The organism is Brachybacterium rhamnosum, from assembly GCF_039526185.1.
GTDB lineage: Bacteria > Actinomycetota > Actinomycetes > Actinomycetales > Dermabacteraceae > Brachybacterium > Brachybacterium rhamnosum.
The window spans coordinates 510,152-621,470 of sequence record NZ_BAAAIS010000003.1; the positions used below are offsets into that span (position 1 = coordinate 510,152).

Here is a 111,319-nt window from a genome sequence, read left to right on the forward strand (position 1 = left end):
ATGAGGATGATCGCGATCTTCACACCCGTGGGGTCGCCCAGGAGGTTGACGTTCGCGCCGCCGAACAGGTTCAGCACCTGGTTGAAGACGCCGAACTGGGGATTCAGGAACACGATGAAGATGAAGGACATCGCGAAGGCGGGGATGAGCGAGGGCGCGTAGAAGATCGTCCGGTAGAGGGCGACCTCGCGCACGTTCTGGTTCATCGCGATCGCGAGCGAGAGGGCGACGATCAGTCCCAGCGGCACCGCGATGATCGCGTAGAAGATCGTGTTGCTCGCGGCCTTGGCGACGAGGGGGTCCGTCACGGCGGTGACGTAGTTCTGGATGCCCACCCAGGTGGGCGCCTCCATGCCGGAGTACCGCGTGAAGCTCAGCGAGATCGAGTAGATCACCGGGTACAGGATGAAGACGACCACGCCGATGATCCAGGGCGAGATGAACAGCAGGCCCGTGCGCAGCTTGCGCCGCTGGCCGGAGTTCATCCGCCGGGGTCGGTCCGGTGGTCGGGCGGCCGCCCGGTCCGAAGCCGCGGCGCGCTGCACGCCGGGTTCCGTGACCTGGGGGCCGACGGTGTCGGGGACACTCATCGTGCTTCCTTCCTCCGCGACGTTGCGGAGTGGAGAGGGGCGGGGATCGGGTCCGTGACGGCGCCGCCGTCGGCGTCGTGCTGTGTCTCGGGGCCGTGGTGGTCCCGCTCGAGCATCGGATCCGGGGTGGGACGACCTGCGGCCGTCCGGGACGTGTCGTACATTACTCACACTGTTGGACTAAAGGCAATGAGGGCGGAAGGACGGTCATGCGCGGCTCCTCGATGGTGGACATCGGCGCACGCAACGAGCTCGTGGTGCTCGATGCGATCCGCAGCGATCCCGACGGCAGCTCCCAGTCCGAGGTGATCCGGCGCAGCGGTCTCTCGCGTCAGGCGGTCTCGCTCATCACGCGCCGCCTGCTCGAGCGCGGCATCGTGGAGACGGCCGGGACGCTGGGCGGCGCCCGCGGCAAGCCCCGCACGCTGCTCAAGGTCGTGCCCACGGCGCTGCTCGCCGCCGGCGTGCACCTGGACCCCTCGGGCATCGCGATCGCGATCGTGGACCTCGAGGCGCGGGTGGTCGCGGAGGAGACGCTCCCCGCCCCCACCACCGACCCGGAGGCCGACGTCGCCCGCATCGCGGCGGGCCTCGACGCGGTCCTCGACCGTCTCGAGCGGGAGGGCTGGCGCGCACCGGACGGCGGCACCCCCGCCGAGACGCTGCTCGGGATCGGCGTCGCCTCCCCCGGCAGCCTCGACGCCCGCAGGGGTCTCGTCGAGAGCCCGCCGTGGCTGCCCGGCTGGCGGGACGTCCCCCTCACCGAGCTCCTCGGCGCGGCCACGGGTCGCCCCGTCATGCTGGACAAGGACACCAACGCCGCGCTCACCGCGGAGCTCTGGTACGGCCGGCGCACCGTCGAGGGCACCGTGCTGTACCTGTACGTCGGCGCGGGCGTCGGCTCCGCGGTCGCCTCCGGAGGGAGGGTCCGCGCCGGCGCGACCACGCAGGCCGGCGAGATCGGCCACCTCCCCACGGGCCTGCCGGGGACGCGCTGCGGCTGCGGCCGTCTCGCCTGCCTGTCGATGTTCACCGACGTCGCCGGGATGCTCGAGCGCACCGCGCAGGGCGTGCCCCTCTCCGGCGGCGCGCCCACCTCCGCGCACGTCGCCGCGCTCGTCGCCCGGGCGGACGCCGGCGAGGAGGGCCCGCTCGCCGAGGTGCGCGGTCACGGCACGGCGCTCGGCGAGGCCCTGCGCACCCTCATCAGCGTCCACGACCCGTCCCTCGTGATCATCGGCGGCCCCTACTGGGAGCTGCTCTCCCCGCATGCCCTCCCGGGACTGCTGGAGCGGGCCCGCTCCACCGATCGCGGCGCCCCCGAGGTCGAGATCCGCTCCTCGGTGTTCGGCGACGACGTCGGCGCGATCGGCGCGGCGACCCTCCAGATGGGGCGGGCCCTCTCCCCCGCTACGCTTCCCGCATGAGCGAGCAGAGCAGCGTCCAGGGCACGTCGGGGCACGGGACCTCCCGGGACGAGGGCACGGCGTCGTCGCTGCTCGAGCCCGGGGCGGCCGTCGAGAAGGTCGCGAGCGGCGCCACCTGGGCCGAGGGGCCGCTCTGGCTCCCCCGCCGCCGGGCGCTCCGCTTCAGCGACATCCCCGGGGACCGGATCCTCGAGTTCTCCGAGGAGACCGGGGAGCTGAGCGTCTTCGCGGAGGGTGTCGAGTTCACCAACGGCCGCACCCTGGACCTCGAGGGGCGCGTCGTGGAGTGCTCCCACGGCCGCCGCGCCGTGCAGCGCGACGACTCCGCCGGCCCCGGAGACGCGCACCGACCCGAGGTGCTCGTGGACCGCCTGGGGCCGGTGCGGCTGAACTCCCCGAACGACGTCGTCGTCGCACCCGACGGCGCCATCTGGTTCACCGATCCGTCCTACGGCATCCAGAAGCCCGAGGAGGGCCACCTGGGCGAGGAGGAGTACGGCGACCGCTGGGTGCTGCGCCTCGACCCCGCGACGGGCGAGCTGCGCCCCGTGGTCACGGACATGGAGGCACCCAACGGGCTCGCCTTCTCCCCGGACGCCTCGCTGCTCTACGTCGCCGACTCCGCCGGCCCGGAGCGCGGTCACACGATCCGCGTCTACGACGTGATCGGCGGGGACCGCGCCCGCTACGGGCGCCCCTTCGTCGAGGTCTCCCCGGGCGTGCCCGACGGGATCCGCGTGGACACGGCCGGCAACGTGTGGAGCTCGAGCGCCTCGGGCGTGCAGGTCTTCTCCTCCGACGGCCGGCCGCTGCTGGACCTGCCCGTCCCGGAGACCGTCTCGAACCTGTGCTTCGGCGGGGACGACGGCCGCACCCTCTACATGACGGCGACGACGAGCCTGTATCGCGTGCGCACGACCGCGCAGGACGCCGCCGCCCGCTGAACGCGGCTCAGGAGAAGGGCAGCGCCGCGGGCCCGCTCGCGCCGGTCCCCTCGTCGTACCAGCGCAGCACGCGCAGGGCGATCATCGTGACCCATGGCGAGGGCTCGCCCTCGGGGACGTCGAGCGGGAACCACACCTCACCCGGCAGCACCCGGCCCTGGTGCCAGGTGCCGTCGCTCTCCCGGGACTCGCGGATCATCTCGATCGCCTCGCGCATGCGCGGATCCGGCGGGGTGCCCTCGTGCAGGGAGGCGCGGCGCATGTGGTCCGCGCTGTTCAGGGCGCTCGCGATGTGCCGGAAGGGGTAGCCGAACCACGGGATGAAGCTGCCGACGACCTCGTGGGTCGAGGCGCGGCGCATGAGGCCGCGCGAGAGCAGGTACTCCTCGCCCCGGCGGCGCGCGAGACGCGTGGCGGGCGTGCCGCGGGTCGCGATCTCGTGGTCGAGCAGACCCTTGAGGGCGTTGAGCGTCGAGTGGAAGCTGCCGCGGGTGGAGCCCTCGACCCACTCGCAGTTCCAGCCGCCGTCCCGCATCTGGTGCTCGACGAACCAGGCGGCGTTCGCCTCCATGTCGCGGCCCAGCCAGAGGCCGTTGGCGAGGGTCATCGCGTTGATGCAGCAGTCCACCTCGCCGTCCCAGTAGGGCAGGCCGTCGTACTCCCAGCGCGCGTTCCGCTCGAGCTTGCCGGCGGTGTCGTTCGCGATCAGCGGCGCGGGGTCCATGCCGTCCTCGCGCATCGTCGTGAGGGTCCAGGTGGTCGCGGTCCAGGGCTGACCGGGAAGCTGCTGGTTCGCGGGGTCGTCGAGGAAGCCGCCCGGGAAGAAGGAGCCGCCGGCCCAGCGGCCGTCCTCGTCCTGGAGGGAGAGGAAGCGGGCCCCGCGCCCCTCGGTGGCGATCCGTGCCCGGGTCGCGAGCCACACGTGCTCGGGGGCGTCGAGCAGGTCGCGCTCCACCTGCCAGCGCAGGGCGGGGTCGGTGTCCAGGAGCCAGGTCCGGAGGTCGGCGTCGATCATGGCTCGATCCTGCCACCTCCGGACCGGCCCGGCACCCGGGCCGTGACCTCGGGCGCTCAGCCCTGCGCCCACTCGGCGGGCCAGGGCTCGCCGTCGGAGCGCGCGTTGAGCTCGTAGGTGCCCTTGCCGTCGAGGCTCTCGCGCAGGATGTCCGCGTGCCCGGCGTGGCGGGCGAGCTCCTCGACGAGGTGCAGGGCCACCCAGCGCACGGTCCACTCCCCCTCGGTCGGGAACCAGGGGGCCTGCGGGATCGGCACGCTCGTCGCCGGGTCCGCCGTGAGCAGAGCGGCCCCGAGCGCGGCGCCGGCCTCCCGCAGCGCCGTGCCGAGGGACTCCGCCGTGTCCTCCTCGCGCAGGGCGGAGGGGTCGATCGGCCCCTCGGCCGCCGCCTGCTCGGGGGTGCGCGGAGCGGGGGCGGAGGCCTCCGGGGCGGCCTGCACGCGCAGCACGGTGCCCTCGATCATGAGCAGCGCGTGCCGGGCCAGGGCGCCGAGGGTCATCGCGGACGCGCTCGCGGCGCGGCCGAGGTCCTCGTGGGAGAGCCCGTACAGGCTCGTGGCGATCTGATCGGCCTGCTGCTCGACGAAGACCGCGAGCAGCTCGCGCTCCCCGGTGACGTCGTGGCGGGTGAGGAAGGACATCGGGACTCCGTCCGGTGGGGCGGGGCCGCTCCCCGCCGTCAGGGACCAGTCTTCGACGTCGGGAGGACAGGTCCTGTCCGCGGACCACGGCCGACGGCGGCGCGGCGGACGGCGGGACCTCCGGCGCTCGTCCCACGGCGCCGTGCACAGGTTCCGCTGGGCCGCACCACAGCCCCCTCCCCGGTGCGCGCGATGGACTGGGTCCCGCGTCGCAGCCGGCGGCGCCCGAGGACCGGAGGCCACCATGAGCACGTTCGACCGCCTGACCGGGAAGCTGCGCCGGGTGCTCGGCGCGAGCACCCCGAGCGCCGTCCCCGCCACACGCGGCGGCACCGACCGCGCCGCCGCACCCGCCGCGCCCGCCGGTTCCGTCCCGGCGACGGGCGCCCCCACCTCCGCCGGGGCCTCCACGGGCACCTGGCAGAGCTCCTTCACCGCGCACTCCGCCGCGCTCACCGAGCAGGACCATGAGGCGATCGCGCAGTACGAGCGGATCGTCCGCGTGGCGAGCCCCGAGCAGCTCGAGGCCGTGCACCGTGAGGCGCTCGAACGCCTCACCCCGCTCCAGCGGCAGGAGGTCGAGGCCCGGCTCCGCGCGGAGCTGCCCGAGGCGGAGCGTCCCCGCTCCTCCCGCGTCGGGGACATCGCCGGCTCGCTCACCGCGGGCGCCGCGACCCTCGGCGGCGGCGGCCTGCTCGGCGCGGGCGGGCTGCTCGCCGCCGTGGCGGGAGGGGTCGTCGTCTCGTCGGCCGCCTCCTCGCTCCTGCACGGGGCGGTCTCCCCCGGTCACGACCTGCCCGGCGCGCCCGTCGGCCCACCGGGCGGCGAGGACTTCTGGGCGCAGGGCGACACCGACCTGCTCGGGGACGCAGGGCTGCTCGGCGGCCTGCTGGGAGGGTTCGACCTCGAGGACCTCCTGGGACGCTGAGGCCCCCGCTCAGAGCGGGTACGGCCCGAAGCGGCCCCAGGCGAGGAGCGTGGAGAGCACCAGCAGGACGATCGCGGGGAGCGTCTGGGCGAGCTGGTCGCCGCGGCGGATGTGGGTGAGGAAGGCGAGGGCCATCGTGATCGCGAGGCCCGCGGCGGCGAGCGGGACCAGCACCGGCGCGATGCCGAGCAGCCCGGGGAGCAGCAGCCCTGCGGCGCCGAGCACCTCGACCACGCCGATCGCGAGCACCACGGAGTGCGGGAGATCCGCCGCGTAGGGCGTGCGCTCGATGAGCTTCTCGCGCGGGACGGTGAGCTTCATGATCCCGGAGGCCGCGAAGACGGCGGCGAGGGCGAACGCGAGCACCCAGAGGACGACGTTCATGGGAGCACCTCCTCCCCGCGGCACGGGCGGCCGGGCCTGCCAGTATGCGCCGCCCGGCGGGAGATGTCAGCGGTTCGCGGGGGCGTCGCGTCGGGCGAGGGCGACGAGCTCCGCCGCCGCCCCGGAGAGGCGGCGCGGCCCGCCCCAGACGGCGGTGAGCGGCCGGCGGAGTGGCTCTCCGGCGAGCCCCACCTCGAGCAGGTCTCCCCCGCTCAGCGCGGAGCGCACGGCGAGACGGCTGAGCACCGCCGGTCCCGCCCCGCCCGCGACGGCGACGCGCACGGCCGCGTTGCTGCCGAGGACCTGCACGGGCTCGGTCTCCGCGGCGGCGGGCACGAGCTGCTCGAAGGCCTCCCGCGTGCCGGAGCCGCCCTCGCGCACCACGAGCGGCGTCGCGGCGAGCTCGTCGCGGGAGAGGTCCGTGCGTCCTGCCCAGGGATGGCCCGGGGCGACGACCACGACGAGCTCGTCCTCGCCGACCGTCAGCGCATGGAGCCCCGCGGGGAGGTGCGGGGTCTCGATGAAGCCGAGCCGCAGCGTGCCCTCGCGCACCTGGGAGACCACGCCGGTCGAGTTCAGCACGTGCGGGGTGACGCGCACGGCAGGGGCCACGGAGCGCAGCGCGGTGAGCCAGGCGGGCACCAGGTGCTCGGCGACCGTCATGCTCGCCCCGATCTCGAGCAGCGTGGCCTCCTCCTCCGTGCCGTGCTCGATCCAGTCGGTGAACGCGGCGGCGGCCTCGAGCAGCTCCCTCGCATGGGCGGCGAGCACGAGACCGGCGGGGGTGGGCCGGGCGCCGCGCGGGCTGCGCTCGAGCAGGGCCTGCCCGGCCTGCGCCTCGAGCCGGGCGATCATGCGGCTCGCGTTGGGCTGGGCCATGCCCTGCCGTCGGGCGCCGGCACCGAGGCCGCCCTCGTCGATCACGGCGACGAAGAGGGCGAGGGCGGGGAGGTTCGGCAGCGACGACGTCATATCAGCAGGATATGCCCCCGTGCCGGATCGGGGTCTACTGCATGGCGGCGCAGCGGGCCAGGGTGGATCCATGCTCCAAGCCTGCGGCCACACCCCCCTCAGCACCCCCACCTCGGGCCCCGCTCCCCGCCCCGCCGGCCCGGGCCGCGGCGCGCGCCTCGCCGCCGCGCTCCCCGGGATCGGGGTGTGCCTCGCCGTCGCCGTCGCCGCCCAGCTCCTCACGGCGCCGCTGCCCCTGCTGAGCCCGCTGCTGCTCGCGATCGTCGCCGGGGTGGTGACCGCGAACCTGCTCCCGCCGCTCCCCGCGCTCACCCCGGGCATCGGCGTGGCCACCAAGCTGCTGCTGCGCCTCGGGATCGTGCTCCTGGGGCTCCAGCTCGCCCTCGGGGACGTGCTCGCCCTCGGCGCCGGGATGATCCTCGTCGTCGTCGCGGTCGTGGGGATCGGCGTGGGCGGGACGCTCCTGCTGGGCCGGCTGCTGCGGGTCGATCCGCGCCTCACCCTGCTCGTCGCGTGCGGGTTCTCGATCTGCGGTGCGGCGGCGGTCGCCGCGGCGGCCGACGTCACCGACCCCGACGGCGAGCACGAGACGCCCACCGCGACGGCGATCGCGCTCGTGGTCGTGTGCGGGACGGCGATGATCCTGATCCTGCCCGCCGCCGTGACGCTGCTGGACCTCGGGACCGCGACCGGCGGGCTCTGGGCCGGCGCGGCGATCCACGAGGTCGCGCAGGTGGTCGCCGCCGGAGGGCTGATCGGCGGCGGGGCCCTCGCCCTCGCGGTGGTCGTGAAGCTCGCCCGCGTGCTCATGCTCGCCCCCGTGATGACGGTCCTCGCACTGCGCGAGCGGGCGCGGACGCGTCGGTCGCCCGTCCCGGAGGCCGGGGCGACCGCACCGCGGCTCCCCCCGATCGTGCCCTGGTTCGTCGCGGGCTTCCTCGCGCTGGTGCTCGTGCGCACCGGGCTCCCGGTGCCGACGGCGGTCCTCGACACCGCCCACCTGCTGCAGACCACGCTGCTCGCCGCGGCCATGTTCGCGCTGGGCTCCGGGGTGCGGGTGCGGGAGCTGCTCGGCGTGGGCGTGAGGCCGCTGCTGCTCGCACTCTGCTCGACGGTGCTCGTGGCGCTCGTGGCGCTCGGCGGGGTCCTGCTCGCCTCCTGAGCCTCCAGCCACCTCGACCCGCACTCGCGCATGGAAGCGGCTCAGCAAGGCGCATCTGCGCGGCTAGAATGCCTGACCATGACGCAGCTGCGGGTGAGAGAAGCCGCCGACCTCCTGGGGGTCAGCGAGGACACGGTGCGACGGTGGATCGAGCGGGGGACGCTCACGGCCGGCACCGACGAGAGCGGCCGCAAGGTCCTCGACGGCGCGGAGGTCGCCCGCGCGGCACGCGAGCACGCGCGCACGCCAAGCGGCCGCCACGCCCGCACCTCCGCCCGCAACCGCTTCACCGGCCTCGTCACGGCCGTCACGACGGACACGGTCATGGCGCAGGTCGAGCTCCAGTGCGGCCCCTTCCGCGTGGTCTCGCTCATGAGCACGGAGGCGGTCCAGGAGCTGGGCCTCGCCCCCGGCAGCGTCGCGACCGCCGTCGTCAAGGCCACCACCGTCCTCGTCGAGGCCGAATCGATCGGAGTCCCCGCATGAGCCGCCGCACCGTCCCCGCCCTCGCCGCAGCGCTCGCGGGCGCCCTGCTGCTCGGAGGCTGCTCGGGCTCCTCCTCCGACACCGCCGGGGCGAGCGACGCCGGTGGCTCCACGACCCTCACCGTCTTCGCGGCGGCGAGCCTGAAGAGCTCCTTCGAGGAGATCGCCACCGACTTCGAGGCCGACCATCCCGGGGTCGACGTCCAGCTCTCCTTCGCCGGCTCCTCCGACCTCGTCACCCAGATCGGACAGGGCGCCCCGGCGGACGTCCTCGCCACCGCGGACACCGCCACCATGGACCAGGCCGTCGAGCAGGAGCTCGTCACGGGGACCCCGCAGGACTTCGCGACGAACACCCTGACGATCGCCGTGCCCGCCGGGAACCCCGCCGGGATCACCGATCTCGCCTCGCTCGCCGAACCGGGCGTCCAGCTCGTGCTCTGCGCACCCCAGGTGCCGTGCGGACGCGCCGCGGAGAAGGTCGAGGAGTCCGCCGGCGTGACGCTCTCCCCCGTCAGCGAGGAGCAGAGCGTGACCGACGTGCTCGGCAAGGTCACCTCCGGCGAGGCCGACGCCGGCCTCGTCTACGTGACCGACGCCGCCTCCGCCGGGGACGCCGTCGAGCAGATCGACCTCCCCGAGGCGAAGGCCGCCGTGAACACGTACCCGCTCGCCGTCGTCGCCGGGACCTCGCAGGAGGAGCTCGCGACGGAGTTCACCCAGGAGGTGCTCGGGGAGCGCGGTCAGGAGGTGCTCGCGGCGCAGGGCTTCCAGGCGCCGTGACGAGCACGCTGCCCCGCTGGGCCTGGCCGCCCGCCCTGTTCGGCGCGCTCTTCGTGCTGCTGCCCCTCGCGGCGGTGCTCGTGCGCGTCGACCCCTCGACGTTCCTGGCCCTGATCAGCGCGCCGTCCTCGCTCTCCGCCCTGCGCCTGAGCCTGGTCACCGCCGCCTGCAGCACCGTGCTGTGCCTCCTGCTCGGGGTACCGCTCGCCCTCGTGCTGTCCCGCTCACGGATCCCCGGACCGGCGCTGTCCCTGCTCCGGGCGCTGCTGCTGATCCCGCTCGTGCTCCCGCCCGTCGTCGGCGGTCTCGCGCTGCTCTTCACCGTGGGCCGCCAGGGGCTGCTGGGCGGGCCGCTCCAGGCGCTCGGGCTCCAGGTCGCGTTCTCCACCGCCGCCGTCGTCCTCGCCCAGACCTTCGTCGCCCTGCCCTTCCTCGTCCTCACCCTCGAGGGGGCGCTGCGCAGCACGGGCGGGGGCGCGGAGCGCGCGGCCGCCGCGCTCGGCGCACGGCCCACCCGCGTGCTGCTCGGGGTGACCCTGCCCGGGGTGCTGCCGGCGCTCGCCTCGGGGACGGTGCTCTCCTTCGCCCGCGCGCTCGGCGAGTTCGGTGCGACGATCACCGTCGCCGGCTCCCTCGAGGGGACCACGCGCACGCTGCCGCTCGAGATCTACCTGCTGCGGGAGACGGACCCCGACGCCGCGGTGGCCCTGTCGCTGCTGCTCGTGCTCGTCGCGCTCGTCGTCATCCTGCTGGCGCACCGGAGGGCGCGGGGATGAGCCTGCACGTCGAGGCGCAGGTGCCCGAGCGGGGGCTGGACCTGGCGCTGGACCTCCCTGCCGGCCGCACCCTCGCGCTCGTCGGCCCCAACGGCGCCGGCAAGTCGAGCCTGCTCGCGCTGCTCGGCGGCGACCTCCGGCCCGCCCGCGGGGAGGTCGTGCTCGGAGGGCGCGTGCTGACGTCCGTGCGCCCGGGCGGCCGGACCGTGCAGGTCCCCGCGCATGCGCGGCGTGTGGCCACGCTCGGCCAGGAGGCGCACCTGATCCCCCATCTCACGGCGCTCGGCAACGTCGCCTTCCCGCTGCGCGCCCGGGGGGTCCCGCGCCGCGACGCCCGGGCCCGGGCGCACGAGCTGCTCGCGGAGGTGGGCGCCGCAGACCTCGCCGAGCGCCGCCCGGGCCGGCTCTCCGGGGGCCAGCAGCAGCGCGTCGCGATCGCCCGCGCGCTCGCCGCGGATCCCGAGCTGCTGCTGCTGGACGAGCCGATGTCCGCCCTCGACGTGGACGCCGCCGCGGAGATCCGTGCCCTGCTCCCCCGCTTCCTCGAGGGCCGCTCCGCCGTGGTCGTCACCCACGACGTGCTCGACGCGATCACGATGGCGCACGACGTGCTCGTGCTCGAGGGCGGGGAGGTCCAGGACCGCGGGCCGACGGCGGATCTGCTCGCCCGCCCCCGCACGGCCTTCGCCGCGCGCTTCGCGGGCCTGGCACTTCTGCACGGCCGCGCCGGCGCCGCCCCGACGGCGGGCGGGGTCGCCGAGGGGGCGGGGGCCGTCGACCCGACAGGGGTTCCCGGCACCGACCAGGACGCCGCGCTGCGCCTGCCCACGGGGGAGCTGATCCAAGGCCGCCGCAGCGGCGACCTCCGCGAGGGCGACCCCGCCCTCGCCGCGCTGCGACCCGCCGCCGTGACGCTCGCCCCCTCCACGGGCGACCGGACCGCCGGGACCGTCCTCGCCCGGACCGTCACGGGCCTCGAGCCCCGCGGCGACCTCGTGCGGGTGCGCACGGCGGATCTCGAGGCGGACCTCGCGCCCGAGGCGGTCGCGGCCGGGACCCTGCGACCGGGTTCCGACGTGCGCCTGCTCGTGCCGCGGGACGCCGTGACGATCTACCCTGCGAGGTGAACCAGGAGAGCAGGGGCAGATGGACGAGCGAGCAGCGAGCACGGCACGGCCGGCAGGCACAGGGAACGGGATCGACGCGGCGCAGCAGGAGGGGAAGGACTCCGGTGGCGGGAGCTCGCTGACGGTGCTCCTCGCCTTCGGGGCGAACCTGCTCGTCGCGATCGCGAAGACGGTGGTCGCAGGGCTCACGGGCTCCGCCTCGCTGCTCGCGGAGGCCACCCACTCCTGGGCGGACACCGGCAACGAGGTCTTCCTGCTCGTGGGCGAGCGGCGGGCACGGCGCTCCCCGGACTCCTCCCACCCGCTCGGGTACGGCCGCGTCGGCTACGTCTACGCGATGTTCGCCGCGATCGGGCTGTTCGCCGTCGGCGCCGGCGTCTCCGTGTGGCACGGCATCCAGTCCCTCGGCGAGACGGGCACCGAGGAGGCCGGCTACGGCTGGGGCTACCTCGTGCTCGCGATCGCCTTCGTGCTCGAGGGGATCAGCTTCCTGCAGGCGTTCCGGCAGTCCCGCTCGGGCGCCCGTGACCGTCGCATGCCGCTGCTGCACTACGTGGGCCGCACCTCGGACCCGATGCTCCGCGCGGTCTTCGCGGAGGACGCCTGCGCACTGATCGGCCTCGTCATCGCCGCCGCGGGCATGGGCCTGCACCAGATCACCGGACAGGCCGTGTGGGACGCGATCGGCTCGATCCTCGTGGGCGTGCTGCTCGGCATCGTCGCGATCATCCTCGTGGGACGCAACGCCGCGTTCCTCAGCGGCGAGGGCGGCTCCCCCGCGCTGCGCGACCACCTGCTGCAGATCATCGCGGGGCACGCGGACGTCGAGCAGGTGACCTTCCTGCACACGGAGTGGGTGGGCGCGGACCAGCTGTTCGTCGTCGCCTCCGTGGACCTCGTGGGGGACGTCCGCGAGTCGGTGCTGCAGGAGAAGGTGCAGGCGATCGAGGACCTCCTCGAGCGCGAGCCCTCCGTCTCCCGGGCCGTGCTCACCCTGCGCAACCCCGCGGACGACTCCCGCCTGCTGCCGGAGCACCCCGGCGCGTGAATCCCGACCTGCGCGCCCTGTACACGGAGCTGCTCCGGGCGCACGGCCCGCAGGGGTGGTGGTGGCCCGGGGAGGCTCCTTTCGAGATCGCCGTCGGCGCGATCCTCGTCCAGCGCTCCCGCTGGGAGCAGGCCGACGTCGCCGTCACGGCGCTGCGCGCGCGGGGGCTGCTCGAGGCGGCCGCCCTCGCGGCGACGCCCGAGGAGGAGGTGCGCGAGCTCGTGCGCGCGGCGGGTTTCCCCTCGCAGAAGCCGCGTCGGCTGCGCGCCCTCGCTGCCTGGTGGGCGGAGCGCGCCCCGCAGGTGCCGGGGCTGACGGACGCCGAGCTGCGCTCGGAGCTGCGCGGGGTCGACGGCGTGGGCGAGGAGACGGCGGACGCGATCTCCCTGTACTGCTTCGGTCGCCCGGCGTTCCTGTGCGACGAGTACGCGCGGCGCGCGCTGGCCGAGCGCGGTCACGCGGTGCCGCGCTCCTACACGGCCTTCGCCCGGTGGATCGCGCCCTCCCTCGAGGAGGCGGCATTCACGGTGGCGGAGCTCGCCGAGCTGCACGGCCTCATCGTCGAGGAGGGCAAGGCCGCCGCTCTCGCGCGGTCGCGCCCCGCCGTACAGGGCCGCGCGCCGTCGGGCCTCAGACCGTCGAGCCGCGCACCTCGAGCCGCGGCGGCACGACCACCCGCTGCTCGCTGAGCTCACGGCCCTCGACGAGGTCCAGCAGCATCTCGCCGGAGCGGCGGCCGATCTCCGCGAGGCAGAGATCCGCGGTGGTGAGCGCGGGGCGGGCGGCGAGCGCCATGACGTCCCAGTTGTCCACGCCCGTCACGGCGACGTCGGCCGGCACGGACAGCCCCCGCTCGCGGAGCCGGTCCAGCACCCCCCGGGCGATCTGGTCGGAGCCCGCGCAGACCGCGTCGAACTCGAGGCCGGAGGCGAGGGCGAGGTCGATCGCCCGCAGGCCCCATTCCTCGCTCCAGGCGCCGAACATGGGCTCGCCCACGAGCGCCTCCCCCGCGACGCGGCGCACCTCCTCGGCGCGCACGCGCGAGGAGCGGTGCCGCTCGGGGCCGGTGACGTGGAGGATCCGCCGCCGCCCGATCGCGAGCAGGTGCTCGACGACGAGCCGCGCCGCCCCGGCCTCGTCGGTGAGCACGGCGGGGGCGGAGTCGTCGTTCGAGGGGGCGAAGGCGTGGACGACGGGGATGTCGACGTCGAGCGGGTCGCGGGCGTCGGTCGTGCGCCCGGTGACGATGAGCCCGTCGACGCGCCGGGAGCGCAGCGAGCGCAGGAGGTGCTGCTCGCGGGCGTGGTCGTCGCGGGTGTCCGCGAGGATCACGGCGATCTGCCCCACGGAGAGGGCGTCCTCCGCCCCCATGAGGATTGGGAGCATGAAGCGGCCGAAGCTGTCCGTCGTGAGGAAGCCGACCGTGTAGGTGCGACCGGCGACGAGGCCGCGGGCGCGGGCGTCGGCCACGAAGCCGAGCCGCTCGGCGGTCTCGCGGACGTGCCGCCGGGTCTCCTCGCGGAGGCTCCCGGTGCCGTTGAGCGCCTTGGAGACCGTCCCCACGGAAACTCCAGCGGCGCGCGCGACGTCACCGATCCTGACGGTGGTGGAGAACGGCCGCTGCGGTGACATGCAGGAACAGTACTGCGAACCCTTGCGATCCGCATCCGTCGGCGCTCATACTGATCCGGACAGGCAATCGTTTGCGTATCTTTCCGGTGGCGGCTCAGCTTCCGCCGCCGGCCCAGGTTCCGCTGCCGGCGGAAGCTGCATCCGACCGGCACGCTCACAGGAGAGCTCCCCCATGACGACGACGTCCGTCCTCGCCCCTCCCGTCGCCCCCACCGCCTCCGCCCGCACCGCCCTGCGGCCGCTCGCCCCGGGCGCGGCCCGGATCACCGGCGGGTTCTGGGCCCTGCGTCAGGAGCGCAACCGCCGCGACGCGCTGCGCGCGGGCCACCGCCAGCTCGAGGATTCCGGGACCCTCGCGAACTTCCGCATCGCCGCCGGCCTCGAGCAGGGCGAGGCGCGCGGCATGATCTTCCAGGACTCCGACGCCTACAAGTGGCTCGAGGCCGTGGGTCACGAGCTGGGCCGCGGGGACGATCCCGAGCTGCGGGCCCTGCTCGCGGAGGTGACCGCCGCGGTCGCCGGCGCGCAGCAGGAGGACGGCTACCTCAACGCCGTCCACCAGCTGCGCCACACCCGCGAGGAGCGCTACACCGACCTCGCCTGGAACCACGAGCTCTACTGCTACGGGCACCTCATGCAGGCCGCCGTCGCCACCTCCCGCTCCGCCGGGGACGACGCGCTGCTCGAGGTGGTGCTGCGGATCCTCGACCACCTCGTCGAGGTGTTCCTGCGCGGCGGCCACCCCGGTGTGCCCGGCCACCCCGAGATCGAGATGGCCCTCGTGGAGCTGCACCGCCTCACCGGCCGCGCCGACGCCCTCGACCTCGCCCGCCACTTCCTCGATGCCCGCGGGCACAACGCGAACGGGAAGGACAACCCCGGCTACTTCTCCGACCGCGTGCCCGTGCGGGAGGCGAGCACCGTCGAGGGCCACGCCGTGCGCGCCCTCTACCTCGCGGCCGGCGCGACGGACCTCGCGATCGAGGACGGCGACGCCGCGCTCCTGGAGCAGCAGCGCGCGCTCTTCGCGACGACCCTCGCCACCAAGACCTACGTCACCGGCGGCATGGGCGCGCGCTGGGACTGGGAGGCCTTCGGCGACCCCTTCGAGCTCTCCACGGACCGCGGCTACGCGGAGACCTGCGCGGGCATCGCGGCCGTGCAGTGGGCGTGGCGGCTGCTGCTCGCGACCGGCGACCCTGCCTACGCGGACGAGATCGACCGCCTCCTGCACAACGCCGTCCTCCCGGGCGTCTCGCTCGCGGGCACCGAGTTCTTCTACGTCAACTCCCTGCAGCTGCGCGACGGCGCGATCGCGGACGAGGGCCGGTCGATCGTCCACGGCCGCCGCGGCTGGTTCGACTGCGCGTGCTGCCCGCCCAATGTCATGCGGACCCTCTCCTCCCTCGACCAGTACATGGCCACCGCCACCGAGGACGGACTCCAGCTGCACCTCTACGCGAGCGGCACCTGGAGCGGCGGCGGCCTGACCGTCGAGGTCGAGACCGCCTACCCCCACGACGGGCAGGTCGCCGTGCGGATCCTCGAGGCGCCGCAGGGAGAGGCGGCGCTCAGCCTGCGCGTCCCCGCCTGGGCCGCGGGCGCCACGCTCACCGAGGGCGGCACGAGCACCGAGGTCTCCCCCGGCGCGCACACGATCCGCCGTGTCCTCACCCCGGGTGAGGAGATCCTGCTCGAGCTGCCCATGACGCCGCGCTTCGTGCGCGCCCCGCATCGTGTGGACGCCTCCCGCGGCGCCGTGGCCCTGCTGCGTGGCCCGCTCGTCTACGCCCTCGAGCAGGCGGACCAGGAGGGCCGGGGCACCGTGGACGACGCCCTGATCGACCCGTCGTCCCCCGTCACGGAGCACCGGATCGACGCGCTCGACGGGGTCGTCGCCCTCGACCTCGACGGCGCGATCAGCCCTGCTCCCGCGGGCGACGGCTACCTGCCCTGGGACGCCCCGGCGCCCGAGCCCGCACCGCACACCTGGCGCGCCGTGCCCTACTACGCGTGGGCGAACCGCGAGATCGGTCCGATGCGCGTGTGGCTGCCGCTGCGATGACCGGCTGACCTACGATTCTGCGATGACCTCGCGCATCGCCGTCGTCGGCACCGACCCGTCCTTCTACTCCGAGCTCGACGCGGACGTCGACTCCCCGCTCCTGGTCGAGGCGCTGCGCCTCCGCGGGGTGGAGGCCGAGGCGGTCAGCTGGCACGACGACTCCGTGGACTGGTCCGGCGTCGACCTCGCGGTGCTGCGCAGCCCCTGGGACTACCCCCTGGACCCGGAGGGCTTCTCGCGCTGGCTCGCGAGGGTCGGGGAGGCGACGACGGTGCTGAACCCGCCCGCGCTCGTGCGCTGGAACATGGACAAGCGCCACCTCGCCCAGCTCGCCCTCGCGGGCGTCCCCGTCGTCCCCACGACCTACCACGAGGACGAGGCCTCCCTGCAGGAGGCCCTCGGGGCGGCCGACGCGGAGCACGTCGTCGTCAAGCCCGCCGTGGGCGCGGGCTCCCTGCACACGGGTCTCTTCGCCCGGGAGGACCCCGCGCTGCTCGGGCCCGCGCGCGCGATCCTCGGCGGCGGCGGGACCGTGCTGCTGCAGCCGGAGGTCCCCGAGCTCTCCGAGGGCGCGGAGAAGGCCGTGTACCTCGTCGACGGCCGCGTCACCCACGCGATCTCCAAGGGCGCCCTGCTCGCCCGCGGCGGCGGCCTGCGCGGCGGGGTCTACCAGGAGCACCCGGAGCTCGTGGAGGTGAGCGCCGCGGAGGCCGCCCTCGCGGAGCAGGTGGTCGCCGCCACCGGTGCGGTCACGGGCGCGCCGCTGCCGCTGTACGCCCGGATCGACATGGTGGACTCCGCCGCCTTCGGGCTCGTGCTGCTCGAGGCGGAGCTCTTCGAGCCGACCTTCAACCTGCACCTCGTGCCGGAGGTCGTCGAGATCCTCGCCGAGGCGGTGCTCGCCCGCGCCTGACCAGCCGCGCACGGCACCGCCGGGCACCGGGGAGGGACGGCTTCGCGCGGAATGCAGCCGGAGCGCTACCCTGCCCGAGGGCCGCCGTCGGCCCCACCCCTCCCCGATCCGAGAAGAGCTCCCGCATGCCCACGCCCCGGTCCTCCGGCACCACCCGTTTCGCGCAGAAGCAGAACGAGGTGCTGCATCGGACCCTGGGCCGCTTCGACATCGTCTTCATCGTCGTCTCCGCCGTGGTGGGCCTCGAGATGCTCGGCTCGGTCTCCTCGCAGGGCCCGGAGACCTTCACCTGGCTCGTCGTCCTGATCCTCGTGTTCCTCGTGCCCTACGCGCTGATCTTCGCGGAGACCGGCAGCGCCTTCGTGGGCGAGGGCGGCGTGTACCTGTGGGTGCGGGAGGCGTTCGGCCGGCCCGCCGCGGCGGTCGCCTCCGCGTTCACCTGGATCACCCAGCCGGTCTGGGTGGGCGGGTCCATGGCCTTCCTCAGCACCGAGGCGGTGCGCGAGCACCTCGTGGCCTTCGAGGCCGGCTCCGTCGCCGACTACGCCGTCAAGCTCGTCATCATCTGGGCGACCGTGCTCGCCGCGGTGCTGTCGCTGCGCCGGGCGAAGTGGATCCCCTCGATGGGCGCCGTCTGCAAGATCGTGTTCCTCGGGATCTTCATCGTCACGGCCGTCGTCTACGCCGCGGAGCACGGGGTGCAGGGCCTCGCCCTCGGCGACTTCTCCCCCACCGTCTCCGGCTTCATCACCCTCACCCCGCTGCTGCTGTTCGCGTTCCTGGGCTTCGAGTCCGGCTCGAGCGCCTCGGGCGAGATGAAGGACGCCTCGAAGGACGTCTCCTTCGCGGTGCTGCGCTCCTCCGCCCTCGCCGGGGTCCTCTACCTCGTCCCGGTGCTGACGATCCTGCTGGTCATCCCGCACCAGGACATCGACGGCCTCACGGGCCTCATCACCGCCGTCGCGACGGTGTTTGACGTCTACGGCCCGGCCGCACCGGCCATGCTCACCCTCGCGGTGGTGCTCTTCCTGCTCGCGAACGTGGGCCAGGGGGCGGCGTGGATGATCATGTCCGACCGCATGCAGGCGATCGCCGCGGCCGACGGCTCCTTCTTCGGCGGCTTCTTCGGGAAGTTCCACGCGACCCTCGGCACCCCGATCCGCGTGAACCTGCTCTCCGGCACGATCTCGACGGTGTTCATGCTCGCCGCGATGCAGCTGACGGGCACCTCCGCGGCGCTGTTCGACGTGGTGCTCTCCGTCGCGATCACCACCTACCTGTTCAGCTACCTCATCGTCATCCCGGCGGCGATCCGCCTGCGCTTCTCCCGTCCCGACCAGCCGCGGCCCTTCACGGTGCCCGGCGGGAACGGCGTCATGCTCGCCTTCGGGATCGTGACCACGGGCTTCGTCGCGCTCGGCTCGTGGGTCTCCGTCTTCCCCGGCACCCTCGAGACGCTGCTGGGCCTGGACTACGACTTCTCCGAGGCGATGGGCGTGCCCTATGCGGCGTTCGAGGCGCTGACCCTCGGCACGATCGGCGTGATCGTCGCGATCGCGCTCGTGGGATACGTGGCCGGGGCGCCGCTGCGCCGCGACATGGTCGAGGCGGACCTCACCGGCGGCTCGGACCGGTCAGCGCTCACGTCCTGATCCGGACGACCACGCGCGTCCGAGACCACTGCTCCCCCGTTTCACCGTGCAGGAATCTACGCCGAACGTAGACCGGTGCACGATGAAGCGAGGTGAGTTCAGGGACCGATTCGAGCTGATCAGGGCTACCGCCCGCGCACCGATGCGCACGGTGCGCCATCGGAGCATCCGTGATGCGAGGGGCAACACCTGGCGTCAGCTGGATGAGCTGTCGCAGCAGGGCGTGCTCGTGCGCCTGGCCCATGGCGTCTGCACCGCTCCTCCGGACGGCCGGGACGGCCGGGACGGCCGGGACGGCAGGACACGGACTCCCGGTCTCGAAGCATCAGGACCGGCCCTCGCGACACCCCGGTATGGTGATCGCCGCGTCGCGCTCATGGGGATCGGGGCCGCGCGATTCCACGGTGCGATACCGCGCGCCCTCGGCTCGACGACCGCCGCCGTTCCGCTGCAGGGGATCCGACCGGTCCGGCTGGCCACCGGAACAGCGCACTTCGTCGGTCGGGAGATGGAGCGCCTCGACGTCACCCCCGAGAGCACCGAGCTCGGGACCGGTTTCGTCACGACACCCGAGCAGACCGTCGTCGATCTGCTCCAGCGTCCCGGCCAGGGCGAAGCCGAGGACGAGGCGCTCCGGGCAGTGCCCAGCTGTCCTCGAGCGTCGATCCCGAGGTGCTCGCGGCCATCGTCGACGACGCCCCGCGTGTACGTCGGGAGACCCGCCGAGCTCTCGATTAGCTGGGTGGTGTTCTTCGGAGGCACCGCACTGTCACGCACGTATCTGACCGATCTTCGGCTCTCCGAGGACGTCGGTCTGATCTGCACGTCAGACAGGGCGTCGACGGCGGCTCGGATCGAGGAGGCGATACTGCGTGGACTGCGACGCTCGATCGGACGGACGACGTTCACCCCGTCGCTGACCGAGCTTCGACGTGCCGACCACAGCGTTCTCGACGTCGGCGGCGTCCGCATCCAGCTCCAGCTGCTGTGCGCCGTCGGACATCCCTCGTGGCCGACCGCGACCAGCACTCGGCACCGACGCTATGCGGACGCGCCCGCGGCCAGTCTCCGCACCCTCATCGGGAGTGCGTTCGTCGCCACGGACCGCACACACGCGTCACCGACACCGACGTCGCGCGGCAGGTCACCCAGGATCTCCGGATGTCGTCCCTCGGTGACCAGTGCCGCCCTCGCGTCTCCGCCGAGGAGGCCCTGAAGGTCGTCGAGTCGGCGTGGCGATCAGCGGCACACGAATGATCGGTGCCATGCCCCGGGCGGAGGGGCTCGTCCGAGCCGGCGCACGCACCGCTACCGTGAGCCCATGCAGCTGCTGACCTCGGACGACCCGCGGCGCCGCGCCCTCGAGGCGCTCCCGCGGCGCACGGGCGGCGCCGCTGCGGTCGGCGTCGACCCTCCGCGGGGCATGGAGCGGATGGAGATCGGGGCCGCGCTGCCCGGCCGGTCCCTCGCGGACCTCGGCGAGGAGTTGCTGACCGGCCGGGTCCAGGAGCGGGCCGGGCTCCACGTGGCCTCCACGACCGCGCGCCTCGAGGTCGGCACCCGCCTGATCATGACGCTGCGGCTCGGGCCGCTGCGCATCGACGTCCCCTGCGAGGTGGTCGAGGTCCGTGAGGAGCCGGGTCTCGCGAGCTTCACGTATGCGACCCTCGCGGGCCATCCCGAGCAGGGCCTCGAGCGCTTCACGGTCATCGCCTCCCCCGGCGCCGAACCGGAGCTGAGGATCACCGCGGTCTCCGCCCCGGCGCTGTGGTGGTCACGGCTCGGCAGCCCCGTCACCCGCCTGCTCCAGCGGCGGATCACCGCCCGCTATCTCGACGCGCTGCGCACGCGCACCCCGGAGCCTCCGCGCCGCTAGCGTGGGCGCATGGTCGCCGATGATCCGCTCCTCGCCCGCGTCGCCGCGGCGCTCGATCCGCAGCTGAGCTCCCCGGGGCTCGCCGCACAGCTCACGGCGCGGATCCGGGCGCTGGATGCGACGGCGCCCATCGGCTGGGAGCAGCAGGTCCTCACCGGCGCCCCGGGCACCGCAGAGGCCATCGTCACGGACGTGCTGTACGAGCACGGGCTGCAGCACGGCAGGGTGGGGCCGGACCTCGCCCCGCACGTCGGGGTCTGGTCACCCCCGCCCGCCGAGAAGCGCCTGCCCACCCTGCTGGGCCCGAGCTCCTTCCTCGACCCGGCCGCCCTCCAAGAGCGCTACGACGCGGTCGTCATCGGCTCGGGCGCAGGCGGCGGCGTGGCGGCGCAGGTCCTCGCCGAGGCCGGATGGTCGGTGCTCGTGCTCGAACGGGGCGCCTGGCCGCAGCGCGACCGCCTCCTCGAGGACCACCTCACGACCCCGCGGGCCACCCTGGGCCTGCCGCCCAGCTCCGGTCCCGCAGCGGACGCCGAGCCCCGCCTCACGGCCACCGGGGAGGTCCCGCCCAGCTCCCCCGCCTGGGGCAACAACGCGATGACCGTGGGCGGCGGCACCCGCATGTACGGGGCGCAGGCCTGGCGCTTCGTCGCCGAGGACTTCACGATGGCGAGCACCTACGGCGTGCCTGACGGCAGCTCCCTCGCCGACTGGCCGCTCACCGCCGCGGAGCTCGCCCCGTTCTATGCGCGGGTCGAGGACATGCTCGGCGTGAGCGGCGGCGGGGACCTGCCCATGCCGCCGCTGGACCCCTCGCCGCTCGGCGGGCGCCTCGCCGCGGCGGGCGAGCGGCTGGGGCTCGCGACCCGGCCGGTGCCGCTGCTGATCAACACCGTCGCGCGGCGCGGCCGGGCGGCGTGCGTGCGGTGCTCGCAGTGCGTCGGCTTCGACTGCCCGGTCGGCGCCCGCGCGGGCAGCCACACGACGACCCTCCCGGCGGCGCTCGCCACCGGCCGCGCGCACCTCCTGCCGGGCGCCGTCGCCACCCGGATCCTCACCGGCGCCGGCGGCCCCGCGACGGGGGTGGAGATCGTCCTCACCGGTCCCGGCGGCGCGCAGGACCGTCGCACGGTCCTGACCGAGCAGGTGGTGCTCTCCGCCGGCGCGATCGAGTCCGCGCGGCTCGTGCTGGACAGCGGCCTCGGCGGCGACGAGGTGGGCCGGCACCTGCAGGGCCACGCCTACGGCGGCGCGACGGCCCTGTTCGAGGATCCGGTGGTGGACCTGCGCGGGCCGGGCCCGGACGTGTCCACCGAGCGCTTCCGCCACGGCAACGCCGGGATCATCGGCGGCGGCATCCTCGCCGACGAGTTCGTCCCCACCCCCGCGGCCACCCAGCGCTACCTGCGGGAGGCGGGACTGGTCCCCGCCGGGGCACGTGCCGGGTCGCCGGAGCTCGAGCGGGCCATGCTGCGGCTGGGGAGGGTCGTCGGCCCGGTCCAGGAGGTGACGACCGCGAGCGCCCGCGTGCGCCTGGACCGACGCCGCGACCGGCTCGGGCGCTCCCTCGTGCGCCTCGAGGGGCACCTGCACGCGGAGGACCTGCGGGGCCGGGACCTGCTCTCCGCGCGCGCCGCGGAGTGGCTCGCGGAGGCCGGCGCCCGCCGCGTGGTGCCCGCCGCCCCGCTCATGGGGACGATCGCCGTGAGCAACGGCCAGCACCAGGCCGGGACGCTGCGCATGGGGACGGATCCGTCGGCCTCCGCGACCGATCCCCACGGGCGGCTGTGGGGGCACCCGAACGTGCTCGTGGCCGACGCCTCCGTGCACGTCACCAACGGCGGCGCTAACCCGGTGCTCACCGTGCTCGCCCTCGCCCTGCGCCACACCGAGCATCTCGTCGCGAGCGCCTAGGCTGGAGGGCATGCCTCCCGCCTCGCCGTCCGACGCCCCTGCCCCTTCCGACGGCGCTGCGCCTTTCGACGGCTCTCCGCCCTTGGACGGCACTGCGCCCTCCCCCGCCCCGACGGGCGGCGACGCGCTGCAGATCCTCTCGACCGTCTTCGGCTACGACGCGTTCCGCGGCGAGCAGGCGCAGATCATCGACCAGATCGCCGGAGGCGGGGACGCCGTCGTCCTCATGCCCACCGGCGGCGGCAAGTCGCTGTGCTACCAGATCCCCTCGCTGCTGCGGGAGGGCACCGGGATCGTCGTCTCCCCGCTCATCGCGCTCATGGCGGACCAGGTCGCGGCGCTCGGCGCAGTCGGCATCCGCGCCGCGTACCTCAACTCGACCCTCGATCCGCATGAGGCGCAGGCCGTCGAGCAGCAGCTGATCGCCGGGGAGCTGGACCTCCTCTACATGGCGCCCGAGCGGCTCGTGCTCCCCCGCACCGTGCAGCTGCTGCAGCGGGCGAAGCTGGCCCTGTTCGCTATCGACGAGGCGCACTGCGTGTCCCAGTGGGGGCACGACTTCCGTCCCGACTACCTGGGCCTGTCGATGCTCGCGGAGGCATTCCCCGGGGTGCCGCGGGTGGCGCTGACGGCGACCGCGACGGAGGCGACGCACCGGGAGATCACCGAGCGTCTGCAGCTGCAGGGAGCGCGGCACTTCGTGGCGAGCTTCGACCGCCCCAACATCCAGTACCGGATCGGGCCCAAGGACCGGGCCCGCGAGCAGCTGCTGCGGCTCATCCGCACCGAGCACGCGGGGGACGCGGGCATCGTCTACTGCCTCTCGCGGCGCAGTGTGGAGCAGACGGCGCAGTTCCTCGCCGACCAGGGCGTCCCCGCACTGCCGTACCACGCGGGGCTCGACGCCCGGATGCGGCAGGACCACCAGGAACGGTTCCTGCGCGAGGAGGGGCTCGTCATCGTCGCGACGATCGCCTTCGGCATGGGCATCGACAAGCCGGACGTCCGCTTCGTGGCGCACCTCGACCTGCCCAAGTCCATCGAGGGCTACTACCAGGAGACGGGCCGCGCCGGCCGTGACGGGCTCCCCTCGACCGCCTGGATGGCCTACGGCCTCGCCGACGTCGTGAACCAGCGGCGCTTCATCGACGAGAGCGAGGGCGGGGAGCAGTTCAAGCGCAATGCCCGCGCGCACCTCGACGCGATGCTCGCGCTGTGCGAGACGGTCGGCTGCCGGCGCGTGCAGCTGCTGCGGTACTTCGGCCAGGAGGCGGGCGAGCCCTGCGGGAACTGCGACACCTGCCTGTCCCCACCGAAGACCTGGGACGCGACGACGGCCGCGCAGAAGCTGCTCTCCGCGCTGATCCGGCTCGACCGGGAGCGTGACCAGCGCTTCGGCTCCGGCCAGGTGATCGACGTGCTGCTGGGCAAGGAGTCGGACCGTTCCCGGCAGTCCCGCCACCACGAGCTGAGCGTATGGGGCATCGGCACCGAGCTGAGCGAGCGCGAGTGGCGCACGGCCCTGCGCCAGCTGCTGGCCCGCGGGATCGTCGAGGCGGTGGGCGACTACGGCGTGCTCGTCCCAGGGCGTGCGGCGGGGCCGGTGCTGCGCGGCGAGGAGACGGTCGAGCTCGCGGTGGACCGCACGCCGGCGAAGGTGCGCGGCGGGGCCGGCCGACGGCGCGGCGGCGGGGCGGCGGAGTCGCTCGAGCCCGCGCAGCGCGAGGTGTTCGAGGCGCTCCGGGCCTGGCGCACGGGCGTGGCGAAGGAGAAGCAGATCGCGCCGTACATGGTGTTCTCCGACGCGACCCTCGTGGGCATCATCCAGCAGCGGCCCGGGACCGTCGCGGAGCTCGGCGGGGTGAGCGGGGTGGGTGCGAAGAAGCTCGCGGAGTACGGCGAGCACGTGCTCGCGACGCTCGAGCAGGCGAGCTGAGCCCTCGCGCGACCCCTCGACGTCCAGCGCGACCCCGGCGAGGACCAGGCGCACGCGGGGAAGATGTACCGCCTCGTGGTGCCGCCACACCGCTGGCTCACGATCGACAGCCACGGCGATCCGACCACCACCCCGCACTCACGGGACGCCTTGCAGACGCTGCACCCGTTCACATACGCCCTGAAGGCTGTGTGCCGAGAGGAGCCGGCCCGCGCACCGCGGACCGGGTACCCGGAGCGGGGGCGGGGCCCGATCATGCCCGGAGCACGACGAAGGGCCCCACCTCGCGGTGGGGTCCTTCGGACGAGTCACTGTCTCAAGAGTTTCTCGAGTGGAGCTAGGGAGATTCGAACTCCCGACCTCTTCCATGCCATGGAAGCGCGCTACCAACTGCGCCATAGCCCCGTAGGGTGCCGCCCTCACGGTCCGGATCATCTCGCGATTCTCCGTCCCCGCTCCGTGGCGACTCCACTAGATTACATGGTCAGGGGGCTCCCGTGAAATCCGGAGGGAGGTTGTGTGACAGCAACCTCATCGCCTGCCCCGAGGGGTCCGAGACGAGCGGCTCGAGCACGCTGCGATGGCAGTTCTCGAGCCCGCCGAGGCCGCGGAAGGTCTCGGGATCCTCGCCCAGAAGGGCGGTGATCCCGAGGGTGATCGCGGCGCCGTGTGCGACGACCATGACCGTGCCGCCGGTGTTCTCCGCGATCAGCGAGCGCGCCGCGGCCGCGACCCGCTCCCCCACCACGTGCCGTTCCTCGATGTCGAGCCCCGGCACCGGTCGGTGCGCGCGCCACGCGGCGTGCTCCTGCGGCCAGCGACCACGGATCTCCTCGCCGCGCAGACCCTCCCACGCGCCGAAGCTGCGCTCGAGGAAGGCGGCGTCCGTGGTCACCGCGACCCCGCAGGCCGCACCGATGATCCGGGCGGTCTCGTGGGCGCGATCCAGCGGGGAGGCGACGATGAGGTCCGGCGGGTTCTGCGCGATGCTCGCGGCGGCGCGCGCGGCCTGCTTCCGGCCCGTCGCGTTCAGCGGGATGTCGACCTGGCCCTGGAGCCGGCCGTCACGGTTGTGGTCCGTCTGCCCGTGGCGCACCAGGACGAGACGGGTGTGCACCGGATGGTGCACCCCGGCATGACTGGTGCTCACGCGGTGGCGTCCCGGTCCACGTCGATGTCGAGATCCAGCACGGGGGCGTCGCGCCACAGGCGCTCGAGCGCATAGAAGGCGCGGTCCTCGGCGTGCTGCACGTGTACGACGACGTCGCCGTAGTCCAGGAGGACCCAGCGCGAGTCCCGCTCCCCCTCGCGGCGCAGGGTCTTGCGGCGGCGCTGCTTGAGCAGCTCCTCCTCCACGGCACCCACGATCGCGGAGACCTGCCGCTCGGACTCGCCGGAGCAGACCAGGAAGACGTCGGTGATGACGATCTGCTCGGAGACGTCGAGCCCGATCACCTCCTGGGCGAGCTTGTCCGCCGCGGCCTGGGCGGCGACGCGGGCGATGTCGAGGGCTTCGTCGGATGCGGTCACGCGGGGAGCTCCTGGATGCTCGAGGGGAGGGAGGCCGCCGGGGAGCCGGGGCCGGAAATGCTTGAGAGGCTGGCGAGGTGGGCGTCGAGGGCCGGGGCGAGCGCCGAGGCGCTGCCCGAGCCGCCGAGCACACCGGTGATCAGCAGCACGACGAGCACGACGATCGCGAGGGCGATGAGCCCCCACACGACCCACAGCAGCGGGCGGCCGCCCGAGCGCTCGGGGCGGTGGAGGACGCGGCCGTCGAACCGCGGCGCGGGCCGGGGGTCGGGGGCCTGCGTGACGGAGAGCTCGCCGAGCTCCACGCCGTCGGCGTCCCGCTCGATCGTGGCGGTCGCGGCCGGCGTGCCCGTGGGCCGCGCGTCAGAGGCCGTCGCCGCGGCGCCGGCGGTCGCGGGCGCTGCGCCGTCGGCGGCCGGCGTGGACTCGGACGACGCCGTGCCGGACCGGGCGGTATCGGACGGGGCGGTGCCGGACGGCGCGGCCTCGGAGGACGAGGCGCCATCGGTCGTCGCTGCTCCCGTGCCTCCCGGGCCGCTCGCGGCACCGGTGGTGCCCGAGGTCAGCGCCGCCCCGGTGGACACGGTGCCGGCCCCGCCCGCGCTGCCCGGTCGGGGCGCCGCCGGGGCGGCGGGCTCCTCGACAGCGGCGGCAGGGGTCCCTGTCGAGGAGACGGGATCCTGCGCGCCGTCGGCCGACGGCTGCGCGGAGGGCTGCCCCGCCTGCTCGGGCGGCTCCTCCGTGAGCTCGATGATCCGCGCGCGCTTGCCGAACCTGCGCAGCGCGGGCGTCGGGGCGTCCGCGCCGGGCGCCGCGACCGCGCCGCGCACCGCGGGCGCGGCGGGCTGGTCGCTCCCGACCTCCGCCACGGGGTGCGGGACGAGGGCGGCGGCCTCCTCCTCGCTGAGCCGACGGGCGCGACGGCCGTGCCGGGGAGCCGCGGTGGACTCACTCATGAGCGTCTCCTCCTGTGTAGAGGGCGTACTTGCTGATGTATTGGACGACGCCGTCGGGCACCAGGTACCAGACGGGGGCCCCTGCGGCGACGCGGGTGCGGCAGTCCGTCGAGCTGATCGCCATGGCCGGCACCTCGATGAGGGTGACGCCGTCGGCCGGGAGACCGGAGGTGTCGAGCTCGTGCCCCGGCCGGGTGACCCCGACGAAGTGCGCGAGCTCGAAGATCTCCTGGTTGTCCTTCCAGGTCAGGATGTTCTGGAGAGCGTCAGCGCCGGTGATGAAGAAGAGGTCCGCGTCGTCGTGCTGGGCGTGGAGGTCGCGGAGGGTGTCGATCGTGTAGGTGTCCCCGGGCCGGTCGACGTCCACACGCGAGACGGTGAAGACGGGGTTCGCGGCCGTCGCGACGACGGTCATGAGGTAGCGGTGCTCCGGATCGGAGATCTCCCGCTCGGACTTCTGCCATGGGCGGCCGGTGGGCACGAACACCACCTCGTCCAGGGCGAAGACGCTCTGCACCTCGCTCGCGGCGACGAGGTGACCGTGGTGGATGGGGTCGAAGGTCCCGCCCATCACGCCGATCCGTCGCCGCTGCTGCTCCATGGGGCTCAGTGATCGGTGTGGTGCTCGGAGTCCTCGTCACGCTGGTGGCTGCCGCCGACGAGGCTCGCGATGCCGAGCAGGATGAGCATCGTGATGAACGCCCCGATGCCGATGTACTGCGGCGGCACGCCCTCGGTGGCCTCGTGGCCGGCCTCGGCGAGGATGATGAGCTGATCGATCATGACTGGGAGCGCCTTTCCTGGGTGACCGCGTCATCATCCCACAGCAGCTGGGGTCAGGGGCGCACGTGCCCCTGGCCCACGACGATCCATTTCGTGGCGGTGATCTCGGTCAGGCCCATCGGCCCGCGCGCGTGGAGCTTCTGGGTCGAGATGCCGATCTCCGCGCCGAAGCCGAACTCGCCGCCGTCGGAGAACCGGGTCGAGGCGTTCGCCATGACGACCGCGGAGTCCACCTCCGTGAGGAACCGCTGCTGGGAGCGGAGGTCCGCGGTGAGGATCGACTCGGTGTGCCCGGTGGACCAGGCGCGGATGTGCTCGAGCGCCGCGTCGAGGTCCTCGACCACGCGCACGGCGATCTCGAGGGCCAGGTACTCCGTGTCCCAGTCCTCCTCGGTCGCCGGCTCGCTCGCCACCCCGGCCGCGGCGAGGATCTCGCCCGCCTGCTCGTCGGCGTGGATCCGCACCCCGGCCTCGACGAGACCCGCAGCGATCGCGGGCAGCGCCCGCTCGGCGACGTCGGCGTGGACGAGCAGCGTCTCGAGGGAGTTGCAGACCCCGACGCGCTGGGTCTTCGCGTTGTGGACGATCGCGGCGGCCTGCTCGAGGTCCGCGCTCGCGTCGACGAAGACGTGCGTGTTGCCGGTGCCGGTCTCGATGACGGGCACCAGGGAGTTCTCCACGACGCGCCGGATGAGGCCGGCGCCGCCGCGCGGGATGAGCAGGTCCACGAGGCCACGGGCGCGCATGAGCACGTCCACGCCGTCCCGACCGTGCTCGTCGATGCCGATGACGAGGTCCTCGGGCAGGCCCTGCGCGGCGAGCACGGAGCGGAGGACGGCGATGAGCGCGGTGTTGGAGTGCAGGGCGGCGGAGCCGCCGCGCAGCACGACGGCGCTGCCCGCCTTGAGGGAGAGGCCGGCGGCGTCGACCGTGACGTTGGGCCGGGCCTCGTAGACCATGCCGATCACGCCCATGGGCACGCGCACCTGGCGCAGCTCGAGGCCGTTGTCGAGCAGCCCGCCGCGCACCACCTCGCCCACCGGGTCCGGGAGGGCGGCGGCGTCGCGCAGCTGCTGGGCGATCGCGGCGACGCGCTCCTCGCTCAGCGCGAGGCGGTCCCGCAGGCCCGCCTCCATGCCGGAGGCGTCCGCGGCGGCGAGGTCGTGGGCGTTCGCCTCCACGATCTCCGTGCTGCGCTCGACGAGGGCGTCCGCCATGGCCAGCAGTAGCGCGTCCTTCTGGGAGCGGTGCAGCCGGGCGAGGGCGGGCTGGGCCTCCTTCGCGGCGCGGGCGGCCGCCAGGACGGCGGTCTCGACGTCGGTGTGCCTCCGGGTGACAGTCATGCGCTCCAGCGTACGCGGGGCGCGGCGAGGCACGATGGAGTGCATGAGTGATGAGATCGTCGTCGTGGTGGGCTCCCTGAACGTGGACCTCGCCCTCACCGTGGACCGCCACCCCTCCCCCGGCGAGACGCTGATCGCGGGCGGCGGTGGCCGCTCCCCCGGCGGCAAGGGGGCGAACCAGGCCCTCGCCGCCTCGCGCGCCGGCGCCGCGGTGCACATGGTGGGCGCCGTCGGGGACGACCCCGACGCCGAGGTCGCCCTCGGGCTCCTGCGCGAGGACAGCGTGGACCTCTCCGCCGTGGCGGTCGTCCCCGGGCCGACGGGCCTCGCCGTCGTCACGGTCGCGGCGGACGGCGAGAACGCCATCCTCGTGGTCCCCGGCGCGAACGCAGCCGTGGACGCCGCCGCCGTGGACCGGTACGCCGACCTCCTCGCCCGGACCGCGGTGCTCGTGCTGCAGGGCGAGATCCCGCGCGAGGGCATCGAGGCGGCGGCGCGGGCGGCCCGCGCGGCGGGAGGTCGTGTGGTCCTCAACCCCGCCCCGGTGCTCACCCTGGACCCCGCGGTGATGCGTGCCGCGGACCCGCTCGTCGTCAACGAGCACGAGGCGGCGGCGGTGCTCGAGCAGCTCCAGGGTGCAGGCACGGGCGCGACCACGGACGCGGGCGGGGACCGGGATCCGCAGGAGCTCGTCGCCGCCCTGCGGGACGCGGGAGTGCGGTCCGTCGTGCTGACCCTCGGCGCCCGCGGAGCCATCGTCGCGGGCCCCGCCCTCGATGCGGGCGACAGGACGGAGGTCGACGAGCCCGCGGTGATCCCGGCGGCGCAGGTCGAGGTCGTCGACACGACGGGGGCCGGGGACGCGTTCATCGGCGCGCTCGCCGCCCACCTCGCCGCGGGTGAGGGACTCGTGCGGGCCGCCGAGCGGGCGACCGCCTTCGCGGGGAGGTCCGTCACCGCCCGCGGGGCGCAGTCGAGCTACCCGCGCTGAGCGCCGGTGCCGCCGGGCGGGGGACCCCGCCCGGCGGGCGCGGACCCCGTGGGGCTCAGCCCAGCATCACCATCGCGTCGCGGTGCACGACCGAGCGGCCGTAGTGGTCGCCGATCCGCTCGCGGAGCTCCGCGGTGGTGAGACCCGCCATGGCGCGGAGGTCCTCGCTCGAGTAGGCGACGAGGCCGCGGGCGATGACGGTGCCGTCGGGATCGGCGATGTCCACGGGGACCCCGGCGGAGAACGCCCCGGTCACCTCCGTGATGCCGACGGCCAGCAGGGAGCGGCGGCGGGAGCGGATCGCCGCCGCGGCGCCCTCGTCCAGGCGCAGCGTGCCCGCGCCGCGCGTCGCGTAGCGCAGCCACACGAGCCGGGAGCGGCGACGGCCCGTCTGCGCGGGGAAGAACGTGCCGACGTCCTCGCCGTGCACGGCGGCGCCGAAGCGGTCAGCACGGGTGAGGATCGTGGCGGTGCCGGTCGTGGAGGCGTGGTGGGCGGCGTCGAGCTTGGTGACCATGCCGCCCGTGCCGACCTTCGAGCCGACCGAGCCGACCTTCACGTCCACGAGCGCCGCGAAGTCGTCGACCACGCTGATCCGCTCGGCGTCGGGCTCCGCCGGGTTCTTCGTGTACAGGCCGTCGACGTCCGTCAGCAGGACGAGGAGATCCGCGCCCAGGAGCTGCGCCACGAGCGCGGCGAGGCGGTCGTTGTCGCCGAAGCGGATCTCGTGGGTGGCCGTCGTGTCGTTCTCGTTGATCACGGGGATGACGCCCACGGCGAGCATCGCCTCGAGGGCGGAGCGCACGTTGCGGTAGGTGTCCGGGCGGATGACGTCCGCCTCGGTCAGCAGCAGCTGACCGGAGATCCGGCCGTGGGCGCCGAAGGCGGCGGCCCAGGCCGTGGCCAGCAGCGACTGGCCCACGGCCGCGCACGCCTGCTGGGTGGGGACGTCGCTCGGGCGCTCGTCCAGGCCCAGCGGGCCCAGCGCCGCGGCGATCGCACCGGAGGAGACCAGCACGACGTCCCAGCCGCCGTGCAGGAGCTCGGCGACCTGGTCCGCGATGAGCCGCAGACCGGTCTCGTCGAGGTGGCCGTCGGCGCGGGTGAGGCTCGAGGAGCCGATCTTGACCACCGCCCGCCGCGGTCCGGGGATGTCGGTGCGTGCGAGCAGCCTCGCCGGCTGATGCGGTTCGGCGGGGACGGTGACCATACTCAGTTCTCCTCGTCGCTGATCGTCGGATCGGCCCAGTGGCCGGCGCGTCGCTCCTTCTCCATCGCCTCGATCCGCTGCATCCGGGACGCCGTGCGCTCCCGCTGCTCCTCACGCTTCTGCTCACGCGTGGGGCGGTGGTGGTCCTCGAGGCGGCGATCCGCGCCGCGCGCGCCGAGCAGGAGCTCGGCGCCGCCCACCATTGTGGGCTCCCAGTCGAAGACCACGGCGTCCTGTCCAGGACCGATGATCACGGTCGAGCCCGCGACGGCCCCCGCCTTGTACAGCGCCTCCTCCACGCCCACCTTCGCGAGGCGGTCCGCGAGATAGCCCACGGCCTCGTCGTTCGCGAAGTCGGTCTGCTTGACCCAGCGCTCGGGCTTGTCACCCACGACGCGGAAGGCGTTGTCGCCCTCGAACTGCTCCTTGACCACCTCGAACTCGCGGCCGCCGCGCGCACGCGGCGTGAGCACGATGGGTGCCTCCTCGGGCTCGGGCAGCGAGGCCCGCGCCTCCTCGACGAGGCCCGCGAGGACGAAGGACAGCTCGCGCAGGCCCTTGTGGGACACGGCGGAGATGTCGAGGATCGGCACGCCGCGATCGCCCAGGCGCTCACGGACGAGGTCCGCCATGTCGGCGCCGTCGGGCACGTCCGTCTTGTTCAGGACGATGACGGTGGGGCGCTCCATGAGCGGCACGCGGTCGCCGGCGCCTTCGTCGAGCCCCGCGGCGTAGGTCGCGAGCTCGTTCTCGATGGTCTCGAGGTCGGAGACCGGGTCGCGGTCCGACTCGAGGGCGGCCGTGTCCAGCACGTGCACGATGACGTGGCAACGCTCGATGTGGCGCAGGAACTCCAGTCCCAGTCCCTTTCCCTGGCTCGCGCCGGGGATCAGGCCGGGGACGTCGGCGATCGTGTACCGGTGCTCGCCGGCCTCGACGACGCCGAGGTTCGGCACGAGCGTGGTGAAGGGGTAGTCGGCGATCTTGGGCCGGGCGGAGCTCATCGCGGCGATGAGCGAGCTCTTGCCGGCGCTCGGGTAGCCCACGAGCGCGACGTCGGCGACGGTCTTGAGCTCGAGGACCAGGTCGCGCTCCTCCCCCGGCTCGCCGAGCAGCGCGAAGCCCGGGGCCTTGCGCTGGCGGGAGGAGAGGGCCGCGTTGCCGAGGCCGCCCTGGCCGCCCTGGGCCGCGACGAAGCGGGTGCCGACGCCCACGAGGTCCGCGAGCACCTGGCCGTCGGCGGTCGCGACGACGGTGCCGTCGGGCACGGGGAGGATCAGGTCCTCACCGCGCGCGCCGGCGCGCATGTCGCCCTTGCCGAAACCGCCCGAGGTGGCCTTGCGGTGGGGCTTGTGGTGGTAGGCGAGCAGGGTCGTGGTGGACGGGTCCACCTCGAGGATCACGTCGCCGCCGCGGCCGCCGTCGGCGCCGTCGGGCCCGGCGAGGGGCTTGAACTTCTCGCGGCGGATCGAGGCGGCGCCGTTCCCGCCGGCGCCGGCGATGACGTGGAGCTGGACGCGGTCGACGAACGTGGCCATGGGTGCCCTCCCGAGGGCTCTGGAGCGGATATGCATCGAGGGGCGGAGCAGCGGCTCCGCCCCTCGAGAGGCTGGGTTCCCGGACGGGCCGGGAGCGGGATCAGGCGGTCTCGACGACGCTGACCACGCGACGGTCGCGCTTGCGGCCGAACTCGACGGTGCCCGCGGTGAGCGCGAACAGCGTGTCGTCGTTGCCGCGGCCGACGCCGTCGCCCGGGTGGATGGAGGTGCCGCGCTGGCGGACGATGATCTCGCCCGCGCCGACGACCTGGCCGCCGAAGCGCTTCACGCCGAGGCGCTGCGCGTTCGAGTCGCGACCGTTCTTGGAGGAGCTTGCGCCCTTCTTATGTGCCATGAGGAGTGACCTTCTCTCGAGTCTTCGACGTCGCTAGGACGATCAGGCGATGCCGGTGATCTTGAGGCGCGTGAGCTCCTGGCGGTGGCCCTGGCGCTTCTTGTAGCCGGTCTTGTTCTTGTACTTGAGGATCCGGATCTTCGGACCGCGGAGGTCCTCGACCTTCTCCGCCGTGACCTTGACCTTGCCGAGGTCGGCCTGCGTCGAGGTGATCTTGTCACCGTCGACCAGCAGGACGGGGGCGAGCTCCACGGAGTCGCCCGCCTCGCCGGCCACGCGGTTGATCACGATGGTGTCGCCGACCGACACCTTCTCCTGACGGCCGCCTGCGCGGACGATTGCGTACACCACGTCACTGCTCCATCTCGATGAGTACTGCTGCTTCTGCTGAGGGGCGCCGTTCCCCGGGTCGAACCGCCGACCTGCGACCGTCGACCGGTCCCGCGGACGGGAGGGAGGCTGCGGCCAGGCGGACCCGGAGGGGAAGGGCATCGGCGCGCTGAGCGCCACGGGACAGCCTACGATCCCCACACCCTGCGGTCAACCACGGTGTGCGCCGCGACCTGCAGGAATGCTGTGGAACGCGTCACGCCTCGGAGTTCAGGGCGCTCTGGTCCTCCCCCTGACTCTCCTCCTGGCTCTTCGCCTGGGTGTCATCCGCGGGCGCGGCCTCGACGTGCGCCGGAGCAGGCTCCTCGCCCTCCGTCACCGCCACGACCTCGCCGTCCACGACGACCTCCGGGTGCGGGTGCGAGGTGGTCGCCGCCGCGATGGAGGCGATCGTCGCGCGCGCCAGGGCCCGCGTGTCGTCGTTGCCCAGGCGGTGCACGTCGCCCGAGTCCTCGGCGTGCTCGCCGGCGCTCTCGCCGCCGTTCTCGGCGCTCTTCTCCGCCTCACCGCCCTCGGAGTCCTTGCCGCGACCGCGGCCGCGGCGGCGCTTGCCCGAGCGGGAGGAGCCGGAGGAGGACTGCTCGTCCGGTCCGTCGATGCGGGCGCCTCCGCCGTCGCCGTGCTGGTGCGCCTCGCCGTCGATGTCCACGAGGACGCCGCGGCCGTTGCAGTGCTCGCAGGTGGTGGAGAAGGTCTCCACGAGGCCCTGGCCCACGCGCTTGCGGGTCATCTGCACGAGGCCCAGCGAGGTGACCTCGGCGACCTGGTGCTTGGTGCGGTCACGGCCCAGGCACTCGACCAGGCGCCGCAGCACGAGGTCGCGGTTGGACTCGAGCACCATGTCGATGAAGTCGATGACGATGATGCCGCCGATGTCGCGCAGCCGCAGCTGGCGCACGATCTCCTCGGCGGACTCGAGGTTGTTGCGGGTCACCGTCTCCTCGAGGGAGCCGCCGGAGCCGGTGAACTTGCCGGTGTTCACGTCGATGACCGTCATCGCCTCGGTGCGGTCGATGACGAGGGAGCCGCCGGAGGGCAGGTAGACCTTGCGGTCCATGGCCTTGAGCAGCTGCTCGTCCACGCGGTGCTTCGCGAAGGAGTCCTTCGGGCCGACGTGCGCGGTGACGCGCTCGAGGAGGTCCGGGGCCACGTCCTTGACGTACTCGTGGACGGCCTCGTAGGTCGAGGAGCCCTCGACGATCAGCGAGGTGAAGTCCTCGTTGAAGACGTCGCGGACCACCTTGATCGCGAGGTCGGGCTCCTGGGAGAGGGCGATCGGCGCGGAGCGCGCCTTCTGCGCCTTCTGGATCTTCTCCCACTGGGCGCGCAGGCGCTCGACGTCGTGGGTCAGCTCCTCCTCGCTCGCCCCCTCGGCGGCGGTGCGCACGATGACGCCCGCGTCCTCGGGGATGAGCTGGCGCATGATCTTCTTCAGGCGGTTGCGCTCGGTGTCCGGGAGCTTCCGGGAGATGCCCGTCATCGAGCCACCGGGCACGAAGACGACGTAGCGGCCGGGGAGCGAGATCTGGCTCGTGAGCCGTGCGCCCTTGTGGCCGATCGGGTCCTTGGTGACCTGGACCAGCACCGGGTCGCCGCTCTTGAGGGCGAGCTCGATGCGGCGCGGCTGGCCCTCGAGGCCCACGGCGTCCCAGTTGACCTCACCGGCGTAGAGCACGGCGTTGCGGCCCTTGCCGATGTCCACGAACGCGGCCTCCATGGAGGGCAGCACGTTCTGGACCTTGCCCAGGTACACGTTGCCGACCATCGAGGTGTGCGACTTCGCGGCGACGTAGTGCTCGACGAGCACGTCGTCCTCGAGCACGGCGATCTGCGTGCGGCCCGGGCGCTCGCGCACGATCATCGAGCGCTTCACGGACTCACGGCGGGCGAGGAACTCCGCCTCGGTGATGACGTTGCGACGACGACCGTTGTCACGGCCCTCGCGGCGGCGCTGCTTCTTGGCCTCGAGGCGCGTGGAGCCCTTGACGGCCTTCACCTCGTCGCGGGCCTCGCGGACCTTGACGACGGTGTTGGGCGGATCGTCGGGGGAGGTCGACTCGCCGTCCCCCGCGTCGGAGCGGCGACGGCGGCGACGCCGGCGCGAGCTCGAGGAGGAGCCGGCCTGGTCCTGGTCGTCGGGACCGGAGTCCTCGGAGCCGGAGCCCTCGGTCCCGGCGTCCTCCGCCGAGCCCTCGGGGGCGCTGTCGCCCTCGGCGGGCTCCTCGGAGCGGGCGCCCGCGCCGCGACCGCGGCCCCGGCGGCGACCGGAGCGCGAGCGCGAGGAGCGACCCTCGCCCTCGGCACGCTGCTCGGCGTCGTCCTGGGGGTCCTCGTCCTGCGGGGTGTCGGCGTCGGCGTCGGCGTCGTCGGCGTCACCGGCGGCATCGCCCCGGTCGTCCTCGCCCTGCTCCTCGTCGCGGGCGTCGTCCTCGCCGCGACCGCGGCCGCGGCGACCGCGGCCACCGCGGCGGCGACGGCGGCGGGAGGCGCCGGAGCGCTGCTCGTCGTCATCGTCGGAGCCCTGGGCGTCGCGCTCGTCCCGGTCGCGGTCGTCCGCGTCGGTCCCGTCGGCGTCCTCGCGGTCCTCCGCGCTGTCGGGGGTCTCATCGTCCTCGTCCTCGGCGAACACGGGAAGACCGGGGCCGACGGTGGTCCGGGGCTGCACGGGCGCCGGCGCCTGGAACAGGAGCGAGGCGAAGTCGAGCTGGGCGCGCTCGCGGCGCTCCCGACCGTCCTCGTCGGCGCGGTCGCCGCTGCCGCGGGCATCGGCGAGGGCGCGGAGATCCGCGACGACGCTCGAGGTGTCGTGGTCGTCCTCGGCGGGACGCTCGCGCTCGGCGCGGGCGGCGGGCTCGGGCGCCGCAGGGGTGTCCTGCTCGACGTCGGCCTCCGGCGCGGGGGCCGGGGCCTCCTCGACCTCGGGCTCGGGCTCGGGAGCGGGATCGGTGGCCGCGCGGAACACGGGGGCACCGGCCGGGGCGCCGGCCGCGCGGCGGCGGGTTCGCTTCGGAGCGGCGGGCTCGGCAGGCGCCGCGGCCTGCTCGGGCACCGAGGTGCGGGGCGCCGTGGTGGTCTCGGAGGACTCCGCGGCGGACGTCTCGACGACGGACGGCGCCGGGGCGCCGGCGGGGGCTCCCGCCGCGCGGCGGCGGGTGCGACGGGGTGCGGGATCCGCAGGATCGGGGGTGGTGGTGCTGTCAGCCATGAGGCCGTCTCCTTCGAAAGGATCCAGCGCACCCTGGGTCCACGTGGTCATCGTCCTGGGGGACGGAAGTCTCCGGCCCTCGCCAGGCGCTGCTCCCGAGGGGAGCGCAGCGTGTCGATGGAGGAGCCGACTCGGTCGCGACGGACGCGTCACCGGTGCTCCGGCGCATCGACGCCGGGAGGTTCCCCCACCCGGTACGGAGCAGGAGAGTGCCGCGGTCAGTATGGCACAGCGGAACCCTCGGAACGGGGTGCGTGTCACGCGGTCAGGGAGGACCATGGTCCTCGTGGGCGCGCCGCGGTGCGCCGTACGGTCGTCATGGCGTCCCCGTCGCCCCCCTCGACTTGGAGCATTCATGGAAGCCCTCGATCTCGCCCGGTGGCAGTTCGGCATCACCACCGTCTACCACTTCCTCTTCGTCCCGCTCACGATCGGCCTCTCGCTGCTCGTCGCGGTCATGCAGACCTTCTCCGTGTTCGCGAAGGACCCGGACCGCAAGGACGCCTGGACCCGTATGACGAAGTTCTTCGGCTCCCTGCTCGTGCTGAACTTCGCGATCGGCATCGCGACGGGCATCGTCCAGGAGTTCCAGTTCGGTCTGAACTGGTCGGAGTACGCGCGCTACGTCGGGGACGTGTTCGGCGCGCCGCTCGCCCTCGAGGGGCTCATCGCCTTCTTCCTCGAGTCGGTGTTCCTGGGGCTGTGGATCTTCGGCTGGAACAAGCTGCCCGAGAAGATCCACCTGCTGACGATCTGGGCGGTCGCCCTGGGCACCACCTGCTCGGCCTATTTCATCGTCGCCGCGAACTCCTTCATGCAGCACCCCGTGGGCGCGACCCTGAACCCGGAGACCGGCCGCGCGGAGCTCGACTCGCTCTGGGCGGTGCTCACCAACGTCACGACGCTCGCCGCCTTCCCCCACGTGATCGCGGGCGCCTGGCTCGTCGCCGCCGCCTTCGTCACCGGCATCGCCTCCTGGCACATGGTCAAGCACCACCGCGCCGCGGACGACGTGGGCCGGGACACCGGGGAGGGCTCGCGCCAGCACGAGCTCGCCCGCGGCCTCTACCGGCCCACGGTGCGCTTCGGCGTGCTCGCCATGGTCCTGGCCGCGATCGCCCTGGTGGTCTCCGGTGACCAGCAGGCGCAGATCATGTTCAAACAGCAGCCGATGAAGATGGCCTCGGCCGAGGCGCTGTGCGAGACCGAGACCGGCGCCTCCTTCTCGATCCTCACCGTGGGCGGGCCCGACGCCTTCGCCCAGGACTGCTCGAGCATCACCCACCTCATCGAGGTCCCCTACGTGACCTCCTTCCTGGCCACCCACACCTTCGACGCGACCCTCCAGGGCGTCGACGAGCTCAACGCCCAGGCGCAGGAGGAGTTCGGCTCGACGGTGACGGACATCCACGGGAACCAGGTCACCGCGGAGTACCGCCCCAACCTCTTCGTCACCTACTGGTCCTTCCGCCTGATGATGGGTCTCGCGGCGTTCAGCGGCGTCGTCGCGCTGTGGGCCCTGTGGGCCACGAGGAAGGGCCGCACCACCGGCTCGCGCGCCTTCCAGTGGTTCACCGTGCTCGCGATCCCCATGCCGTTCTTCGCGAACTCCGCCGGCTGGGTGTTCACCGAGATGGGACGCCAGCCCTGGGTGGTGCACCCCAACCCCGACGACCCGACCGTGCGGCTCATGACGCTCCAGGGGGTCTCGAGCCATCCCGCGGGCTGGGTGGTGGCGAGCCTGATCGCCTTCACGCTCGTCTACGGCGTCCTCGCGGTCGTGTGGTTCCTGCTCATCCGGCGCACCGCGCTCCAGGGCGCCCCGCTGCCCCACCGCGACCCGGACACGGGGCAGCTGGACACGCCCGTGCTCTCCTTCGACTACTGAGAACGGAAGGACGACCACCATGGACCCCCTCCTCGCCCCCACCGGCCTCCAGATCGCCTGGTTCGCGCTCATCGCGCTCCTGTTCGGCGTGTACTTCGTGCTCGAGGGCTTCGACTTCGGCGTGCAGATGAACGTGGGCACCCTCGCCCGCGACGACCACGAGCGCCACACCCTGCTGAGCACCATCCACCCCGTCTGGGACGGCAACCAGGTGTGGATCATCACCGGCGCCGCCGCGATCTTCGCGGCCTTCCCCGAGTGGTACGCCACGCTCTTCTCCGGCTTCTACCCCGTGCTGCTGCTCCTGCTGTTCTCACTGATCGTGCGCGTGGTCGCTTTCACCTATCGCGACGCGCGACCCGGCGACGCGTGGCGCCGCGCCTGGGACGGGATCCACGTCGCGACCGGCTTCCTGCCGCCGTTCCTCTGGGGCATCGTGCTCGGCGACGTCGTCGCGGGCGTCGAGATCGACCAGAACCGCTGGGTCGTGACCTCCGCCGCCGGGCTCCTGCAGCCCTTCGCGCTCCTCGCCGGGGTGGTGCTCGTGCTGCTGTTCTGGCTGCACGGCTCTCACTACCTCACGCTCAAGCTCCAGGGCGACCTGCGGGAGCGGGCCCGCCGCCGGGCACGACTGCTCATGCTCCCCGCCCTCCTGGGCGGCGCCGCGCTGCTGCTCTGGTATCAGCTGGCGTACTCGCACCAGTCGTGGACCTGGGCGCCGCTGCTCGCGGCGGCCCTCGCCCTCGTGGGGACTCTTCTCGCCCAGCGCGGCCGGCGCGAAGGGCTCACCCTCGTGGGGACAGGCGTCGCGATCCTCGCCGCGGCGGCGACGCTGTTCGGCGGACTGTTCCCCTACGTCATGCCGTCCACGGGCCTCGAGGGCACCGGGCTGACGGTCGCGGGCTCCTCCTCGACCCCGCACACGCTGACCATCATGCTCGTCGTGACCTGCATCCTCGTGCCGGTGATCCTCGTCTATCAGAGCTGGGCGTACTGGGTGTTCCGCCATCGTCTGAACGAGGACGGCTCCACCCGGGCCACCGTGAAGCCCCTCGCCGCCCGCCTCGCCGAGGGCCACCGTCGGGCGTTCGAGGCGGAGTGACCGCCCCCGCCGAGACCCCCGTCGGCAGCCGGGTCGACGCCCCGGCGGCGCCCGCCCGCCGCAGCCGCGCGCCCCTGGACCCGCGCCTCGTGCGGGAGGTGCGGGCCGCCCGGGGCCACGTGCTGCGCACCGTGCTGCTGGGGCTCGTGCAGGCGGGCTGCGCGATCACCGTCGCGCTCGGGCTCGCGCGGCTCGGCACGGCGCTGCTGCAGGACGGCACCCTGCCGACGGCCCTGCCGGGGACGCTCGCCGCCGTCCTCCTCGCCCTCGGCGTGAGGGCGCTCGCGGCAGGGATCACCGAGCGCTACGGCCACCGCTCCGCGACGGCCACTATCGCGGACCTCCGGCTGCGCCTGGTCTCCCACACGGCGGAGCTCGGCCCCCGGGCCGGAGCGGGGCGCGGGGCGGACGTCGCTTCGCTCGCGACGAGCGGGCTGGAGAAGCTGCGGCCCTATCTCGTGGGCTACGTCCCCCAGCTCCTGCTCGCCGCGACCGTCACCCCGCTGTGCCTCCTCGTGATCGCCCTGCTGGACCCGCTGAGCGCCGTCATCACCCTCGTGACCCTGCCGCTGATCCCGCTGTTCATGATCCTCGTGGGGTCCCTCACCGTGGGCCGCTCCGCCCGGCTCATCGAGGACATGCGCTCGCTGTGGGCGCAGCTGCTGGACCTCGTGGACGGGCTGCCCACCCTGCGCGCCCTGGGCCGCGAGCACGGGCCCGAGCGCACCGTGCGCGCGCTCGGCGACCGCCACCGCGCCTCCGCCCTCGGCTCGCTGCGCTACGCCTTCCTCTCCTCGATGGTGCTCGAGTTCCTCTCGACCCTGTGCGTCGCCCTCGTCGCGGTGAGCATCGGTCTCCGGCTCGTCGCCGGGGAGATGGAGCTCGCCCCGGCGCTCGCGGTGCTCGTGCTCGCCCCCGAGGTGCACCTGCCGCTGCGGAGCGTCGGCGCCCGCTACCACGCCTCGACCGATGGCCTCGCGGCGCTCGACGCGACCTTCACCGTGCTCGCGGAGCCCCTGTCCTCCGCGGGAACGCTGCCCGCGCCGGACCTGCGCCGCTCGACCCTCGCCCTGCGGGACATCGCCGTGGCCTCCCGCCATGGTCTCGCCCCGGACGGCGCCGAGCTCACCCTGCGCCCGGGCCGCGTGCTCGCGCTCACCGGCGCCTCCGGGACCGGCAAGACCACCGCCGTGCAGGTGCTGCTGGGCCTGCTCGACCCCGACCGCGGACGCGCCGAGGTGATCGGGCCCGACGGCGCCGTGACCGACGTCCGCGACCTGGACCGGCGCAGCTACTGGGACCAGCTGACCCTGCTCCCCCAGCGCCCGGTGCTCCCACCGGGCACGCTCCGCGAGGTGCTCGCCGCCGCCCGTCCCGATGCCGGCGCGGAGGAGCTCGAGGAGGCGGCGCGGCTCACGGGGCTCGCCCCGGTCATCGCGGCCCGCGGCTGGGACGCCGACCTCGGCCGCGGCGGTCGCGGCCTGTCCCTCGGCGAGCGGCAGCGCCTCTCCCTCGCTCGGGCGCTCCTGTCCCCCGCCCCGCTCGTGGTCCTCGACGAGCCGACGGCCCACCTCGACGGCGGCACGGAGCAGATCGTCCTGGACCTCGTGGACCGCCTGCGCGAGCAGGGACGCACCGTCCTCGTCGTCGCGCATCGTGAGACCCTCCTCGGACGGGCGGACGACGTCGTGTCCCTCGGGACGGAGGTGACCCGATGATCGCGCTGCGCACGGCGGAGCGGGCCCTCGCGCTCCCGCGGGGTCGGCTGCTCGCCGCCGTCCTCGCCGCCGCCGCGACCGCCGGGGCGGCCTTCGCCCTCGCCGCGGTCTCCGCCTATCTCGTCACCCGCGCCTGGACGATGCCGCCCGTGCTCGACCTGACGGTCGCGGTGGTCGCCGTGCGCGCCCTCGGAGTCTCCCGGGCGGTGCTGCGCTGGCTGGACCGGATGCTCGCGCACGACGTCGCCCTGCGCGGCGTCGTCTCCCTGCGCGCCACCCTGTACACGGCGCTCGCCTCCCGTCGCGACGACGCGCTGACCCGCCTGCGCCGCGGCGACCTGCTCACCCGGCTCGGGGACGACGCCCAGGAGCTCGGCGACCACGTCGTCTCCGCGATCGTCCCCGCGCTCGTCGCGGCCGTGATGGCCGTGGTCGCCGTCGTCACGATCGCGCCGATCTCGCCGCTCGGCGCGGCGGCGATGCTACTGGGACAGCTCGTCGCCGCTCTCCTCGCCCCCGCCGCCGCGCACCGCGCGGCCCGGGTGCGGGAGGAGGCGGTGGTCGAGGGCCGCGCGGGGGTGGGCACGAGCCTGCTCGAGATCCTCGACGACGCGACCTCCCTGCGGCTCGAGGGCCGGCTCGAGGACTCCCTGACCGGTCTCGCCGCCTCCCAGCGGCGCCAGGACCGCGCCCTGGACCGCGCCGCCCTGCCTTCCGCCCTCGCGACGGCCGCCGTGCCGCTCGCGATCGCCCTGACCGTGCTCGGGTCCCTGATCGCGGCGGGCGCCGCGTGGTCCGCCGGCGCCGCGACCGCCGGGCAGATCGGCGTCCTCGTGCTCCTGCCGCTCTCCGCCTTCGAGGCCGCGACCGCGCTGCCCGCCGCGGCCGCCCAGCACGCCCGCTCCCGCTCCGCCGCCGCCCGCCTCGAGGCCGCGGCCGGTGAGCGCTGGGACGCGGCCCGACCGGAGCCCTCCCGCACCGCCGAGCGCGCGATCACCGCGCCGCTGCGCGCCCAGGGGCTCACCGCGGGCTGGTCGGCCGGGGCGCCGGTCGTCCGGGACCTCGACCTCGACCTGCCCGCCGGGTCGCGGCTCGCGGTGCTCGGTCCCTCCGGCAGCGGGAAGACCACGCTGCTGCTCACGCTCGCCGGGCTGCTCGACCCGCTCGCGGGCACCGTCGACGCCGCGGGCCAGGACCCTCGCCAGCAGGTCACGGCCTTCCCCGAGGACTCGCACGTCTTCGCGACGACGCTGCGGGAGAACCTGCGCGTGGTGCGCGGGGACCTCGCGGACAAGGAGGCGCTCTCAGCGCTCGGGGCCGTCGGCCTCGCGGCATGGGTGGGCACCCTCCCGGCGGGGCTCGACACCCTGCTCGGACCGGACGGCACCACCGTCTCCGGCGGCGAGCGGCGTCGCCTGCTGCTCGCGCGCGCCGTGGTGCGCCGCGGCCCGGTGCTCCTGCTCGACGAGCCCACCGAGCACCTCGACGCCGCCCGCGGCGACGCGCTGCTGCGCGCCCTGCTCACCCCCGGGGACGAGTCCCTCGTGCCGGCGACGAGCACGGTCGTGGTCGTCACCCATCGGGAGTCGGCGATCCCGCCCGGCACCCCCGTGCTCAGGATCGAGGAGCTCCGATGACCCGCACCCGGATCCAGGACCTCACGAGCGCCGTGCTCGCGGGCGCGGAGCCCGAGGAGCTGCTCGAGCTGCTCGTCCGCTCGGCGCGCACGGACCTCGGGGCGGAGAACGCCCTGCTCGTGCTCGCCGACGGCGCCGGCGGCTGGATCGTCGAGCTCGCGGACGGCCCCTCCTCCTCCCGTCTGCTCGGCGCCCCCGTCCCGGCGGCGTCGGGTCTCGGCACCGCGCTGCGCACCGGTTCGGCGGAGGGCGTCGAGTCGATCGCGACGGTGGACCTCGGCTCCGGGATGCTCGCGGTGGACGCCGCGGTGGTCGATGCCGGGGAGCACGGGACCGGCGCCCTGCTGGTGCTCGGCCCGCCGACGACGACCGGTCCCTCACGCGCCGGCACCGGCAGCCGGGAGCGGCTCGACGCGCTCGCCGCGCTCGTGGCGCTCACGCTGCGCCTCCCGGACCTCGGCGACGCGGGCGAGCTCGACGACGAGCGCGGGCGCATCGCCCGCGACCTCCACGACCTCGCTATCCAGGAGCTCTTCGCGGTGGGGATGGAGCTCGAGGCCCTCGCCCAGTCGCTCTCCTCCACCGGCGAGCCGCCCAGCAACGCGCGGATCCGCTCGGCGGTCGCCGCCGGCGTCGAGGGCGTCGAGAACGCGGTGGCGCAGATCCGTCAGATCGTGCAGTCCCTGCGCCGCGAGCGCAGCGAGGCGACGCTCGCGGAGCGGCTGCGCCACGAGGTGGGCCTCGCCACCAGCGGGCTCGGCTTCGTGCCGACCCTGCGTATGCCCGCGGACCCCTCGGAGCTCGACCGCATGCTCCCCCGGGAGATCGCCGAGGACGTGGTCGCCGTGGTGCGCGAGTGCCTCGCCAACGCCGCCCGGCATGCCCATGCGAGCGCGGTCGCCGTCTCGGTCAGCGTGATCGAGGAGGGGGTGGACCGGGTGGTCCAGGTCGACGTCTCGGACAACGGCCGCGGGATCGACCCGTCGGTGCGCCGCCGCAGCGGTCTCGCGAACATGTCCTCGCGGGCGCGGCGGCACTCCGGCTGGGTCGACGCGATCAGCCTCGAGCCCGGCACGATGATCTCGTGGCGGGTGACGCTGCCCCCGGAGGACTGAGGAGGACTGGAACCGCTCCGTCGGGCTCAGCGCCAGCCGGCGCGACGCCGGGCCGCGACCATGGCGACGACCTGGGTGCGGCGCTGCATGCCGAGGGTCTGCAGGATCACCGTGATCCGGTTCTTCACCGTCTTCTCCGCGATCCCCAGCTGCTCGGCGATCTCCCGGTTCGAGTGGCCGTCGCCGATGAGCTCGACGATCCGGGCGTCCGACGGCGACAGCTCCGGCTCCTCGCTCTCATGGCCGGCGGGCCAGATGCTCCCCCCGCCGTGCACCGCGAGGATCGCGTCGACGATCTCCTGGGAGCGGGCGGACTTCAGCACGAGCCCCGCCGCGCCGCTCTCACGGGACTCCCGCACGGCTGCGTCGTCGTCGAAGCTCGTGAGCACGAGAATCGTCTGCTCGGGCTCGACCTCCCGGGCGCGGCGCATGACGTCGAGCCCGGTGCCGTCGGGCAGCTGGAGGTCCACCACGAGCACCTCGGGGCGGATCGCGGGCAGGCGACGGTTCGCCTCGGCGACCGTGGACGCCTCCCCCACCACCTCCAGCCGGGGATGGGAGGAGATGACGGTGACGATGCCGCGGCGCACCACCTCGTGATCGTCCACGAGCATGACGCGGATCGGGGGCGGGGTCTGGTCGCTCATCGCGAAGGTCCTTCCGTCGGGCGGGATCGGGGTGGTCGCGGGGCCCGCTGGCAGCGCGGGCAGAAGTGGCTCGAGCGGCCGGCGAAGGCACGGCGGCGGATCGGCGTCCCGCAGCGCGGGCACGGCTCCCCCTCCTTGCCGTAGGCGGCGAGGGAGCGGGCGAAGTAGCCGCTGCGGCCGTCGACGTTCACGTACAGCGCGTCGAAGCTCGTGCCGCCCACCGCGAGGGCGCGGCGCATGACGGCGGCGGTCTCCCGCAGCAGGGCGTGGGCGGTGCGCTGGGAGAGCGCCGCGCCGGGGGTGTCGTCGCGCACGCGGGCGGCCCAGAGGCCCTCGTCCGCGTAGATGTTGCCGATCCCGGAGACGAGCGCCTGGTCCAGCAGCAGCGCCTTCACCGGTGCGCGACGGGTGCGCATCCGGCGGGCCACCTCGGGGAGGTCGATCGCGGGGTCGAGGAGGTCGCGGGCCACGTGCGCGGCGGCCTCGGGCAGCAGGGCGTCCGGGCTGCCCTCGCCGGCGGGGAGACCGTCCGGGGCGGGGACGAGCGGGCTCGCCCAGAGCCCTCCGAAGAGCCGCTGATCCACGAGGTCGATGCGGGAGCCGTCGTCGAGCCAGAGCGAGACCCGGCGGTGGCGGAGCGGATCGGAGGCCGGCCCCTCGGACGCCTCGCGCGCCGGGTCCGGGGTCTCCCCCGTCGTGAGGCGGAGCTGGCCGCTCATGCCGAGGTGCGCCATGAGCGCCTCGCCGGTCTCCGCGCCGTCCGACCCCCCGCCGTCCGACACCGCACCGTCGGCCGTCGGCCCGTCGGCCAGGCGCAGCCACAGGAACTTCCCGCGGCGCACGACGGCGCTGATCCGAGCGCCCAGCAGCACAGCGCGCAGGCGGTCCTCCCCGCCGCTCTGGCGGCGCAGGCTGCGGGCGTCGAGCACCTCGAGCCCCGTGATCGTGCGGCCCACGGCGCGCGCGGCGAGACCGCGACGCACCACCTCGACCTCGGGCAGCTCCGGCATGCGCGGTCCCGGCTCAGCCGCGCGGGATGAGCGTCTCGCCGCGCTCGGCGAGGATCGCCCGCACCGCGTTCTGGGCGGCCGCGAGCTCGGCGTCCTTCTTCGAATGCCCCTCGCCGCTCGCGGAGACCACGCCCTCGACGCTCACCTGCGCGGTGAAGGTCTTGTCGTGCTCGAGGCCGGTCTCGGTGATCCGGTAGACCGGGGTGAGCCCGGAGGCCGCGGCGATCTCCTGGAGACGGGACTTGAAGTCGTAGCTGGACTCGAGGAACTCGTCGGAGTCCAGCAGCGGCGACATGAGGTCCAGCACGAAGCGGCGCGAGACGTCCTGCCCGCAGGCGAGGTGCACGGAGCCGATGACGGCCTCGGTGGTGTCCGCGAGGATCGAGACCTTCGCACGGCCGCCGGAGAGGTCCTCCCCGCGGCCCAGCTTCACGTACTCCCCCAGGCGCAGCCGGCTCGCGATCACGGCGAGCGCGCGGGCGCTCACGGTCGCGGCGCGGCGCCGGGCGAGATCACCCTCGGGCAGGCTCGGATGGTCCGCGTAGAGCTTCTCGGTGACGGCGAGCTGGAGCACGGCGTCGCCGAGGAACTCGAGGCGCTCGTTGTGCGGGATGCCGTCGTTCTCGTAGGAGTAGGAGCGGTGGGTGAGCGCGAGGTCCAGCAGGCCGGACTCGCGCAGATCCGCCGCCTGGCCGCCGTCGAGCGGGAGCACGTCGATCAGGCCCTGGGGGTCGGCGGCCTCGGTGGAGCGTCGCCGACGGCTCATCGCTCGTCGTCCTCGAAGAAGCCCTCGAGGGCGGCGAAGCGGTCGTCGATCACCTCGTGGTGGTGCTCGGGGTCGTCCTCCATGCGGAAGCCGCAGGTGGGGCACAGCCCCGGGCAGTCGGGACGGCACAGGGGGCGCTCGTCGGCGTCGACGGCGAGCGCGTCGCGCACGAGCGGGTTGAGGTCCGCGGTGTCGTCGTCGGCGAGCAGCACGGAGTCCTCGCGGTCCGCGGCCTTGACCTTCTGCGGGTAGAGGAACAGCTCGTCGAGGCGGGAGGAGAACTCCTGCTCGACGGGGTCCAGGCAGCGGGAGCACTCCCCCACGAGGTGGGCGCCGACGGTGCCGTGGGCGTAGATCCCCTCGACGACGGACTCGAGCTCCACGTCGATGAGCAGGTCCGCGCCCTCCTCGGGCTGCATGGCGGGGCCCAGGTCGTCGCGCGCGGGAGCGGGCACGGTGCGCTCCACGTGGCGGTGGGAGCCGGTGCGGCCCACGAGGTCGACGGCGTCCAGGCGCAGTCCGGGCGCGAACTCGGGCTCGCGTGCGTCAGGGGTGGCAGGCGTGGTGGGCATGGGATTCAGGATACGCGGGAGGCGGCGACGAGTGCGTCGAGAGCGGGCGCCGGGAGCATGTCGGAGACGTCACCGCCGAGGGCGTGCACCTCCCGCACGAGGCTCGAGGAGATGTGCGCGAGATCCGCGGCGGTGAGCAGGAAGACGGTGTCCACCTCCGCGAGGTGGCGGTTCATCCGCGCCATCGGCTCCTCGTAGGCGAGGTCGATCTGGGAGCGGAGCCCGCGCACCACGGCGTGGGCCCCCGCCTCGCGGCAGAAGTCGACGAGCAGCCCGCGGCCCAGGGTCCTCACCTCGCAGCGCTCGGTGAGCCCCTCCGCCGCGAGGGTCTCGCGGATGACCTGCTGGCGGGTCTCGAGGTCCAGGACGTTCTTCTTGCCGGGGTTGTGGCTCACGGCGATCACGACGGAGTCCGCGAGGGCGGCCGCGCGGCGCGCGAGGTCCAGGTGGCCCAGCGTGAAGGGGTCGAAGGATCCGGGGAGGACGACCGTGCTCATGGCCCCCACTCTAGGGGCCGGAGCGGCCGGGGACCGTCGGTCAGGCCGGGGTGAGGGCGGCGTGGTGGGTGCCGTCCTCGGCGATGCCCTCGATCGTGATCTCCCCGCGCAGCCCGGCGAGCGCGCCGCTGCCGCCGCCGGGCACGATCCGGTACGTGAGGCCCACGTCCTCGCCCTCCATCGTCCCGGACTGCTGGAGCGTGAGGGTGCCGGCGTGGCCGCCGACGGCGCCCTCGAACACCTCGAGCGCCACGTAGCCGGCGCTGCCCGCCTCGGGGTCCCCCGCGGTGAGCATGACGCCGCGGCTGGTCCCCTCGATGCCGCCGTGCCAGGTCTTCTCGAGGTCGAAGCGGCCGGTGCCCTCGAGCACCGTGTCACCGGGGACCATGGAGACGGTGAAGGTCGCCGTGACGGGCACGGCGGGCTCGACGGGGCTGACGCTGGTGCTCATCGGGTCTCCTGGTGGGAGGCGGTCTCGTCGGACCCGGTCATCCTCTCACCGGCGGCGCGCTCGGAGGCGAGGATCGCGTAGGTCGCACCGTCCATCCAGTGGCCGGAGCGGTGCAGGGAGTCCTCGCGGTGCACGGCCTCCAGGCGCATGCCGATCTTCTCCATCACGCGGCGGGAGGCGGTGTTGACGGCGAAGCACTCGGCGACGACGCGGCGGATCCCGAGGCCGTCGATCGCGACGTCGAGCAGGGCCGCGGCGAGCTCGGTGCCGATCCCCTCGCCCTGCCGGCCCGGGTCGACGGTCCAGCCGAGCTCGGCGAGGGTCCCGCGGGCCTGCTCGACCACGTCGGACTGGCCCCAGGCGTCCTGGACCTTGATCATTCCGGTCGCGACGATCACCCCGTCCCGCTCGGCGACGACGGTGCTCGCGAGGCGGCTCGGCTCGTCCCACCACTCCTGCATCGCCGCGAGGTCACCGGGGCGGGTGGTCGTGTACTCCTGCACGTCCTCGCGCCCGTACCAGGGCCAGATCGCGGCGGCGTCCTCGGGGCGCGCGGGGCGCAGGGCGAGGTGGGCGGTGCGCAGGGGCCAGTCGAGGTCGGCGAGGACGGGGTGGGCTGGAGGCGTGTCGGTCACCGGCTCAGGGTAGGACCGGAACCGCCGTGAGCCGGCATCGACCGAGGTGACGCCCCCTCGCCGCCGGGGCCGGCGACCGCCTCGATCGCGAGATGAGGGCGGCTCCCGGGGTCGGTGCGGCGTACCACGTCGACGGGCTCGAGCCCCGCCGCCCGCAGCAGGGCGACGACGACGGACACCGGCCAGCGGTGCGCGGTGACCACCGCATGCTCGAAGGGCTCAGGCCCTGGCGCGTCGCCGCCGTCGAACAGTCCCAGCAGCAGCCGGCCGCAGGGTCGCAGCGCCCCACGGATCCTGGCGAGCGCCCCGGGCAGCGCCGCGGGGTCGAGGTGGATCAGCGAGTACCAGGCGAGGATCCCGCCGTACCCGCCGTCGGGCCCGGGCACGTCCAGCAGGTCCCGGGCACCGCCGAGTCGCACGTCGATGTCCGGCCGACGGTCCCGGGCGATCTCCACGAACGCCGGCACCGGGTCGATCCCGCGCACCTCGTGACCGCGGTCGACGAGGTGCGCGGTCCAGTGCCCGGGACCGCAGCCGAGGTCGAGGATCGGACCGTCCACACGGGCCGCCCAGCCCTCCAGGTGGCCGCGGTCCTGGAGGGCGAGGTCCTCGACGTGACCGAGCAGCGTCGCGTACTCGACCGCCCGCTCGGAGTAGGCGATGCGCACCTGATCGGATCCCATCCGAGCAGGCTATGCGGCCACCCCTCGACGCTTCCGGGGCGCGCCGGAGACGGGGTCAGGCGAGCGGCGGGTTCAGCCGCGCCACGGCCTCCTCGTAGCTGCCGCGCACCTCGGCGAGGCGCAGCGGCTCCACGTGCCGCACGAGGATCTCCCGGGCGGCGCGCGGATCCGCGGGCGGCGCGTCGAGCAGCGCCACGACCTCGTCCGCGAAGGCCTCGAGGTCCATCGCGCCGGGGCTGTCGCGGTGGCCGGGCATGAGATCGGTGCCGACGGCCGGCGGCACCAGCTCGATCATCTCGATGCCGGCGGGCGCGAGCTGGAGGCGCAGCGACTCGGTGAGCCGGTGCACCGCGGCCTTCGTGGCCGTATAGGTGGGCGTGGCGCGCATCGGCACGTGGGCGAGGCCGGAGGTGACCGTCATGATCGTGGCGTCGCCCCGGGCGCGGAAGTGCTCCTGGACGGCGGCGACGAGCCGGATCGTGCCGAGCAGGTTCGTCGTCACCGCCCGCTCGGCGGTCGCGAGGGCCGAGACGGGATCGGACCAGTCCTCCGCCTGCATGATCCCCGCCATCGTCACGAGCACGTCGAGGTCGGGATGGCGGGCGATCACCTCGGCGACGGCGTGCTCGATGCTGCGGGGATCAGCGACGTCGATCTCGACGGTGTCCAGCCCGGGGTGCTCGCGGGCGATCTGTTCCAGGAGGGCGGTCCGGCGGCCGCCGACGATCACGGTGCTGCCACGCTCCCGCAGGCGCAGGGCGAGGGCGAGGCCGATGCCGCTCGTCGCACCGGGGACGAGGATCGTGTGGCTGCTGAGGTTCGCTCGAAGTGTCATGACCCCAGCGTGGGCCCGGCGAGCGTGGCGCTCCAGACCGCGCCGATCGGGGAATCCGCGATCCCTGGATACGCCCCGGCCGCCCTGCGATGCTTCGGGGAGGGACCGACCCGCCCTCGCCGCCTTCCTCGTGCAGCACCGAGCCGACCTCCGCCCGGAGGACGTCGGGCTGCCGGCGGGCGCCCGCCGCCGCACGGCGGGACTGCGCCGCGAGGAGGTCGCCCTGCTCGCGGCGATGTCCGTCGACTACTACACGCGGCTCGAGCAGAGGCGCGGGCCGCAGCCGAGCCCTCCGCTGCTCGCCGCGCTCGCCCGCGCCCTGCGCCTCACCGACGACGAGCGCGACTACCTCTTCCGGGTGGCGGGACACCCCGCGCCGGACCGCTCCTCCCCGCAGGGGCACGTCGCCCCGGGTCTGCTGCGCGTGCTGGACCGGCTCACCGACACGCCCGCCCTGATCATCACCTCCCTCGGGGAGACGCTCGTGCAGAACGAGCCGGCCCGCGCCCTGTTCGGGGACACGGACCATCTGCGGGGCCCGGAGCGCTCCGCGATCCACCGCTGGTTCGCGGACCCCGCCGCCGGTCGCGGCGCCTACCCGGCGCGGGACCATGCCCATCAGGGCCGCCTCCAGGTCGCCCAGCTGCGCGCCGCCTAAGGCAGGGAGACCACCCGTGCCCGCGCCACGGAGATGGCCCGCGACCTCACCGCACGCAGCCCCGAGTTCGCCCAGCTATGGGAGCGGCAGGAGGTGGGGCACCGCTTCGAGGACCGCAAGACCGTCGTGCACCCGCAGATCGGGGAGATCGACGTGGACTGCCAGGCCCTGGTCACCGAGGACGAGTCCCAGGTGCTGCTCTTGATCACCGCGCCGCCCCGCTCGGAGGCCGCGAGCCGTCTCGCGCTGCTCGCGGTGATCGGCAGCGAGGATCCGCTCACAGCGTAGACCGGTGTGCGCCGGGACACGGGATCGTAGGCTCGGTGCATGGACGCCATCGAGCCGATCGACGCCGCCGGCCCGTCGGCCAGCACCGGTCCGTCGCACGCCACCGAGCCGCTGCTGCGGGAGCTCGTCGGCGCGGTGCTGCGCGAGGAGCGCCTCCGCCAGGGCCGCACCCTCGCCCGTCTCGCCGCCGCGAGCGGAGTGAGCATGCAGCACCTGAGCGACGTCGAGCGTGGCCGCAAGGACCCCTCCTCCGAGGTGCTCGCCGCGATCACGGGCGCGCTCGGCCTCAGCGTCTACGAGATCGGCGACCGGGTCGCCGCGCTCCGCCGCTCCCCCGCCGCCCTGCGCGTCCTCGACCTCACCGCCGCCGGTCGCCGGGAGCTGCCGCTCCCGGGGCCGACGGCCGCGTCCCCCGGCGCCCTGGCCACCGGCCCGGTGCTGCTCAGCGTCGCCTGAGCACCGTGTCCGCGAGGCCGTAGTCGACGGCCGCCTGCGCATCGAGCACGCGCTCCCGCTCGAGGTCCTCACGGACCTGCGCGATCGGTCGGCCGCTGTGCTCGGCGAGCACCGTCTCGAGCTCGCGCCGCACCCGCTCGACCTCCTGGGTCGCGAGGATGAGGTCCGGGATCGCGCCGCGGCCGCTCGCCTCGAGCGGGTGCAGCACCACCCGGGCGTGCGGGAGCACCGAGCGCAGCCCCGGGGTGCCCGCGGCGAGCAGCACGACGGGCGCCGCGACCACCTGGCCGATGCAGGTCACCGCGATCGGGCAGCGCACGTAGGCGAGGGCGTCGTGGATCGCGAGAACGGCCTGCGCGTCCCCGCCCTCGGAGTTGAGGTACAGCTGGATCCGCTGCCCGGGGGCGTCGTTCTCGAGGTGGAGGACCTGGGCGATGATCGTGTTGGCTACCCCGTCGTCCACTCCCGTGCCGAGGTAGACGATGCGGTCCGAGAGCAGGCGGGAGAAGACGTCCGCACTGCGCTCGGTCCCGCTGACGGTGCGCTCGATGACGCTGGGGATCGTGTAGGAGCTCATCGGGACACCCCGCTCGGGCGGGCCGGGCCGCCGAAGGGCAGGAGCTCGGCGAGGGAGCCCAGCACGTGGTCGGCGAAGCCGTACTCGACGGCCGCCTGCGCCTCCCAGATCCGGTCCCGCTCCGAGACCCGGGCGATCGTCTCGCGGCTCTGCCCGGTGCGCTCCGCGGTGAGGTCCAGCAGCAGGTCCCGGCCGCGCCGCAGGTCCTCCGCCTGGAGCTCGATGTCCGCGGCGCTGCCGCCGAACCCGGCCGACCCCTGGTGCATGAGCACCCGCGCGTGCGGGAGCACGTACCGCTTGCCGGGGGTGCCGTGGGTGAGCAGGAACTGGCCGGCGCTGTAGGCCATGCCGAGGGCGACGGTGCGCACGTCGCACGGGACGAGGTCCATGAGGTCGCCGATCGCGAGCATCGCGGGGACCAGGCCGCCCGGGGAGTTGATCAGCAGGGTCACGTCCCGGGTGGGGTCCTCGGCGGCGAGGAGCACGAGCTGGGCGCACAGCTGAGCGCCGTTGTCCTGCTCGAGCTCCCGGTCCAGCAGCAGGATCCTCTGGTGCAGGAGGCCAGCGGCGGTGCGCTCGGTGAGGGCGGTGGGCGGCGGGGTCTCGGTCTCGGCGGTGAGGGCGGGTGTCGATGTCATGCCCCCGAGCCTGCTCCGCCGGTCGGGCCGACGGGGCGCTCTCCGTCCTGCGCTGATCCGCCGTCCGCTGATCAGCGGCCGGCGGAGGAGCGCGCGGCGGGTGCCGAGCCGGCGACATCCCGGCGATCGGTGTCCCGGCGTGCGGCGTCCCCTCGCGCCGCGTCCCGGCGTGCGGCGTAGGCGGCCGGGGTGAGGCCCTTGATCGCGTGCACGTCCCGGATGAAGTGCGACTGGTCGAACCAGCCGAGGTCCGCGGCGATCGTCGCGGCGGGGCGGGGGTCCCCGCGGTCGATCGCGGCGAGCGCGTCCATGACGCGGGCGCGCACGAGCATCCGCTTGGGCCCCACCCCCACGTGCCGGGCGAGCAGACGCTGGAGGGTGCGGGCCGTCATCCCGGTGCGCTCCTGGAGCGCGGCGAGCGAGATGACGGCGGGGTCGTCGAGCAGGTCGAGCACGGCGCGCAGGGTGAGCAGTCCCGGGGTGTCCCGCGGGCCGAGGGCCAGCAGCCAGGCGTCGAGAGCGCCCGCCGCGGCGTCAACGTCCTCCGGGAGGTCGTCGGGGAAGGGCGGGTCGGTGAACCAGCGCGCGGCGGGGACGGTGCGGTCCCGCAGGGTGCTCACCGCCTCGCTCCGGAAGGCGGCGGTCCCTCCCCGGCGGAAGCGCACGCCGACGACGCTGCCGCGCCCGGTGAGCCGCACGTCGAACACGCCGCGGGTGACGGGGCCGGTGATCCAGGTGCCGCCGCCGTCGGCGCCGCGGCGGAGCACGTCCCCGCGCTCGAGCGTGAGGTGCACGCACGGGTCGTCGAGGGTGGCGACGGGGTAACTCGTGCCCTCCTCGAGGTCCCAGCGCACGGACCAGTAGCGGTCCACCCACGGGGCGAGCTCCTCCGACGGGGGCGCGGAGCCGTAGCGGGCGCGCGCGAGGAACTCCTCCGGATGCAGCACGTGGCCGTACATGTGCTCCGGTGTCGCGTTCGTCCCATCGCCGGCGGTGGTCATGGGGGCAGTGTGGCAGGCATGACCACCACCGAGCAGTCCCCCACCCCCGTCGCCCGCCTCGCGATGCTTACCTTCGACGCCGCGGAGGTCGAGCCCCTCGCCCGCTTCTGGGAGGCGGTGCTGGGCTGGCCCGTCGTGGCGATCACCGAGGACTACGCCATGCTCCAGGGCCCCTCGAACGCGCTGGGCATCGGCCGGATCCCCGACCACGTCGCCCCGACCTGGCCCGATGACGGGCACAAGCAGTTCCACCTGGACCTCGCGGCCGACGACGTGGAGGTCGCCGCGCAGCGCTGCGTCGAGCTCGGCGCGGTGCGCGCGGATCCGCAGCCCGGGGAGACCTGGGTGGTGCTGCTGGATCCGGCCGGGCACCCCTTCTGCATCTCCGCCGCCGCGAACTGGGGCTGAGCTCTCGGTCGCCCTCCCCACGCCGCCGCGCCGCGCGCACTCCCCGCGCGCCATGCGCACTCGCGCGGCGCGCTCACTCCCGGAATGGTCCGATTCTGTTCCAGATCGGCGCCGCTTCTGGAACGGAATCGGACCATCCGCGAGCTGGGGCAGCGGCGAGCAACGTGAGGAAGCGCGCGGGCGAGGTGGCGGTGAGCGAGGTCAGGTGGCCGGGCCGCCGTACTGGAGCACGGTCTCGCCGTAGCTCTTGGTGCCGTCGTCCGCCCAGCCCTCGGGCCAGGTGATCGGGCGGGTGCGGCTGCTGCGTTCGATCACCACGAGGGCGTCGTCGGCGAGCGCGGGCCGCAGGGTCACCAGCAGCGCCTCGAGGGTCTCCGTCGGGACGTCGTAGGGCGGGTCGAGGAACACGAGCGTCCACGGCTCACGGGAGCCGGCCGCCTCACCGGAACCGGCCGCCCCGCGGGAAGCAACCGCCCCGCCGGAACCGGCCGCCCCGGACGGTGCCCGCGACACCGCGCCCTCTCCCACCTCCGCGCCCGCCCCCGCCTCCGCGGCGAGCTGGGCGGCGACGGTCTCGGCGCGGCCGGCGCGCACGGTGCAGCGATCGGCGAGGCCCAGCTCCCTCGCGGCCGCGCCCAGCGAGCGGGCGCTCGGCGCGTGCAGCTCCACGAGCAGGGCGTGCGCGGAGCCGCGGGAGAGGGACTCGAAGGCGAGGGCGCCGGTGCCGGCGTACAGGTCGAGCACGCGCGCGCCGGTGAGGGCGTCCCAGCCGTCCAGCCGCGAGAAGAGCGCCTCGCGCACCCGGTCCGAGGTGGGCCGGGTGCCCTTGGAGACGATGCCGGGGATGGTGCGGCCCCCGAGGCTGCCGGAGACGATGCGGGGCACGTCAGCTCCTCTCCACGTCGGCGTCCGCCAGACGGGTCTCGATCGCCGCGGCGAGCACCGGATGGTCGGCGAGATCCGGGTCCGCGGCGACGAGCGGGAAGGCGTCCTCGCGGGCCCGGGCGATGACCTCGCCGTCGCGGATGACGTCGAGGTGCTGGAGCGTGCGGCCCAGGCCGGACTGCAGCTCCCCCACGAGGTCGCCGGCGCCGCGGCGGTGGAGGTCGAGCTCGGCGAGGGCGAAGCCGTCGGTCGCCTCCGCGACGGACTGCAGGTGCCGGGAGGAGACGGAGCCCTGCTCGACCCGGGTGTCGAGGAACGCGATGCCGGGGGCCTCGCCGCGCCCCACGCGCCCGCGCAGCTGGTGCAGCTGGGACACGCCGAAGCGCTCCGCATCCAGCACGATCATGGTCGAGGCGTTGGGGACGTCGACGCCCACCTCGATCACGGTGGTCGCGACGAGCACGTCGATCCTCCCTGCGACGACGTCCTCCATGACCTGCTGCTTCTCCTCGGTGGAGAGGCGGCCGTGGAGCACGCCCACGCGGGCGCCCGCGAGCTCGGGGCGGGAGGCGAGGCGGGCGGCGGTCTCGGTGACGCCGCGCGGGGGCGGCAGCGGCTCGCTCCCCTCCGGGTCCGGTGGGGCGGCGTCGTCCTCGTCGATGCGCGGGCAGACCACGAACACCTGCCGGCCCGCGGCGACCTCCTCCCCGGCGCGCGCCCACATCCGCTGCTCCCAGCGCGGGAGCGACTCGTGGACGACGAAGCTCGTGACGCCGGCGCGGCGCCCGGGGCTCTCGCGGAGGGTGAGCACGTCGAGGTCGCCCACCTCGGCGAGCGCGGCGGTGCGCGGGATAGGTGTCGCGGTCATGACGACGACGTGCGGGCTCATGCCGCCCGGCCCCTTGGAGCGGAGGCGGCGGCGGTGGTCCACGCCGAAGCGGTGCTGCTCGTCGATGACGACGAGGCCCAGCGAGGCGAACTCGACGGACTCGGTGAGCAGGGCGTGGGTGCCGATGACGATGCCCGCCTCGCCGGAGGTGACGTCGAGGAGGGTGCGCCGCCGCTCGGCGGTGCGCTGGGAGCCGGTGAGCAGGCGCACGGAGGTCGCGTCGGCGTGTCCGTCGAGGCGACCCGCGGCGGCGAGATCGCCGAGCAGGCCCGTGATCGTGCGGTGGTGCTGCTCGGCGAGGACCTCGGTGGGCGCGAGCAGTGCCGCCTGGTGCCCGGAGTCGACCGCCCTGAGCATGGCCCGCAGCGCGATGACGGTCTTGCCGGAGCCGACGTCCCCCTGGAGCAGCACCGAGGTGGGGTGCTCGCGGGCGAGACGCTCCTCGAGGGCCGCCCCCACCTCGAGCTGCCCGTCGGTGAGGGTGAAGGGCAGGCGTGCGTCGAGGGCGGGGCGCAGCGGGCCGTCGCCGCGCAGGGCTGGCGCGGGGGTGCGCTCGTCCTGGGCGCGGCGCTGGGCGAAGATCGCCTGCAGCACGAAGGCCTCCTCGAACACCAGGTGCGCCCGGCCCGCGAGCGTGTCCTCGACGGTCAGCGGGTGGTGGAGGGCGCGGGCGGCGTCGGCCAGCGACAGCAGGCCGCGCCGGCGGAGCACCGCGTCCGGGAGGATCCGCTGGAGGCCGTCGGCGAACTCGAGCCCCCGCTCGGTCGCGTCCCGCATCGTCTTCTGGGCGACGTTCTTCTTCAGCGGGTACACGGGCAGGGGCCGCTCGGCCCGGGCGCGCCCCTCCGGGGTGTCCTCGTACTCCTCGTAGCGCGGATGGGTGAGCTGGGGGGTGCCGGTGCGCGAGTCGCGCCCCGCGATCCCGTAGACGGTGTACCGCTCCCCCACGCGCAGGTGGGACCGGTGCCACGCCACCTGGTGCTCCTTGGCGAGGAAGAAGACCAGCTCGAGGGCGGAGTCACCGTCGGTCACGTCGACGATGAGCAGGGTGCCGCGCCGGTTGCGCATGCTGCGCGCGGTCAGCCCGGTCACGGTGACGACCGCGGCCATCTCCTCCCCCTCGGCGACCTCGTGGATCGAGCGGAGGGCGGCGGGCACGGTGTAGCGGCGCGGGGCGAAGCGGAGCATGTCGTCGAGGGTGTGCACGTCGAATCCGTGCATCGCCTTGAGCTCCTTGGACTCGAGGACCTCCTCGAGCGGCAGGGAGCCGGTGCCCCGCGCCGGGGTTCGCGTCCGCGCCACCGCAGCCTCCTGTCCTGTGCCGTCGCCGAGTACATCGTGCCATCCCCGCAGGGTGCTGTGGCGGAGTCCACAGGGCGCGACGGGTGCTGTGCACTTCTGGTCCGGGGTCGCTCTGGGATATGGTGTCGGGGTTGCCCTGACCACCCGGGGGCCGTGCGTCCCCATCGCGCTGTCCAGGTCACCGAATCTCGTGCGGCGCGGATCCCATGGTCCGCGAGCCGGCCAGGCTCGGGCGGGCACCAGGTACAGCATTTCGACCCTTCAGGAGACGACAGTGGCTTCCACGTGTGACATCTGCGCCAAGGGCCCGAGCTTCGGCAAGAGCGTGTCCCACTCGCACCGCCGCACCTCGCGCCGCTGGAACCCGAACATCCAGACCGTGCGCACCGTGATCAAGGGCACGCCCACGCGCCTGAACGTCTGCACCTCCTGCCTCAAGGCCGGCAAGGTGCAGAAGCTCAGCGCCTGAGCGCCTCTGCTTCACCGCGTTGAAGGGCCCTCGCCGGGAACGGCGGGGGCCCTTCTGCATGTCCGGGGACGGGTCCGACGGCGGTTCCGCGGGCGGTTCCGACGGCATCCCGGCCGACGGGCCCCGCGCGGGGTACCCGTAGGCTGGCCGCTCCCGCCGCCCGATCCTGCTGAAGGAGCGCCATGACGGCCTCTGCCCCCACGATCCTCGCCACGAGCGCGGGCCTGCGCCCGTACCCTCGGCTCCGCTTCGGCTTCGGCCCGATGATGGCGCTCGCCACCGAGCTCGCCCAGGGCGACCGGATCTGCGTGATCGGCACCGCCTCCGGGGACGACAAGGGCTTCCAGCGGGACATGGAGGAGGCGGCGCGCGAGGCCGGCTATCGCCTGCACCACCTGAGCCTGTTCTCCATGCCCAACGTGTCCGATGTGGAGTCTTACCTGCGGGGCTTCGACGTCATCTGGGTGAACGGCGGCTCGGTCGTGAACCTGCTCGCGGTGTGGCGGGCGCACGGGCTGCCGGAGATCCTGCACCGGCTGTGGCAGGAGGGTGTCGTCCTCGCGGGGATCTCTGCCGGGTCGATCTGCTGGTTCGAGGGCGGGGTCACGGACTCCTTCGGCCCTGATCTCGCGCCGGTGACGAACGGACTGGGCTTCCTGCCCGGCGCGAACGGCGTCCACATGGACTCCGAGGCCGCTCGGCGCCCGCTGATCCGCCGCCTGGTCGCCGAGGGGGTGCTCGGCCCGGCCCTGTGCACGGACGACGGCGCCGGGCTGCTGTTCCGCGGCACCGACCTCGAGCGGGCCGTGACCGAGGTCCCGGGCGCCCGGGTCACGCGGATCGAGTCCGACGGCGCCGGCGGCGCGGTCGAGACGGACCTGCCGGTCGAGCTCCTGGCATGAGCGTGCCCGCGCTCTGCACGGGGCAGGGCGCGGGCACGATCGGGGCCGGGGACGGCCTCGGACGGGGACCGTCTCAGACGGCGACGGGCGCGTCCTCGAAGGTCGCGGTGTCGATGACGGCGCGGAAGAACACCTCGCCGGCGACGACGCGCTCGTAGGCCGCGTCGACCTCGTCGACGGAGACGACCTCGACCTCGGCGCCGAAGCCGTGCTCGGCGCAGAAGTCCAGCATCTCCTGGGTCTCGGGGATGCCTCCGATGTTCGAGCCGGCGAGCACCTTGCCGCCGCCGATGATGGAGGCGAAGCTCAGCGACTGCGCGGCCGGCGGGAGGCCCACGACGGCCATGACGCCGCGCGGGGTGAGCAGGCGCAGGTACGCGTCGACGTCGATGTCCGCGCTGATCGTGTTGAGGATCAGGTCGAACTCGCCGCGGTGCGCGGTGAAGAAGTCGTCCTCGGTGGTCGCGAGCACCCGGCTGGCGCCGAGGTCCATCGCGAGCTGCTCCTTCTTGAGCGAGCGGGAGAGCACGGTGACCTCGGCGCCCATGGCCGCCGCGATCTTCACGCCCATGTGGCCGAGGCCGCCCATGCCGAGCACGGCGACCCTCTTGGCGGAGCCGTCGGCCCGCTTCTCGGCGGCGCCCCAGCGGGCGAGCGGCGAGTAGGTGGTGATGCCGGCGCACAGCAGGGGCGCCGCCTGCTCGAAGGAGAGGGCGTCGGGGATGCGGCACACGAAGCGCTGCTCGACGGTGACCTTCTGGGCGTAGCCGCCCTGGGTGATCGTGCCGTCGACGTCCTTCGCGTTGTAGGTGCCGACGCTGCCGTTGAGGCAGTTGTTCTCGAAGCCGGCGAGGCACTGCTCGCACTCGCCGCAGGAGTTCACGAGGCAGCCGACGCCCACGCGGTCGCCGACCTTCCAGTCGGTGACGGCGGAGCCGACGGCGGAGACGACGCCGGCGATCTCGTGGCCGACGGTGAGCGGGAAGTGCGCCTCGCCCCACTCGTTGCGGATGGTGTGGATGTCGCTGTGGCAGATGCCCGCGGCCTTGATGTCGATGACGACGTCGGTCTCGCGGGGATCGCGACGCTCGATCTCGACGACGCGGTAGGGCTGGTCGGGCCCGGTCTTCTGCAGGGCCTTCACGGTGATGGACACAGGGGTCTCCTCGATGTCGGGATGTTCGGGCAACCTCCTCAGACTAGACCCGTCGGGGCCTTCCCGGGAGGCGGACCGGTCTCAGGAGAAGTGGTCGAATCCCACTCCGGACACGGGGGCGCCGCCGAGCGTGACGAGGCCCTCCGGCCCGGGGGTGAACCTGCCCACGGCGCGGAACCCCGCAGGCACCGCCTCGGCGGCGGCGAGCATGAGGTGCTCCTCACCGCCGTGGAGCACCCAGTCCAGAGGCTCCGCGCCGAGCACGCTCGCGAGCGGACGCAGCGTCTCGACGTCGGCGGCGAGCAGCGCGGGGTCGAGGTCCACGGCCAGGCCGCTCGCCGCGGCGAGCCGGGCGCCGTCCCGCACGAGACCGTCGGAGAGGTCCATCTGGGCGCTGACCGCTCCCCCGCTCCCCCAGCCGAGGGCGAGGTCAGGGTCCGGGGCATCGTGCCATTCGAGCAGCACGGCGGCATCGGTCGCGGCGAGCTCCGGGTCCAGGCGGGCGGGGCCGTCGGCCGGGTCGTCGAAGGCCAGCGCGGCGCGGCCCGAGAGCGCGACGGCGAGGCCGGCGGCGGAGCGGCCGAGACGCGGCCCGCCGATGACGAGCAGGTCGCCGGCGCGGGCCCCGTCGCGCCGGATCGGCGGCTCCTCCCCCGGCAGGGAGCCCACCGCGGTGATCGTCACGGAGAGCTGCTCGGCGCCGCCGAGGTCCCCGCCGACGACGCTCGCCCCCCAGGCCGCGGCGCGCTCCGCGATCCCCGCGGTGATCTGCTCGAAGGTCGAAGGCGGCTCGTCCGACGGGGCGGAGATCGCGACGACCAGCGCCTGGGGCCGGGCGCCCATCGCGGCGACGTCGGCGAGGTTCTGGACCGCTGCCTTGCGGCCCACCCGCCGGGCGCTCGTCGTGGTGCGCAGGAAGTCGTGGCCCTCGACGAGGGAGTCGGTGGTGATGACCAGGCGCGGGGAGTCCAGCCGCAGCACGGCGGCGTCGTCCCCCGGGCCCACCTCGGTGCGCGGGTCGACGGGGAGCTGCGGGAGCATCCGGGCGAGCAGCCCGGCCTCGCCGATCTGCGCGTGCCGCGCGTGGGGAGCCATGCTCCCAGTGTGCCGGATCGTCGGCACGTACCCTGGTGGAGTGCGTACTCCTCGACCTCTGACCGCCGCCGTGATCGGCGGGATCGCCCTGGGCCTCGCGGGCTGCGGGACGGTGAGGGTCCCCGCCGGCCCCGAGGCCGGGGATCCCACCTGCGCCGGCGTGGTGCTCGGCGCCCCGGACGAGCTGCTGGGGCTGCCGCGTGCGGAGACCTCGAGCCAGGGCACGATCGCCTGGGGCTCCGGGGAGGACACGATCGTGCTGCGCTGCGGGGTCACCCCGCCCGGGCCGACGACGGATCTGTGCACGCGCCTCGAGGACTCGAGCGGCGTGCAGGTCGACTGGATCGTGCGTGAGCAGGACGATCTGGTCTTCTACACGACCTACGGCCGCTCCCCCGCGATCGACGTCTCGGTGCCGCGGGCCGTGGCCCCGGACCAGCCCTCCGCCGCCGCCCTGGACCTGGGGCAGCTCGTCACGACGAACGTGGACGCGACCGATCACTGCGTGGGCGCGGAGGACGTCTCCTGACACCTGCCCCGCGGGCTCGGCCGTCCGCCGTGGTGTCAGCGGGAGCCGAGGGGGCGCGCGAGCGCCTGCTCGAGCAGGTCGGTGATCAGCGCCGTGTACTCCACGCCCATGTTCCTCCAGAGCACGGGGAACATCGAGTAGGGCGTGAACCCGGGCATCGTGTTGACCTCGTTGACGACGACCTCGCCGGCCTCCGTGACGAACACGTCCACGCGCGCGAGCCCCTCGAGGCCCAGGGCGGTGAACGCGCGGGCTGCGACCTCGCGCACCTCCTCGAGGGCGGCGTCCGGGAGCGCGGCGGGCACGTCGATCTCGACGGTGCCCTTGCCGAAGTACTTCGCCTCGTAGTCGTAGAAGGCGAGGTCCTCGCCGATCCGCACCTCACCGGGGACGGTCGTGCGCACCTCGCCGCCGTCCCGCGGGCCGAGCACGCCGCACTCGACCTCGCGGCCGGTGACGCCCTCCTCGACGAGGACCTTCGGGTCCTCCGCGAAGGCGGTCTTCATGGCGTGCTCGAGCTCTTCCGGGCGGGTCACCTTGGACACGCCGAGGCTCGACCCGGCGCGGGCGGGCTTCACGAACCACGGCAGCGCGTGGTGCTTCTCGAGGTGGGCGAGCACGGCGTCCGCCTCCTGGGCCCAGTGGTCCTCGCGGACCACGATGCCCGGGGCGCAGGGCAGGCCCGCGGCACGCAGCGCCTGCTTCGTCGCGGCCTTGTCCATGCAGGAGGCGGAGGCGAGCACGCCGGAGCCGACATAGGGCACGTCGAGGAGCTCGAGCATGCCCTGGAGCGTGCCGTCCTCGCCGTAGGGCCCGTGCAGCAGCGGGAGGACCACGTCGACGTCCGCGAGCGGCACCACGCGGCCGGATGCGTCGACCGTGCGCAGCGTGATCGGCTCGCCGGGACGGTGACGGGTCGAGGGCAGGAGCACCTCGGGGCCGTCGTCGCCGACGGTCGGCGCCTGCCCGGAGACGAGGGTCCAGTCCGCGGGGTCGTCGGAGGCCTGCACCCAGCGGCCCTCGGGCGTGATGCCGACGGCGACGACGTCGAAGCGCTCGCGGTCGATCGCCCCGAGGATGCCGCCGGCGGTGACGCAGGAGATCCCGTGCTCGCCGCTGCGTCCGCCGAACAGGAGTGCCACTGTGGTTCTCATAGGGGGAACCCTAGTCACTCCGGGCGCACCGACCGTGACAGCAGGGCCGCTGTGACCTGGTCGATCCTCGCGCCGTCGTCGACGACGGCGACGACGGACCGGGTGATCGGCATGTCCACGCCCAGGCGCTCGGCGAGGGAGGCGACGGCGCGGGCGGTCGCGACGCCCTCCGCGGTCGAGCCCACGCGCTCGGCGGCGGCCTCGACGTCGAGCCCCTGGCCGAGGGCGAGGCCCAGGCGGTGGTTCCGCGAGAGCGGCGAGGAGCAGGTGGCGACGAGGTCGCCCATGCCGGCGAGACCGGCGAAGGTCTCGCGGTGCCCGCCGAGCGCGACGCCGAGCCGGGTGATCTCGGCGAGGCCGCGGGTGATGAGGGAGGCGGTCGTGTTGTGCCCGTGCCCGAGGCCCGTCGCCGCGCCCACGGCGATCGCGATGACGTTCTTCACCGCTCCCGCGATCTCGACGCCGGTGACATCGGTCGAGGTGTAGGTGCGCAGGTACGGGGCGGCGCAGGCCTCGGCGACGGCCGCGGCGCGCGCGGCGTCGGGGAAGGCGATGACGCTGCCGCAGGGGCGGCGCTGCAGGATCTCCGCGGAGAGGTTGGGGCCGGAGAGGACGCCCACGAGCGCCGGGTCCACGCGGCCCGCCTCCGCGATGATCTCGCTGACCCGGGCGTCGGTCCCCCGCTCGATCCCCTTGACGAGGGAGAGCTGCGGGACCGCCGGCAGGGGCGAGGTGAAGGAGCCCAGGGTCGCGCGGAGCTGCTGGGCGGGGACGGCGACCGCGACCGCGTCGGCCCCCTCGAGCGCCTCCTCGGGACGGGAGGTGGCGGTGACGGAACGGGGCAGCTCGTGGTCGCCGAGGTAGTCCGGGTTGCGGTGCTCCGCGGCGATCCGATCGGCGATCTCCTCGCGGCGGGCCCAGACGGTGACCTGGGCGTCGGAGTCCGCCAGGACCTGCGCGAAGGTCGTGCCCCAGGCGCCCGCTCCGAGCACGGCCCAGCGGGTCATCGGCCGGCCCCCGTCGTGTGCGCGGTGCGGGCCTGCTCGAGCGCCTCGGTGCGCAGGCTCGCGGCGGCCGCCGCGTCCCGCAGCACGGCGCGGTCCTCGGCGTCGAGCCGGTGACCGGCCTCGGGGCGCACGGGGTCGCGACGCGGGTCGTGGAGCACGGCGGGCGGCTCCTCCCCGCGCGTCTCGCCGAGGAGCGCGGCGATCGCGGCCATGAGCTGCTCGGTGAGCCGCTGGGCGGCGGCGTGCTCGGTCTCCCCTGGGCCGCGGAGCGCCGGGATCGGGGCGCCGATCCGCATGGTCAGGGTGCGCCGGGGCACGGGGCGCGGCAGCGCGCGGCCCACGGGCCAGGCGCGGCGCGATCCCCAGGCGGCGACAGGGACCAGCGGGGCCCCGGTCGAGAGCGCGAGCCGGGCGGCGCCGGTGCGGGCCTGCATGGGCCATTCCTCCGGGTCCCGCGTATAGGTCCCCTCGGGGAAGACCATCATGATCTCGCCGCGCTCGAGGGACTCACGGGCGCTTGCAAGGGCGTCGCGCCCGTCGCGGCTGCCGCGGTGCACGGGCACCTGGCCGCTCGCGCGCAGCAGCGCACCCAGCACGGGCACGTCGAACAGGGATCCCTTGGCGAGGAAGCGCGGGGCGATGCCGGAGGCCTGCAGCAGGTGGCCGTAGGCGAGCGCGTCGAAGGGCCCCATGTGGTTGCCCGCGAGGATCGCCCCGCCGCGCTCGGGCAGGTGCTCACGGCCGATCCACACAGGCCGCGCGATCGCCGTGACGAGCGGCCGCAGCGGGATCTGCGCGAGGCGGATGACCGCCGGGGAGCGGCGCTCGGGCGGCCGCGCGGAGCCCACGTCCCAGCTGCGACGCCGGCTGATCCCCGGACGCGCGGTCCTCGCAGGACGTCCGACGGGCTCGCGTCGCGTCATCTCAGGAGTCGAGGGCGCGCCGGTCGCGGCCGCGGCCCAGGCTCCGCCGCGACGGGCCCGTCGCGAGCGCGCCGCGACGCCGCAGGGTGGCGGGCGCGCGGCGGGCGAGGGTGTTCACGGCCGCCGCGTGCATGAGCCGGCGCGGGGCGTACGCGAGGCGGCCGCGGATCGAGCGGTACTTCACGGCGGTCGTCACCTGCAGCAGCTGCCCGCCGGGCAGGAGCGCCACGCCGATCCGCACGCGCAGGTTCTCGTCGTCGTCCTTGATGAGCGCCTCGGAGCCCACGACCTCGTCGGCCACGTACTCCTTCTCGGGCGGCGGCACCATGTCCATGAGCCGCACGGCCTCGTCCCGCAGGGCGAGCAGGCCGCGGCGGGACAGCGGCGTGTTCTCGTGGGAGAAGATCGCCTCCGCCCACACCCGCGGATCCGTCTCGTCGACCCCGCGCGTGGGGACGATGACCACGTCGCAGTAGTCCGGGACGGGGATGTCCCGCAGGGCGAGCGAGCTCGCCGGCGAGGGGACCTGCTCCCCCGCCCGGGGGCCGACGGCGTCGCTCATCTGCTCAGTCCTCCCAGAAATCCGCGCCGAGCGCGGTCAGCTTGTCGCGGAACTGCTCGTAGCCGCGGTCGATCAGGTCGATGCCGTGGATCGAGGAGACGCCCTCCGCGCCGAGCGCGGCGACGAGGTAGGAGAAGCCGCCGCGGAGGTCGGGGACGGTGATCTCGGCGCCGTGCAGGGGCTTGGGGCCCGAGATCACGGCGGAGTGGTTGTAGTTGCGGCGGCCGAACCGGCACGAGGAGCCGCCGAGGCACTCGCGGTACACCTGGATGTGGGCACCCATGTCGTTGAGCGCGGAGGTGAAGCCGAGCCGGTTCTCGTAGACGGTCTCGTGGACGATCGAGATGCCGTCGGCCTGGGTGAGGGCGACGACGAGCGGCTGCTGCCAGTCCGTCATGAGACCGGGGTGGACGTCGGTCTCGACGGCGATCGCGCGCAGCGGGGTGCCCGGGTGGTAGAAGCGGATCCCCGCCTCGGTGATGTCCATCCCGCCGCCGATCTTCCGGAAGGTGTTCAGGAAGGTCGACATCGGCTTCTGCTGGGCGCCGCGCACGAGCACGCTGCCCTTGGTGGCGAGGGCCGCGCAGGCCCAGGAGCCGGCCTCGATGCGGTCCGGGAGGGCCACGTGCTCGTAGCCGCCCAGGCGGTCGACGCCCTCGATGATGATCGTGCGGTCCGTCTGCACGGTGATGAGCGCGCCCATCTTCTGCAGCACGGAGATGAGGTCCTCGATCTCCGGCTCGACGGCCGCGTTGGACAGCACGGTCACACCCTGCGCGCGGACGGCGGTGAGCAGCACCTGCTCCGTCGCGCCGACGCTCGGGTACTCGAGCGCGATCGTCGTGCCCTGGAGGCCGGACGGCGCGGTGATGTAGATGCCCATCTCGCGCTTGTCCACGACGGCGCCGAAGCTGCGCAGCACGTCGAGGTGGTAGTTGATGGGGCGGTCGCCGATCCGGCAGCCGCCGAGGTCCGGGATGATCGCCTCGCCGAGGCGGTGCAGCAGCGGGCCGCAGAAGAGGATCGGGATGCGGGAGCTGCCCGCATGGGCGTCGATCTCCGTGGCATGGGCGCGCTCGACGTTCGAGGGGTCCATCCGGATCGCGCCGCCGACGACGTCCCGCTCGACCTTCACGCCGTGGATCGCGAGCAGGTCGGAGACGATCTGCACGTCACGGATGTCGGGGACGGAGTGGAGCACGCTGGGCTCCTCGCCCAGCAGCGCCGCGACCATGGCCTTCGAGACCAGGTTCTTCGCTCCGCGGACGGTGATCTCGCCGTCGAGGGGCCGTCCTCCGCGCACATGGAAAGTCGAGCTCATGGTGTCCTTGCTTCGCTGGACAGGCGCCCGTGCGCCTGGTGACTGACCGGCACACCCTACCGGAGGGGGGTGGGGGCTCCCCGCGACGCGGGTCACTCCCCCACCCCCTCCGATGGTCGTGGACCTCTCAGGCGTCCTCGGCGATGCGGGCCGGGAGCGTCTTCGGCATCCAGGAGGGACGCGTCGCCTCGAAGGCGGTGATGTCCTCCTCGTGGCGCAGGGTGAGGCCGATGTCGTCGAGCCCCTCCATGATCCGCCAGCGGGTGTAGTCGTCGATCTCGAAGGGGAACACGGCGCCCGTGTCCCCGGCGTGGACCTGGCGCTCGACGAGGTCCACGGTCACCTCGGTGCCCGGGTTCTCCTCGAGGATCTTCCAGAGCTGCTCGATGTCGTCCTGCGTGAGCTGGGCGGCGACGAGGCCCTGCTTGCCCGCGTTGCCGCGGAAGATGTCCGCGAAGCGGCTCGAGAGCACGGCCTTGAAGCCGTAGTCCCGCAGCGCCCACACGGCGTGCTCGCGGGAGGAGCCGGTGCCGAAGTCGGAGCCGGCGACGAGCACGCTGCCGCGCGAGTACGGCTCGCGGTTCAGCACGAAGTCGGGGTCGTTCGCGCGCCAGGCGTTGAACAGGCCGTCGTCGAAGCCGGTCTTGGTGACCCGCTTGAGGTAGACGGCGGGGATGATCTGGTCGGTGTCGACGTTGCTGCGGCGCAGCGGGACGCCGATGCCGGTGTGCGTGGTGAAGGCTTCCATGGTGGTGCTCCTCAGGCGGTGGGCTGGAGGTCCGACGGGGAGGACAGGGTGCCGCGGATCGCGGTCGCCGCTGCCACCACCGGGGAGACCAGGTGGGTGCGACCACCCTTGCCCTGGCGGCCCTCGAAGTTGCGGTTGGAGGTGGAGGCGGCGCGCTCGCCCGGCTTCAGCTGGTCCGGGTTCATGCCCAGGCACATCGAGCAGCCGGCCTGGCGCCACTCGGCGCCGAAGGCGAGGAAGACCTCGTGCAGGCCCTCCTGCTCGGCCTGGACCCGCACGCGGGCGGAGCCCGGGACGACCATGACCCGCACGTCGGGATGCTTCTCACGGCCCTTGACGGTCTCGGCGAAGGCCCGGAGGTCCTCGATGCGGCCGTTGGTGCACGAGCCCATGAAGACCGTGTCGACCTTGATGTCCTTGAGCGGGGTGCCGGGGACGAGGTCCATGTAGGCCAGTGCGTTCTCGGCGGCGGTGCGCGAGGTGTCGTCGGTGAAGTCCTCGGGGGCGGGGACGCTCGCGGAGAGCGGGAGGCCCTGGCCGGGGTTCGTGCCCCAGGTGACGAAGGGCTCGAGCTCGTCGGCGTCGATGTGCACCTCGGCGTCGAAGACGGCGTCGTCGTCGCTGCGCAGCGTGCGCCAGTAGGCGACGGCCTCGTCCCAGTCCGCGCCCTTCGGCGCGTGGGGGCGACCCTTCACGTACTCGAAGGTGGTCTCGTCCGGGGCGATCATGCCGGCGCGCGCGCCCGCCTCGATGGACATGTTGCACACGGTCATGCGCCCTTCCATGGAGAGGGAGCGGATCGCCTCGCCGCGGTACTCGAGCACGTAGCCCGCGCCGCCGCCGGTGCCGATCTTCGCGATGACGGCGAGGATGACGTCCTTCGCGGTGACGCCCGGCTTGAGCGTGCCGTCCACGGTGATCGCCATGGTCTTGAAGGGCTTGAGCGACAGCGTCTGGGTGGCGAGCACGTGCTCGACCTCGGAGGTGCCGATGCCGAAGGCGAGCGCGCCGAAGGCGCCGTGGGTCGAGGTGTGCGAGTCGCCGCAGACCACGGTGATGCCCGGCATGGTCAGGCCCAGCTGGGGTCCCACCACGTGGACGATGCCCTGGTCCTTGTCGCCGAGGGAGTGGATGCGCACGCCGAACTCCTCGGCGTTGCGGCGCAGGGTGTCGATCTGGGTGCGCGAGGTGAGGTCCGCGATCGGCTTGTCGATATCGATCGTGGGGGTGTTGTGGTCCTCGGTGGCGAGCTGCTGGTCGACGCGGCGGGGCTGGCGCCCCTCCTGCCGGAGGCCGTCGAAGGCCTGGGGGCTGGTCACCTCGTGGAGGAGCTGGAGGTCGATGTAGAGCAGGTCCGGTTCGCCGTTCTCACCGCGGCGGACGACGTGGTCCTGCCAGACCTTCTCCGCGAGCGTGCTCGCCATGTCTTTCCCTCCTCGCGCCCGGGGTGCGGGCACTGAATCTCGGCGCCGCGAGGGTCCGCGACGGCCACGTCCGGGATCGGACGCAGGACAAGTCTTGGGCGGTGCCCGACACGTCGCACTTGCGTCTCACCAAATAAGACGGCAGTATCGGAGCATGGACAACACCCCGTCGGAGGAGAACGGCAGCGGCGTCGGCGTGCTCGACAAGGCCGCGATCGTGCTCGGAGCCCTCGAGGCCGGCCCCGCCACCCTCGCCCAGCTCGTCCAGTCCACCGGACTGGCCCGCCCCACCGCGCACCGCCTCGCCGTGGCGCTCGAGTACCACCACCTGGTCTCGCGCGACATGCAGGGCCGCTTCGTGCTCGGCCCGCGCCTGGGCGAGCTCGCGGCCGCCGCCGGCGAGGACCGCCTGCTCGCGGCCGCCGGCCCCGTGCTCGCCGCCCTCCGCGACCACACCGGGGAGTCCGCCCAGCTCTACCGCCGCCAGGGCGACCACCGCATCTGCGTCGCCGCGGCCGAGCGCCCGATCGGCCTGCGGGACTCCGTGCCGCTCGGCGCCGCGCTCACGATGAAGGCCGGCTCCGCAGCGCAGATCCTCCTGGCCTGGGAGGAGCCGGACAGGCTCCACCGCGGCCTGCTCGGGGCCCGCTTCACCGCGACCCAGCTCTCCGCTGTGCGCCGTCGCGGCTGGGCGCAGTCCATCGGGGAGCGCGAACCCGGCGTGGGCTCCGTCTCCGCGCCGGTGCGCGGTCCCAACGGGCGTGTCGTCGCCGCGCTCAGCATCTCCGGCCCGATCGAGCGCATCACGCGCCAGCCGGGCCGCCTCCACGCGGCCTCCGTGATGAGCTCCGCGAACCACCTCACCGAGACGCTCCGCCGCGCCGGCGCCTGACCCCGCCGAGCCCCGCCCCGCCAGTCGTCCTCCCCCGCACAGGAGCCCCCGTCCCCGCCATCAGGCGAGGGCGGGGGCTGCGTCGTCGGGTGAGCGCGGGGGCTGCGTCGTCAGGAGCGCTCGATCCAGACGGGTGTGTTCGCGTAGCGCAGCACGGTCACCAGCTGGCGCGGAGCGTGGATGCGGGACGCATCCTTGGCGGACCGCTCCCCCGCGACGACCATGAGGCTCGCCCCCTCGCTCGCGTGCACGAGCTCGCGGGCCGTCTCCGCGGAGGCGATGACCACGTCCCGCACGTAGACCTGCGGATGGGTGCGACCGAGCCGGTCCCGCACCGCGCCGAGCACGTGCTGCGCCTCGTCCGGCGAGGTCATCGCGCGCACGATGAGGACCAGGTCGCGACCCCAGGCCGCGGCGAGATCCGCGGCGCGCTGCTCGTTCGCATGATCCTCGCCGTGGTCCACGAGCCCGATCGGGCCGTCACCGTCGATGTCGCCGCGCACCACGACGACCGGGCAGCGGGACTTCGCCGCGAGCGCGAGGGACTTCGAGCCGACCACGAGCGTGAGCAGCCGGCCCAGACCGCGGCCGCCGACGACCATGAGATCGGACTCGCCGCTCGCCCCGACGAGCACGGGCACGGCGTTGCCGTCGACGATCTGCGAGGTGATCGGGACGTCCGGGGCGATCTCGCGCGCGATCCTCACGGCTTCGACGATGAGGGCATTCGCGGCGGAGCGGATGCCGGATCCGGAGAGACCCGGCACGGGGTCGGTGTTGACGTCCAGCTCGGTCCACACGAAGGCGTGGAGGAGATGGAGGGTGCCGCCGGTGTGCTGCGCGTGCCGGGCGGCCCAGCGGACGGCGTCGTCCGCCTCGGGGGCGTCGAAGACGCCGACGGTGATCCTCGGAGCTGTGGCCTGCGTCATATCCTGACGATACGCCCGGTTCGACGCCCTGGCCAGGGTCACTGCCCCAGGAACGGAAGAAGCCGGTGTCCGTAGACACCGGCTCAGCCGTACCCCGTACCGGATTTGAACCGGTGTTACCGCCGTGAGAGGGCGACGTCCTAGGCCGCTAGACGAACGGGGCGTTCGGGAACCCGAGGGCTCCTCACGGATCGCGAACGATCCGTGTCGTACCCCGTACCGGATTTGAACCGGTGTTACCGCCGTGAGAGGGCGACGTCCTAGGCCGCTAGACGAACGGGGCGCGGGCCATGCAGCCGAAGCTGCGAAGCGCTGGGGTACCAGGACTCGAACCTAGAATGACGGTACCAGAAACCGTTGTGTTGCCGATTACACCATACCCCATGGTGAGAGCACGTTTCCGAAGCTTCCCGTGCCGTCCGAGCCTCTGGTGTGGCTCTTCCGATCCGGTCTGCCGCGGGGGCCGTACCGAGAGACAACATTAGCGGGTCCGCGCCGGATGGACAAAGCGAGAGGGCCGTTTCGGGCTGTGAGCCTCGGCACCCCGGCTGGTCACGCGCCGTTCACCCGCCTGCGGATGAACGGCGCGCGGCCCGTCAGGCGCCTGCCCAGAGCCTGCTCAGGCCTCCGTGGCGGCCGCGAGGCGGTCGCGGAGCGCGCGCAGCCGTGCGAGGCTCGAGGGGCGCCCCAGGAGCTCCATGGACTCGAACAGCGGCGGGGAGATGCGGCGGCCCGAGATCGCGCTGCGCAGCGGCCCGAAGGCGAGCCGCGGCTTGATCCCCATGTCCTCGACGATCGCGGCGCGCAGCACCTCCTCGAGGGTCGCGGCGGCGAAGGAGTCCCCCGGCACCGTCTCGACCTCGGTGATCGCGCGGTCGAGCACGGCGACCGGGTCGTCGCCGAGCTTCTTCAGGGCGTCGTCCTCGACGACGAGGTCGGCATCGGCCACGAAGAGGAAGCGCAGCATGTCCGGCGCCTCCCCCAGCAGGTTCATGCGGGGCTGGACGAGCGGCGTCGCCGCCACGAGCAGCGCGTGCTGCTCCGGGGTGACCGGGTCGGAGACGACGCCCGCCTCCTGGAGGTGGGGCACCATGCGCTCGGTGAACTCCGCGGGGTCCAGCAGGCGCATGTGGTCCGCGTTGATCGCGGTGGCCTTCTTGAAGTCCACGCGGGCGGGGTTGGGGTTGACGTCGGACGCGTCGAAGCGCTCGACCATCTCCTCGCGGGAGAAGACGTCCTGGTCCGCGCTGTAGCCCCAGCCGAGCAGGGCGAGGTAGTTGACCATGCCCTCGGGCAGGAAGCCCTGCTCGCGGTAGAGGAAGAGGTTGGACTCGGGGTCGCGCTTGGAGAGCTTCTTGCTGCCCTCGCCGAGCACGTACGGGAGGTGCCCGAACCGCGGGATCACGTCGGTCACGCCCACGGAGATGAGCGCCCGGTACAGGGCGATCTGCCGCGGGGTCGAGGAGAGGAGGTCCTCGCCGCGCAGCACGTGGGTGATGCCCATGAGGGCGTCGTCGACCGGGTTCACGAGCGTGTAGAGCGGCTGGCCGTTCGCGCGGACCACGACGAAGTCCGGGGTGGCGCCGGCCTTGAAGGTGATCTCGCCGCGCACCATGTCCTCGAAGGTGATGTCCTCGTCGGGCATGCGCAGGCGCCACACGGGCTCGCGGCCCTCCGCGCGGAAGGCGGCCTTCTGCTCCTCGGTGAGGTCGCGGTCGGAGCCGTCGTAGCCGAGCTGCGGGTCGCGGCCCGCGGCGCGATGGCGCTCGGCGATCTCCTCCGCGGTGGAGTAGGACTCGTAGATGTGGCCGCCCTCACGGAGCTTCGCGATGACGTCCTGGTAGATGTCGCCGCGCTGGGACTGGCGGTAGGGGCCGTGCGGGCCGCCCACCTCGACGCCCTCGTCCCAGTCGATGCCGAGCCAGCGCATGGCGTCGAGCAGCTGGTGGTAGGACTCCTCGCTGTCGCGCGCGGCGTCGGTGTCCTCGATGCGGAAGATCAGCTTGCCGCCGTGATGGCGGGCGTGGGCCCAGTTGAACAGGGCCGTGCGGACCATGCCCATGTGCGGGGTGCCGGTGGGGCTGGGGCAGAACCGCACGCGGATGTCCGCGCCGGTGGCCTCGGTGACGGGGGCGGGCGCGGGGGCGGTGGGGGTCACAGGGATGTCCTCCTGAGGACGGGGTTGGTCAGGGTGCCGATGCCCTGGATGGTCACGTCGATGCTCGAGCCGGCCTCGACGGAGCGGACGCCGGCCGGGGTGCCGGTGAGGACGACGTCGCCGGGGAGCAGGGTGACGACGCGGGAGATCTCCGCGATGAGCTCGGGAACGGAGCGGAGCATGTCCGCGGTGGTGCCGTCCTGGGCGGTCTCGCCGTCCACGCTCGAGGAGATCGCGAGGGCGGCGGGGTCGAGGTCGGTCTCGACCCAGGGGCCGATCGGGCACGAGGTGTCCCAGGCCTTGGCCCGGAACCACTGGTTCTCCCCGCGCTGGGTGTCCCGCGCGGTGAGGTCGTTCGCGCAGGTGTAGCCGAGGATCACGTCCTCCACCTGCTCGGGCTCGAGATCCTTGGCCATCCGTTGGATGACCACGGCGAGCTCCGCCTCGAGGCTCACCTCCTCGCTGTAGGCGGGCAGCACGATCGGGTCGCCGGGGCCGACGACGGCGGTGTTGGGCTTGAGGAAGTACAGGGCCTGGTCGGGCACCACGTTGCCGAGCTCGGCGGCGTGCGCCGCGTAGTTGCGGCCGACGCACACCACCTTCGAGCGCGGGATGACGGGTGCCAGCAGGCGGACGTCCTCGAGCGGATGGATCTTCCCGGTGGGGCGGATCTCGGTGTACAGGGGATCGCCGGTGATGCCGTAGACCATGTCACGGCCGTCCTTCTCCTGGACGATCCCGTACATCGGGTCCTCACCGGTGGTGAATCGAGCGATGCGCATGGGCGCCAGTCTAGGCCCGGGCGGATCAGCCCCTCCTGCGGCCGGGGGCTGTGAGCCGGCAGTCGCGAGCCTGGACAGCCCACGAGACCGGGCCTATGCTTGAATTATCAACGAGATTGCGCGAGGAGCCCGATGAGCACCGCACCCACCCCATCCGTCCCCCGGCCTGTCAGCTTCGGCTTGGACACCTTCGGCGACGTGACCGTCGACGCCGATCGCCGCAGCGTCGGCCACGCGCAGACCCTGCGGGACGTGGTCGCCCAGGCCGAGCTCGCCGACCGCGTCGGCATCGACCACTTCTCCGTCGGCGAGCACCACCGGCCCGACTTCGCCGTGAGCGCGCCGGACATGGTCCTCGCCGCGATCGCGAGCCGCACCGAACGGATCACCCTCGGCACCGCCGTGATCGTGCTCAGCTCCGACGACCCGCTGCGCCTCTACGAGCGCTTCTCGACCCTCGACGCCCTCTCCGGCGGGCGCGCCGAGCTCACGGTGGGCCGCGGCTCCTTCACCGAGTCCTTCCCCCTGTTCGGCCACTCCCTCCAGGACTACGAGACCCTCTTCGAGGAGAAGCTCGACCTGCTCGCCACCGCCCTGCGCGAGCGCCCCCTCAGCTGGTCCGGGAGCATCCGCCCGCCGCTGAAGGACCAGGAGCTGTTCCCGCCGCTCGAGCGCGAGCTGCCCACCTGGGTCGCCGTCGGCGGCAGCCCGAACTCGGTGGTGCGCGCCGCCCGGCACGGCCTGCCCCTCATGCTCGCGATCATCGGCGGCTCCCACGAGCGCTTCGCGCCCTACGTCGAGCTGTTCCGCGAGGCGAGCGGCCAGCTGGGCACCGGCGCACTGCCCGTGGGCGTCCACTCCCCCGGGCACGTCGCTGCGACCGACGCGGAGGCCCGCGAGCAGCTGCTCGAGCACTGGATCGCCCAGCGCAACCAGATCGGCGCCGAGCGCGGCTGGGGTCCGACGGGCCCCGCGGAGTTCGACGCCGAGATGCAGCACGGCGCCCTCTACGCCGGCTCCCCGGAGACCGTGGCGCGCAAGATCGCCCGCACCGTGCAGGACCTCGGCCTGGACCGCTTCGACCTCAAGTACGCGAACGGACCCGTGCCCCACGAGCAGCTCATGACCTCGATCGAGCTGTACGGCACGGAGGTCATCCCGCGGGTGCGTGAGCTGCTCGCGCAGGGAGCCTCCGACGCCGCGATGCCGCGCCGCTCCCCCGGTCTCTGACCTCCGCGGGATCGGCCCGCCCCGCCCGGCGTCGGGCATCCCTCCGGGGTGGGACCTATCCTTGCGTCCCTCCCGCGCCACGTCCGTGACGGCGAGCACCCCGCCTCGAAGGAGCGCCACGATGCGCGACCCTGCGCCGCACGTCGGGCCGCGGCTCGTCTACCGCGCGGGGCCCGGCATCCTCTACCGGGTCGCCGTGGGCGTCCTGCTCGCGGGCCTCGCCGTCGCGTTCCTCGGCGGTGCATCGATGTCGCTCCTCAGGCCGGAGCGACCTCGCGTGCTCCTGGCGACCCTCCTGGTCGCCGCGTTCCTCCTTCTCGGCACAGGCGTCGCGCTGCTCCTGCGCCCCGCGTTCATCGTCACCACCGAAGGCATCACGGTGCGCGGCTACGTGCGCACGCGGCGAATGGACTGGGCCTCGATCGCGCACGTGGAGGTGGACAGGTCCTTCTTCGACCGAGGAGCGACCGTGGTCGTGCTCCGGGACGGCCGACGCGTGCGGTGCGCGCTCACCGGCTCACGGTTCGCCCTGCACCGCGGGGAGAGCATGTTCGACCACGGCTCCGACCTCCTGCAGCCCGTGCGTCCCACCCGGGCGGCGATCGACGCCCATCGACGGTGGCTGCGGGGCGGGCGCTGAGCGCGGTCGGTCACGCGCAGGAGCCGGGACCGGCGGGCCGCTGGCACACTGCTGGGATGACCGCCCCTCCCCCGCTCCGACGGATCCCCGCCGACGAGGCGCGCGAGCAGCGCCGCGCCCACGAGGAGCGGGCGGATGCGCTGACCGCCGGCCACCGGGAACGCCGGCGCCGCGGGGAGAAGCATCCGGTCGAGGACTTCCTGTTCACCTACTACCCGTTCTCCGCCGCGCGCCTGCGCCGCTGGCACCCGGGGGTCGGCGTCGCGTACGACGCCGCCGCGGATCGCGACGAGCACGGGGAGAGCGTGATCGCGGATCTCACCGAGGACGGCTCCCGCTCCTGGTACGTCGACGTGGCCGACGGCCCCACGACCTGGCGGCACGCGGACGTCGAGCGCTTCCGCACCGAGCGCGCGAGCGCCCTGGGTTTCATCCAGCGCCTGCTCTCCTCCTCGACGCTCACCGCGCGGCGCCCCGAGTTCGGGTGCTTCGGCCTGCACGAGTGGGCGATGGTCCACGGACTGCGTCCCGGGCGGCAGCGTCACGAGGACCTCCCGCTGCGGCTCGGCCAGGAGGAGACCGACGCGGTCGTCGAGCGGGAGCAGCTCGTGTGCTCCCACCTCGACGCGTACCGCTTCTTCACCCCGAGCGCCGCTCCGCGCAACGCGATCACCCCGAGCCGCGAGCGGCAGGTGGAGCTCGACAACCCCGCCTGCCTGCACGTGGGGATGGACCTGTACAAGTGGGCGATGAAGCTGGGCCCGCTCGTGGACTCCGCGCTCGTGCTCGACTGCTTCGAGCACGCCCGCGCCACGCGGGTGCTGGACATGGAGGCGAGCCCGTACGACGTGCGCCCGCTGGGCTACGGGGTGGTCCCGATCGAGACGCCCGGCGGGAAGGCGGAGTACGTGCGCCGCCAGCGGGAGCTCGCCACCGGTGCGGACGCCCTGCGGGCGCGGCTGCTGGAGCAGCTCGCGCCGCTCACCGCCGACGCCTGAGACGCCGAGGGCCGGCATCTCCAGGGGATGCCGGCCCTCGATCAGGAGGAGGGACGTGCTCAGAGCGCGCCGGCCTCCGCGTACGCGGACTGCGCGTCGGCGCCGAAGTACGGGCCGTACATGACGTTCTTCTGGGTGTTGTAGCCGAAGCTGTTCACCGAGTTCTGGGCCCCGTCGCCGAGGAACCAGGGGCCGCCGGAGGAGCCGCCGGTCATGTCGCAGGAGATGCCCTGGGACTGGGTGTCGCCGATCGTGTCGTCGCTCGCGGTGCCGGAGCAGGACTCGAGGGACTCGCCGTCGAAGGGCGCGGCGGCCGGGTAGCCGTAGGACGTGTACGACGCGCCGCGGGCCTGGTTGAAGGCGATCGCGGTGGTGCCGACGGTGGACTCGAGGGTCGCGGTGCCGCTCTCCGGCTCGACCTTCGCGAAGGCGACGTCGTAGCTGATGTCCTCTTCGGAGACCCACTGGTCGGTCGAGACGAGGTCCGTCGCGGCCCAGGTGCCGTAGGGGGCGTCGCCGTGGTCGTAACCGGGCACGAAGACCCAGTTGGTGGCCCAGGTGCCGGCGTCGTTCACGCAGTGCCCGGCGGTCGCCACGGTCGAGCCGTTGCCGGAGGCGACGGCGTTGCCGGAGCAGACGTAGTCCACGCCGCCCTGGGTGAAGAAGACCTTGCCCACGGTGTCCTTGGCCGCGGCGGCGGCCTGGGGCTTCTTGCCCTTCTCCGCGCTCCTGCCGGCGACGGTCTGGGGCTTGCCCTTCTCGACGGCGTCGGTGACCGGAGAGTCCTCGGGGACGAGGTCCTCCGCGGGGACGGCGGACTCCATGCGGGAGGCGGTCCAGTACTCGTGGGCGTCGGACTGCGCGCTCGAGGAGAGCGTGGTGCGCTCGCTGTCCGGGCCGTCGGCGGCGGCGATGCCGGCGCCGCCCACGGCGAGTCCGGCGACCAGGGCGGCGCCGCCCAGGAGTCGGGAGCAGCGGCGGAGGAGGGGGCGTTGCGTCACGGTGGTGCCTTTCGACAGGTTCCTGGGGAGGGATGACGACCTCGGGAGGCCGTGGCGGCAACCTACGTCACGTGATGGAGGTCACCCGCCCGTTCGTTCCGGCTCCTCCCGGTCCGCCCGGATCGCCTCAACCACCCGTCGACTACTCCTCGGTAGCCAAGCCTTCGCCCGAGCCCTCCGAGCGCCCGTCGCCATCACTGCAGGTCGCTCCGAACTCCGTCGCGCAGTCATCCGAGGGGCTCTCGACCCCCGAGCCATCTTGATCACGATCAGGTAACGATCGCCCGAACGGGGCGGGTCGCGCGGCGGCCCGACGCTCCTCGTCCCAGTGCTCGACCGCGCTCTCCCCCGCTCTCTGCTCGTCGGTGAGCGAGGGGTCCTCGGATCGTCGTGCCGGCATCGTCGTCCTTCCGTCGCAGGAGGCACCGCAGTGCCCGGGCGCTCGAGGGTAGCCGCCCGGGCGCCCCGGCCCTGGCAGACTGGACCCATGCCTGCGCTGACCCCGTTCCTGCCCCCCGACCTCGACGGAGACGGTCAGGACGCGATCGTCGACGGCTTCATCGCCGCGCAGGAGTCGCAGGGCCGCACCCTCTACCCGCACCAGGAGGAGGCCCTGCTCGCGATCGCGGCCGGCGACCACGTCATCGCCGCGACCCCCACCGGCTCCGGCAAGACCACGATCGCCTACGCCGCGATCTTCGCCGCCCTCGCCCGCGGGGAGCGCGCCTACTACACGGCCCCCATCAAGGCCCTGGTCTCGGAGAAGTTCTTCGACCTCGTCGCCCAGTTCGGCGCCGAGCGCGTCGGCATGATGACGGGCGACTCGAGCGTCAACCACGACGCCGAGATCATCGTCTGCACGGCCGAGATCTTCGCCAACCACGCCCTGCGCGACGGCCCCTCCTCCGACGTGGGCCTCGCCGTCATGGACGAGTTCCACTACTACGGCGACCCCCAGCGCGGATGGGCCTGGCAGGTGCCTCTCGTCGAGCTCCCCCGCTGCCAGTTCGTGCTCATGAGCGCGACCCTCGGTGACGTGACCTTCTTCGAGGAGGATCTCCTGGAGCGCACCGGCCGCGAGGTCACCACGATCGCCGACGCGCCCCGACCCGTGCCCCTCGACTTCCGCTGGGCCCTCGAGCCGCTGCCGGACACGATCGCGACGATCCTGCAGGACCGCGACGCCCCCGTGTACATCGTCCACTTCACCCAGAAGGACGCGCTCGAGCAGGCGCAGGCGCTGCTGGGCCAGAAGATCCTCTCCCCCGAGGAGAAGCAGCAGGTCCGCGACATCATCGGCGATTTCCGCTTCGCCAAGGGCTTCGGGCAGGTGCTCTCCAAGCTCGTGCGCGAGGGCATCGGCGTCCACCACGCCGGCATGCTCCCGAAGTACCGCCGGCTCGTGGAGAAGCTCGCGCAGTCCGGCCTGCTGAAGATCATCTGCGGCACCGACACGCTCGGCGTCGGTATCAACGTCCCGATCCGCACCGTGCTCCTCACCGGCCTCGCGAAGTTCGACGGCAAGCGCATGCGGCTGCTGAACTCCCGCGAGTTCCACCAGATCGCCGGCCGCGCGGGCCGCGCCGGCTACGACACCGTCGGGCACGTGGTCGTCCAGGCGCCCACCTGGACGATCGAGTTCGAGCGCGATTGGGCCAAGCAGCGCGCCCGGGAGGAGGCCGGGAAGGCCCCCAACAGCGCGAAGAAGCGCAAGAAGGAGCCCAAGCCCCGGATTCCCGAGGGCGCCGTCTCGTGGTCCGAGGAGAACCTCACCAAGCTCGTCGAGAACGCCCCGGAGCCCCTGCGCCCGCACCTGCGGATCACCCCGTCGATGGAGCTCGCGCTCATCGCCCGCCCCGGGAACGCCGTGAGCGCCGCCCGGCACCTCATCATGACCAGCCACCAGACGACGCGGCAGAAGCTCGCCCTGGTCAAGCAGGCCGCCGAGATCTTCCGCGGGCTCAAGGACGCCGAGATCGTCCAGCTGCTGCCGGAGGCGGACCACCTGGGACGGCGGCTCGCGCTCGTCGAGGACCTCCAGCTCGACTTCACGATGAACCAGCCGCTCGCGCCCTTCGCGATCGCGATGATCGACTCCCTCGACGAGGAGTCGCCGACCCTCGCCATGGACACCGTCACGATCATCGAGTCCGTCCTCGAGGATCCCCGGCAGATCCTGCTCGCCCAGCAGAGCGCCGCCAAGGGCGAGCTGCTCGCCGAGCTCAAGGCCGACGGCGTCGAGTACACCGAGCGGATGGCGCGGCTGGACGAGGTCACCTGGCCGAAGCCGATGGCGGAGGAGCTCGAGGCCGCCCTCGAGATCTACCGCCGCACCCGGCCCTGGGTGCGCGCCGAGGACCTCTCCCCCAAGTCCGTGGTGCGCGAGATCCACGAGACCGGGCAGACCTTCAGCGAGTTCGTCCAGCGCTACGGGCTGCAGCGCTCCGAGGGCATCGTGCTGCGGTACCTCTCCGACGCCTACCAGGCCATGCGCCGCACGATCCCCCAGGACCTGCGCACCGAGGAGCTCGAGGACACGATCGAGTGGCTCGGCGTGCTCGTGCGCGGCATCGACTCCTCGCTCCTGGACGAGTGGGAGGCGCTCACCCACCCCGAGGACGGCCCCGGCGCCGAGGAGGAGGTGCGGCCCAGCTCGCCGCGCGGCCTCTCCGCCCAGACCAAGGTGCTGCGCACCATGGTGCGGGCCGCGATGTGGCAGCGGGTCGAGCACTTCGCCTTCGAGCGCGAGGAGCGCCTCGCCCAGCTCGACGGCGCCGCCGGCTGGGACCGCCGCGCCTGGGCGGACGCCATGGACGCCTACTACGACGCCTACGACGAGGTCGGCATCGACGGCCCCGCCCGCTCACCCCAGCTGCTGCAGATGACCGAGGAGTCGAAGGTGTGGCGGATCCGCCAGGTCCTCGACGACCCCGACGGGAACCACGACTGGGCGATCGAGGCGGAGCTCGACCTCGAGGCGACCGACGAGGCCGGCGAGCCGGTGCTCTCGATCACCCACGTGGGGGACATGGCCTCCCGCTGAGTCACCGGCGGCTCATGCGCACGGTGAGGACCATCGCCCCGACCGCCGCGAGGAGCAGCAGCGCGAGCGCCGGGGCGTAGCTGCCGAGGCCCTGCATCGTCGCGGCCATGAGCAGCGGCGGGACGAACCCGCCGAGCCCGCCCGCGGCACCGACCACGCCCGTCACGGCGCCGATCTCCCCGGCCGGGGCCACCCGCGCGACGAGCGCGAACACCGCGCCGGCGCCGAGGCCCAGCGCCCCGGCGGCGAGCAGGAGCGCGAGCGTGCCCGTGGGGGCGAGCGGCGGGTGCAGCGCGAGGACGGCGGCCGCGACGGTCAGCGCCGCGTAGGAGACCAGGAGCGTGCGGGCGGCGGTGAAGCGGTCCGAGAGCACCCCGCCGAGCGGGCGCAGCAGCACCGCCATGACCACGAAGCCGGCCGTGCACAGCGCCGCCTCCCCCGGCTCGAGGCCGTACCAGCGCACGAGCAGCGTGGGCAGGAAGACGGAGAACGCGACGTACCCGCCGAAGGACAGCGCGTACAGCGCGCTCGCCTGCCAGGTCACGGCCAGGCGGAGGGCCGCGGCCGTCGCCCGCACGGGATCGCCGACGGCCGGGCGCCAGGTCGGGGCGGTGCGCATCGACGTCGCCGCGACCACGGCGAAGGCGACGAGCGCGGTGGCGGCCACGAGGAAGGGCGCCGCCTCTCCCCCGGCCCGCACGAGCGGCACGGTGGTGAAGGCGGCGATCGCCGTGCCGCCCATGCTCGCGCCGTAGATGCCCGTCGCCATCCCGCGCCGCGAGGGCGGGAACCACGAGTTCACGTACGGGATGCCGATCGCGAAGGCCGTGCCCGCGATGCCGAGCAGCAGCCCGCCGAGGAGGAGACCGGCGAGCGAGTCCTGGCCGACCAGGCCGAGCAGCAGCACCGGCACGACGGCGGCGAGCGAGACGGCGGTGAACATGACCCGGCCGCCGAGCCGGTCCGTGAGGGCGCCGATCGGGACCCGGCCGAGCGCGCCGACGAGCACGGGCACGGCCACCACGAGGGAGGCGTCGGTGATCGTGCCGCGCTCCACGAGCACCGGCCCGAGCGGGCTCAGCAGCGCCCAGGCCCAGGAGCTCACGCCGAAGCCGAGCGTGGCGAGCACGAGAGCCCGCACCGCCCCGGCGGGCAGGGTGACGGCAGTCGGGGCGGCGCCGGCGGTGGGGGCGGCGCCGACCTGTGGGGCGAGGTCGACGGACGCGGAGGGATCGACCGCGAGGGCGGGATCGACGGGAGGGGCGGGCGGGGCGAGCGGCGACGAGGTCACGGGGACTCAGCTCTCACGGGACGACGGGTGAGACCTCAGCCTGGGAGCGCCCGCGCTCCCGGACCAGCACCCCGGTCACCGGCAAGACCGTCGATCACGGTTCGGTCACGGAGCCCTCGAGGGCTCCGTGAACACGCCGCCCGGGGTCAGGCTGTCGCGTCGAGGTCCAGGTCCACCATGAGCTCGGCGGCGATCGCCTCGAGGGCCTCGCGCACCTCCGACTCATCGACCCCCTCGGGGAGGCGCACCACGGCCTCCGCCTCGAAGAGCATGCCTCCGCCCTCGGGCGCCTCGCGCGTGAGCGAGCGGAGGGAGTCGATGGTCGCGCCCTGGGAGTGCAGCGCCTCGGTCACCTCACGCACCATGCCCGTGCGGTCCTGGCCCAGCAGGGAGAGCACGAGGCCCGTGCCCGCGGGAGCACCGTCGGCGGCATCCTCCGGGTGCGCGGGCGCGGCCTCGACCTGGAGACCCACGCCCGCCGCTAGCCCGGGCAGGGCGTCGAGGAAGCCGGCCGCCCGCTCCTCGGGGAGGTCCACGCGGACGATGCCCGCGAACTTCCCGGCGAGGAGGGCGAGCTGGCTGTCCACCCAGCTCCCGCCGTGGTCGTCCACGGCCGCGGCGAGGGTGGACACGAGGCCGGGGCGATCATCGCCGATCGCGGTCAGCACATAGGTCAGCATGCGCCCAGGGTAGCGCCCGGCACGCCCCGGGAGGCGGGTTCCCGGACGTCCCGGGCCGCAGGCCGGCGCCCCGCACGAGCGAGCAGGAGGTGAGCTCAGATGCCGAGCTTGTGGAACGCGTAGGTGTACGCGTCCACGATCGCCTCCCAGGCGGCGTCGATGATGTTCGTGCCCACGCCCACCGTGTGGAACTCGAGGCCCGCGCCGCCCGTGCGCACGAGCACCCGGGTCGTCGCATCGGTGCCGTGGTGGGAGTCGAGGATGCGCACCTTGAAGTCCTGCAGCTCGAGCTCGTCGATCTGCGGATAGGTCTCCAGGAGCCCGCGCCGCAGCGCCGTGTCCAGGGCGTTGACCGGTCCGTTGCCCTCGGCGATGGTGACCGAGCGCGAGCTCGGGTCGTCCGCCCGGGCGAGCAGGCGAACCGTCGCCTCGGTCTCGAGGGAGCCGTCGCGCAGCAGGTGCGAGGTCGCCCTCCAGGACTCGACCGAGAAGAACCGCGGCACGCGCCCCATCTCGTCGAGCAGGAGCAGCTCGAAGGAGGCGTCGGCCGCCTCGTAGGAGTACCCGGCTGCCTCGCGCTGCTTGACCGTGGTCGCGAGCCGCGCGAGCAGGTTCTTCTCCCCCGTGAGGTCGAAGCCCAGCTCGCGCCCCTTGAGCTCGATCGAGGCGCGACCGGCCATGTCGGAGATGATCATGCGCATGTCGTTGCCGACCTCGCGCGGATCGATGTGCTGGTACAGGTCCGGGTCCACCCGGATCGCGCTCGCGTGCAGGCCCGCCTTGTGGGCGAAGGCGCTCTGGCCCACGTAGGGGCTGCGCGGGGAGACCGGCATGTTGACGATCTCCCCGATCGCGTGGGCGATGCGGGTGGAGTCCTCGAGCGCGGCCTCCGGCACGAGCTCGAGGCCCATCTTCAGCTGGAGGTCAGCGAGCATCGTGACGAGGTCGGCGTTGCCGGTGCGCTCCCCGTAGCCGTTGACGCAGCCCTGCACGTGGTCGATGCCGGCGCGCACCGCGGTGAGGGCGTTGGCGACCGCGCAGCCGGAGTCGTTGTGCGTGTGCACGCCGAGCCGCACCGGCGCGTCGCCGACGGCGCTCCCCGCGTCCAGGCGCGCCCGGAGGTCCTCGACGATCTCGGTGACCTGGTGCGGGACCATGCCGCCGTTCGTGTCGCACAGCACCACGGCGCGGGCCCCGGCTGCGTGGGCCGCCGCGACCACGGAGGTCGTGTAGGCGGGGTCGTGGAGGAAGCCGTCGAAGAAGTGCTCCGCGTCCACGAACACCTCGCGCCCGAGCGCCACCAGGTGCTCGACCGTGTCCCGGACCATCGCGAGGTTCTCCTCGGCGGTGGTGCGCAGCGCGCCGGTCACGTGGCGCAGGTCCGACTTCGCGACGAGGGTGATCGTCGGCGCGCCGGAGTCCACGAGGGCCTGCACCTGCGGGTCGTCGGCGACCGCGACGCCGGCCTTGCGGGTCGCCCCGAAGGCCGCGAGGCGGGCGTGCCGCAGCTCGAGCTCGCCGGCGGCGCGGGCGAAGAACTCGGTGTCCCGCGGGACCGCGCCCGGCCAGCCGCCCTCGATGTAGGTCACGCCCAGCTCGTCGAGCAGGCGCGCCACGGCGAGCTTGTCCGCGACGGAGAGCGTGAGGCCCTCCTGCTGGGAGCCGTCGCGCAGCGTCGTGTCGTAGAGGTGGAAGCCCGGGATCGCCGCGGGCGCCGAGGTCTCGGGAAGCGCAGGGGTCGTCGTCATGGGGGCCTCAGACCAGGCGGGTGAGCCAGCCGTGACGGTCCGGGACCCGGCCGTACTGGATCCCGGTGAGCTCCTCGCGCAGGGACAGGGTGGTCTCGCCGGAGCCGCCGTCGGCCACGGTCCACGAGCCGCCGTGGGCGCGCAGCTCCCCGATCGGCGTGATCACCGCGGCGGTGCCCGCCGCGAACATCTCGGTGATCTCGCCGGCCGCGATCTGCGAGGTGAGCTCGGCGAAGTCCAGCCGCTGCTCGACGGGCTCGAGGCCGCGGTCCTCCGCGAGGCGCAGGATCGAGTTGCGCGTGACGCCCTCGAGGATCGACCCGGTGAGCGAGGGGGTGAGGATCCGGCCGTCCTTCGTGATCGCGAAGACGTTCATGCCGGAGAGCTCGTCGACGAAGGTGTGCGACTCGGAGTCCAGGAACATGACCTCGTCCGCGCCCTGGGCGGCGGCCTGCTTCTTCGCGAGCAGCGAGGAGGCGTAGTTGCCGCCGCACTTCGCGTCGCCGGTGCCGCCGGCGCCCGCCCGCGCGTACTCGTCCGTCACCCACACCACGAGCGGCTGCACGCCGCGCGGGAAGTAGGCGCCGGCCGGGGAGGCGATGAGGTAGTAGTCCGCGATCGCGGAGGAGTTCACGCCGAGGAACTCCTCGTTGGCGAACATGAAGGGGCGCAGGTACAGGGAGGTCTCCCCCTCCGGCTGCGGGACCCACGGCTCGTCGGCCGCGACGAGCGCGCGCAGCGAGGCCACGAAGTCCTCCACGGGGAGGTGCGGCAGCGCGAGGCGGTCCGCGGAGTGCTGGAAGCGCTCGGCGTTGCGCTCGGGGCGGAAGGTCCAGATGGAGCCGTCCGCGTGGCGGAAGGCCTTGAGCCCCTCGAAGATCTCCTGGCCGTAGTGGAGCACGGCGGAGGCCGGGGAGATCTCGAAGGGGCCGTAGGGAAGGATCTCGGCCTCGCCCCAGCTGCCCTCGGCGGTCCAGCGGGCACGGGCCATGAAGTCCGTGAAGTGCCGGCCGAAGCCAGGGGCGGCGAGGATGCGGGCGCGCTCGTCGTCGCCCACGCGACGGGTGGTGGTGGTCGAGGTGAAGGTGAGCGCGCTCATCGGAGGCTCCTGGGGCGGGACGGGACGGAAGGGGGTGGGGGTCAGCGTTCGGTCACGGCGGCGACGAGCGCGTCGCCGATCGCGACGGTGCCGCGGGCGCCCAGGGAGGCGCGCTCGGCGAGATCGGCCTCGACGGCGTCGCGGACCTTCTGGGCGGGACCCGCGTGGCCGAGGTGGTCCAGCAGCAGGGCCACCGAGAGCACGGTCGCCGTGGGATCGGCGAGGTCCTTGCCGGCGATGTCCGGGGCGGAGCCGTGCACCGGCTCGAACATCGAGGGGAAGGCGCCCGTGGGGTTGATGTTGCCGCTCGCGGCGAGGCCGATGCCGCCGCCGATCGCGCCCGCGAGGTCCGTGACGATGTCGCCGAAGAGGTTGTCGGTGACGATGACGTCGAAGCGCGCGGGATCCTGGACCAGGTAGATCATCATGGCGTCGACGTGGGCGTAGTCCACGCTCACGCCCGGGAACTCCGCGCCGACCTCGTCGACGACCCGGCGCCACAGGTGACCGGCGTGGACGAGCACGTTGTGCTTGTGCACGAGGGTGAGCTTGCCGCGGCGCGCGGCGGCCTGCTCGAAGGCGTAGCGGACCACGCGCTCGACGCCGACGGCGGTGTTCAGGGACACCTCGGTCGCGACCTCGAGCGGGGTGCCCGTGCGCATCGATCCGCCGTTGCCGACGTACGGGCCCTCGGTGCCCTCGCGGACCACGAGGAAGTCGACCTCGCCGGGCTCCGCGAGCGGCGTGGAGACGCCGGGCACGAGGCGGGTGGGCCGCAGGTTCACGAAGTGGTCGAAGCCGAAGCGGAGCTTGAGCAGCAACCCGCGCTCGAGCACGCCCGAGGGGACCTGCGGGTCGCCCACCGCGCCGAGCAGGATCGCGTCGTGCTCGGCGAGGCGGCTCATGTCCTCGTCGGTCAGGGTCTCCCCGGTGCGGTGCCAGCGGCCCGCGCCGAGGTCGAAGGGCGTCGTCTCGACGGTGACGCCCGCCGGCTCGAGGGCCGCGCGGAGCACGCGCAGGCCCTGGGGCACGACCTCCTGGCCGATCCCGTCGCCCTCGATGACGGCGAGGCGGAGGGTCGAGTCGTTCATCTGCTGCTCCTGGAGAGGTGTCGGTCGGGAGTGGAGGGCGGGGATCAGTAGACGAGGTCGGCGGCGTGCACGGAGTGCGCACCGATCTCGCGGCCGATCTCCTCGGCGAGCTCGCGCGGGGCGGCCTCGTCGAGGTCGAGGACGACGAGCGCCTCGGAGCCCTGGGTGGTGCCGGCGCGGGAGACCTGCATGCCGGCGATGTTCACGCCCGCGGCGCCGAGCCGCGCGCCGTACTGGCCGATCATGCCGGGGCCGTCGACGTAGCGGATGACCAGGAGGTGGTCGGAGAGCGGGACCTCGAGCTCGTGGCCGCCGATCTCCACGAGCTTGTGCTCCTGGCGGGCGCCGCTGAGCGTGCCGGCGACGGAGACGACGGAGCCGTCGCGGAGGGTGCCGCGCAGCGCCACGACGTTGCGGAAGCGCTCGCTCTCCTCCTCCGTCTCGAGCTTCACGGAGATGCCGCGCTCCTCGGCCATGACGGGGGCGTTGACGTAGGAGACCTGCTCCGTGACCGTGCCGCGGAACATGCCGCGCAGCGCCGAGAGCTTGAGGGCGGTGACGTCGTGGGTCGCGATCTCGCCGCGCACCACGATCTCGAGCACCTCGGGGGCCTCGGCGGCCAGCGCGGTGAACAGCTGGCCCAGGCGGTCGGCGAGGGCGACGCCGGGCCGCACGAGGTCGTCGAGGGCGCCGCCCGCGACGTTGACCGCGTCCGGCACGAGCTCACCGGCGAGGGCGAGGCGCACGGAGCGGGCGACGGCGACGCCGGCCTTCTCCTGGGCCTCGGCGGTGGAGGCGCCGAGGTGGGGCGTGAGGGTGATGTTCTCGAGCTCGAGGAGCTTCGCGGCGGTCTCGCTCTTCGCCGGCGGCTCGGAGCTGTAGACGTCCAGCGCGGCGCCGGCGATCTGGCCGGTGGTCAGCGCGGTGTACAGCGCCTCCTCGTCGATGAGCCCGCCGCGGGCGGCGTTGACGACGTGGAGGTTCGACTTCGCGATCGCGAACTGCTCAGCGCCCAGGAGGCCCGTGGTCTCCGGGGTCTTGGGCATGTGGACGGTGATGACGTCGCTCTCGCGCATGATCTCGTCGAGCTCGACGACGCGCGCGCCGAGCTCGGCCGCGCGGGCGTGGCTCACGTAGGGGTCGTAGGCGAGCAGCTGGACGCCGAAGGGAGCGAGGCGCTCGGCGACGAGCTGGCCGATCCGGCCGAAGCCGACGACGCCGACGGTCTTGCCCAGCAGCTCGACACCGGTCAGCTGCTTGCGCTCCCACTTCCCGGCCTTGACGGAGGCGTCGGCCCGCGCGAGGTTGCGCAGCGAGGCGAGGACGAGGGCCACCGCGAGCTCCGCGGCGGAGGTGATGTTCGAGGTCGGCGCGTTGATGACCATCGCGCCGGCGACGGTCGCGGCGGGGACGTCCACGTTGTCCAGGCCCACGCCCGCACGGGCGACGACCTTGAGGTTCGGCGCGGCGGCGAAGACCTCGGCGTCGACCTGGGTCGCGGAGCGCACCAGGAGGGCGTCGGCGTCGACGACGGCGGCGAGCAGGGCGGCGCGGTCGGCGCCGTCGACGTGGCGGACCTCCACGTCGGGGCCGAGCACCTCGACGGTGGCGGGCGACAGCTCTTCGGCGATGAGGACGACAGGACTCGTCACGGAATCTCCTCCGGTACAGACGGCGATCGTCGCACTCATCCTCGGGGCGACGCGTATGAGCACAGCGTAATCCGCTGTCCGCCATGCGGTCGCCATGATCACGATCCGAGAAGGTCTCCCGAGGAGCCGTGGACAGCCCCGGACGACGGACGGGGCGGGCGCCCGATCCTGCGATCGGATGCCCGCCCCGCCGTGAGGGGATGCCTCGGGATCAGCGCGCGGCGCTGCCCTCGGTGTAGTCCGCGTCGACGCTCGTGGTGGACCACGAGAACATCTTGCGCAGGTCGCGGCCGACGGTCTCGATCGGGTGCGTCGCCTCCTTCGCGCGCAGCTCCTGGAACTCGGTCGCACCGTTGTCCTGGTCGTCGATGAAGCGCTTCGCGAAGGCGCCGGACTGGATGTCGGCGAGGATCGCCTTCATGTTCGCCTTGGTCTCGTCGGTGACGACGCGCGGGCCGGAGACGTAGTCGCCGAACTCGGCGGTGTCGGAGATCGACCAGCGCTGCTTGGCGATGCCGCCCTCCCACATGAGGTCGACGATGAGCTTGAGCTCGTGGAGGACCTCGAAGTAGGCGATCTCGGGCTGGTAGCCGGCCTCGGAGAGGGTCTCGAAGCCCGCCTGCACGAGGTGGCTCATGCCGCCGCAGAGGACGGCCTGCTCGCCGAAGAGGTCGGTCTCGGTCTCCTCGGTGAAGGTGGTCCTGATGACGCCGGCGCGGGTGCCGCCGATGCCCTTGGCGTAGGCGAGCGCGAGGTCCCAGGCGGAGCCGGTCGCGTCCTGCTCGACGGCGACGATGTCCGGGATGCCGCGGCCCGCGACGAACTCGCGGCGCACCGTGTGGCCGGGGGCCTTGGGGGCGATGAGCAGCACGTCGACGCCCGCGGGGACCTCGATGTAGCCGAAGCGGATGTTGAAGCCGTGCGCGAAGGCGAGCGCCTTGCCCTCGGTGAGGTGCGGCTGGATCGACTCGGAGAAGACCTTCCGCTGGTCCTGGTCCGGGGTGAGGATCATGATGAGATCCGCCCACTCGGCGACCTCGGCGACGGACCCCGTGGTGAGGCCCTCCTCCTGCGCCTTCGCGGCCGACTTCGAGCCCTCGCGCAGGCCGACGCGGACCTCGACGCCGCTGTCGCGGAGGTTCAGCGCGTGGGCGTGGCCCTGCGAGCCGAAGCCGATGACGCCGACCTTCTTGCCCTGGATGATCGAGAGGTCTGCGTTGTCGTCGTAGAAGATCTCCGCCACGATGTGCTCCTTTGTGTGTGGTTGTGTCCGCGCCGGGGCGGGGTTCGCACCCTCGGCGCCGGCGACAGGTCGATCCTATCGCCGTCCGTCTTACGTTGTGAGAGGCCGTCTCAGCCCGTGACCCTCGCGGATCAGCCGAGGAGACTGCGGTCGGTGATCGCGCGACCGCCGCGGCCGATCGCGACCTCGCCGGACTTCACGATCTCGCGGATCCCGAAGGGCTCGAGCATCCCCAGCAGGGCGTCGAGCTTGTCCTGGGTGCCCGTGGCCTCGATGGTCACGGCGTCGGTGGCCGCGTCGACCACCTTCGCACGGAACATCTGGACCACCTCGAGGACCGAGGTGCGCGAGGCGTTGTCCGCGCCCACCTTGATGAGGATGAGTTCGCGCTGGATCGTCTGGCGGGGGTCGAGCTGGACGATCTTGAGCACGTTGACCAGCTTGTTGAGCTGCTTGGTGATCTGCTCGAGGGGGTGCTGGTCCACGTCGACGACCACGGTGATCCGGGAGATCTCCGGGTGCTCGGTGGGACCCACCGCGAGCGAGGCGATGTTGTAGCCGCGGCGCGCGAACAGCGCCGAGACGCGGGTGAGCACGCCGGGCTTGTTCTCGACGAGGACGGACAGGGTCTGGGTGTTCGGTCGCATCACGGAATCGGTGGAGTTCATGCTCAGATGTCCCTCTCCCACTCGGGGCTCATGCCCTGGGCGATCTGGATCTCGTCGTTGGAGACGCCGGCGGGGACCATCGGCCACACCATCGCGTCGGCGCTCACGGTGAAGTCCACGACCACCGGGCGGTCGTTGATCGCCATCGCCGCCTCGATGGTCGCGTCGATGTCCTCGTCCCGCTCGCAGCGCAGCCCCGCGGCGCCGTACGCGTCGGCGAGCTTCACGAAGTCGGGGATGCGGCGCGAGCCGTGACCGGTGTTGAGCTCGGTGTTCGAGTAGCGCTGGTCGTAGAACAGGTTCTGCCACTGGCGCACCATGCCGAGGCTCGAGTTGTTGATGACCGCGACCTTGATCGGGATGTCGTTGATGACACAGGTCGCGAGCTCCTGGTTCGTCATCTGGAAGCAGCCGTCGCCGTCGATCGCCCACACCGGGACGTCCGGGCGACCCACCTTGGCGCCCATCGCCGCGGGGACCGAGTAGCCCATCGTGCCGAGGCCGCCGGAGTTGATCCAGCTGCGCGGGTTCTCGTAGGAGATGAACTGGCTCGACCACATCTGGTGCTGGCCGACGCCCGCGACGAACACCGAGTCCGGGCCGCTGATCGCGCCGATCCGGGAGATGACCTTCTGCGGCGCCGTGAAGCCGTCGGCCGTCTCGGTCCACCCCAGCGGGTAGGAGCTGCGCAGCGTGTCGAGCATCTGCCACCACGCGGCGTAGTCGCGCGGGTCCTGCTCCGCGGCGTCGAGACGGGTGCGCAGCTCCGCGGTGAGGGCGGTCGCGACCTCCCCGGCCTGCCCGACGATCGGGACGTCGGCGGTGCGGTTCTTGGAGATCTCCGCGGGGTCGATGTCCGCATGGACGATCGTCGCGTCCGGGGCGAAGGAGTCCAGGCGACCGGTCACGCGGTCGTCGAAGCGGGCGCCGATCGCGATGATGAGGTCCGCCCGCTGGAGCGCCGAGACCGCGGCGACGGTGCCGTGCATGCCCGGCATGCCGAGCTGCTGCGGGTGGGAGTCCGGGAGCGCGCCGCGGCCCATGAGCGTCGTGACGAACGGGGCGCCCGAGAGGTCCACGAGCTCGCGCACCTCGGCGGAGGCGTTCCCGCGCAGCACGCCGCCGCCGAGCAGGAAGACGGGCCTCTTCGCGGAGAGCAGCAGCGAGGCCGCCTCGCGGATCTGCTTGAGGTGGGGCCGGGCCTCGGGGTGGTAGCCGGGGAGGTCGAGGTCCTCGGGCCACACGAACGGAGCGGTCGCCTGCTGGGCGTCCTTCGTGACGTCGACGAGGACGACGCCCGGGCGGCCGGTCGAGGCGATGTGGAAGGCCTGCTTGATGGTGCGCGGGATGTCCGCGGCGTCCTTCACGAGGAAGTTGTGCTTGGTGACCGGCATCGTCATGCCGACGATGTCCGCCTCCTGGAAGGCGTCCGTCCCGATGAAGGAGGAGCCCACCTGGCCGGTGATCGCGACCATCGGGATCGAGTCCATCTGGGCGTCCGCGATCGCGGTGATGAGGTTCGTCGCGCCCGGACCGGAGGTCGCGAGGCAGACGCCGACCTTGCCGGTCGCATGGGCGTAGCCGCTCGCCGCGTGACCCGCGCCCTGCTCGTGGCGGACGAGCACGTGGCGGAGCTTCTTGGCGTCCAGGAGCGGATCGTAGGTGGGGAGGATCGCGCCGCCGGGCAGGCCGAAGACGACCTCGGCCCCGGCATGCTCGAGGGACTCGACCAGCGCCTGCGCGCCGGTCATCTGCTGCGGGGACATCGTTGCTCCTTCGGATCGCGGACGGGGGACCAGGGGCGGCCGTGCCATGTTCCCCTCCCCCTCTCGGGTCCGTGCCCGCGGATCACGCTGAACACGAAAAAGCCCCTCGGCCTGGGGCTCTGGAGGGGCGCGGAGGACGTCTCGTAGGGACGAACGGGCGTCAGCCGCGCTCGATGACTACGAGAAGGATCTTCTGCATGGGCACACCATAGCCCGCACGACGCCGCCCTCCGCCGGGGCCGTCCAGGATGCGGACCTGCGCGGGACGCCGAGCGGGCGGCACCTCGGGGGCCGGCCATGCGGCGACACATTTCGACCCAAGCATTTGTTCGAGGCCGCATAACGCGTCACTATGGATCGTATGGACAGCCCTGACACCGACCTGCGCACCCCGGCCCCGAGCGCCCCCGCCGCCGCGCCCGCGCGCGTGCGGCCCTCGCGCTCCGGGAAGCCCCAGGGGCAGTGGAAGGTCGACGGCCCCACGCCCCTGAACTCCAACGAGGAGGTCAAGGCCGCCGGCAACGGGCTCGACGTGCGCCGGCGCATCGAGGAGACCTACGCCCGCGAGGGCTTCGACTCGATCGACGGCGACGACCTCCACGGCCGGTTCCGCTGGTGGGGCCTCTACACCCAGCGCAAGCCCGGCATCGACGGCGGCCGCACCGCCCAGCTCGAGCCGCACGAGCTCGAGGACCGCTACTTCATGCTGCGCGTGCGCAGCGACGGCGCCCTGCTGCCCCCGCGCGCGCTGCGCGTGCTCGGCTCGATCGCGACCGACTTCGCCCGCGGCACCGCGGACATCACCGACCGCCAGAACGTCCAGTACCACTGGATCGGCATCGAGGACGTCCCGGAGATCTGGCGACGCCTGGACACCGTCGGCCTCGAGACCACGACCGCCTGCGGCGACACCCCGCGCGGCTTCCTCGGCAGCCCGGTCGCGGGCATCGCGGCCGACGAGATCATCGACCCGACCCCGGTGATCGCGGAGATCAAGCGTCGCTTCATCGGCGACCCCGAGCTCGCGAACCTCCCCCGCAAGTTCAAGACCGCGATCACCGGCCACCCGAGCCTCGACGTCGCGCACGAGATCAACGACGTGTCCCTCGTGGGCGTCGTGCACCCCGAGCTGGGCCCCGGCTACGACCTCTGGGTGGGCGGCGCGCTGTCCACCACGCCGCGCCTCGCGGAGCGCCTGGGCGCCTTCGTCACGGAGGAGCAGGCGGCGGACGTCTGGCACGGCGTCATCCGGATCTTCCGCGACTACGGCTTCCGGCGCCTGCGCAACAAGGCCCGCCTGAAGTTCCTCCTCGCCGACTGGGGCACCGAGCGCTTCCGCGAGGTCCTCGAGACCGAGTACCTCGGCTACGCCCTCGCGGACGGCCCCGCACCGGCCCCCGCGACCGGCCCCGGCGACCACGTCGGCGTGCACCCCCAGAAGGACGGCCGCTCCTACATCGGCGCCGCGCCCACCGTCGGCCGCATCGGCGGGGATCTGCTCACCCGCCTCGCGGACCTCGTCGAGGAGGTCGGCGCGGAGGGTGTGCGGCTGACGGCCTTCCAGAAGCTCGTCGTGCTCGGCGTCCCCGCGGAGCGCGTCGAGGACGCCGTCGCCGGCCTCGAGGGGCTCGGCCTGCGCACCCGGCCCGGCGCCCTCCGCCGCTCCTCCATGGCCTGCACCGGCCTCGAGTTCTGCAAGCTCGCGATCGTCGACACGAAGGACACCGCCGAGCGCACGATCGACGAGCTCGAGACCCGCCTCGCCGACGTCGAGGACCAGCTCGAGGCGCCGATCAGCATGCACGTGAACGGCTGCCCGAACTCGTGCGCCCGCATCCAGACCGCGGACATCGGTCTCAAGGGACAGATCATCACGACCGACGAGGGCGAGCAGGTCCCCGGGTTCCAGGTCCATCTGGGAGGATCGCTGGGACGCCACGACCTCGAGGTGCCGCAGCTGGGACGCACGCTGCGGCAGCACAAGGTCGCGGCGACCGAGCTGGGCGAGTACGTGGAGAGGGTCGTGCGCCGTTACGTCGCAGGTCGCGACAGCGGGGAGACCTTCGCCGCGTGGACGCACCGCGCCGAGGACGAGGAGCTGCGATGACCGAGAACCGACCTTCCACCGCCGCCGACACCGCGGGCGAGTCCCCCGAGCAGCGCACCGCGCGGCTCCGCGCGATCGCCGAGGAGGCCTCCGCGCGCTTCGCCGAGCTCGAGAAGGAGCTGGGCCCCGAGGAGCTCGCGAGCGCCGTCTCCGCCTGGGCCGCCGAGCAGTTCGGCCCCTCCCTCGCGGTCGCGTGCTCGATGGCCGACGCCGTCCTCCCCCAGGTCGTCGCCGCGCACCGCCCGGGCGTCGACGTGCTCTTCCTCGACACCGGCTACCACTTCCCCGAGACGCTCGCGACCCGCGACCGGGTCGAGCAGGAGCTCGACGTGACGATCGTGGACGTGCTCCCCGAGCACACGGTGGCGGAGCAGGACGCCGAGCACGGCCCCCGGCTGCACGACCGCGACCCGGGCGCGTGCTGCGGCATGCGCAAGGTCGCCCCGCTGAAGCGTGTGCTCTCCGGCTACGACGCCTGGGTGACCGGCGTGCGCCGCGAGGAGGGACCCACCCGCGCCGCGACCCCGGTCGTCACCTGGGACGAGGGCTTCGGGCTGGTGAAGATCAACCCCCTCGTGACCTGGAGCTACGACCGGCTCATGGCGTACTCCTCCGAGCACGGCCTGCCCGAGAACCCGCTGCTGCACCAGGGCTACCCGAGCATCGGCTGCCTGCCCTGCACGCGCGCCGTCGCTCCCGGCGAGGACCCCCGTGCGGGCCGCTGGGCCGGCAAGGAGAAGACCGAGTGCGGGCTGCACCCGTCCGAGGGCGGCACCGGCACCGAGCAGGACGCCCAGGGCGCCCCGATCGCGGCCGTGCCCCTGCAGCTGATCACCGTGAACACCGCCGAGGAGGACCGATGACCACCGTCGCCCGCCCCCCGCAGGAGCTCGGCGCGCCGACCTCCCTGCTCGACGCCCTCGAGAGCGAGGGCATCCACATCATCCGTGAGGTGGTCGCGGAGCTCGAGCGCCCCGTCATGCTCTTCTCCGGCGGCAAGGACTCGGTGGTCATGCTCCACCTCGCGGTGAAGGCCTTCTGGCCGGCGCCCGTGCCCTTCCCCGTGCTCCACGTCGACACCGGCCACAACTTCCCGGAGGTCCTCGAGTTCCGCGACCGCACGGTCGAGCGCCTCGGGGTCGAGCTCAAGGTCGCGCGGGTCCAGGACTACCTTGACGACGGCCGGCTCGAGGAGCGGGCCGACGGCACCCGCAACCCGCTCCAGACCCTCCCCCTCCTCGACGGCATCGAGGACGGCCGCCACGACGCGGTGTTCGGCGGCGGCCGGCGCGACGAGGACAAGGCCCGCGCCAAGGAGCGCGTGGTGAGCCTGCGCAACTCCTTCGGGCACTGGGACCCCAAGAACCAGCGTCCCGAGCTGTGGCACCTCTACAACACGCGCCACCGCCCCGGGGAGCACGTGCGCGTCTTCCCGCTGTCGAACTGGACCGAGCTCGACGTGTGGCGGTACATCGCCCGCGAGGGCATCGAGCTGCCGTCCCTGTACTACGCGCACGAGCGCGAGGTCGTCGAGCGCGACGGCATGCTCCTCTCCCCCGGCGAGATCGTGCCGCTGCGCGAGGGCGAGGCCACCTCCGTGCGCACCGTGCGCTACCGCACCGTCGGCGACGTGTCCTGCACCGGCGCCGTCCCCTCCGAGGCCCGGGACGTCGAGGCCGTCCTCGCCGAGGTCGCGGCGACCACCGTCTCGGAGCGCGGCGCGACCCGCGCGGACGACCGCATCTCCGAGGCCGCCATGGAGGACCGCAAGAAGGAGGGCTACTTCTGATGAGCACCGCATCACTGCTCCTGGATCCCACGGGATCCGCCGAGGGCGGCTCCGGCCCCACCCTCCTGCGCATCGCGACCGCCGGCAGCGTGGACGACGGCAAGTCGACCCTGATCGGCCGGCTCCTGCACGACACGAAGTCCGTCCTCGCGGACCAGCTCGCCTCCGTCGAGGCGGCGAGCCGTCAGCGCGGCTGGAAGGGCGAGCTCGCCGATCTCGCGCTGCTCACCGACGGCCTCCGCGCCGAGCGCGAGCAGGGCATCACGATCGACGTCGCCTACCGCTACTTCGCGACGGCGACCCGCTCCTACGTGCTCGCCGACACCCCCGGCCACGTGCAGTACACGCGCAACACCGTCACCGGCGCCTCCACGGCGGACGTCGTCACGGTCCTCGTCGACGCCCGCAACGGCGTCGTCGAGCAGACGCGCCGGCACCTCGCGATCGCGGGCCTGCTGCGTGTCCCCCACCTGGTCGTCGCCCTGAACAAGATCGACCTCGTCGAGAACCCCCAGCAGGTGCACGAGGAGGTCGTCTCCCAGCTCGAGGAGATCGCGAGGACCCTCTCGATCGCCGACCTGCGCGTGGTGCCCGTCTCCGCGCTGCACGGCGACAACGTCGTGACCCCGTCGGAGAAGACGCCCTGGTACACGGGGCCCACCCTCCTGGACCTGCTCGAGTCCTTCCCGGGCGGCCAGGACCTGCGCGAGGGGCCCTTCCGCCTGCCCGTGCAGCTCGTGATCCGCCCCCAGCAGGGCGCCGTGGACCCCGCGCACGTGGACTACCGCGGCTACGCGGGCCTCATCACCTCCGGCTCGATCGCCGTGGGCGACGAGGTGGGCGTGGCGGGCTCCGGCCGGAGGACGCGGGTTGTCGGCATCGACCGCGGTCCCGAGTCCGTGGACCGCGCGGAGGCCGGCATCGCCGTGACCCTGCGCCTGGCCGACGATCTCGACGCCTCGCGCGGTGACCTCATCGCCGGGGGCGACCTGCCCGTCACGGCGGAGTCCACGACCGCGGTGCTCTGCTGGCTCGCGGAGAAGCCGCTCGTCCCGGGGGCCCGGGTGCTCGTCAAGCACGGCACCAGCACCGTCCAGGCGCGCGTCACCGCGCTCCTCGAGAAGCTCGACATCGCGGCACTCGAGCGGGTGCCCGCGGAGCAGGGCGAGCTCAACGACCTCGTCCGGGTCGAGCTGGCCTTCGCCCAGCCCCTCCCCCTCGAGCCCTACGGCGCGAGCCGCGAAGGCGGCTCGTTCATCGTGATCGACCCGCAGAGCGGCACCACGCTCGCCGCGGGCATGGTCGGGGCCGAGCTGCGCGCCTGAGCCGCTCGCCCGTCGGACCGACCGGTCCGACGGGCGAGCGTTCACGGAGAACAGGGCCGGAAGTCCTGCGGTGCGGCCCCGGGGGGAGTCCACAATGGCGGCAGCACCTCGCCGACCCGCCAGGAGAACGTCATCATGACCGTCCCCGCTCCCTCGCCCCTCGTCCCCGTCCGTGCGCGCTCACCGCTGGACGGCACCCGCCTCCTCGTCCTCGGCGGCGGCATGACCGGCCACCGCCTCGCAGCGCGGCTGCGCGCCGAGGACCCGGACGGCGACTGGTCCCTCACCGTGATCGGCGAGGAGCCGCAGCGGCCGTACGACCGCGTGCACCTGTCGGACTGGTTCGATCATCACCACGAGGACCTCCTGTCCCTCGAGACCGGCGTGTGGGACGACCCCCGCATCACGCTCGTCACCGGCGACAAGGCCGAGTCCCTGGACCGCTCCGCGCACACCGTCACCTGCGCCTCCGGCACCGTCCACGAGTACGACCGGCTCGTGCTCGCGACCGGCTCCTGGGCCTGGGCGCCGCGCGCCGAGGGCAAGGACCTGCCCGGCTCGTTCAGCTACCGCACGGTCGCGGATGTCGAGTCCCTCGCCGCCTGGGTCGCCGAGCGCGGCGAGACGCTGGGCCGCGAGGTCCGCGGCGTCGTCGTCGGCGGCGGCGTGCTCGGCCTCGAGGCCGCGGCCGCGCTGCAGGGCCTCGGCGCCCACTCGACCGTGGTCGAGTTCGCGGACCGCCTCATGGCCGTCCAGCTCGACGACGGCGGCGGCGAGATGCTGCGCCTGCTGATCCAGGACAAGGGCATCGACGTGCGCACCGGCGTCGGCGCGACCGCGTTCCGCCCCGCCGCGGACGGCGCGATCGGCACCGCCGAGCTGACCGACGGCAGCGAGCTGCCCGCGGACGTCGTCGTCTTCTCGACCGGAATCCGCCCCCGCGACCGGATCGGGCGCGAGGCGGGCCTGGCGGTCGGCGAGCGGGGCGGGATCGTGGTCGGCGAGAGCTGCCAGACCTCCGACCCGGACATCTGGGCGATCGGCGAGTGCGCCTCGTTCGAGGGCGTGTGCGCGGGACTCATCGCCCCCGGCAACGACATGGCCGACGTCGTCGTGGACCGCTTCCTCGGCGGCACCCGCACCCATAGCCGCGGCGAGGGCGGCACGAAGCTCAAGGGCGTCGGCGTCGACGCGGCGGCCTTCGGCGACGTCAACGCGATGACCCCGGACGCGCTCGAGGTGTCCTTCGTCGACCCCGTGCACCGCCAGTACCGCAAGCTCGTCCTGAGCGACGACGCGACGACGCTGCTCGGCGGCGTGTTCGTCGGCGACATCTCCCTGTACTCGCAGCTGCGGCCGCTGACCGGGCGCGCCCTCGGGGCGGACCCGTCGGCCGTGATCGCCCCCGAGGGCGGCGGCGACGCGCTCGCGGGCGCCGAGCTGCCGGACGACGCCGTCGTCTGCTCGTGCAACAACATCGCCGCGGGTGCCGTGCGCCACTCGGTCAACGAGCAGGGCTGCCACACCGTCGGCGCGATCAAGGAGTGCACGACCGCCGGCACCGTCTGCGGCTCGTGCGTCCCCACCCTCACGAAGATCCTGAACCAGGAGCTCGCGAAGAGCGGCATCGAGGTCTCCCGCGCCCTGTGCGAGCACTTCGACCACTCCCGCGCCGAGCTGTACAAGCTCGTCGAGGAGGGCGGCCAGGAGACGTTCACCGAGGTCGTCGCCGCGCACGGCACCGGGGCGGGGCGCGGCTGCGCGGTGTGCCGCCCGACGGTCGCCTCGATCCTGTCCTCGCTCGGCGCGCTCGCGGGCAAGCGGCACAACCCCGTCGGCCGCCAGCTCGGCTCGCTCCAGGACACGAACGACCACGTCATGGCGAACATTCAGAAGGACGGCACATACTCGGTCATCCCCGCGATGCCCGCCGGCGAGGTCACCCCGGAGAAGCTGCTCGTCTTCGCGCAGGTCGCGAAGGACTACGGCCTGTACGTGAAGGTCAACGGCGCCCAGCGGATCGGCATGTTCGGGGCGCGCCTCGAGCAGCTGCCCGAGATCTGGGAGCGCCTCGTCGCAGCCGGGTTCCAGTCCGGCCACGCCTACGGCAAGTCGCTGCGCATGGTGAAGTCGTGCCTCGGCACGAACTGGTGCCGCTTCGGCGTCGGAGACTCGACCGCGATGGCCGCCCGCCTCGAAGCCCGCTACCGCGGCCTGCGCTCCCCGCACAAGCTGAAGATCGGCGTCTCCGGCTGCGCCCGCGAATGCGCCGAGGCCCAGGCGAAGGACGTCGGCGTGATCGCGACGCACCGCGGCTGGAACCTGTACGTCGGCGGCAACGGAGGCGCCCAGCCCGCGCACGCCCAGCTGCTCGTCGAGGATCTCGACGACGAGACGCTGCAGCGCTGCATCGACCGCTTCCTGATCCTCTACATCCGCGAGGCGGACAAGCTCCAGCGGACCGCCCGCTGGGTCGAGGAGTACCCGGGCGGCATCGCCGAGCTGCGACGCGTGGTCGTCGAGGACTCCCTCGGCATCGGCGAGGAGCTCGAGGCCGCGATGCAGCGCCACGCCGACTCGTACGTCGACGAGTGGGCCGAGGCGGTCAACGACCCGGAGCGCCGCGCCAAGTTCGTGTCGTTCATCAACGCCCCGGACCTGCACGACAAGAGCCTGCGCTACGTGATCGAGCGCGAGCAGATCCGCCCGGCGCGCTCCGAGGACGATCCGGCCGACACCTTCCCGACGCCGCTCGCGGCGAAGGAGCACGCCCTCGCGGGCGCCGCCCAACTCTCGCAGGAGGACCAGTGATGACCGCCCCCGCCGACTCCCTCGTGGCGATCTGCCCGCTCGAGGCCCTGACCCCGGAGCGGGGCTCGGCCGCGCTGCTGCCGGACGGCACCCAGATCGCGGTGTTCCTGCTGGACGACGGCAGCGTGCACGCCGTCCAGCAGCACGACCCCTACTCGGGATCGAACGTCCTCTCCCGCGGCCTGGTCGGCACCCACCGGCTCACGGCCGAGGGCGAGGACGCGGAGAGGCTCGTCCCCACCCTGTCCTCCCCCATGTACAAGCAGACCTGGGACCTCTCGACGGGGGCCGTCATCGATGCCGGCGGCGGTGCGAAGAAGCCGATCCGGGTGTTCGACGTCGAGGTCCGCGACGGTCAGGTGCACGTCGCCACCGCCCCGCGCCCGGGCACGGGGTCGCAGGACGACGAGGCGTGAGCGGGCAGCCCGCGTCCCGCCCTGCTGAGGGCCCACAGGTCGAGGCCCGCCTGGTCGAGGCCCGCCTCGAGCCCGGGACTGTCGCCCTCGTGGGCGGCGGCCCCGGCGCGTGGGACCTGATCACGGTGCGTGGCCTGACGCTGCTGCGCCAGGCCGACGTGGTGGTCGCCGACCGGCTCGGCCCGCGCTCCCTGCTCGATGAGCTCGCGGACGACGTCGAGGTGATCGACGTCGGCAAGCGGCCCGGCGCGCACCCCCTCTCCCAGGAGGCGATCGGGGCGCTGCTCGTGCGGCTCGCACAGGACGGGCGCCGCGTGGTGCGCCTCAAGGGCGGGGATCCGTTCGTTCTGGGCCGCGGCGGCGAGGAGGTCCTCGCCTGCCGCGCCGCCGGGATCGACGTGATGGTCGTGCCGGGCGTGACCTCGGCCCTGGCCGGCCCCGCCGCCGGCGACGTGCCCGTCACCCAGCGGGGCACCGCCGTCGCCGTGCACATCGTCAACGCCCACGGCGACCTCGGCCCCGCGGACCTCGCGGCCCTCGCCGATCCCGGCACCACGACCGTGCTGATGATGGGCGTCGGGTGGCTGCCGCGGCTCGTCGCCCAGGCGCTGCTGAACGGCATCTCCCCCGCGACACCGGTCGCCGTGGTGCAAGAGGCGACCCTCCCGACCCAGCGGACGGTGCGCGGCACCCTCGCCGACATCGAGCAGGTCGTCGCGGACGCCGGCATCGGGCATCCCGCGGTGATCGTGGTGGGGCGCACCGCCGCGGACGGCTTCCTGCACCCGGAGGAACTCGCCGCCGCGGCCGACGTCCCGGCGCACGGCGCGGGGCGCGAGGCCCTCGCGGAGGGTGCGGAGATCGCCGAAGGCCTGACCGCCGACGGTCTCCCGGCCCCCGCCGCTCCCGGCACGGCGCCGGTGCTGATCGGCTGCTCCCACGGCACGCGCTCCCGGGAGGGCCGCGACGTGCTGCGCGCCCTGCTGACCCGGATCGCCGCACAGGCCCCGGGTCCCGTGCGTGAGGCGTTCGTGGACGTGCAGGCCCCCGACGTCCGGGCCGTGGTCGCCGCCCATGCGGAGCTCGCCGAGATGCGCACCCGAGAGGCGGAGACGGTGCAGGCCGTGGTCGTGCCGCTGCTGCTCTCCGTCGGCTATCACGTGAAGGACGACATCGGCGGGGCGGTCGCGGGGCGCGCCGCGACGGCCGCCGGACCGCTCGGCCCCGACCCTCGGCTCGCCGAGGTGATGGCGCAGCGTCTCGACGAGGCAGGTCTGCGCGACGGCGACGCCGTCGTGATGGCCGGGTCCGGCACGCGGGATCCCGAGGGGGTCGCGCAGGTCGAGGAGATGGCGCGCCTGCTCTCAGCGAGGCTCGGCCGAGAGGCCACCGTCGGGTTCGCGTATGCGGCGACGCCGTCGGTCCCAGCTGCCGTGGCCGCGGCGCGCGAGGGGCTGCCGAAGGGCGGCCGGGTCGTCGTCGCGAGCTACGTGCTCGCCCCCGGTCACTTCCATGACCTGGTCTCCGGCGCCGGGGCCGACGTCGTCGCCGCGCCCCTCGGCGACCACGAGCTCGTCGCCGAGATCGCGCTCGAGCGCTACGAGGCCGCACTCGGGGCGTGAGCGGGAGTCCTCGCAGCGTCTGATCGACTGGTCTGCCGGCCCAGCGGATCGCCGTGCCGGAGGGAGGAATCGACGGCGCAGGCTGTAGACCCTGACGAGCTCTCACCGCAGGCGGACCTCTATTGCACGACGTACTCCGTCGTCAACAAGTCCACCCTGAGCATCAATTGGACGAACATGTCCCAGATCGTCGGCAGTTGCGAAGTCTCCACGTCCGGCTCCACGTGCTCGATCACCAGTGGAAAGTCTGCCACTGTGACAGTGTCCACCTCACTGGGCGCCACTCAGAAGTTCGTCTCCGGCCAACTCGGAATATCGGCTGGGAAGACTGCCACGATGACCACCAGCTGCACGTCACCCAAGATGTCCGCGGGTTCCGAGTACCGCGCGGCCGCGGTGGGCACCGGATACCGCTACAAGGTCAAGAAGGACACCCGTATGGACGGCCGGGTCGTGTCCAGCACGACGAGTGGATGGCTATACGCCTTCAGCCCGAACCCCACCAGAATCCACTGCGGGGTGTGATGCGACGCGTGCACCTCGCCGTTGTCCTCGCAGCGATTCTCGTCCTCACGGTCTCTTGTACGGCTGGTCCTCGCGACAAGGTCGATCTCGACGACCTTGCGGGACGGCCGCTCGACGTCGCCCTCATGGAGTTCTCCGAGGACGATCGTGTCAACGTCATCGATGCCTCCGGCGCCTTCAGCATCACCAGCACGTACAACGGCGATCCCGGTCTCGACGCCGCATGGATCGCGGGAGCGGCGTGCTCCACCTACAGCGAGGTCGAAGACGACGACATCGTGGAGCTTGCGGTGATTCCGCGGGAGGAATGGGAGAAGCAGACTCCATCGAATGAGCTGAAGAAGGAGATTCAGGCATATCTCACCTGCGGAGACGCCTGATCACGGAAAACGGCCGCCTGCCCCGTACAGGGTCGACGGCCGTTCTCGGCATCCGGTGTGTTCGCGGATCAGTCCAGCGGGCGGCGGGTCGCGCCGTAGGTCGCCGAGCGCACGAGGTGCGCGTAGACCTTCAGGGCCTGGGAGACCTGACGCTCGCGGTGCTCGGGGCGCCACGGCAGTGCCCCCTTCGCGGTGCGGCGACGCTCGATCTCCTCGTCCGGGACCTGCAGCTCGAGCAGGCGCTTGTCCACGTCGAGCACGATCCGGTCGCCGTCCTCGACGAGGCCGATCAGCCCGCCCTCGGCCGCCTCGGGGGAGATGTGGCCGATGGAGACGCCGCTCGTGCCGCCGGAGAAGCGGCCGTCGGTGATGAGCGCGCAGGCCTTGCCGAGGCCGCGGCCCTTGAGGAAGGAGGTCGGGTAGAGCATCTCCTGCATGCCCGGGCCGCCCTGGGGGCCTTCGTAGCGGATGACGACGATGTCCCCCTCCTTGACGGTCTTGTCGAGGATCTTCTGGACGGCCTCCTCCTGCGAGTCGCAGACGACGGCGGTGCCCTCGAAGTGGAAGAGGTCCTCGGTGATGCCGGCCGTCTTGATGACGGCGCCCTCGGTGGCGAGGTTCCCCTTGAGGACGCAGAGCCCGCCGTCCTTCGTGTAGGCGTGGGCGACCGCGCGGATCGCGCCGGACTCGCCGTCGCGGTCGAGGTCCTCCCAGACGGCGGACTGCGAGAACGCCTGCGTGGTGCGCACGCGGCCGGGGGCGGCGTGGAAGAAGGCCTCGGCCTCCGCGGTGGTGCTCCCCGAGCGGATGTCCCAGTCGCCGAGCCAGGTGTCGAGGTCCGGCGAGTGCACGGAGTGCACGGAGTGGTCGAGCAGGCCCGCGCGGCTCAGCTCGCCGAGGATCGCGGGGATGCCGCCCGCCCGGTGGACGTCCTCGATGTGGTACTTCTGGCTGTTCGGGGCGACCTTCGCGAGGCACGGCACGGAGCGGGAGAGGCGGTCGATGTCCTCGAGGCCGAAGTCGACCTCGCCCTCGATCGCGGCGGCGAGGATGTGCAGCACGGTGTTGGTGGAGCCGCCCATCGCGACGTCCAGGCTCATGGCGTTGGAGAACGCGGCCTTGGTCGCGATGTTGCGCGGGAGCACGGAGTCGTCGTCCTCGCCGTAGTAGCGGCGGCACAGGTCCATGATCGTGCGACCCGCGCGGAGGAACAGCTCCTTGCGGAAGGCGTGGGTGGCGAGGGTGGTGCCGTTGCCGGGGAGCGACAGGCCCAGCGCCTCGGTGAGGCAGTTCATGGAGTTCGCGGTGAACATGCCGGAGCAGGAGCCGCAGGTGGGGCAGGCGTTCTCCTCGATCTCGGCGAGCTGGACGTCGGTGATCGTCTCGTCCGCGGAGAGCGAGATCGCGTCGACGAGGTCGAGACGGTGGTCGACGACGCCCTCGACGGGCTTGCCGGACTCCATCGGGCCGCCGGAGACGAAGACGACCGGGATGTTCAGCCGCATCGCGGCCATGAGCATCCCCGGGGTGATCTTGTCGCAGTTGGAGATGCACACGAGCGCGTCGGCGCAGTGCGCGTTGACCATGTACTCCACGCTGTCGGCGATGACATCGCGGGAGGGCAGGGAGTAGAGCATGCCGCCGTGACCCATGGCGATGCCGTCGTCCACGGCGATGGTGTTGAACTCCCGGGCGGTGCCGCCCGCCTCCTTGATCGCGCCGGCGACGAGGTCGCCGAGGTTCTTGAGGTGGACGTGGCCGGGCACGAACTGGGTGTACGAGTTCGCGATCGCGATGATCGGCTTGCCGAAGTCGGAGGTCTCCATGCCGGTGGCGCGCCACAGGGCGCGGGCGCCGGCCATGTTGCGGCCGTGGGTCGAGGTGCGGGAGCGGAGCTGAGGCATGGGGTCCATTAGGCCACCTGGAGCGACCGGGCACCAAGACACGGCTGCTACTAGTGGTGGAACTGATAGTTTTCGCGGCATGGACACCGGCGCACGCACCGAGCTCGGCACCTTCCTGCGCCGACGGCGCAACGAGGTGGAGCGGTCCGACTACGACCTGCCGCCCGTGGGTCGCGGCCGGACCACGGGCCTGCGCCGGGAGGAGATCGCCTTCCTCTCCGGGGTCTCGGTCACCTGGTACACCTGGCTCGAGCAGGGGCGGGACATCAACCCGTCACGACAGGTCATCGATGCCGTGGCGGTGAATCTGCGACTCACCGAGGCGGAGCACGACTACGTGCTCGGACTCGCCGGCTTCACGCCGCCGCCGCGGCCCGATCTCGCCGAGCCCGCCCCGGTGCCCTCGCACGTGCAGCACCTGCTGGACGCCCTCGACCCCGCGCCGTCGTTCGCGCTGACCACGCACTGGGACGTGGCCGCATGGAACCGCGCGTACGAGGGGCTCTTCCCGGCGGTGCGGGACGCGGACCCCGCCCAGCGGAACCTGCTCCAGTTCATCTTCACCGACGACTGGGTGCGCTCGATGCTGCCGGACTGGGACCGGACCAGCCGGCAGTTCCTCGCGGAGTACCGGGCGGAGGCGAGCGGTCGCAGCAGCGGGCCGCAGCACGTGCGCCTGGTGAGCCATCTGCGCGCGGTCAGCCCCGAGTTCAGCGGTGCCTGGGATGCGCACGAGGTCGAGCGCTTCAGCTCCCGGCGCCGTGTCTTCGAGCATCCTCGCGTGGGCCGGCTCGTCTTCGAGCAGGTCAACATCGTCCCGCAGGACGCTCCTGACCTGCACGTGGTCTCCTACCTTCCGCTCGACGAGGACGGCACGCCCGCCGCGGCCGCGGCGCTGCTGGAGGCGGACCCGGAGGCCGGCCCGGACGCCGGGGACTGATCGCGGTCGCCGCGTGCCGTCACCCTGCGGCCTCAGGCGATCACCGCACCCCGCCTCGCGACGGGGTTCTCCATGCGCCCCGCATAGAGCAGCGACGAGGCCTGGTCGCCGAGGTCGACCATCTGCAGCGTGTTGCGCAGCTGGAGCCGGTTCAGGCACGAGTGGGCGAAGCTCCCGGCGCGCAGGTCCACGTCCCCGCCGATGCCTCGGGCGAGGTCCGGATGATCCGCCTCGTACTCGTCGAGCACCTGGCCGACGAGCCCCCAGAACTCCTCCGCGCCCAGCAGGCCGTCGGCGTCGAGGATCCCGGAGAGGTGGCGCAGCACGCCGTCGAACACGTCGGTGAAGATCGACAGCGCCTTCTCCTCCCCGCCCACGAGGGCGCGGATCCGCTCGACGTCCCGGGGCAGCTCCCGCTCCCCCAGCACGGCCATCTCCTCGCCGATGTCCTTGAGGAAGGCGCCGACCACCTGCTGGTCGCGCACGCGCAGGATGATGTTCTCCCCGTGCGGCATGACGACCGTGTCGTGGGCGAGCAGCAGGTGCGCGAGCGGCCGCAGGTAGGCGCGCAGGTAGCCCGTGACCCAGTCGGCCGGGGTGAGGCCGGAGGCGAGGATCAGGGCGCCCGCGTAGGAGCGGCCCTCGTGGTCGCGGTGCAGCAGTGCGGCCATGGTGAAGGCGCGCTCACCGTCCTCCAGCAGCGGCAGCGGGCTCTCCCGCCAGAGCGCGGCGAGCATCTTGCGGTGCGGGTTGCTGCTCGCTGTGCGGTGGTAGGCGTCCCCCATGTAGCCGATCGCGGCGCGCTCCCGCAGCACGGTCACGCCGCAGCGGGCGAACTCCGCGTCCTCGGCGACGAGGCGGGCGAGCCAGTCGTTGATCGCGGGGGTGTCCCGCATGTACGCCGGGGACAGCCCGCGCAGGAAGCCCATGTTCTGGATCGCGAGCGCCGTCTTCACGTACGGGGCGCCGGGGCGCGTGCGGTCCAGGAAGGTGCGCAGGGACTGCTGGGGCTGGAGCTCCGCCCCGCCCTCCCCGAGCGGTACGAGGTCCCCGCGGGCGACGTCGGCGGCGAAGGTGATCGCGAGGCGGTGATCGGCCTGCCAGGGATGCAGGGGGAGGTAGTGGTAGCCCACCGGGTCCAGGCCCCGGGAGCGCAGGCGCGCGGCGAACACCTCCCGCTCCTCCGGCGAGAGGGCGGCGTCGAGGTGGGACTGCTCGTCCAGTCCCTCGCCGAGGGCGAGGTGGCCGAGCTCGCGGCGCAGGGCGACCCACTGCAGGCGGGTGCGGCGTCCCTGCTCGGGGGCGTAGGTGCGGTAGTCGGCGAGGCCGTAGCCGATCCGTCCGTTGGTCGCGACGAAGCCGGGGTGCCCCTCGGTCATCGCCGCCTCGATCTCCTCAAGGCCCGCCGAGAGCAGCTCGGCGCTCGTGGGGCGGCCGCCCCCGAGGGCCTCGGTGAGCGTCGCGCAGCGGGCGGCGAAGGTCGAGGAGAGCTCCTCGAGGTAGGTGGAGGCGAGCTCCTCGGGCAGCCCGAGCTGCTCCTGGAGGTCGAGGACGAGGTCCAGCACGTCCAGCCGCGTCTCCTCGCCGTCCTCGTGGCGCCGGATCGAGACCGGGTCCACGAGCCAGTGCTCGAGCGGCAGCTCTCGGGCGGTGAAGGTCCAGCGCACGGCGCCGTCGCGGGCGGTGATCCGGTAGGCCCCCTCGGCGCTCCCGTCCGGCTCCGGGGTGAGCATGCGCTCATGGCTGAACTCGGCGATGGCCTTGGCGAGCAGCTGGCGGTGCACCCGCTCCCCCACCTCCGCCCCGAGGTGCGCGAGCGGGTCCGCTCCCTCGCCGAGGAGGGAGGCGGCATGATCGGCGCGCGTGCAGACGCTGAGCGCCGCGCGCTTCGCCTCCGCGCCGCTGCCGAGCTCCACCGTGCGCAGCACCCGGAAGCCGGCGGCGGCGTTCTTCGCGAGCACCGCCGTGTTGCGCTCGTCGGGCTCGACGACGATCCGCGCGGCGCCGCGCCCGTGCAGGCACCAGCGCACCACGGCGCCCATGACGGCCGTGGTGAGCCCGTGCTCGGGCTCGCCCTCCGGCGGGGCGACGAGCAGGTGCATGCCGAGGTCCCCGGGCTCCGGCTCGAGCACCCCGGCGGGGAGCAGCAGCGCGGGGTCGTAGGTCTCGACGTAGACGAGGGGCTCGCCACCGCGCATGCCGATCCACCCCTGCTCGTGCGCGGAGCAGGCGATCTGGTCGAGGTAGGTGCGCACCTGCGCGGGCGTGTGCTCGGTCATCATCCAGAAGCGGGCGCTGGGCATGCTCAGCCAGCGGTGCAGGAGGGTCGCGTCCGCGGCCGGGTCGAGCGGGCGGAAGCTGAGGTCGAGGGGACGTGTCGTGAGGTCCATGGCGGTTCCTGGGTGGCGTGGGTGGGTGGAGGGGAGGGCGGTCATCAGCGCTCACCCTCCGGCCCGAAGCTCTGGAAGGCGATGCGGCGCTCGATCGGGTACGGCTCGCGGCCGGTGATCGCCGCGAGCACCACGGAGGCGCGCCAGGCGCCGAAGCCGAGGTCCGGGGCGGTGACGCCGTGGGTGTGCTCCTCGGTGCCGAGCACGTGGAGGCGGCCGTCGGCGTCGAGGGTGTAGTCGCGGCGGGGCGCGGGGTGGCCGTGCTCGTCACGCAGCACCCGCTCCCCCAGGGCGTCCAGCAGCTGCGGCTCGCGCGGCGCGTAGCCGGTCGCGGCGACGACGGCGCCGGTGCGGTGGGTGCGGCCGGTCCCGGTGAGCTCGTGCTCGAGGTCCAGGACGATCTGCTCGCCCTCGCGGCGGGCCGCGGTGACAGCGGTGCCGGCGCGCAGGGTGCTCGGCACCTCGGCGCCCCCTGCGGAGAGCCGGTAGAGCAGCTCGTGGATCTCGTCGATGAGCGGGGCGCTGATCCCCTTGTGCAGCTGGCGCTGCTCGCGGGAGAGCCGGTCCCGCACCTCCCCGGGCAGGGAGCGGTGCAGATCGGTGTACTCCGGGGAGGTCATCTCGAGGGTGAGCTTCGTGTACTCCATGGGGAAGAACCGCGGGGAGCGGGTCACCCAGTCCACGCGGGTGCCGCGCCCCTCGCTCGCCTCGAGCAGGTCGCGGTAGACCTCCGCGGCGGACTGCCCGCTGCCGACGACGGTCACCGAGTCGCGGGACAGCAGCTCCTCGCGGCGGTCGAGGTACCCGGCGCTGTGAAGCACGGGCGCGCCGTCGGCCGACTGCTCGGCGAGGGCGGCGAGCGGCCCGGGCAGGTGCGGGGCGGTGCCGAGCGCGAGGGCGAGGTGCCGGGTGCGCAGGTGCTCCAGGCCCCGGGCACGGCCGTCCTCGCCGAGCACCTCGACGGTGACGAGCAGGTGCTCGCCCTCCTCGACCACCTCGACCGCGCGGCGCCGCCAGCGCAGCGAGTCCAGCTGCTCGGCGACCCAGCGGCAGTAGGCGTCGTACTCGGCGCGCAGCGGGTAGAACGACTCCCGGATGTAGAAGGGGTAGAGCCTGCCGGTCGCCTTGAGGAAGTTGAGGAACGAGTAGCGGGAGGTGGGGTCCGCCATCGTCACGAGATCGGCGAGGAAGGGCACCTGCAGGGTGGTCCCCTCGATGAGCAGGCCGGGGTGCCAGGAGAAGCCGGCGGCCTGGTCGAGGAACACCGCGTCGACGTCCTCCAGGGGATCGGCGAGGGCGGCGAGGCCCAGGCCGAAGGGTCCGATGCCGATGCCGATGAGGTCGTGGACGTGGGGACTCGTGGTGCCCGTGCTCATCGCGTCGCCTCCGTCCCCGCGAGCAGCTGCTCGCCGGTCGCACGGACGTGCTCGAGCACGGCGGCGACGTCGGCCACGGTCGTCTCGGGGTTCAGGAGCGTGAGCTTGAGGCAGGGCACACCGTCGATCGTGGTGCGGGCGACCATCGCGCGGCCCGAGCGGAACAGGTCGCGGCGGATCCGCGCCTGCAGGTCGTCGGCCACGGCGTCGGGCACGCCGGGCGGCTGGAAGCGGAGGATCACGGTGCTGAGGTCCGTGGTGCCCTGCACGTGGAGGTCCGGGTCCTCCTCGAGGTGCGCGCGCACGGCGATCGCGAGGTCGCAGATCGCGTCGACCATGCTCCCGATGTGCTCGGGGCCGAGCGCCCGCAGCGTGGTCCAGAGCTTGAGCGCGTCGAAGCGGCGGGTGGTCTGCAGGGAGCGGTCCACCTGGTTGGGCTCGGCGTCCTCGGAGGCGGCCTCGGCGGCGGGGTTGAGGTAATCGGCATGGTGGGCGGCGGCGGCGAGGTCCGCGGGGTCGCGGACCACGAGCGCGCTCGAGGAGACGGGCTGGAACCAGGTCTTGTGGTAGTCCACGGTCACGGAGTCCGCGTGCTCGATGCCGTCCAGGAGATGCCGGCGGCGCGGGGAGACGAGGAGCCCGCCCCCGTAGGCCGCATCGACGTGGAGCCACACGCCGGCGGCACTCGTGACCTCGGCGATCGGGGCGATCGGGTCCACGAGACCGCGGTCGGTGGTGCCGGCGGTCGCGACGACGGCCATGACCGTGTCCCCGGCGGCGTGGAGGTGGGCGAGGAGGGTGCGCAGGGCGCGGGGGTCCATGCGCCCGTCGGCATCCGTGGCGACCGTGCGCACGGCGTCCTCGTCCAGGCCCAGCAGCGCGGCGGAGCGGGAGACGGAGAAGTGGGCGGCGTCGGTGCTGAGCACCCGCAGCCGGGGCAGCAGGGAGGAGCGGGGCTCGCCGCTCGTGCGCTCGGCGCGGGTGCGGGCGAGGAAGAGCGCCTGCAGGTTGGACTGGGTGCCGCCGGAGGTGAAGACGCCGTCGCCGCCGGTGAACCCGATCCGTTCCGCGGTCCAGGCCACGAGCCGCTGCTCCATGAGGGTGCCGACGAGGGACTGGTCGTAGGTGTCCACCGAGGTGTTGATCGCGCCGAGCATCGCCTCCGCGGCGACGGCGGGCACGGCGACGGGGCAGTTGAGGTGGGCGAGATAGGCGGGGTGGTGGAACCACACGGCGTTGCGCGCATAGAGGGAGTCCGCCTCGGCGAGGGCGGCGCCCGATCCGACGCCGGGGCCGTCGAGGTCGGCGGCGCCGACGAGGTGGCGGAGGCGCTCGAGGTCCGGGCCGGCGCTCGGGGCGTCGACGCTCGCGAAGCGGTCAGCGAGGCGGTCCACGGTGCGGTGCAGGAGCGCCGCGTAGTCCTCGGAGGTGCGGGCGGTGAGCAGCCCGGAGGGTGCCGGTCCGGTGGGGCTCTGCGGCGGGTCGACGACGGTCGCGGTCTGCCGGCGGGCGGCGGTCGACGGGGCGGGAGCGGTGGCGAGGACGGCCATGGGCGGGACCTCCGGGTGAGGCGGGCACGGAGCCCGGCGCGACTAAGGGTTGGCTACCCTAAATATGCAACCGTCGACGCGCGCAACTCTGCCCCGCCTGGCGCATGACATGTCCCACGATCCCTGAGGATCGGACATAAGACCTGGACAGAGCGCTGTTCCGGTGCTGCTGCACCGAATGGTCACGGCGGGTCGTCGCCCACCAGACCGTCGATCGCCTCGCGCACGGTCGACGCCAACCCCGGGTGCAGGAGGTTCTCCTCGAGGATGTCGACGAGCCGTCCGCGCCGGGTGAGCCGATCGGCTCGGGCGCGGCGGCGAGCTGGTCCGTCCGCGTCACCCCGGGGACGACGGAGCGCCGCACCGCTCATGGGTGCGGCGCTCCGGTGCGCGGTAGCGGGCTCTCAGCCCTGCACGCCGAGCTTCTCCATGATGATCTCGCGCACGCGGCCGGCGTCGGCCTGACCGCGGGTGGCCTTCATGATCGGGCCGATCAGCGCGCCGATCGCCTGGACCTTGCCGCCCTGGATCTTCGCGACCACGTCGGGGTTGTCCGCGATGGCCTGGTCGACGGCGGCCGTGAGCACCGAGTCGTCGGAGACGACGGCGAGGCCCTCGGCCTCCACGATCGCGGCCGGGTCGCCCTCGCCCTCGAGCACGGAGCCGAGGACCTTCCGGGCGATCTTGTCGTTGATCTTCTTGCCGTCGACGAGGCCCTGCAGCTCCGCGATCTGCGCCGGGGTGACGGTGAGCT

Annotated in this window: 101 protein-coding genes, 4 tRNA genes and 1 pseudogene (2 of these 106 cut by a window edge); 44 read left to right on the forward strand and 62 right to left on the reverse strand. The window is 73.5% G+C overall.

The window, feature by feature from the left end; genetic code table 11:
- On the reverse strand, positions 1 to 590 hold the 5' portion of the coding sequence (locus ABD080_RS12425; protein ID WP_343905298.1) for a carbohydrate ABC transporter permease. 409 nt of this gene lie to the left of the window's left edge; the window shows 590 of its 999 coding nt (coding positions 1-590); its start codon is at positions 588 to 590; its stop codon lies off the left edge, out of view.
- A 209-nt stretch (positions 591 to 799) separates the two neighbouring features.
- Here ABD080_RS12425 and ABD080_RS12430 point away from each other — a divergent pair, with 209 nt between their 5' ends.
- Both ABD080_RS12430 and ABD080_RS12435 read left to right on the forward strand, forming a co-directional pair.
- Positions 800 to 2,017 (forward strand): ROK family transcriptional regulator, encoded by a 1,218-nt coding sequence (locus ABD080_RS12430; protein WP_137770611.1) that lies wholly within the window; start codon positions 800 to 802, stop codon positions 2,015 to 2,017.
- Entirely contained in the window at positions 2,014 to 2,961 is a 948-nt protein-coding gene (locus tag ABD080_RS12435) for an SMP-30/gluconolactonase/LRE family protein (RefSeq protein WP_343905300.1), read from the forward strand. Before ABD080_RS12430 ends, ABD080_RS12435 begins: the two co-directional genes overlap by 4 nt.
- 7 nt (positions 2,962 to 2,968) lie before the next feature.
- Here ABD080_RS12435 and ABD080_RS12440 read toward each other — a convergent pair whose 3' ends face one another.
- The gene (locus ABD080_RS12440; protein WP_137770609.1) at positions 2,969 to 3,976 is read right to left on the reverse strand and encodes a squalene cyclase; all 1,008 of its coding nucleotides are present in this window, start codon (positions 3,974 to 3,976) and stop codon (positions 2,969 to 2,971) included.
- A 56-nt stretch (positions 3,977 to 4,032) separates the two neighbouring features.
- Complete coding sequence (locus ABD080_RS12445; RefSeq protein ID WP_343905303.1) at positions 4,033 to 4,617, reverse strand: mycothiol transferase; 585 nt, start codon at positions 4,615 to 4,617, stop codon at positions 4,033 to 4,035.
- Between the two features lie 244 nt (positions 4,618 to 4,861).
- On the opposite strand from ABD080_RS12445, the gene ABD080_RS12450 reads away from it, so the two are divergent.
- Positions 4,862 to 5,545 (forward strand): hypothetical protein, encoded by a 684-nt coding sequence (locus ABD080_RS12450; protein ID WP_343905305.1) that lies wholly within the window; start codon positions 4,862 to 4,864, stop codon positions 5,543 to 5,545.
- 9 nt (positions 5,546 to 5,554) lie between these two features.
- On the opposite strand, the gene ABD080_RS12455 is transcribed toward ABD080_RS12450, so the two are convergent.
- Positions 5,555 to 5,929, reverse strand: coding sequence for a DoxX family protein (locus tag ABD080_RS12455; RefSeq protein ID WP_137770606.1), 375 nt, complete (start codon positions 5,927 to 5,929; stop codon positions 5,555 to 5,557).
- A gap of 66 nt (positions 5,930 to 5,995) precedes the next feature.
- Positions 5,996 to 6,901, reverse strand: a complete 906-nt coding sequence (locus tag ABD080_RS12460; protein WP_343905307.1) for a LysR family transcriptional regulator — start codon at positions 6,899 to 6,901, stop codon at positions 5,996 to 5,998.
- Between the two features lie 70 nt (positions 6,902 to 6,971).
- Between ABD080_RS12460 and ABD080_RS12465 the strand changes: the two genes are divergently transcribed.
- Genes ABD080_RS12465 through ABD080_RS12495 form a run of 7 tightly spaced genes read left to right on the forward strand, consistent with a single transcriptional unit; the run spans position 6,972 to position 12,971 of the window.
- Positions 6,972 to 8,063, forward strand: a complete 1,092-nt coding sequence (locus ABD080_RS12465) for a YeiH family protein (protein ID WP_343905309.1) — start codon at positions 6,972 to 6,974, stop codon at positions 8,061 to 8,063.
- A gap of 30 nt (positions 8,064 to 8,093) precedes the next feature.
- Complete coding sequence (locus ABD080_RS12470; protein ID WP_137770603.1) at positions 8,094 to 8,549, forward strand: TOBE domain-containing protein; 456 nt, start codon at positions 8,094 to 8,096, stop codon at positions 8,547 to 8,549.
- Positions 8,546 to 9,331, forward strand: a complete 786-nt coding sequence (gene modA, locus ABD080_RS12475) for a molybdate ABC transporter substrate-binding protein (protein ID WP_137770602.1) — start codon at positions 8,546 to 8,548, stop codon at positions 9,329 to 9,331. The genes ABD080_RS12470 and modA overlap by 4 nt, the downstream gene beginning before the upstream one ends.
- Positions 9,328 to 10,107 carry an ABC transporter permease gene (locus tag ABD080_RS12480; RefSeq protein WP_137770601.1) on the forward strand — a complete coding sequence of 260 codons (780 nt, stop codon included), beginning with the start codon at positions 9,328 to 9,330 and terminating at the stop codon, positions 10,105 to 10,107. The genes modA and ABD080_RS12480 overlap by 4 nt, the downstream gene beginning before the upstream one ends.
- On the forward strand, positions 10,104 to 11,234 hold the full coding sequence (locus ABD080_RS12485; protein ID WP_343905312.1) for a sulfate/molybdate ABC transporter ATP-binding protein: 1,131 nt from the start codon (positions 10,104 to 10,106) through the stop codon (positions 11,232 to 11,234). The genes ABD080_RS12480 and ABD080_RS12485 overlap by 4 nt, the downstream gene beginning before the upstream one ends.
- 19 nt (positions 11,235 to 11,253) lie before the next feature.
- Positions 11,254 to 12,282 carry a cation diffusion facilitator family transporter gene (locus tag ABD080_RS12490; protein ID WP_137770599.1) on the forward strand — a complete coding sequence of 343 codons (1,029 nt, stop codon included), beginning with the start codon at positions 11,254 to 11,256 and terminating at the stop codon, positions 12,280 to 12,282.
- The gene (locus ABD080_RS12495; protein ID WP_137770598.1) at positions 12,279 to 12,971 is read left to right on the forward strand and encodes an endonuclease III; all 693 of its coding nucleotides are present in this window, start codon (positions 12,279 to 12,281) and stop codon (positions 12,969 to 12,971) included. The genes ABD080_RS12490 and ABD080_RS12495 overlap by 4 nt, the downstream gene beginning before the upstream one ends.
- Here the strand turns inward: ABD080_RS12495 and ABD080_RS12500 are convergent.
- Positions 12,913 to 13,914: a LacI family DNA-binding transcriptional regulator gene (locus ABD080_RS12500; RefSeq protein WP_343905314.1), complete on the reverse strand. Its 1,002-nt coding sequence runs from the start codon at positions 13,912 to 13,914 to the stop codon at positions 12,913 to 12,915. The genes ABD080_RS12495 and ABD080_RS12500 overlap by 59 nt on opposite strands.
- 172 nt (positions 13,915 to 14,086) lie before the next feature.
- Here ABD080_RS12500 and ABD080_RS12505 point away from each other — a divergent pair, with 172 nt between their 5' ends.
- The 7 genes from ABD080_RS12505 to recQ all read left to right on the forward strand — a co-directional run bounded on the left by ABD080_RS12505 (position 14,087) and on the right by recQ (position 24,270).
- A complete protein-coding gene (locus tag ABD080_RS12505; protein WP_343905315.1) occupies positions 14,087 to 15,979 on the forward strand; it encodes a glycoside hydrolase family 127 protein in 1,893 nt (630 codons plus the stop codon).
- Between the two features lie 22 nt (positions 15,980 to 16,001).
- Entirely contained in the window at positions 16,002 to 16,892 is an 891-nt protein-coding gene (locus ABD080_RS12510; protein WP_343905316.1) for an ATP-grasp domain-containing protein, read from the forward strand.
- A gap of 125 nt (positions 16,893 to 17,017) precedes the next feature.
- A complete protein-coding gene (locus tag ABD080_RS12515) occupies positions 17,018 to 18,544 on the forward strand; it encodes an APC family permease (protein ID WP_137770594.1) in 1,527 nt (508 codons plus the stop codon).
- Positions 18,545 to 18,626: 82 nt separating this feature from the next.
- Positions 18,627 to 19,760, forward strand: coding sequence for a nucleotidyl transferase AbiEii/AbiGii toxin family protein (locus tag ABD080_RS12520; RefSeq protein WP_343905317.1), 1,134 nt, complete (start codon positions 18,627 to 18,629; stop codon positions 19,758 to 19,760).
- Positions 19,761 to 19,865: 105 nt separating this feature from the next.
- Positions 19,866 to 20,420, forward strand: coding sequence for a DUF1990 family protein (locus ABD080_RS12525; protein WP_343905318.1), 555 nt, complete (start codon positions 19,866 to 19,868; stop codon positions 20,418 to 20,420).
- A gap of 9 nt (positions 20,421 to 20,429) precedes the next feature.
- The gene (locus ABD080_RS12530) at positions 20,430 to 22,334 is read left to right on the forward strand and encodes a GMC oxidoreductase (RefSeq protein ID WP_343905319.1); all 1,905 of its coding nucleotides are present in this window, start codon (positions 20,430 to 20,432) and stop codon (positions 22,332 to 22,334) included.
- Positions 22,335 to 22,344: 10 nt separating this feature from the next.
- Positions 22,345 to 24,270: a DNA helicase RecQ gene (gene recQ / locus ABD080_RS12535; protein WP_377827308.1), complete on the forward strand. Its 1,926-nt coding sequence runs from the start codon at positions 22,345 to 22,347 to the stop codon at positions 24,268 to 24,270.
- 332 nt (positions 24,271 to 24,602) lie between these two features.
- On the opposite strand, the gene ABD080_RS12540 is transcribed toward recQ, so the two are convergent.
- The 7 genes from ABD080_RS12540 to ABD080_RS12570 form a co-directional block, all read right to left on the reverse strand.
- Positions 24,603 to 24,675, reverse strand: a tRNA-Ala gene (locus tag ABD080_RS12540).
- A gap of 79 nt (positions 24,676 to 24,754) precedes the next feature.
- On the reverse strand, positions 24,755 to 25,420 hold the full coding sequence (locus ABD080_RS12545; protein ID WP_343905323.1) for a histidine phosphatase family protein: 666 nt from the start codon (positions 25,418 to 25,420) through the stop codon (positions 24,755 to 24,757).
- Positions 25,417 to 25,800, reverse strand: a complete 384-nt coding sequence (gene rsfS, locus ABD080_RS12550; protein ID WP_137770582.1) for a ribosome silencing factor — start codon at positions 25,798 to 25,800, stop codon at positions 25,417 to 25,419. The genes ABD080_RS12545 and rsfS overlap by 4 nt, the downstream gene beginning before the upstream one ends.
- A complete protein-coding gene (locus ABD080_RS12555) occupies positions 25,797 to 26,756 on the reverse strand; it encodes a hypothetical protein (protein ID WP_343905325.1) in 960 nt (319 codons plus the stop codon). Before ABD080_RS12555 ends, rsfS begins: the two co-directional genes overlap by 4 nt.
- The gene (gene nadD / locus ABD080_RS12560; protein ID WP_377827330.1) at positions 26,749 to 27,327 is read right to left on the reverse strand and encodes a nicotinate-nucleotide adenylyltransferase; all 579 of its coding nucleotides are present in this window, start codon (positions 27,325 to 27,327) and stop codon (positions 26,749 to 26,751) included. Before nadD ends, ABD080_RS12555 begins: the two co-directional genes overlap by 8 nt.
- Positions 27,328 to 27,362: 35 nt before the next feature.
- Positions 27,363 to 27,539, reverse strand: a complete 177-nt coding sequence (locus tag ABD080_RS12565; RefSeq protein ID WP_168198077.1) for a hypothetical protein — start codon at positions 27,537 to 27,539, stop codon at positions 27,363 to 27,365.
- 53 nt (positions 27,540 to 27,592) lie between these two features.
- The gene (locus ABD080_RS12570; RefSeq protein WP_343905328.1) at positions 27,593 to 28,882 is read right to left on the reverse strand and encodes a glutamate-5-semialdehyde dehydrogenase; all 1,290 of its coding nucleotides are present in this window, start codon (positions 28,880 to 28,882) and stop codon (positions 27,593 to 27,595) included.
- 43 nt (positions 28,883 to 28,925) lie between these two features.
- Here ABD080_RS12570 and ABD080_RS12575 point away from each other — a divergent pair, with 43 nt between their 5' ends.
- On the forward strand, positions 28,926 to 29,873 hold the full coding sequence (locus tag ABD080_RS12575; protein ID WP_343905330.1) for a ribokinase: 948 nt from the start codon (positions 28,926 to 28,928) through the stop codon (positions 29,871 to 29,873).
- 55 nt (positions 29,874 to 29,928) lie between these two features.
- Here the strand turns inward: ABD080_RS12575 and proB are convergent, their stop codons facing one another.
- From proB to ABD080_RS12600, 5 genes are all read right to left on the reverse strand, one after another.
- Positions 29,929 to 31,083 (reverse strand): glutamate 5-kinase, encoded by a 1,155-nt coding sequence (proB, locus tag ABD080_RS12580; protein ID WP_343905332.1) that lies wholly within the window; start codon positions 31,081 to 31,083, stop codon positions 29,929 to 29,931.
- Positions 31,084 to 31,085: 2 nt separating this feature from the next.
- Positions 31,086 to 32,621 carry a GTPase ObgE gene (gene obgE, locus ABD080_RS12585; RefSeq protein WP_137770577.1) on the reverse strand — a complete coding sequence of 512 codons (1,536 nt, stop codon included), beginning with the start codon at positions 32,619 to 32,621 and terminating at the stop codon, positions 31,086 to 31,088.
- Positions 32,622 to 32,721: 100 nt separating this feature from the next.
- Positions 32,722 to 32,976, reverse strand: coding sequence for a 50S ribosomal protein L27 (rpmA, locus tag ABD080_RS12590; RefSeq protein ID WP_137770576.1), 255 nt, complete (start codon positions 32,974 to 32,976; stop codon positions 32,722 to 32,724).
- Positions 32,977 to 33,018: 42 nt separating this feature from the next.
- Complete coding sequence (gene rplU / locus ABD080_RS12595; protein ID WP_137770575.1) at positions 33,019 to 33,327, reverse strand: 50S ribosomal protein L21; 309 nt, start codon at positions 33,325 to 33,327, stop codon at positions 33,019 to 33,021.
- A 235-nt stretch (positions 33,328 to 33,562) separates the two neighbouring features.
- Positions 33,563 to 36,571 carry an Rne/Rng family ribonuclease gene (locus ABD080_RS12600; protein ID WP_343905336.1) on the reverse strand — a complete coding sequence of 1,003 codons (3,009 nt, stop codon included), beginning with the start codon at positions 36,569 to 36,571 and terminating at the stop codon, positions 33,563 to 33,565.
- 355 nt (positions 36,572 to 36,926) lie between these two features.
- Here ABD080_RS12600 and ABD080_RS12605 point away from each other — a divergent pair, with 355 nt between their 5' ends.
- From ABD080_RS12605 to ABD080_RS12625, 5 genes are read left to right on the forward strand one after another with little or no spacing between them, the layout of a single operon-like run.
- A complete protein-coding gene (locus ABD080_RS12605) occupies positions 36,927 to 38,459 on the forward strand; it encodes a cytochrome ubiquinol oxidase subunit I (protein ID WP_343905338.1) in 1,533 nt (510 codons plus the stop codon).
- A 19-nt stretch (positions 38,460 to 38,478) separates the two neighbouring features.
- Complete coding sequence (gene cydB, locus ABD080_RS12610; RefSeq protein WP_343905340.1) at positions 38,479 to 39,561, forward strand: cytochrome d ubiquinol oxidase subunit II; 1,083 nt, start codon at positions 38,479 to 38,481, stop codon at positions 39,559 to 39,561.
- Positions 39,558 to 41,279, forward strand: coding sequence for a thiol reductant ABC exporter subunit CydD (gene cydD, locus ABD080_RS12615; protein ID WP_205750638.1), 1,722 nt, complete (start codon positions 39,558 to 39,560; stop codon positions 41,277 to 41,279). Before cydB ends, cydD begins: the two co-directional genes overlap by 4 nt.
- Entirely contained in the window at positions 41,276 to 42,916 is a 1,641-nt protein-coding gene (gene cydC, locus ABD080_RS12620; protein WP_137770571.1) for a thiol reductant ABC exporter subunit CydC, read from the forward strand. Before cydD ends, cydC begins: the two co-directional genes overlap by 4 nt.
- Positions 42,913 to 44,031, forward strand: coding sequence for a sensor histidine kinase (locus tag ABD080_RS12625; RefSeq protein ID WP_137770570.1), 1,119 nt, complete (start codon positions 42,913 to 42,915; stop codon positions 44,029 to 44,031). Before cydC ends, ABD080_RS12625 begins: the two co-directional genes overlap by 4 nt.
- A gap of 26 nt (positions 44,032 to 44,057) precedes the next feature.
- Here the strand turns inward: ABD080_RS12625 and ABD080_RS12630 are convergent, their stop codons facing one another.
- From ABD080_RS12630 to ABD080_RS12670, 9 genes are read right to left on the reverse strand one after another with little or no spacing between them, the layout of a single operon-like run.
- Positions 44,058 to 44,678, reverse strand: coding sequence for a response regulator transcription factor (locus tag ABD080_RS12630; RefSeq protein ID WP_137770569.1), 621 nt, complete (start codon positions 44,676 to 44,678; stop codon positions 44,058 to 44,060).
- Positions 44,675 to 45,688, reverse strand: coding sequence for a bifunctional DNA-formamidopyrimidine glycosylase/DNA-(apurinic or apyrimidinic site) lyase (mutM, locus tag ABD080_RS12635; RefSeq protein WP_137770568.1), 1,014 nt, complete (start codon positions 45,686 to 45,688; stop codon positions 44,675 to 44,677). Before mutM ends, ABD080_RS12630 begins: the two co-directional genes overlap by 4 nt.
- A gap of 13 nt (positions 45,689 to 45,701) precedes the next feature.
- Positions 45,702 to 46,454 (reverse strand): ribonuclease III, encoded by a 753-nt coding sequence (gene rnc, locus ABD080_RS12640; RefSeq protein ID WP_137770567.1) that lies wholly within the window; start codon positions 46,452 to 46,454, stop codon positions 45,702 to 45,704.
- Positions 46,451 to 47,026 carry a YceD family protein gene (locus ABD080_RS12645; protein ID WP_137770566.1) on the reverse strand — a complete coding sequence of 192 codons (576 nt, stop codon included), beginning with the start codon at positions 47,024 to 47,026 and terminating at the stop codon, positions 46,451 to 46,453. Before ABD080_RS12645 ends, rnc begins: the two co-directional genes overlap by 4 nt.
- Positions 47,027 to 47,031: 5 nt before the next feature.
- Positions 47,032 to 47,523: a pantetheine-phosphate adenylyltransferase gene (gene coaD / locus ABD080_RS12650; protein WP_137770565.1), complete on the reverse strand. Its 492-nt coding sequence runs from the start codon at positions 47,521 to 47,523 to the stop codon at positions 47,032 to 47,034.
- A 40-nt stretch (positions 47,524 to 47,563) separates the two neighbouring features.
- Positions 47,564 to 47,974, reverse strand: a complete 411-nt coding sequence (locus ABD080_RS12655; RefSeq protein ID WP_137770564.1) for a DUF3224 domain-containing protein — start codon at positions 47,972 to 47,974, stop codon at positions 47,564 to 47,566.
- Entirely contained in the window at positions 47,971 to 48,609 is a 639-nt protein-coding gene (locus tag ABD080_RS12660; RefSeq protein WP_343905348.1) for a GNAT family N-acetyltransferase, read from the reverse strand. Before ABD080_RS12660 ends, ABD080_RS12655 begins: the two co-directional genes overlap by 4 nt.
- A complete protein-coding gene (locus tag ABD080_RS12665) occupies positions 48,606 to 49,292 on the reverse strand; it encodes a class I SAM-dependent methyltransferase (RefSeq protein ID WP_343905350.1) in 687 nt (228 codons plus the stop codon). Before ABD080_RS12665 ends, ABD080_RS12660 begins: the two co-directional genes overlap by 4 nt.
- 55 nt (positions 49,293 to 49,347) lie before the next feature.
- Complete coding sequence (locus tag ABD080_RS12670; protein WP_343905352.1) at positions 49,348 to 50,127, reverse strand: SDR family oxidoreductase; 780 nt, start codon at positions 50,125 to 50,127, stop codon at positions 49,348 to 49,350.
- Between the two features lie 130 nt (positions 50,128 to 50,257).
- On the opposite strand from ABD080_RS12670, the pseudogene ABD080_RS12675 reads away from it, so the two are divergent.
- Positions 50,258 to 51,073, forward strand: a pseudogene (locus ABD080_RS12675) (helix-turn-helix transcriptional regulator).
- A gap of 39 nt (positions 51,074 to 51,112) precedes the next feature.
- Positions 51,113 to 51,529: a helix-turn-helix domain-containing protein gene (locus tag ABD080_RS12680; protein WP_259359636.1), complete on the forward strand. Its 417-nt coding sequence runs from the start codon at positions 51,113 to 51,115 to the stop codon at positions 51,527 to 51,529.
- Here ABD080_RS12680 and ABD080_RS12685 read toward each other — a convergent pair.
- The 3 genes from ABD080_RS12685 to ABD080_RS12695 all read right to left on the reverse strand — a co-directional run bounded on the left by ABD080_RS12685 (position 51,516) and on the right by ABD080_RS12695 (position 53,745).
- The gene (locus ABD080_RS12685; protein WP_343905356.1) at positions 51,516 to 52,106 is read right to left on the reverse strand and encodes a ClpP family protease; all 591 of its coding nucleotides are present in this window, start codon (positions 52,104 to 52,106) and stop codon (positions 51,516 to 51,518) included. The two genes, ABD080_RS12680 and ABD080_RS12685, sit on opposite strands and share 14 nt — an antisense overlap.
- The gene (locus tag ABD080_RS12690) at positions 52,103 to 52,744 is read right to left on the reverse strand and encodes a ClpP family protease (protein WP_343905358.1); all 642 of its coding nucleotides are present in this window, start codon (positions 52,742 to 52,744) and stop codon (positions 52,103 to 52,105) included. The genes ABD080_RS12685 and ABD080_RS12690 overlap by 4 nt, the downstream gene beginning before the upstream one ends.
- A gap of 71 nt (positions 52,745 to 52,815) precedes the next feature.
- The gene (locus ABD080_RS12695; RefSeq protein ID WP_343905360.1) at positions 52,816 to 53,745 is read right to left on the reverse strand and encodes a DUF6597 domain-containing transcriptional factor; all 930 of its coding nucleotides are present in this window, start codon (positions 53,743 to 53,745) and stop codon (positions 52,816 to 52,818) included.
- Positions 53,746 to 53,763: 18 nt separating this feature from the next.
- Here ABD080_RS12695 and ABD080_RS12700 point away from each other — a divergent pair, with 18 nt between their 5' ends.
- Positions 53,764 to 54,153 carry a VOC family protein gene (locus ABD080_RS12700; RefSeq protein ID WP_343905362.1) on the forward strand — a complete coding sequence of 130 codons (390 nt, stop codon included), beginning with the start codon at positions 53,764 to 53,766 and terminating at the stop codon, positions 54,151 to 54,153.
- A gap of 201 nt (positions 54,154 to 54,354) precedes the next feature.
- Here ABD080_RS12700 and ABD080_RS12705 read toward each other — a convergent pair whose 3' ends face one another.
- Both ABD080_RS12705 and ABD080_RS12710 read right to left on the reverse strand, forming a co-directional pair.
- Positions 54,355 to 55,038 (reverse strand): RsmD family RNA methyltransferase, encoded by a 684-nt coding sequence (locus tag ABD080_RS12705; protein ID WP_343905364.1) that lies wholly within the window; start codon positions 55,036 to 55,038, stop codon positions 54,355 to 54,357.
- A 1-nt stretch (position 55,039) separates the two neighbouring features.
- Positions 55,040 to 57,229, reverse strand: a complete 2,190-nt coding sequence (locus ABD080_RS12710) for an ATP-dependent DNA helicase RecG (RefSeq protein ID WP_343905366.1) — start codon at positions 57,227 to 57,229, stop codon at positions 55,040 to 55,042.
- A gap of 274 nt (positions 57,230 to 57,503) precedes the next feature.
- On the opposite strand from ABD080_RS12710, the gene rpmB reads away from it, so the two are divergent.
- Together rpmB and ABD080_RS12720 are read left to right on the forward strand one after the other, a co-directional pair.
- Positions 57,504 to 57,698 (forward strand): 50S ribosomal protein L28, encoded by a 195-nt coding sequence (gene rpmB, locus ABD080_RS12715; protein ID WP_137770559.1) that lies wholly within the window; start codon positions 57,504 to 57,506, stop codon positions 57,696 to 57,698.
- 182 nt (positions 57,699 to 57,880) lie between these two features.
- A complete protein-coding gene (locus tag ABD080_RS12720; RefSeq protein ID WP_343905368.1) occupies positions 57,881 to 58,600 on the forward strand; it encodes a Type 1 glutamine amidotransferase-like domain-containing protein in 720 nt (239 codons plus the stop codon).
- 73 nt (positions 58,601 to 58,673) lie between these two features.
- Here the strand turns inward: ABD080_RS12720 and ABD080_RS12725 are convergent, their stop codons facing one another.
- Together ABD080_RS12725 and thiL are read right to left on the reverse strand one after the other, a co-directional pair.
- Positions 58,674 to 59,756: an NAD(P)-dependent alcohol dehydrogenase gene (locus ABD080_RS12725; protein ID WP_137770557.1), complete on the reverse strand. Its 1,083-nt coding sequence runs from the start codon at positions 59,754 to 59,756 to the stop codon at positions 58,674 to 58,676.
- 81 nt (positions 59,757 to 59,837) lie between these two features.
- Positions 59,838 to 60,851: a thiamine-phosphate kinase gene (gene thiL / locus ABD080_RS12730; protein WP_137770556.1), complete on the reverse strand. Its 1,014-nt coding sequence runs from the start codon at positions 60,849 to 60,851 to the stop codon at positions 59,838 to 59,840.
- Between the two features lie 40 nt (positions 60,852 to 60,891).
- Between thiL and ABD080_RS12735 the strand changes: the two genes are divergently transcribed.
- A complete protein-coding gene (locus tag ABD080_RS12735) occupies positions 60,892 to 61,380 on the forward strand; it encodes a DUF3515 domain-containing protein (RefSeq protein ID WP_343905372.1) in 489 nt (162 codons plus the stop codon).
- A gap of 35 nt (positions 61,381 to 61,415) precedes the next feature.
- Here ABD080_RS12735 and ABD080_RS12740 read toward each other — a convergent pair whose 3' ends face one another.
- The 7 genes from ABD080_RS12740 to leuC form a co-directional block, all read right to left on the reverse strand.
- Positions 61,416 to 62,534 carry a D-alanine--D-alanine ligase family protein gene (locus ABD080_RS12740; RefSeq protein WP_137770554.1) on the reverse strand — a complete coding sequence of 373 codons (1,119 nt, stop codon included), beginning with the start codon at positions 62,532 to 62,534 and terminating at the stop codon, positions 61,416 to 61,418.
- 14 nt (positions 62,535 to 62,548) lie between these two features.
- Entirely contained in the window at positions 62,549 to 63,541 is a 993-nt protein-coding gene (locus ABD080_RS12745; protein WP_343905374.1) for an NAD(P)H-dependent glycerol-3-phosphate dehydrogenase, read from the reverse strand.
- Positions 63,538 to 64,464, reverse strand: coding sequence for a lysophospholipid acyltransferase family protein (locus ABD080_RS12750; RefSeq protein ID WP_343905376.1), 927 nt, complete (start codon positions 64,462 to 64,464; stop codon positions 63,538 to 63,540). The genes ABD080_RS12745 and ABD080_RS12750 overlap by 4 nt, the downstream gene beginning before the upstream one ends.
- A 1-nt stretch (position 64,465) precedes the next feature.
- Complete coding sequence (locus tag ABD080_RS12755) at positions 64,466 to 65,026, reverse strand: DUF2867 domain-containing protein (RefSeq protein ID WP_259359622.1); 561 nt, start codon at positions 65,024 to 65,026, stop codon at positions 64,466 to 64,468.
- A 4-nt stretch (positions 65,027 to 65,030) separates the two neighbouring features.
- On the reverse strand, positions 65,031 to 66,347 hold the full coding sequence (murA, locus tag ABD080_RS12760; protein ID WP_137770550.1) for a UDP-N-acetylglucosamine 1-carboxyvinyltransferase: 1,317 nt from the start codon (positions 66,345 to 66,347) through the stop codon (positions 65,031 to 65,033).
- 127 nt (positions 66,348 to 66,474) lie between these two features.
- Positions 66,475 to 67,095, reverse strand: a complete 621-nt coding sequence (leuD, locus tag ABD080_RS12765) for a 3-isopropylmalate dehydratase small subunit (protein WP_137770549.1) — start codon at positions 67,093 to 67,095, stop codon at positions 66,475 to 66,477.
- Between the two features lie 11 nt (positions 67,096 to 67,106).
- Entirely contained in the window at positions 67,107 to 68,519 is a 1,413-nt protein-coding gene (leuC, locus tag ABD080_RS12770; RefSeq protein ID WP_137770548.1) for a 3-isopropylmalate dehydratase large subunit, read from the reverse strand.
- A gap of 154 nt (positions 68,520 to 68,673) precedes the next feature.
- Between leuC and ABD080_RS12775 the strand changes: the two genes are divergently transcribed.
- Entirely contained in the window at positions 68,674 to 69,411 is a 738-nt protein-coding gene (locus tag ABD080_RS12775; protein WP_137770547.1) for an IclR family transcriptional regulator, read from the forward strand.
- 110 nt (positions 69,412 to 69,521) lie between these two features.
- Here the strand turns inward: ABD080_RS12775 and ABD080_RS12780 are convergent, their stop codons facing one another.
- From ABD080_RS12780 to ABD080_RS12805, 6 genes are all read right to left on the reverse strand, one after another.
- Positions 69,522 to 70,340 carry a universal stress protein gene (locus tag ABD080_RS12780; protein ID WP_343905379.1) on the reverse strand — a complete coding sequence of 273 codons (819 nt, stop codon included), beginning with the start codon at positions 70,338 to 70,340 and terminating at the stop codon, positions 69,522 to 69,524.
- A gap of 90 nt (positions 70,341 to 70,430) precedes the next feature.
- Positions 70,431 to 70,503 (reverse strand) — tRNA-Glu (locus ABD080_RS12785).
- A 47-nt stretch (positions 70,504 to 70,550) separates the two neighbouring features.
- Positions 70,551 to 70,623, reverse strand: a tRNA-Glu gene (locus ABD080_RS12790).
- Positions 70,624 to 70,652: 29 nt separating this feature from the next.
- Positions 70,653 to 70,724: transfer RNA gene (locus ABD080_RS12795), tRNA-Gln, on the reverse strand.
- A 235-nt stretch (positions 70,725 to 70,959) separates the two neighbouring features.
- Positions 70,960 to 72,402, reverse strand: coding sequence for a glutamate--tRNA ligase (gltX, locus tag ABD080_RS12800; protein ID WP_377827331.1), 1,443 nt, complete (start codon positions 72,400 to 72,402; stop codon positions 70,960 to 70,962).
- Positions 72,403 to 72,494: 92 nt separating this feature from the next.
- Positions 72,495 to 73,280: a fumarylacetoacetate hydrolase family protein gene (locus tag ABD080_RS12805; RefSeq protein WP_137770544.1), complete on the reverse strand. Its 786-nt coding sequence runs from the start codon at positions 73,278 to 73,280 to the stop codon at positions 72,495 to 72,497.
- A 132-nt stretch (positions 73,281 to 73,412) separates the two neighbouring features.
- Between ABD080_RS12805 and ABD080_RS12810 the strand changes: the two genes are divergently transcribed.
- The 3 genes from ABD080_RS12810 (at position 73,413) to ABD080_RS12820 (ending at position 76,148) form a co-directional block, all read left to right on the forward strand.
- Positions 73,413 to 74,510 (forward strand): LLM class flavin-dependent oxidoreductase, encoded by a 1,098-nt coding sequence (locus ABD080_RS12810; protein ID WP_137770543.1) that lies wholly within the window; start codon positions 73,413 to 73,415, stop codon positions 74,508 to 74,510.
- Between the two features lie 121 nt (positions 74,511 to 74,631).
- Positions 74,632 to 75,150: a PH domain-containing protein gene (locus ABD080_RS12815; RefSeq protein ID WP_343905384.1), complete on the forward strand. Its 519-nt coding sequence runs from the start codon at positions 74,632 to 74,634 to the stop codon at positions 75,148 to 75,150.
- Between the two features lie 56 nt (positions 75,151 to 75,206).
- The gene (locus tag ABD080_RS12820) at positions 75,207 to 76,148 is read left to right on the forward strand and encodes a 3-methyladenine DNA glycosylase (protein ID WP_343905386.1); all 942 of its coding nucleotides are present in this window, start codon (positions 75,207 to 75,209) and stop codon (positions 76,146 to 76,148) included.
- Positions 76,149 to 76,207: 59 nt separating this feature from the next.
- Here the strand turns inward: ABD080_RS12820 and ABD080_RS12825 are convergent, their stop codons facing one another.
- Positions 76,208 to 77,149: a trypsin-like serine peptidase gene (locus ABD080_RS12825; RefSeq protein ID WP_343905388.1), complete on the reverse strand. Its 942-nt coding sequence runs from the start codon at positions 77,147 to 77,149 to the stop codon at positions 76,208 to 76,210.
- Positions 77,150 to 77,636: 487 nt separating this feature from the next.
- On the opposite strand from ABD080_RS12825, the gene ABD080_RS12830 reads away from it, so the two are divergent.
- Positions 77,637 to 80,192 (forward strand): DEAD/DEAH box helicase, encoded by a 2,556-nt coding sequence (locus ABD080_RS12830; protein WP_343905390.1) that lies wholly within the window; start codon positions 77,637 to 77,639, stop codon positions 80,190 to 80,192.
- 1 nt (position 80,193) lies between these two features.
- Here ABD080_RS12830 and ABD080_RS12835 read toward each other — a convergent pair whose 3' ends face one another.
- The 9 genes from ABD080_RS12835 to ABD080_RS12875 form a co-directional block, all read right to left on the reverse strand.
- Complete coding sequence (locus ABD080_RS12835; protein ID WP_205750637.1) at positions 80,194 to 81,483, reverse strand: MFS transporter; 1,290 nt, start codon at positions 81,481 to 81,483, stop codon at positions 80,194 to 80,196.
- 146 nt (positions 81,484 to 81,629) lie between these two features.
- Positions 81,630 to 82,163: a glycine cleavage system transcriptional repressor gene (locus tag ABD080_RS12840; RefSeq protein ID WP_343905393.1), complete on the reverse strand. Its 534-nt coding sequence runs from the start codon at positions 82,161 to 82,163 to the stop codon at positions 81,630 to 81,632.
- 95 nt (positions 82,164 to 82,258) lie between these two features.
- Entirely contained in the window at positions 82,259 to 83,911 is a 1,653-nt protein-coding gene (gene cimA / locus ABD080_RS12845; protein ID WP_343905395.1) for a citramalate synthase, read from the reverse strand.
- 7 nt (positions 83,912 to 83,918) lie between these two features.
- The gene (locus tag ABD080_RS12850; protein WP_343905397.1) at positions 83,919 to 85,010 is read right to left on the reverse strand and encodes a branched-chain amino acid aminotransferase; all 1,092 of its coding nucleotides are present in this window, start codon (positions 85,008 to 85,010) and stop codon (positions 83,919 to 83,921) included.
- Between the two features lie 41 nt (positions 85,011 to 85,051).
- Positions 85,052 to 86,101, reverse strand: a complete 1,050-nt coding sequence (locus ABD080_RS12855) for a 3-isopropylmalate dehydrogenase (protein WP_343905399.1) — start codon at positions 86,099 to 86,101, stop codon at positions 85,052 to 85,054.
- A gap of 44 nt (positions 86,102 to 86,145) precedes the next feature.
- Positions 86,146 to 87,753, reverse strand: coding sequence for a phosphoglycerate dehydrogenase (gene serA, locus ABD080_RS12860; RefSeq protein ID WP_343905401.1), 1,608 nt, complete (start codon positions 87,751 to 87,753; stop codon positions 86,146 to 86,148).
- A 211-nt stretch (positions 87,754 to 87,964) separates the two neighbouring features.
- Positions 87,965 to 88,996 (reverse strand): ketol-acid reductoisomerase, encoded by a 1,032-nt coding sequence (gene ilvC / locus ABD080_RS12865; protein ID WP_343905403.1) that lies wholly within the window; start codon positions 88,994 to 88,996, stop codon positions 87,965 to 87,967.
- A gap of 131 nt (positions 88,997 to 89,127) precedes the next feature.
- Positions 89,128 to 89,664 carry an acetolactate synthase small subunit gene (ilvN, locus tag ABD080_RS12870; RefSeq protein WP_240811083.1) on the reverse strand — a complete coding sequence of 179 codons (537 nt, stop codon included), beginning with the start codon at positions 89,662 to 89,664 and terminating at the stop codon, positions 89,128 to 89,130.
- Positions 89,665 to 89,666: 2 nt separating this feature from the next.
- Entirely contained in the window at positions 89,667 to 91,430 is a 1,764-nt protein-coding gene (locus ABD080_RS12875; RefSeq protein WP_377827313.1) for an acetolactate synthase large subunit, read from the reverse strand.
- A gap of 361 nt (positions 91,431 to 91,791) precedes the next feature.
- Between ABD080_RS12875 and ABD080_RS12880 the strand changes: the two genes are divergently transcribed.
- The 9 genes from ABD080_RS12880 to ABD080_RS12920 all read left to right on the forward strand — a co-directional run bounded on the left by ABD080_RS12880 (position 91,792) and on the right by ABD080_RS12920 (position 102,405).
- Positions 91,792 to 93,537 carry a nitrite/sulfite reductase gene (locus ABD080_RS12880; RefSeq protein ID WP_343905407.1) on the forward strand — a complete coding sequence of 582 codons (1,746 nt, stop codon included), beginning with the start codon at positions 91,792 to 91,794 and terminating at the stop codon, positions 93,535 to 93,537.
- Positions 93,534 to 94,400: a phosphoadenylyl-sulfate reductase gene (locus ABD080_RS12885; protein WP_343905410.1), complete on the forward strand. Its 867-nt coding sequence runs from the start codon at positions 93,534 to 93,536 to the stop codon at positions 94,398 to 94,400. The genes ABD080_RS12880 and ABD080_RS12885 overlap by 4 nt, the downstream gene beginning before the upstream one ends.
- Entirely contained in the window at positions 94,397 to 95,326 is a 930-nt protein-coding gene (gene cysD, locus ABD080_RS12890; protein ID WP_137770530.1) for a sulfate adenylyltransferase subunit CysD, read from the forward strand. Before ABD080_RS12885 ends, cysD begins: the two co-directional genes overlap by 4 nt.
- Positions 95,326 to 96,651, forward strand: a complete 1,326-nt coding sequence (locus tag ABD080_RS12895; protein ID WP_137770529.1) for a sulfate adenylyltransferase subunit 1 — start codon at positions 95,326 to 95,328, stop codon at positions 96,649 to 96,651. Before cysD ends, ABD080_RS12895 begins: the two co-directional genes overlap by 1 nt.
- A 135-nt stretch (positions 96,652 to 96,786) precedes the next feature.
- Positions 96,787 to 99,462 carry a nitrite reductase large subunit NirB gene (gene nirB, locus ABD080_RS12900; protein WP_137770528.1) on the forward strand — a complete coding sequence of 892 codons (2,676 nt, stop codon included), beginning with the start codon at positions 96,787 to 96,789 and terminating at the stop codon, positions 99,460 to 99,462.
- Positions 99,462 to 99,878: a nitrite reductase (NAD(P)H) small subunit gene (locus tag ABD080_RS12905; RefSeq protein ID WP_137770527.1), complete on the forward strand. Its 417-nt coding sequence runs from the start codon at positions 99,462 to 99,464 to the stop codon at positions 99,876 to 99,878. The genes nirB and ABD080_RS12905 overlap by 1 nt, the downstream gene beginning before the upstream one ends.
- A complete protein-coding gene (gene cobA, locus ABD080_RS12910) occupies positions 99,875 to 101,500 on the forward strand; it encodes a uroporphyrinogen-III C-methyltransferase (RefSeq protein ID WP_343905413.1) in 1,626 nt (541 codons plus the stop codon). Before ABD080_RS12905 ends, cobA begins: the two co-directional genes overlap by 4 nt.
- Positions 101,501 to 101,836: 336 nt before the next feature.
- On the forward strand, positions 101,837 to 102,025 hold the full coding sequence (locus ABD080_RS12915; protein ID WP_343905415.1) for a hypothetical protein: 189 nt from the start codon (positions 101,837 to 101,839) through the stop codon (positions 102,023 to 102,025).
- An 8-nt stretch (positions 102,026 to 102,033) separates the two neighbouring features.
- Positions 102,034 to 102,405, forward strand: a complete 372-nt coding sequence (locus ABD080_RS12920; RefSeq protein ID WP_137770525.1) for a hypothetical protein — start codon at positions 102,034 to 102,036, stop codon at positions 102,403 to 102,405.
- A gap of 68 nt (positions 102,406 to 102,473) precedes the next feature.
- Here ABD080_RS12920 and ilvD read toward each other — a convergent pair whose 3' ends face one another.
- Positions 102,474 to 104,309 (reverse strand): dihydroxy-acid dehydratase, encoded by a 1,836-nt coding sequence (ilvD, locus tag ABD080_RS12925; RefSeq protein ID WP_343905419.1) that lies wholly within the window; start codon positions 104,307 to 104,309, stop codon positions 102,474 to 102,476.
- 79 nt (positions 104,310 to 104,388) lie between these two features.
- Between ilvD and ABD080_RS12930 the strand changes: the two genes are divergently transcribed.
- A complete protein-coding gene (locus tag ABD080_RS12930; RefSeq protein WP_343905421.1) occupies positions 104,389 to 105,249 on the forward strand; it encodes a helix-turn-helix transcriptional regulator in 861 nt (286 codons plus the stop codon).
- Positions 105,250 to 105,281: 32 nt separating this feature from the next.
- Here the strand turns inward: ABD080_RS12930 and ABD080_RS12935 are convergent, their stop codons facing one another.
- The 4 genes from ABD080_RS12935 to gatB all read right to left on the reverse strand — a co-directional run.
- A complete protein-coding gene (locus ABD080_RS12935; RefSeq protein ID WP_343905423.1) occupies positions 105,282 to 107,639 on the reverse strand; it encodes a GNAT family N-acetyltransferase in 2,358 nt (785 codons plus the stop codon).
- Between the two features lie 44 nt (positions 107,640 to 107,683).
- On the reverse strand, positions 107,684 to 109,015 hold the full coding sequence (locus ABD080_RS12940) for a lysine N(6)-hydroxylase/L-ornithine N(5)-oxygenase family protein (RefSeq protein WP_343905425.1): 1,332 nt from the start codon (positions 109,013 to 109,015) through the stop codon (positions 107,684 to 107,686).
- Positions 109,012 to 110,565 (reverse strand): pyridoxal phosphate-dependent decarboxylase family protein, encoded by a 1,554-nt coding sequence (locus ABD080_RS12945; protein WP_343905427.1) that lies wholly within the window; start codon positions 110,563 to 110,565, stop codon positions 109,012 to 109,014. The genes ABD080_RS12940 and ABD080_RS12945 overlap by 4 nt, the downstream gene beginning before the upstream one ends.
- Positions 110,566 to 110,969: 404 nt before the next feature.
- Positions 110,970 to 111,319: the final stretch of an Asp-tRNA(Asn)/Glu-tRNA(Gln) amidotransferase subunit GatB gene (gene gatB, locus ABD080_RS12950; protein WP_137770517.1), read on the reverse strand. The gene runs 1,165 nt beyond the window's last position; the window shows 350 of its 1,515 coding nt (coding positions 1,166-1,515); the start codon falls outside the window, past its right edge; its stop codon occupies positions 110,970 to 110,972.

Bases quoted from the DNA above. Each gene is read 5' to 3' on its own strand.
- ABD080_RS12515 (WP_137770594.1), top strand. From the start codon at position 17,018: ATGCCCACGCCCCGGTCCTCCGGCACCACCCGTTTCGCGCAGAAGCAG.
- ABD080_RS12645 (WP_137770566.1), bottom strand. From the start codon at position 47,026: ATGCCCACCACGCCTGCCACCCCTGACGCACGCGAGCCCGAGTTCGCG.
- cydC (WP_137770571.1), top strand. From the start codon at position 41,276: ATGATCGCGCTGCGCACGGCGGAGCGGGCCCTCGCGCTCCCGCGGGGT.
- ABD080_RS12625 (WP_137770570.1), top strand. From the start codon at position 42,913: ATGACCCGCACCCGGATCCAGGACCTCACGAGCGCCGTGCTCGCGGGC.
- thiL (WP_137770556.1), bottom strand. From the start codon at position 60,851: ATGGCTCCCCACGCGCGGCACGCGCAGATCGGCGAGGCCGGGCTGCTC.
- ABD080_RS12500 (WP_343905314.1), bottom strand. From the start codon at position 13,914: ATGTCACCGCAGCGGCCGTTCTCCACCACCGTCAGGATCGGTGACGTC.
- ABD080_RS12690 (WP_343905358.1), bottom strand. From the start codon at position 52,744: ATGACATCGACACCCGCCCTCACCGCCGAGACCGAGACCCCGCCGCCC.
- ABD080_RS12810 (WP_137770543.1), top strand. From the start codon at position 73,413: ATGAGCACCGCACCCACCCCATCCGTCCCCCGGCCTGTCAGCTTCGGC.
- ABD080_RS12510 (WP_343905316.1), top strand. From the start codon at position 16,002: ATGACCTCGCGCATCGCCGTCGTCGGCACCGACCCGTCCTTCTACTCC.
- ABD080_RS12855 (WP_343905399.1), bottom strand. From the start codon at position 86,101: ATGAACGACTCGACCCTCCGCCTCGCCGTCATCGAGGGCGACGGGATC.
- cimA (WP_343905395.1), bottom strand. From the start codon at position 83,911: ATGACGACGACCCCTGCGCTTCCCGAGACCTCGGCGCCCGCGGCGATC.
- ABD080_RS12935 (WP_343905423.1), bottom strand. From the start codon at position 107,639: ATGGACCTCACGACACGTCCCCTCGACCTCAGCTTCCGCCCGCTCGAC.
- ilvD (WP_343905419.1), bottom strand. From the start codon at position 104,309: ATGCCTCAGCTCCGCTCCCGCACCTCGACCCACGGCCGCAACATGGCC.
- gltX (WP_377827331.1), bottom strand. From the start codon at position 72,402: ATGGGCATGGTCCGCACGGCCCTGTTCAACTGGGCCCACGCCCGCCAT.
- ABD080_RS12905 (WP_137770527.1), top strand. From the start codon at position 99,462: ATGACCGCCCCCGCCGACTCCCTCGTGGCGATCTGCCCGCTCGAGGCC.
- modA (WP_137770602.1), top strand. From the start codon at position 8,546: ATGAGCCGCCGCACCGTCCCCGCCCTCGCCGCAGCGCTCGCGGGCGCC.
- ABD080_RS12930 (WP_343905421.1), top strand. From the start codon at position 104,389: ATGGACACCGGCGCACGCACCGAGCTCGGCACCTTCCTGCGCCGACGG.
- ABD080_RS12455 (WP_137770606.1), bottom strand. From the start codon at position 5,929: ATGAACGTCGTCCTCTGGGTGCTCGCGTTCGCCCTCGCCGCCGTCTTC.
- ABD080_RS12755 (WP_259359622.1), bottom strand. From the start codon at position 65,026: ATGAGCGACGCCGTCGGCCCCCGGGCGGGGGAGCAGGTCCCCTCGCCG.
- ABD080_RS12875 (WP_377827313.1), bottom strand. From the start codon at position 91,430: ATGTCCCCGCAGCAGATGACCGGCGCGCAGGCGCTGGTCGAGTCCCTC.
- nirB (WP_137770528.1), top strand. From the start codon at position 96,787: ATGACCGTCCCCGCTCCCTCGCCCCTCGTCCCCGTCCGTGCGCGCTCA.
- recQ (WP_377827308.1), top strand. From the start codon at position 22,345: ATGCCTCCCGCCTCGCCGTCCGACGCCCCTGCCCCTTCCGACGGCGCT.
- ABD080_RS12440 (WP_137770609.1), bottom strand. From the start codon at position 3,976: ATGATCGACGCCGACCTCCGGACCTGGCTCCTGGACACCGACCCCGCC.
- rpmA (WP_137770576.1), bottom strand. From the start codon at position 32,976: ATGGCACATAAGAAGGGCGCAAGCTCCTCCAAGAACGGTCGCGACTCG.
- ABD080_RS12695 (WP_343905360.1), bottom strand. From the start codon at position 53,745: ATGACCACCGCCGGCGATGGGACGAACGCGACACCGGAGCACATGTAC.
- ABD080_RS12780 (WP_343905379.1), bottom strand. From the start codon at position 70,340: ATGACGCAGGCCACAGCTCCGAGGATCACCGTCGGCGTCTTCGACGCC.
- ABD080_RS12885 (WP_343905410.1), top strand. From the start codon at position 93,534: ATGACCGAGAACCGACCTTCCACCGCCGCCGACACCGCGGGCGAGTCC.
- ABD080_RS12740 (WP_137770554.1), bottom strand. From the start codon at position 62,534: ATGAGAACCACAGTGGCACTCCTGTTCGGCGGACGCAGCGGCGAGCAC.
- ABD080_RS12840 (WP_343905393.1), bottom strand. From the start codon at position 82,163: ATGCTGACCTATGTGCTGACCGCGATCGGCGATGATCGCCCCGGCCTC.
- ABD080_RS12775 (WP_137770547.1), top strand. From the start codon at position 68,674: ATGGACAACACCCCGTCGGAGGAGAACGGCAGCGGCGTCGGCGTGCTC.
- ABD080_RS12570 (WP_343905328.1), bottom strand. From the start codon at position 28,882: ATGACTGTCACCCGGAGGCACACCGACGTCGAGACCGCCGTCCTGGCG.
- ABD080_RS12720 (WP_343905368.1), top strand. From the start codon at position 57,881: ATGACGGCCTCTGCCCCCACGATCCTCGCCACGAGCGCGGGCCTGCGC.
- coaD (WP_137770565.1), bottom strand. From the start codon at position 47,523: ATGAGCACGGTCGTCCTCCCCGGATCCTTCGACCCCTTCACGCTGGGC.
- ABD080_RS12655 (WP_137770564.1), bottom strand. From the start codon at position 47,974: ATGAGCACCAGCGTCAGCCCCGTCGAGCCCGCCGTGCCCGTCACGGCG.
- ABD080_RS12850 (WP_343905397.1), bottom strand. From the start codon at position 85,010: ATGAGCGCGCTCACCTTCACCTCGACCACCACCACCCGTCGCGTGGGC.
- ilvN (WP_240811083.1), bottom strand. From the start codon at position 89,664: ATGAACTCCACCGATTCCGTGATGCGACCGAACACCCAGACCCTGTCC.
- cysD (WP_137770530.1), top strand. From the start codon at position 94,397: ATGACCACCGTCGCCCGCCCCCCGCAGGAGCTCGGCGCGCCGACCTCC.
- ABD080_RS12430 (WP_137770611.1), top strand. From the start codon at position 800: ATGCGCGGCTCCTCGATGGTGGACATCGGCGCACGCAACGAGCTCGTG.
- ABD080_RS12505 (WP_343905315.1), top strand. From the start codon at position 14,087: ATGACGACGACGTCCGTCCTCGCCCCTCCCGTCGCCCCCACCGCCTCC.
- ABD080_RS12750 (WP_343905376.1), bottom strand. From the start codon at position 64,464: ATGACGCGACGCGAGCCCGTCGGACGTCCTGCGAGGACCGCGCGTCCG.
- ABD080_RS12470 (WP_137770603.1), top strand. From the start codon at position 8,094: ATGGAAGCGGCTCAGCAAGGCGCATCTGCGCGGCTAGAATGCCTGACC.
- leuD (WP_137770549.1), bottom strand. From the start codon at position 67,095: ATGGAAGCCTTCACCACGCACACCGGCATCGGCGTCCCGCTGCGCCGC.
- murA (WP_137770550.1), bottom strand. From the start codon at position 66,347: ATGAGCTCGACTTTCCATGTGCGCGGAGGACGGCCCCTCGACGGCGAG.
- ABD080_RS12805 (WP_137770544.1), bottom strand. From the start codon at position 73,280: ATGCGCATCGCTCGATTCACCACCGGTGAGGACCCGATGTACGGGATC.
- ABD080_RS12665 (WP_343905350.1), bottom strand. From the start codon at position 49,292: ATGGGATCCGATCAGGTGCGCATCGCCTACTCCGAGCGGGCGGTCGAG.
- ABD080_RS12745 (WP_343905374.1), bottom strand. From the start codon at position 63,541: ATGACCCGCTGGGCCGTGCTCGGAGCGGGCGCCTGGGGCACGACCTTC.
- ABD080_RS12555 (WP_343905325.1), bottom strand. From the start codon at position 26,756: ATGAGTGAGTCCACCGCGGCTCCCCGGCACGGCCGTCGCGCCCGTCGG.
- ABD080_RS12600 (WP_343905336.1), bottom strand. From the start codon at position 36,571: ATGGCTGACAGCACCACCACCCCCGATCCTGCGGATCCCGCACCCCGT.
- ABD080_RS12895 (WP_137770529.1), top strand. From the start codon at position 95,326: ATGAGCACCGCATCACTGCTCCTGGATCCCACGGGATCCGCCGAGGGC.
- ABD080_RS12680 (WP_259359636.1), top strand. From the start codon at position 51,113: ATGGACGCCATCGAGCCGATCGACGCCGCCGGCCCGTCGGCCAGCACC.
- ABD080_RS12460 (WP_343905307.1), bottom strand. From the start codon at position 6,901: ATGACGTCGTCGCTGCCGAACCTCCCCGCCCTCGCCCTCTTCGTCGCC.
- ABD080_RS12880 (WP_343905407.1), top strand. From the start codon at position 91,792: ATGGACAGCCCTGACACCGACCTGCGCACCCCGGCCCCGAGCGCCCCC.
- ABD080_RS12520 (WP_343905317.1), top strand. From the start codon at position 18,627: ATGAAGCGAGGTGAGTTCAGGGACCGATTCGAGCTGATCAGGGCTACC.
- ABD080_RS12815 (WP_343905384.1), top strand. From the start codon at position 74,632: ATGCGCGACCCTGCGCCGCACGTCGGGCCGCGGCTCGTCTACCGCGCG.
- ABD080_RS12525 (WP_343905318.1), top strand. From the start codon at position 19,866: ATGCAGCTGCTGACCTCGGACGACCCGCGGCGCCGCGCCCTCGAGGCG.
- leuC (WP_137770548.1), bottom strand. From the start codon at position 68,519: ATGGCGAGCACGCTCGCGGAGAAGGTCTGGCAGGACCACGTCGTCCGC.
- ABD080_RS12465 (WP_343905309.1), top strand. From the start codon at position 6,972: ATGCTCCAAGCCTGCGGCCACACCCCCCTCAGCACCCCCACCTCGGGC.
- ABD080_RS12435 (WP_343905300.1), top strand. From the start codon at position 2,014: ATGAGCGAGCAGAGCAGCGTCCAGGGCACGTCGGGGCACGGGACCTCC.
- ABD080_RS12630 (WP_137770569.1), bottom strand. From the start codon at position 44,678: ATGAGCGACCAGACCCCGCCCCCGATCCGCGTCATGCTCGTGGACGAT.
- ABD080_RS12700 (WP_343905362.1), top strand. From the start codon at position 53,764: ATGACCACCACCGAGCAGTCCCCCACCCCCGTCGCCCGCCTCGCGATG.
- ABD080_RS12820 (WP_343905386.1), top strand. From the start codon at position 75,207: ATGACCGCCCCTCCCCCGCTCCGACGGATCCCCGCCGACGAGGCGCGC.
- nadD (WP_377827330.1), bottom strand. From the start codon at position 27,327: ATGGGCGGGACCTTCGACCCCATCCACCACGGTCACCTCGTCGCCGCG.
- ABD080_RS12450 (WP_343905305.1), top strand. From the start codon at position 4,862: ATGAGCACGTTCGACCGCCTGACCGGGAAGCTGCGCCGGGTGCTCGGC.
- ABD080_RS12940 (WP_343905425.1), bottom strand. From the start codon at position 109,015: ATGAGCACGGGCACCACGAGTCCCCACGTCCACGACCTCATCGGCATC.
- ABD080_RS12565 (WP_168198077.1), bottom strand. From the start codon at position 27,539: ATGATCGATCAGCTCATCATCCTCGCCGAGGCCGGCCACGAGGCCACC.
- ABD080_RS12605 (WP_343905338.1), top strand. From the start codon at position 36,927: ATGGAAGCCCTCGATCTCGCCCGGTGGCAGTTCGGCATCACCACCGTC.
- ABD080_RS12685 (WP_343905356.1), bottom strand. From the start codon at position 52,106: ATGAGCTCCTACACGATCCCCAGCGTCATCGAGCGCACCGTCAGCGGG.
- ABD080_RS12830 (WP_343905390.1), top strand. From the start codon at position 77,637: ATGCCTGCGCTGACCCCGTTCCTGCCCCCCGACCTCGACGGAGACGGT.
- ABD080_RS12445 (WP_343905303.1), bottom strand. From the start codon at position 4,617: ATGTCCTTCCTCACCCGCCACGACGTCACCGGGGAGCGCGAGCTGCTC.
- ABD080_RS12575 (WP_343905330.1), top strand. From the start codon at position 28,926: ATGAGTGATGAGATCGTCGTCGTGGTGGGCTCCCTGAACGTGGACCTC.
- obgE (WP_137770577.1), bottom strand. From the start codon at position 32,621: ATGGCCACGTTCGTCGACCGCGTCCAGCTCCACGTCATCGCCGGCGCC.
- ABD080_RS12530 (WP_343905319.1), top strand. From the start codon at position 20,430: ATGGTCGCCGATGATCCGCTCCTCGCCCGCGTCGCCGCGGCGCTCGAT.
- ABD080_RS12490 (WP_137770599.1), top strand. From the start codon at position 11,254: ATGGACGAGCGAGCAGCGAGCACGGCACGGCCGGCAGGCACAGGGAAC.
- ABD080_RS12670 (WP_343905352.1), bottom strand. From the start codon at position 50,127: ATGACACTTCGAGCGAACCTCAGCAGCCACACGATCCTCGTCCCCGGT.
- proB (WP_343905332.1), bottom strand. From the start codon at position 31,083: ATGGTCACCGTCCCCGCCGAACCGCATCAGCCGGCGAGGCTGCTCGCA.
- ABD080_RS12915 (WP_343905415.1), top strand. From the start codon at position 101,837: ATGACCACCAGCTGCACGTCACCCAAGATGTCCGCGGGTTCCGAGTAC.
- ABD080_RS12485 (WP_343905312.1), top strand. From the start codon at position 10,104: ATGAGCCTGCACGTCGAGGCGCAGGTGCCCGAGCGGGGGCTGGACCTG.
- cydB (WP_343905340.1), top strand. From the start codon at position 38,479: ATGGACCCCCTCCTCGCCCCCACCGGCCTCCAGATCGCCTGGTTCGCG.
- mutM (WP_137770568.1), bottom strand. From the start codon at position 45,688: ATGCCGGAGCTGCCCGAGGTCGAGGTGGTGCGTCGCGGTCTCGCCGCG.
- rnc (WP_137770567.1), bottom strand. From the start codon at position 46,454: ATGAGCCGTCGGCGACGCTCCACCGAGGCCGCCGACCCCCAGGGCCTG.
- ABD080_RS12945 (WP_343905427.1), bottom strand. From the start codon at position 110,565: ATGGCCGTCCTCGCCACCGCTCCCGCCCCGTCGACCGCCGCCCGCCGG.